Annotated in this window: 96 protein-coding genes and 3 pseudogenes (2 of these 99 cut by a window edge); 85 read left to right on the top strand and 14 right to left on the bottom strand. The window is 42.4% G+C overall.

Translation table 11 applies throughout. The features are described 5' to 3' along the window. The 8 genes from FS628_RS23605 to FS628_RS23575 form a co-directional block, all read left to right on the top strand. Nucleotides 1-1350, top strand: the 3' portion of a protein-coding gene (locus FS628_RS23605) for a beta-glucoside-specific PTS transporter subunit IIABC (RefSeq protein ID WP_145325415.1). Its footprint begins 609 nt before the window's first position; only the last 1350 of its 1959 coding nucleotides appear in the window; its start codon lies beyond the left edge, outside the window; it ends in the stop codon at nt 1348-1350. 59 nt (nt 1351-1409) lie between these two features. Further along, nucleotides 1410-2852, top strand: coding sequence for a glycoside hydrolase family 1 protein (locus tag FS628_RS23600; RefSeq protein ID WP_145325414.1), 1443 nt, complete (start codon nt 1410-1412; stop codon nt 2850-2852). Between the two features lie 17 nt (nt 2853-2869). Continuing rightward, on the top strand, nt 2870-3721 hold the full coding sequence (gene licT, locus FS628_RS23595; RefSeq protein WP_145325413.1) for a BglG family transcription antiterminator LicT: 852 nt from the start codon (nt 2870-2872) through the stop codon (nt 3719-3721). Between the two features lie 332 nt (nt 3722-4053). Then, nucleotides 4054-5085: an LLM class flavin-dependent oxidoreductase gene (locus FS628_RS23590; RefSeq protein WP_145325412.1), complete on the top strand. Its 1032-nt coding sequence runs from the start codon at nt 4054-4056 to the stop codon at nt 5083-5085. 30 nt (nt 5086-5115) lie between these two features. Beyond that, nucleotides 5116-6243, top strand: coding sequence for an NtaA/DmoA family FMN-dependent monooxygenase (locus FS628_RS23585; protein ID WP_145325411.1), 1128 nt, complete (start codon nt 5116-5118; stop codon nt 6241-6243). A gap of 39 nt (nt 6244-6282) precedes the next feature. Then, nucleotides 6283-7242, top strand: a complete 960-nt coding sequence (locus tag FS628_RS23580; protein WP_145325410.1) for an NAD(P)H-dependent flavin oxidoreductase — start codon at nt 6283-6285, stop codon at nt 7240-7242. 153 nt (nt 7243-7395) lie between these two features. After that, nucleotides 7396-7542: a hypothetical protein gene (locus tag FS628_RS31500; RefSeq protein WP_186327940.1), complete on the top strand. Its 147-nt coding sequence runs from the start codon at nt 7396-7398 to the stop codon at nt 7540-7542. 131 nt (nt 7543-7673) lie between these two features. Continuing rightward, nucleotides 7674-8390, top strand: a complete 717-nt coding sequence (locus tag FS628_RS23575) for a class I SAM-dependent methyltransferase (RefSeq protein WP_145325409.1) — start codon at nt 7674-7676, stop codon at nt 8388-8390. Between the two features lie 262 nt (nt 8391-8652). Here FS628_RS23575 and FS628_RS23570 read toward each other — a convergent pair whose 3' ends face one another. Then, nucleotides 8653-10401, bottom strand: coding sequence for a PucR family transcriptional regulator (locus FS628_RS23570; RefSeq protein ID WP_145325408.1), 1749 nt, complete (start codon nt 10399-10401; stop codon nt 8653-8655). 112 nt (nt 10402-10513) lie between these two features. Here FS628_RS23570 and FS628_RS23565 point away from each other — a divergent pair, with 112 nt between their 5' ends. The 10 genes from FS628_RS23565 (at nt 10514) to FS628_RS23520 (ending at nt 20137) form a co-directional block, all read left to right on the top strand. Continuing rightward, on the top strand, nt 10514-11773 hold the full coding sequence (locus FS628_RS23565; RefSeq protein WP_145325407.1) for an amidohydrolase family protein: 1260 nt from the start codon (nt 10514-10516) through the stop codon (nt 11771-11773). A gap of 23 nt (nt 11774-11796) precedes the next feature. Further along, the gene (locus FS628_RS23560; protein WP_145325406.1) at nt 11797-13017 is read left to right on the top strand and encodes an amidohydrolase family protein; all 1221 of its coding nucleotides are present in this window, start codon (nt 11797-11799) and stop codon (nt 13015-13017) included. 334 nt (nt 13018-13351) lie between these two features. Beyond that, on the top strand, nt 13352-14284 hold the full coding sequence (locus tag FS628_RS23555; protein ID WP_036615375.1) for an ABC transporter permease: 933 nt from the start codon (nt 13352-13354) through the stop codon (nt 14282-14284). Nucleotides 14285-14301: 17 nt separating this feature from the next. Continuing rightward, on the top strand, nt 14302-15183 hold the full coding sequence (locus FS628_RS23550; RefSeq protein WP_145325405.1) for a carbohydrate ABC transporter permease: 882 nt from the start codon (nt 14302-14304) through the stop codon (nt 15181-15183). 56 nt (nt 15184-15239) lie between these two features. Next, a complete protein-coding gene (locus FS628_RS23545) occupies nt 15240-16733 on the top strand; it encodes an ABC transporter substrate-binding protein (protein WP_186327938.1) in 1494 nt (497 codons plus the stop codon). Nucleotides 16734-16749: 16 nt separating this feature from the next. Continuing rightward, nucleotides 16750-17712 carry an amidohydrolase family protein gene (locus tag FS628_RS23540; RefSeq protein WP_145325403.1) on the top strand — a complete coding sequence of 321 codons (963 nt, stop codon included), beginning with the start codon at nt 16750-16752 and terminating at the stop codon, nt 17710-17712. Between the two features lie 279 nt (nt 17713-17991). Beyond that, complete coding sequence (locus FS628_RS23535; RefSeq protein WP_145325402.1) at nt 17992-18489, top strand: MarR family transcriptional regulator; 498 nt, start codon at nt 17992-17994, stop codon at nt 18487-18489. Nucleotides 18490-18494: 5 nt separating this feature from the next. Beyond that, nucleotides 18495-19070 carry a nitroreductase family protein gene (locus FS628_RS23530; protein WP_145325401.1) on the top strand — a complete coding sequence of 192 codons (576 nt, stop codon included), beginning with the start codon at nt 18495-18497 and terminating at the stop codon, nt 19068-19070. Nucleotides 19071-19087: 17 nt separating this feature from the next. After that, nucleotides 19088-19573, top strand: a complete 486-nt coding sequence (locus FS628_RS23525) for a nitroreductase family protein (RefSeq protein WP_145325400.1) — start codon at nt 19088-19090, stop codon at nt 19571-19573. Between the two features lie 159 nt (nt 19574-19732). Then, the gene (locus FS628_RS23520) at nt 19733-20137 is read left to right on the top strand and encodes a GNAT family N-acetyltransferase (protein ID WP_145325399.1); all 405 of its coding nucleotides are present in this window, start codon (nt 19733-19735) and stop codon (nt 20135-20137) included. Between the two features lie 149 nt (nt 20138-20286). Here the strand turns inward: FS628_RS23520 and FS628_RS23515 are convergent, their stop codons facing one another. Continuing rightward, nucleotides 20287-21231, bottom strand: a complete 945-nt coding sequence (locus tag FS628_RS23515; protein ID WP_145325398.1) for an NAD(P)-dependent oxidoreductase — start codon at nt 21229-21231, stop codon at nt 20287-20289. Between the two features lie 287 nt (nt 21232-21518). Here FS628_RS23515 and FS628_RS23505 point away from each other — a divergent pair, with 287 nt between their 5' ends. The 3 genes from FS628_RS23505 (at nt 21519) to FS628_RS23495 (ending at nt 23965) form a co-directional block, all read left to right on the top strand. Continuing rightward, entirely contained in the window at nt 21519-22079 is a 561-nt protein-coding gene (locus tag FS628_RS23505; RefSeq protein WP_091021004.1) for a helix-turn-helix domain-containing protein, read from the top strand. A gap of 216 nt (nt 22080-22295) precedes the next feature. Beyond that, complete coding sequence (locus FS628_RS23500) at nt 22296-23528, top strand: CynX/NimT family MFS transporter (RefSeq protein ID WP_145325397.1); 1233 nt, start codon at nt 22296-22298, stop codon at nt 23526-23528. A gap of 5 nt (nt 23529-23533) precedes the next feature. Beyond that, complete coding sequence (locus FS628_RS23495) at nt 23534-23965, top strand: universal stress protein (protein WP_145325396.1); 432 nt, start codon at nt 23534-23536, stop codon at nt 23963-23965. Nucleotides 23966-24341: 376 nt separating this feature from the next. Here FS628_RS23495 and FS628_RS23485 read toward each other — a convergent pair whose 3' ends face one another. Both FS628_RS23485 and FS628_RS23480 read right to left on the bottom strand, forming a co-directional pair. Beyond that, nucleotides 24342-25898 carry a glycine betaine uptake BCCT transporter gene (locus FS628_RS23485; protein WP_145325395.1) on the bottom strand — a complete coding sequence of 519 codons (1557 nt, stop codon included), beginning with the start codon at nt 25896-25898 and terminating at the stop codon, nt 24342-24344. A 422-nt stretch (nt 25899-26320) separates the two neighbouring features. After that, entirely contained in the window at nt 26321-26734 is a 414-nt protein-coding gene (locus FS628_RS23480) for an Lrp/AsnC family transcriptional regulator (protein WP_145325394.1), read from the bottom strand. A 141-nt stretch (nt 26735-26875) separates the two neighbouring features. Between FS628_RS23480 and FS628_RS23475 the strand changes: the two genes are divergently transcribed. The 3 genes from FS628_RS23475 (at nt 26876) to FS628_RS23465 (ending at nt 30015) form a co-directional block, all read left to right on the top strand. Next, nucleotides 26876-27640, top strand: a complete 765-nt coding sequence (locus FS628_RS23475) for an MBL fold metallo-hydrolase (protein WP_145325393.1) — start codon at nt 26876-26878, stop codon at nt 27638-27640. 9 nt (nt 27641-27649) lie between these two features. Beyond that, nucleotides 27650-28834, top strand: coding sequence for an MFS transporter (locus tag FS628_RS23470; protein WP_145325392.1), 1185 nt, complete (start codon nt 27650-27652; stop codon nt 28832-28834). A 245-nt stretch (nt 28835-29079) separates the two neighbouring features. Then, on the top strand, nt 29080-30015 hold the full coding sequence (locus FS628_RS23465; protein ID WP_145325391.1) for an NADP-dependent oxidoreductase: 936 nt from the start codon (nt 29080-29082) through the stop codon (nt 30013-30015). A gap of 134 nt (nt 30016-30149) precedes the next feature. Here the strand turns inward: FS628_RS23465 and FS628_RS23460 are convergent, their stop codons facing one another. Further along, the gene (locus FS628_RS23460; protein ID WP_024630063.1) at nt 30150-30407 is read right to left on the bottom strand and encodes a GlsB/YeaQ/YmgE family stress response membrane protein; all 258 of its coding nucleotides are present in this window, start codon (nt 30405-30407) and stop codon (nt 30150-30152) included. A 154-nt stretch (nt 30408-30561) separates the two neighbouring features. Between FS628_RS23460 and FS628_RS23455 the strand changes: the two genes are divergently transcribed. From FS628_RS23455 to FS628_RS23325, 28 genes are all read left to right on the top strand, one after another. Continuing rightward, complete coding sequence (locus tag FS628_RS23455; RefSeq protein ID WP_076323558.1) at nt 30562-31269, top strand: response regulator transcription factor; 708 nt, start codon at nt 30562-30564, stop codon at nt 31267-31269. Nucleotides 31270-31340: 71 nt separating this feature from the next. Then, nucleotides 31341-32693: a sensor histidine kinase gene (locus FS628_RS23450; RefSeq protein ID WP_260871159.1), complete on the top strand. Its 1353-nt coding sequence runs from the start codon at nt 31341-31343 to the stop codon at nt 32691-32693. Between the two features lie 116 nt (nt 32694-32809). Next, nucleotides 32810-33466, top strand: a complete 657-nt coding sequence (locus FS628_RS23445; RefSeq protein ID WP_145325389.1) for a hypothetical protein — start codon at nt 32810-32812, stop codon at nt 33464-33466. Nucleotides 33467-33891: 425 nt separating this feature from the next. Beyond that, a complete protein-coding gene (locus FS628_RS23440) occupies nt 33892-34866 on the top strand; it encodes a phosphotransferase enzyme family protein (protein WP_145325388.1) in 975 nt (324 codons plus the stop codon). Between the two features lie 88 nt (nt 34867-34954). Next, on the top strand, nt 34955-35200 hold the full coding sequence (locus tag FS628_RS23435; RefSeq protein ID WP_091021024.1) for a hypothetical protein: 246 nt from the start codon (nt 34955-34957) through the stop codon (nt 35198-35200). 1003 nt (nt 35201-36203) lie between these two features. Further along, nucleotides 36204-38135 carry a fructose-1,6-bisphosphatase gene (locus FS628_RS23430; protein WP_145325387.1) on the top strand — a complete coding sequence of 644 codons (1932 nt, stop codon included), beginning with the start codon at nt 36204-36206 and terminating at the stop codon, nt 38133-38135. 241 nt (nt 38136-38376) lie between these two features. Then, nucleotides 38377-39264, top strand: a complete 888-nt coding sequence (locus FS628_RS23425) for an RCC1 domain-containing protein (protein ID WP_145325386.1) — start codon at nt 38377-38379, stop codon at nt 39262-39264. 303 nt (nt 39265-39567) lie between these two features. After that, a complete protein-coding gene (gene licT, locus FS628_RS23420; protein ID WP_145325385.1) occupies nt 39568-40407 on the top strand; it encodes a BglG family transcription antiterminator LicT in 840 nt (279 codons plus the stop codon). A 148-nt stretch (nt 40408-40555) separates the two neighbouring features. Beyond that, nucleotides 40556-42421 carry a beta-glucoside-specific PTS transporter subunit IIABC gene (locus FS628_RS23415; RefSeq protein ID WP_145325384.1) on the top strand — a complete coding sequence of 622 codons (1866 nt, stop codon included), beginning with the start codon at nt 40556-40558 and terminating at the stop codon, nt 42419-42421. A 13-nt stretch (nt 42422-42434) separates the two neighbouring features. Next, complete coding sequence (locus FS628_RS23410) at nt 42435-43895, top strand: glycoside hydrolase family 1 protein (protein ID WP_145325383.1); 1461 nt, start codon at nt 42435-42437, stop codon at nt 43893-43895. A 426-nt stretch (nt 43896-44321) separates the two neighbouring features. Continuing rightward, a complete protein-coding gene (locus FS628_RS23405; protein WP_145325382.1) occupies nt 44322-45485 on the top strand; it encodes an FAD-dependent oxidoreductase in 1164 nt (387 codons plus the stop codon). Between the two features lie 238 nt (nt 45486-45723). Next, complete coding sequence (locus tag FS628_RS23400; RefSeq protein ID WP_145325381.1) at nt 45724-46287, top strand: TetR/AcrR family transcriptional regulator; 564 nt, start codon at nt 45724-45726, stop codon at nt 46285-46287. A gap of 122 nt (nt 46288-46409) precedes the next feature. Next, nucleotides 46410-47393, top strand: coding sequence for a LacI family DNA-binding transcriptional regulator (locus FS628_RS23395; protein ID WP_145325380.1), 984 nt, complete (start codon nt 46410-46412; stop codon nt 47391-47393). Nucleotides 47394-47572: 179 nt separating this feature from the next. Further along, on the top strand, nt 47573-48808 hold the full coding sequence (locus FS628_RS23390; RefSeq protein ID WP_145325379.1) for an MFS transporter: 1236 nt from the start codon (nt 47573-47575) through the stop codon (nt 48806-48808). Between the two features lie 74 nt (nt 48809-48882). After that, the gene (locus tag FS628_RS23385; protein WP_260871171.1) at nt 48883-50382 is read left to right on the top strand and encodes a glycoside hydrolase family 32 protein; all 1500 of its coding nucleotides are present in this window, start codon (nt 48883-48885) and stop codon (nt 50380-50382) included. A 295-nt stretch (nt 50383-50677) separates the two neighbouring features. Further along, nucleotides 50678-52288 (top strand): response regulator, encoded by a 1611-nt coding sequence (locus tag FS628_RS23380; RefSeq protein ID WP_145325377.1) that lies wholly within the window; start codon nt 50678-50680, stop codon nt 52286-52288. 23 nt (nt 52289-52311) lie between these two features. After that, complete coding sequence (locus FS628_RS23375; protein ID WP_145325533.1) at nt 52312-54051, top strand: cache domain-containing sensor histidine kinase; 1740 nt, start codon at nt 52312-52314, stop codon at nt 54049-54051. Between the two features lie 179 nt (nt 54052-54230). Beyond that, nucleotides 54231-55544, top strand: a complete 1314-nt coding sequence (locus FS628_RS23370; protein WP_145325376.1) for an ABC transporter substrate-binding protein — start codon at nt 54231-54233, stop codon at nt 55542-55544. Nucleotides 55545-55606: 62 nt separating this feature from the next. Then, the gene (locus tag FS628_RS23365) at nt 55607-56542 is read left to right on the top strand and encodes a carbohydrate ABC transporter permease (protein ID WP_440131306.1); all 936 of its coding nucleotides are present in this window, start codon (nt 55607-55609) and stop codon (nt 56540-56542) included. Between the two features lies 1 nt (nt 56543). Next, the gene (locus tag FS628_RS23360; RefSeq protein WP_186327937.1) at nt 56544-57380 is read left to right on the top strand and encodes a carbohydrate ABC transporter permease; all 837 of its coding nucleotides are present in this window, start codon (nt 56544-56546) and stop codon (nt 57378-57380) included. Nucleotides 57381-57642: 262 nt separating this feature from the next. After that, complete coding sequence (locus tag FS628_RS23355) at nt 57643-58545, top strand: ABC transporter permease (protein ID WP_186327936.1); 903 nt, start codon at nt 57643-57645, stop codon at nt 58543-58545. After that, nucleotides 58545-59498, top strand: coding sequence for a carbohydrate ABC transporter permease (locus FS628_RS23350; protein ID WP_222125278.1), 954 nt, complete (start codon nt 58545-58547; stop codon nt 59496-59498). Before FS628_RS23355 ends, FS628_RS23350 begins: the two co-directional genes overlap by 1 nt. 31 nt (nt 59499-59529) lie before the next feature. Next, the gene (locus FS628_RS23345; RefSeq protein WP_145325375.1) at nt 59530-61053 is read left to right on the top strand and encodes an extracellular solute-binding protein; all 1524 of its coding nucleotides are present in this window, start codon (nt 59530-59532) and stop codon (nt 61051-61053) included. Nucleotides 61054-61086: 33 nt separating this feature from the next. Beyond that, nucleotides 61087-61233, top strand: a complete 147-nt coding sequence (locus FS628_RS32065; RefSeq protein WP_222125277.1) for a hypothetical protein — start codon at nt 61087-61089, stop codon at nt 61231-61233. A 32-nt stretch (nt 61234-61265) separates the two neighbouring features. Beyond that, nucleotides 61266-64790 (top strand): COG1470 family protein, encoded by a 3525-nt coding sequence (locus tag FS628_RS23340; RefSeq protein WP_145325374.1) that lies wholly within the window; start codon nt 61266-61268, stop codon nt 64788-64790. A 34-nt stretch (nt 64791-64824) separates the two neighbouring features. After that, a complete protein-coding gene (locus FS628_RS23335) occupies nt 64825-67995 on the top strand; it encodes a heparinase II/III domain-containing protein (protein WP_145325373.1) in 3171 nt (1056 codons plus the stop codon). Then, the gene (locus FS628_RS23330; protein ID WP_145325372.1) at nt 67992-69581 is read left to right on the top strand and encodes a glycoside hydrolase family 43 protein; all 1590 of its coding nucleotides are present in this window, start codon (nt 67992-67994) and stop codon (nt 69579-69581) included. Before FS628_RS23335 ends, FS628_RS23330 begins: the two co-directional genes overlap by 4 nt. 146 nt (nt 69582-69727) lie before the next feature. Continuing rightward, nucleotides 69728-70798: a right-handed parallel beta-helix repeat-containing protein gene (locus tag FS628_RS23325; RefSeq protein WP_145325371.1), complete on the top strand. Its 1071-nt coding sequence runs from the start codon at nt 69728-69730 to the stop codon at nt 70796-70798. Between the two features lie 142 nt (nt 70799-70940). Here FS628_RS23325 and FS628_RS23320 read toward each other — a convergent pair whose 3' ends face one another. Then, nucleotides 70941-71936, bottom strand: coding sequence for a right-handed parallel beta-helix repeat-containing protein (locus FS628_RS23320; RefSeq protein ID WP_222125276.1), 996 nt, complete (start codon nt 71934-71936; stop codon nt 70941-70943). A gap of 236 nt (nt 71937-72172) precedes the next feature. On the opposite strand from FS628_RS23320, the gene FS628_RS23315 reads away from it, so the two are divergent. After that, on the top strand, nt 72173-73924 hold the full coding sequence (locus tag FS628_RS23315; protein WP_145325369.1) for a sensor histidine kinase: 1752 nt from the start codon (nt 72173-72175) through the stop codon (nt 73922-73924). Between the two features lie 63 nt (nt 73925-73987). Further along, the gene (locus FS628_RS23310) at nt 73988-75421 is read left to right on the top strand and encodes a response regulator transcription factor (protein WP_145325368.1); all 1434 of its coding nucleotides are present in this window, start codon (nt 73988-73990) and stop codon (nt 75419-75421) included. A 17-nt stretch (nt 75422-75438) separates the two neighbouring features. Here the strand turns inward: FS628_RS23310 and FS628_RS32775 are convergent, their stop codons facing one another. Continuing rightward, nucleotides 75439-75891 (bottom strand): helix-turn-helix domain-containing protein, encoded by a 453-nt coding sequence (locus FS628_RS32775; RefSeq protein ID WP_260871158.1) that lies wholly within the window; start codon nt 75889-75891, stop codon nt 75439-75441. Nucleotides 75892-76041: 150 nt separating this feature from the next. After that, a pseudogene (locus FS628_RS33140) lies at nt 76042-76311 on the bottom strand (cupin domain-containing protein); the annotation flags it as partial. Nucleotides 76312-76546: 235 nt separating this feature from the next. Between FS628_RS33140 and FS628_RS23300 the strand changes: the two are divergent. From FS628_RS23300 to FS628_RS23230, 15 genes are all read left to right on the top strand, one after another. Continuing rightward, nucleotides 76547-77686 (top strand): glycoside hydrolase family 88 protein, encoded by a 1140-nt coding sequence (locus tag FS628_RS23300; protein ID WP_145325366.1) that lies wholly within the window; start codon nt 76547-76549, stop codon nt 77684-77686. Nucleotides 77687-78078: 392 nt separating this feature from the next. Beyond that, a complete protein-coding gene (locus FS628_RS23295; protein ID WP_260871156.1) occupies nt 78079-78930 on the top strand; it encodes an ROK family protein in 852 nt (283 codons plus the stop codon). A gap of 100 nt (nt 78931-79030) precedes the next feature. Then, on the top strand, nt 79031-79618 hold the full coding sequence (locus FS628_RS23290; RefSeq protein WP_145325364.1) for a sugar O-acetyltransferase: 588 nt from the start codon (nt 79031-79033) through the stop codon (nt 79616-79618). A gap of 317 nt (nt 79619-79935) precedes the next feature. Further along, nucleotides 79936-83115, top strand: coding sequence for a bifunctional cytochrome P450/NADPH--P450 reductase (locus FS628_RS23285; RefSeq protein WP_313958628.1), 3180 nt, complete (start codon nt 79936-79938; stop codon nt 83113-83115). Between the two features lie 72 nt (nt 83116-83187). Beyond that, entirely contained in the window at nt 83188-83535 is a 348-nt protein-coding gene (locus tag FS628_RS23280) for a DMT family transporter (protein ID WP_145325363.1), read from the top strand. Then, the gene (locus FS628_RS23275) at nt 83532-83846 is read left to right on the top strand and encodes a DMT family transporter (RefSeq protein WP_145325362.1); all 315 of its coding nucleotides are present in this window, start codon (nt 83532-83534) and stop codon (nt 83844-83846) included. Before FS628_RS23280 ends, FS628_RS23275 begins: the two co-directional genes overlap by 4 nt. A gap of 459 nt (nt 83847-84305) precedes the next feature. After that, on the top strand, nt 84306-85163 hold the full coding sequence (locus FS628_RS23270) for a DegV family protein (protein ID WP_222125275.1): 858 nt from the start codon (nt 84306-84308) through the stop codon (nt 85161-85163). A gap of 27 nt (nt 85164-85190) precedes the next feature. Next, a complete protein-coding gene (locus tag FS628_RS23265) occupies nt 85191-85802 on the top strand; it encodes a GNAT family N-acetyltransferase (RefSeq protein WP_145325360.1) in 612 nt (203 codons plus the stop codon). A gap of 714 nt (nt 85803-86516) precedes the next feature. Further along, nucleotides 86517-88802, top strand: a complete 2286-nt coding sequence (locus tag FS628_RS23260) for a preprotein translocase subunit SecA (RefSeq protein WP_145325359.1) — start codon at nt 86517-86519, stop codon at nt 88800-88802. A gap of 791 nt (nt 88803-89593) precedes the next feature. Continuing rightward, nucleotides 89594-91420: an APC family permease gene (locus FS628_RS23255; RefSeq protein WP_145325358.1), complete on the top strand. Its 1827-nt coding sequence runs from the start codon at nt 89594-89596 to the stop codon at nt 91418-91420. A 339-nt stretch (nt 91421-91759) separates the two neighbouring features. Continuing rightward, on the top strand, nt 91760-92068 hold the full coding sequence (locus FS628_RS23250) for a PadR family transcriptional regulator (protein ID WP_272907538.1): 309 nt from the start codon (nt 91760-91762) through the stop codon (nt 92066-92068). Further along, nucleotides 92065-92412, top strand: coding sequence for a DUF1048 domain-containing protein (locus FS628_RS23245; protein ID WP_145325357.1), 348 nt, complete (start codon nt 92065-92067; stop codon nt 92410-92412). Before FS628_RS23250 ends, FS628_RS23245 begins: the two co-directional genes overlap by 4 nt. A gap of 12 nt (nt 92413-92424) precedes the next feature. Beyond that, nucleotides 92425-92775 carry a DUF1048 domain-containing protein gene (locus FS628_RS23240; protein WP_145325356.1) on the top strand — a complete coding sequence of 117 codons (351 nt, stop codon included), beginning with the start codon at nt 92425-92427 and terminating at the stop codon, nt 92773-92775. Nucleotides 92776-92790: 15 nt separating this feature from the next. Beyond that, the gene (locus FS628_RS23235; RefSeq protein ID WP_145325355.1) at nt 92791-93549 is read left to right on the top strand and encodes an ABC transporter ATP-binding protein; all 759 of its coding nucleotides are present in this window, start codon (nt 92791-92793) and stop codon (nt 93547-93549) included. Continuing rightward, nucleotides 93549-94319 (top strand): ABC transporter permease, encoded by a 771-nt coding sequence (locus FS628_RS23230; protein ID WP_145325354.1) that lies wholly within the window; start codon nt 93549-93551, stop codon nt 94317-94319. Before FS628_RS23235 ends, FS628_RS23230 begins: the two co-directional genes overlap by 1 nt. A 307-nt stretch (nt 94320-94626) precedes the next feature. Here the strand turns inward: FS628_RS23230 and FS628_RS31495 are convergent, their stop codons facing one another. Then, the gene (locus FS628_RS31495; protein ID WP_186327935.1) at nt 94627-94785 is read right to left on the bottom strand and encodes a hypothetical protein; all 159 of its coding nucleotides are present in this window, start codon (nt 94783-94785) and stop codon (nt 94627-94629) included. Nucleotides 94786-94878: 93 nt separating this feature from the next. Here FS628_RS31495 and FS628_RS23225 point away from each other — a divergent pair, with 93 nt between their 5' ends. From FS628_RS23225 to FS628_RS23185, 9 genes are all read left to right on the top strand, one after another. Then, nucleotides 94879-95160, top strand: a complete 282-nt coding sequence (locus tag FS628_RS23225) for a DUF1835 domain-containing protein (protein ID WP_145325353.1) — start codon at nt 94879-94881, stop codon at nt 95158-95160. Nucleotides 95161-95431: 271 nt separating this feature from the next. Next, entirely contained in the window at nt 95432-96352 is a 921-nt protein-coding gene (locus FS628_RS23220) for a phosphate/phosphite/phosphonate ABC transporter substrate-binding protein (protein WP_260871155.1), read from the top strand. A gap of 30 nt (nt 96353-96382) precedes the next feature. Continuing rightward, nucleotides 96383-97150 (top strand): phosphonate ABC transporter ATP-binding protein, encoded by a 768-nt coding sequence (gene phnC, locus FS628_RS23215; RefSeq protein ID WP_145325352.1) that lies wholly within the window; start codon nt 96383-96385, stop codon nt 97148-97150. A gap of 1 nt (nt 97151) precedes the next feature. Then, complete coding sequence (phnE, locus tag FS628_RS23210) at nt 97152-97943, top strand: phosphonate ABC transporter, permease protein PhnE (RefSeq protein ID WP_076216831.1); 792 nt, start codon at nt 97152-97154, stop codon at nt 97941-97943. Next, entirely contained in the window at nt 97940-98779 is an 840-nt protein-coding gene (gene phnE, locus FS628_RS23205; RefSeq protein WP_145325351.1) for a phosphonate ABC transporter, permease protein PhnE, read from the top strand. Before phnE (FS628_RS23210) ends, phnE (FS628_RS23205) begins: the two co-directional genes overlap by 4 nt. Nucleotides 98780-98826: 47 nt before the next feature. After that, nucleotides 98827-99831 (top strand): tyrosine-protein phosphatase, encoded by a 1005-nt coding sequence (locus FS628_RS23200; protein WP_145325350.1) that lies wholly within the window; start codon nt 98827-98829, stop codon nt 99829-99831. A 156-nt stretch (nt 99832-99987) separates the two neighbouring features. Then, nucleotides 99988-100641 (top strand): GntR family transcriptional regulator, encoded by a 654-nt coding sequence (locus tag FS628_RS23195; protein ID WP_047844352.1) that lies wholly within the window; start codon nt 99988-99990, stop codon nt 100639-100641. A 326-nt stretch (nt 100642-100967) separates the two neighbouring features. Further along, a complete protein-coding gene (locus FS628_RS23190) occupies nt 100968-102254 on the top strand; it encodes a diguanylate cyclase domain-containing protein (RefSeq protein ID WP_145325349.1) in 1287 nt (428 codons plus the stop codon). 389 nt (nt 102255-102643) lie between these two features. Beyond that, a complete protein-coding gene (locus FS628_RS23185) occupies nt 102644-102988 on the top strand; it encodes a hypothetical protein (protein ID WP_145325348.1) in 345 nt (114 codons plus the stop codon). A 179-nt stretch (nt 102989-103167) separates the two neighbouring features. Here the strand turns inward: FS628_RS23185 and FS628_RS23180 are convergent. Continuing rightward, nucleotides 103168-103353: pseudogene (locus FS628_RS23180) on the bottom strand (M24 family metallopeptidase); the annotation flags it as partial. 168 nt (nt 103354-103521) lie between these two features. On the opposite strand from FS628_RS23180, the gene FS628_RS23175 reads away from it, so the two are divergent. Further along, nucleotides 103522-104247, top strand: coding sequence for a hypothetical protein (locus tag FS628_RS23175; protein WP_145325347.1), 726 nt, complete (start codon nt 103522-103524; stop codon nt 104245-104247). A gap of 516 nt (nt 104248-104763) precedes the next feature. On the opposite strand, the gene FS628_RS23170 is transcribed toward FS628_RS23175, so the two are convergent. Beyond that, nucleotides 104764-105147 (bottom strand): RidA family protein, encoded by a 384-nt coding sequence (locus FS628_RS23170; protein ID WP_145325346.1) that lies wholly within the window; start codon nt 105145-105147, stop codon nt 104764-104766. 767 nt (nt 105148-105914) lie between these two features. On the opposite strand from FS628_RS23170, the gene FS628_RS23165 reads away from it, so the two are divergent. Together FS628_RS23165 and FS628_RS23160 are read left to right on the top strand one after the other, a co-directional pair. Continuing rightward, entirely contained in the window at nt 105915-107861 is a 1947-nt protein-coding gene (locus FS628_RS23165) for a DUF4832 domain-containing protein (RefSeq protein WP_145325345.1), read from the top strand. A gap of 365 nt (nt 107862-108226) precedes the next feature. Continuing rightward, complete coding sequence (locus tag FS628_RS23160) at nt 108227-109159, top strand: bifunctional helix-turn-helix transcriptional regulator/GNAT family N-acetyltransferase (protein ID WP_145325344.1); 933 nt, start codon at nt 108227-108229, stop codon at nt 109157-109159. A 329-nt stretch (nt 109160-109488) separates the two neighbouring features. On the opposite strand, the gene map is transcribed toward FS628_RS23160, so the two are convergent. The 3 genes and pseudogenes from map to FS628_RS32760 form a co-directional block, all read right to left on the bottom strand. Further along, nucleotides 109489-110235: a type I methionyl aminopeptidase gene (map, locus tag FS628_RS23155; RefSeq protein ID WP_145325343.1), complete on the bottom strand. Its 747-nt coding sequence runs from the start codon at nt 110233-110235 to the stop codon at nt 109489-109491. A gap of 7 nt (nt 110236-110242) precedes the next feature. Next, entirely contained in the window at nt 110243-110551 is a 309-nt protein-coding gene (locus FS628_RS32765; RefSeq protein ID WP_260871175.1) for a hypothetical protein, read from the bottom strand. 99 nt (nt 110552-110650) lie between these two features. Next, nucleotides 110651-110788 (bottom strand): annotated as a pseudogene (locus tag FS628_RS32760) (TetR/AcrR family transcriptional regulator); the annotation flags it as partial. 567 nt (nt 110789-111355) lie between these two features. Between FS628_RS32760 and FS628_RS23145 the strand changes: the two are divergent. The 4 genes in view from FS628_RS23145 to FS628_RS23130 are tightly spaced (at most 29 nt apart) and all read left to right on the top strand, a layout consistent with a single transcriptional unit that may run on beyond the window. Then, entirely contained in the window at nt 111356-111556 is a 201-nt protein-coding gene (locus FS628_RS23145; RefSeq protein WP_047843207.1) for a cation transporter, read from the top strand. 29 nt (nt 111557-111585) lie between these two features. Further along, nucleotides 111586-114024 (top strand): heavy metal translocating P-type ATPase, encoded by a 2439-nt coding sequence (locus FS628_RS23140; protein ID WP_260871154.1) that lies wholly within the window; start codon nt 111586-111588, stop codon nt 114022-114024. 29 nt (nt 114025-114053) lie between these two features. After that, nucleotides 114054-114932 (top strand): hypothetical protein, encoded by an 879-nt coding sequence (locus FS628_RS23135; protein WP_260871153.1) that lies wholly within the window; start codon nt 114054-114056, stop codon nt 114930-114932. A 16-nt stretch (nt 114933-114948) separates the two neighbouring features. Then, nucleotides 114949-115343: the 5' portion of a nitrite reductase gene (locus FS628_RS23130; protein ID WP_186327934.1), read on the top strand. It continues 235 nt past the right edge of the window; 395 of the gene's 630 nt are visible here — the first part of the coding sequence; it begins with the start codon at nt 114949-114951; the stop codon falls past the right edge of the window.

Genomic DNA, 115343 nt, shown 5'->3' with positions numbered 1-115343 from the left:
GACGTGTTTTTCATTGGTGTTCCAGTTCGATTAACCGACTATGCAGGCTCCGTACTGCCGATTATCATCGTCGTCTGGCTCATGTCCTATATTGAACGTTTCGCAGATCGGGTATCACCTTCCATGATCAAGTTCTTCACAAAACCAATGCTTGTGCTATTGATTACAGCACCACTTGCATTGGTGGCAATCGGGCCTTTCGGAACGTACCTGAATGATCTGGTTGCAATGGGTGCAGAAGCGATTAATGCTAGAGCCAGTTGGCTGATTCCGTTGTTAATGGGAACTTTGCAACCGTTCCTGATTGTGACAGGCACTGCATGGGCCATGACGCCGATTGCAACTAGCCAACTGACCAAAAGTGGTTATGAAATGATCAACGGTCCGGGGATGCTCGCGTCCAATATTGCTCAAGGTGGGGCTACGCTTGCTGTAGCCTTAAAAACAAAAAACAAAAAACTTAAACAGCTCGCTGCTTCATCCGGTTTCACCGCTGTGCTGGGCATCACAGAACCATCCTTGTACGGTGTAACGCTGAAACTGAAGAAGCCTTTGATTGCCGCAATGATCGGTGGTGGCGTAGCGGGGATATACGCTGGTCTGACGGGATTAGTACGTTATGCCTTCGTCTCTCCCGGGCTTGCTGCATTACCGGCTTTCATTGGCAGCAATCCGATGAACATCGTTCATGCTATTGTGACTTGTATAATCGCCTTTGTTGTTACCTTTGCTCTGACATGGATCATTGGTTTCGATGATCCAGTAGACGATGAGGAAGAACGCAATACCAACGTTAACGATGACAAGACGCTTTCTGAGCAGATTGTTAAAGACAACACCCCAAGCACGCAGTCTGTTGCAACAACCAATGCGAATGTAACAAGCCAAAATGAATTACGCCCACTTACGATCGCAAGCCCGATGCAAGGTGAATTGGTCCATCTGGACCGTGTACCCGACGATGTTTTCTCTTTGGGATTACTGGGTAAGGGAGCTGCAATTATTCCTGCAAAAGGAGAACTGTATGCACCTATTGCAGGTGAAGTTACGGCTTTCATGGACTCCAAACATGCGGTCAAATTAAATGGTAATGATGGAGAAGAAGTATTGATTCATATTGGAGTTGATACCGTTAACCTGAAGGGGAGGCATTTCGACTCTTCCATTAAAGTGGGGGATCGGGTACAACGAGGGGACTTGTTGATCAGTTTCGATATCGATGCCATCAAGGCAGAGGGTTACGAAGTCATAACCCCGATCATTATTGCCAATTCGGATCGTTTCCCAGACATTAAGCTGGAGAAGCAGAGTTCTGTGAAGGTTGGAACAACCATTATCCAACTTTCGTAACAACCGGAACACGGATCTGTCATTATTCTAAATAGCATTAATATGAAGGAGTGCTTGAGATGTTATATCAACACATCAAACCATTCCCCAATGATTTTCTGTGGGGAGGTTCTACCTCTGCTTATCAGGTGGAGGGAGCCTGGAATGAAGATGGCAAAGGTCTGTCCGTAATTGATATGTGTGACCATCCGGATGGAACCGCCGATTTCACAGTTGCCAGCGACCACTATCACCGATTCAGAGAAGACGTGAAGCTTTTTGCAGAGCTGGGCCTCAAAGCGTATCGTTTTTCGATTGCATGGACTCGAATCTTGCCTTCAGGCGTAGGCGCGATTAATGAGAAAGGACTCCAGTTTTATCACCAATTGATTGACGAACTGCTGCTCCATGACATTGAACCGATTGTGACCATGTATCATTTTGACTTACCCTACGAACTTGAGAAAACCGGAGGATGGAACAACAGAGAAACGATCAATGCCTTTGTCGACTATGGGCGTATCTTGTTTACGCATTACGGGCATAAAGTGAAGTATTGGTTGACCATTAATGAGCAAAATACGATGATTCTTCATCCGGGCGCCATTGGTACACCGAAGGGCGGACGTTTGCCTTCCAGTAAGGAACTGTATCAGCAAAATCATCACATGTTTGTGGCTCAAGGCAGAACGATGCAGTTATTTCATGACATGTTCCCGCAAGGCAAGATCGGTCCTGCATTAAACATGACTTCCATGTATCAGGCAACCTCCAGACCAGCAGATGCAATCGCTGCACATAACTGGGAGACGATTCGCGGATGGGGGTTTCTCGACTTATCGGTGTGGGGACGGTATAATCCATTATTCTGGAGTTATTTGCAGGAACGTGGCATCGAGCCGGTTATTGAACAGGGCGACTTGGAGGACATCAAGGCAGGCCGTCCCGATCTGGTGGCTATCAATTATTATTCGACGGCAACCATTGCCGCCAGTACTGGCGATGCATCGGATGTTACAGCTCGTGCGGGTGATCAACAAATTATGCTTGGTGAGCAAGGAGTCTACCGAGCAGCGGAGAATCCTTATACAGAAAAAACGAAATATGGCTGGGTTATAGACCCGGTTGGTCTAAGGTTAACATTGCGTAAGGTATCTGAACGTTATGGTCTCCCAATTATAATTACGGAAAATGGCATAGGGGCTCCGGATGTACTGGAAGCAGATCATACGATTAATGATACGTACCGGATTGATTTTATTGAGAAACACCTGGAGCAGATCAGACTGGCTCTGACGGATGGGGTGGATGTGATTGGTTATTGCCCTTGGTCCGTTATTGACGTGGTAAGCACTCATCAGGGTTATGGGAAACGCTACGGCCTAATCTATGTAAACCGTGGTGAACAGGATCTGAAAGACTTGAAGCGCTTGAAAAAGAAAAGCTTCTCGTGGTATCAGCAGGTCATAAGGCAGAACGGCAGATGTATCGGTAATTCGGATCAGGCGGTCACGAAAGAATAAAGGATCGTGATGAAGGCATGAAAGTAATCAAAATATTGAATAACAGCTTACTTCTGACCAAGGATGAACAAGGACAAGAAGTGATTGTCATGGGCAAAGGTTTGGCATTCAAAGGTAAAATCGGCGAGCGACTTGATGAAGAACACATCCAGAAACGATTCATTTTGCAAAATAATCCATCTGCTCAGGCTTACGTTCGAACCATCGAAAACATGCCCGAATCACATGTGAATGTCATAAACAAACTCATTTCCAATGCGAAAGAAAAGCTGTCTCTTGACGATCAAATCTTCTTTACGCTTATGGATCACCTGTCGTTTGCCATTGAACGATGGAAAAAGGGGATATCATTACAAAATCGCATGTTGTGGGAGATCAAGAGGTTTCATCCCCTCGAATTCGAACTTGGCCTTGAAGCAGTCCTTATGTTGAATCAAGAGCTTAATATTGAACTTCCGGAAGAGGAAGCAGGAAATATCGCTTTTCATTTCGTGAATGCCCAGACACACGAGCAGAATATGGAACGCACGATGCAATCCGTTAAGATGTTAAAAGATATCTTTAATCTCATTCAATACAGCTTTGATATGCAATTGAACAAAAACTCCATCCATTATGTGAGACTAGTTACGCATCTGCAATTTTTTATCCAACGTTTACAAGAAGGGCGCTTAGGCAATTCGTCAAAAGATTTTATATTCCAACACATGGTGAAGGAGCATCCTCTTGAATACAAATGCGCGGAGATGATTAAAACCTACGTGCAAAATATGTTGGAGATCACGATATCAAACGAAGAATTATTATATTTAATCATTCACATTGCTCGAATTGTGCAGGAAGAACAAGAGAATGATGGACGATTATAAAACAGGAGGGTACGATAGAAAAGTGTGAATAAATGTCGAGGGACAAAAACATATCCCGATTGAAGTCGCTATTTTAGCGGCTTTTTTGATTGAAACTAATCACGATGAATTGGGTCTTTCGTCCATGAACTCTTGCTCAAATCCTTCGTTGCAAACCCTCATTCAAATCACTCCTAATCTATAGGTACAAAAAGATGTACTATGTTCATATAAATTGCCCTCTTTGCAAACGAAACGATTACACTTAAGATTGGCTCAACAACCAAAACAAAACCATTCAAATTTATTTAGCAAGCTAACTAATAAACTTAAGATGGCAAGGAGTAATTAATGTGAGTACAGCAAATGAGCTAAGGCTTTCGATTTTGGAATTTGTTCATATCTATAACGGAACAACGGCTACGGAAAGTCTTCAGAATATGACGGAAATGGTTCAACTAGCAGAACAGTGGGGGTTCAACAGATATTGGTTTACAGAGCATCATAACACAACAACCTCGATGAGTACTTCACCAGACTTGCTTAGCTTACATGCAGCAGCTCACACTAGAACAATTCGAGTAGGTTCAGGAGGCGTTATGCTACCTAATCATAGTCCTTTGAAAGTAATGGAGAACTTTACGCTTCTCGAAGGATTGTATCCAGGGCGTGTTGACCTCGGGATTGGCCGAGCATCTGGTACGGATGGCAGAACTATGTGGGCATTATTAAGATCCCAGGCATTAATGGAGGTTAATGATTTTCCAGAGCAACTAGATACTCTGCTTTCCTTCTTTGCCCGTAACTTTAAAGAAAACCACCCGTTTAGTCACATCCATCCTCCCGGAGATCGTTCAATGGTTCCAGATATGTTTATGCTGGGATCTAGCGAGGGTGGGTTACAATTTGCTTTGGAAAAAGGATTAGGATTTGTATTTGCAGCTCATTTGGCACCCCAACGGGCTATTCCTATGTTAAAAGCCTACCGTTCTAATTTTAAACCTTCATCTTATTTAGCTGAGCCCCAAAGTATGTTAGCGACGATCGTTATTACAGCTGAGACGGCAGAAGAGGCTAAATATATCGCAGGACCAGCGGAATTAATGTGGGCACAGATGAGTACAGGGACAATAAATCTTACTTTCCCTACACCGGAAGAAGCTAAAAATCACAGATACACACCTCATGAAGAACTGGCTAGGGAACGTAACAAGGATCGCTTTGTGATTGGAAGTGTTGGACAGGTTGCGGAGCAGCTTAGACAAATTGCGAAAGCAAGTTTAGTGGATGAAATCATGATTGCTGACTTCTATCCAAATCAAGAGAGTCGGAAGAAAGGGCATAAATTATTGGCTAAGGAATTAGGTGTTCTACAAGGAAAGTAACTGAACTCGTGAAAGGGAGATCATTCAATTATGGAAGAAAGAAAGCTTAAACTAGGAGGAATTATTGATGGTGTGGGGTGGAATTACACGGGGTGGAGACACCCTCATATTCCAGCAGATGCCAGTGAAAATATTGAGTATTACGTACAGAAAGCCATACAACTTGAACAGGGAAAGTTCGATCTCATCTTTTTGGCAGACGTAAGTCATATCGGACCTGGCATGATCCCGCACTATCTAAGCATGTTTGAGGGTGTATCCATTTTATCTGCATTGAGTATGGTAACTCATTCCATTGGTTTAACCGCAACGATAGCGACTTCATATGCTGATCCCTTTACCGTTGCTAGGCAAATTGCTTCCCTCGATAAGATTAGCAAGGGCAGAGCAGGGTGGAATGCAATAACCTCCAATCCTGGAGGATTAGCCAATTACAGTCGGTCCCATCTGAAGAAAGCAGATCTTTATCCCATGAAAAAAGAGTTCTTGGAGATTGTTGAAGGACTTTGGGACTCGTATGAAGATGATGCCTTTATACGTGATAAGGAACGTGGGGTATTTTATGACCCGCGTAAAATGCATCCGCTAGATTATACCGGGAATTACTTTTCCGTGGAGGGACCCTTAAATATCAGTCGATCAAGGCAAGGAAGACCAGTGGTCTTTCAAGCGGGCACTTCACCGGAGTTCATGGATATTGCTGCACAGCATGCCGAAGTCATCATGGCACCTGGACATGATTTGGAATATCTCAAGGCATTCACTGATGAACTTAAACGTAAAGTTCAAAATCAAGGGCGTTCACCGTATGACCTGTTGATGATGCCTTCTCACAACCCAATCGTTGGTAGAACGGAAAAAGAAGCTATGGAAAAGCTAAGGGAAATTGAATCATGGATGCCTAAAGGTTATCGAATGCCGAAACCTAGGTTGATAGGATCGGCAGAGCAGGTTGCCGAACAAATCGAACATTGGTATCGAGAAGGCGTCATGGATATCTTGCTGATTAGACAAGATCATCCTGCAGGATTTAAGGACTTTATCCAATTGGTTGTTCCTATCTTGCAAGATAGAGGCATATTCCGTAAGGAATATGAGGACGACACACTTCGGGGAAATTTAGGTCTACCTTACCCAGAAAATAAATACACGAAGTAACAATATAGAAATTCGTTTAACAAGAGGAGAACAGATAAAATGATTAACAGAGTATGTGAAATATTAGATATTAAAAAGCCAATTATACAAGGACCAATGTCTTGGGTTACTAATGCCAAATTTGTTGCAGCAATAAGCAATGCGGGTGGATTAGGATTTCTAGGTCCAAATGCCGGTCAGGTTGATATAACTCGCTCACCCGAAATAAGTGCGGATAGAATGAGAACTGAAATACAAAAAACAAAATCTTTAACGAATAAGCCATTTGGAATTCCAGTGATCGTGAATCGTGATTTAGCTTACACATGGCCACTTATAGAAACAGTTATTGACGAGAAAGTTCCTGTTGTTCTGGTGAATGATACACTGGATGAAAGAATCTTTAAACCATTAAAAGAAAACAATATTAAAATTGTTTATAGACCCCTTACGCCTACTATTGAAAATGCAAAAGCTGCAGAAAAATTTGGAATAGATGTTTATGTAGCGACTGGATTTGATGAAGGTGGTACGGTTCCAGAACGAGTTATTGGAACATTTTCGATTGTTCCAATGATTGTAGATGCTATAAATATTCCTGTAATGGCAGCTGGTGGTATTGGAGACGTTAGAGGAGTTCGTGCCGCATTTGCTTTAGGCGCTGAAGGTGTGTTTGCTGGCAGTGTCTTTATTCCAACAAAAGAAAATCCAGCAGCAGAAAAAGTAAAACAAATGATTGTAGATGCTACAGCAGAAGATTTACTAATGTTCCGTACTTTACCAGCATACTATCGTTCTTTACCTACTAAATTGGCGAATAAACTAGTCGAAATGGATAAACAAGGTGCCAGTCGTGAAGAAACAGCAAAATTGATGCGTGGATCAATTGGAATGCGTATCGGAATGCTAGAAGGCAATACAGACGATGGCTATATTACTGTCGGCACAGGAATTACACCAATTAAAGAGATTAGAACTGTAAAAGCAGTCATTGATGACTTAATGCAAGATTTTAATTAATTGCCAAGTCGCTAACACAGCGGCATAAGGAAAAAACCTTTTACAATCATTGTCAGTACGTTATAATACAATCACTAGGTGGATTACCCATCAAAAAAGTTAAATATTTCAATTTATCAGTGAGTCTAAGTAAACGATATCGGAGGTATGGTTATGGTGAAGAAGAAAATTTCCACAGCCCTCAGCGCAGCTTTAATCGTTTCTATGCTGGCTACTGGCGTGATAGTCGCTATCCAAGGTAACACAACGTTAGAGGTAGCGAAGTCAGCAGGGGATAAAAAGGTTGAAGTTATTAAATGAAGAAGCTAGGTGCGACTCTAGTATTCAACAGAATCAAATAAAGAAAAACACCAAAATAGTTAATTATTAACCTCAGCTCGGTTAACCCAGCTGAGGTTTTTTTATTATAAGAACGTGGGGAGACATTATTTATGATTCCATTAGTATACGACCAGATTAACCATTGGGGAAAAGACGATGAATTTTTTCTTGCATTACTAAAGAGATTAAAAGTCGAATTTATAGCTGACCTAGGCTGTGGAACAGGAAGATGGACTATTCATCTTGTTCAGCAAGGTTATAATATTACAGCTATAGATCCCAATGAAGAAGCGATTGAAGTGGCGAGAATTAAAGATGATTCAGGCAATGTGAAATGGATTGTAGGTGATAGTTCGGATTTACAAACCAATAGCTATGATGCAGTAGTTATGACAGCCAATGTTGCACAGGTATTTCTTACAGATGATAGTTGGAAGCAAGTAATTGCTGACGTATTTCGTTCCCTAAAAATGGGCGGTCACTTTATTTTTGATACAAGAAACCCTTTGGTAAAAGTATGGAAAGAGTGGGAGAAGGACACGACTCCTGACTTAGCTAAAGATAAGCAAAGTGGAGATCCTCTAGAAATCTATACAGAATATGAAGGGTTTGAGGGAGATATTTATACATTCTATGAAACTGTAAAAAATACTAAAACAGACAAAGTCCTAGTTCATGAAAAAATGCAGCTAAGGTTCCGAAATCAAGAGGAATTTGATGAGTCGCTGAAACAAATAGGTTTTTCGATAATTGAAACATATGGCGATTGGGAGTTTAAATATGCAAATTCCGAAAATGGATCGTTTATTTATCATTGTGTAAAATAGAGTCATTGAAATAGAACAGAAATGCGGCTTTTTTTGTTTTAATCTTGTCCCACACCAAGGACAAGAAACTTGCTCCTAACTAGTATTATTTATCCTACGGCAAATCAGTATGTCTGATCAGCTTTTAAACGTTCTTAAAAAAGGAAGCTCGTTTTTTACTTACCAGATTGGTTTCGTAATGATGCCTACTACTTGTTTACGTAGCCTGTCCATTCATCAGAATGTGGGAGTGGAGCCTTACAAGACGATATCCCACTTAGTCTTATTGAAGCAGTAGAGGTTCGATGGCTATCGCTATGCGGATTCGTAAGCTTTCAGCTGGATCTTTGAGTTTCACACCCAGGAGTTTCTCACACTTTTCCAGTCGATACACCACCGTATTTCGATGAACGAAAAGTTGCTTGGATGTTTCGACAAGCTGGCATTGTGTATCGTAAAAAGCGTTCAAGGTGCGCAGCAACTCTTTTTTTTCATGTTCGTCTGCAATGTGCAGCAATCCGTTTAAGGTCGCGTCGTAAAATTGTTTCAGTTCGTTGTGGGGAAGCATGTGGAATAAATATCCGATGTCCTTGGCTTGGTAAGATTGGACGAATTGCTTGCGTTTTAGCCAGTAGCCGAATTGCAATGCATTGACCGCTTCTGTATAAGAATGACGAACGCCGAGTACATTTGTTGCAGGTTTGCCAATGCCGATAGACAGACTCAGTCCAGTCTCATGATGCAGCTCTTTAAGCATTCCTGACAGCTGCTCGGTGATTTTTGCCTCATCCCACCCCGACTCAGGGATAGATAGCAGAAGGCAGTAGGTATCATGTTTGGTAAACATGACGAAGGAATGATCTAACCCACCAAAAAGACGTTTGATGTGCTCGTATTGCTCTTCTTGCTCCGTGATATTATCTCCTTTCGGAGACGACGAACCCTCGTAATTAGGAAATCTTTGATGCATGTGATGCACCTCGTCATTACGCATGGTCAGCACGACGCATGCACGCCCCTTAATAAGCCCACATCTCTTGCCGCGGTTCAGCGCCTCCTGCTCAGAAGTGATATATCCCTCAATCAGATCGGAAAAGAACTCGTTTTTGTGTCTGCGGGAGCGCTCTTTGACAGCCTGTGATTTGGTCAGCTCCATTCCAATAACGTTGGAGGCCTGCTCAAGCGTCAGACCGAAAAGGCCCGTCCATTGATCCGGCGAATGAAAGGATAACAAATAGCCTTCGTGGCGGTAAGTTTTTACTGGATATACCAGCATGCAGCAACGCTCTCGGACTGATGTGTTGATGAAGCACAACGAAGTGGGACTAGAAATATCGGACAAGTCTTGAAGTGTATTTACAGCGGCTGCAGTGAGTTCAGCAACACTTGTATTCTGGTTGGAAGCAGAGATAGTTTGCCATTTGTAGTTTAACAGGATGACTGGGGAGGAGAACAGTTTGGACAGGGAATCGATAATGCTGGAAATTCCTTTGCCGCGCATGATCATCTCGGAGAATTTTTTGTGGATGCTGAGTGCATATTGCAGTTCGTCGCTCTTGTTGTTCAGAATCACACTGGTCGATCGCTGCAAAATTTCGCCGAGGGATAGACGGACATCGGAAATTTCGATGATGGGAAATTCGTTCTGGTCCGCTTCCCAAAGTATTTCATCAGGGATCGGCAGTTCAAAGCGCTTGGTTTTGATGGCCAACCCCGAGCAATGAAGCCGCTGCATATCCCTGATTAGATGAATAAACATCTCTGGCTGCTGCTTCATGAAAAAGCCGTTGGTCAGCAAGAGCTCGTTTGGCCTTAGAAACCGTATGATATCCGGACAGTCCATAATGTTGACCGTTTGAACCTCACGTACTAGACCCTTATGCCCCGTAATCACTCTGGCATCATCGTAAATTCCGTTTTTCAGCAAATCTGTCAGCAGCACATCGACCCATCCCTTTCTGGAACAAGTTATTTTATTGTTAAGTAATATAACACTACGATCATGTGGAGTAAATATCTTTGGTTTGATCATCCAAGATTGCTAATTATTTTTATCCTTTTCATCCAATGATTTCTCATAAGGAGTGAATTATGCTTAAAGTGTTTCTTGTGTGTAATAAAAGCGTACATGAACGGAGGATGTAATGATTGATCTACTTATCACGGATACGGTGTTTTCCGGGGATGAAAGGCGAATGGATGTCGGGATATCCTCAGGCAAGATTGCTTTTGTCACGCCATGCGGGGAAAGGAAAACCGAAGCGTCTCGTGTAGTGCAGGGCAAAGGGGGCTTATTGCTGCCCGGATTCGTCGAGCCGCATATTCATTTGGAAAAAGCATATTTGCTGGATTCCATGGATCGGGAGGCGGAGTCTCTCCAGGACGCGATTCAGATAACATCCAAACTGAAAAGTTCGTTCACGAGGGAGGACATGTATCGTCGCTCGCTGGTTGTCATTCGGGAAGCCGTCAGGAATGGTGTAACCCATATGCGTTGCCATGCAGAGGTCGATCCGGTTCTTGGACTCAGAGCTGTCGAATCTGCTCTTCGTCTCAAACAATCCTTAAAACATCAACTGGATTTACAGGTAGTTGCCTTTCCGCAAGAAGGGGTGTTAAAGAGTCCGGGGACTGCTGAGCTGATGGAAGAGGCCATTCGCATGGGAGCCGATGTGATTGGAGGAATCACTTATCAGGATGCAGACCTGGGGGAGCACTTGGATTTTGCATTTGGTCTGGCAGGGAAGTACGGAAAACCGCTGGATTTTCACGCGGATTTCTCGGTCGATTCCAACGACCGTGCCGTTGTGGAAATTGCAAGAAGGACCATTGCTGCAGGAATGCAGGGGCATGTAGCCGCCGGACATGTAACCTCGCTCGGTTCCCTCCCTGAACACGAAGCTTCGGCTATCGGGGAGCTTCTGTGTCTTGCCGGAATCAGCGTCATTACGCTGCCGATGACTGACCTCTTTTTGAATGGAAGGGAAGGCTCCGAAGGTTATCATAGAGGTCTGACTCCTGTGAAACTGCTGCAGGATTGTGGAGTGAATGTGGCGATTGGCGTCAATAATGTGCGCAACCCATTCACGCCGTTTGGCAAGGCAGACCCGATTGAGGCTGCCTGGCTATTGGCGATTACTTCGTACATGGGCAGCAAACGGGATGCGCTCATCTTGACCAACATGCTGACACATAACGCGGCACAGGCGTTAGGCATTGGAAATTATGGTGTTAAGGTCGGCGCTCCGGCTGATATGGTATTGTTCCGAGAGCGGTCGGAAAGAGAAGTGCTGCTTAATAAACCGGAGGCCCGTACGGTCTGGAAATCGGGATTACAGGTAGCTTGTACCGACTCAAAACTTTTGGAATTACCGTGGTTGTCGGATGGGATCGAAACAATCTAATTATGAAGTAAGGGGATGGAGTTATGGAGAAAGGGTTAACACTCGTAAAAAATGTCAAATGGTCGGAAAACCTGTTCGATCTAACGATTGATCAAGCAACAGGACTTATTGTCAGCATTGAGACTGCCGGAACTGATGCGGATCTCACATCTGTAAATATTGCCGATAGGGCGACAACCGTCATTGACGCGGATGGGCTGCACTATGTACCGCCAATGGCAGATATGCATACCCATCTGGACAAGCATTTTATTGGTGAGCCGTGGAAGTCTTTGCAGCCGTTTGTCACGCTGCCCGGACAGTTGGAATTTGAGAAAAGCATGTTGGGAGAACTACCGACCGGGGCGGGAGAACGTGCGAAACGAATGTTGGATTTAATGCTAGCCCAAGGTACAACGGCAATCCGCACACACGTTGACGTGGATCCGCAAATTGGCCTCTCTCATCTTGAGGAGGTCTTGGAAGTGCGTGAGATGTACCAAGGACGCATCGATATGGAAATTGTGGCGTTTCCCCAGCAAGGCCTGCTTCGATCTGACTCCGTTTCCGTCATGCGGCAAGCGCTTCGTGCTGGAGCTAACTATGTTGGTGGTGTGGATCCGGCCGGACTGGACCGCCGGGTGGATGCCAGTCTGGAAGCCATGTTTGAACTTGCAGCAGAATTCTCTGCGGGCATCGACTTGCATCTTCATGACCCGAGTCATCTCGGAATATACACGATCAACCGCTTCGCCGAACTGACAGAACAAGCCGGTATGTCCGGCCGTAACGCGGTAAGCCATGCTTACTGTTTGGGCCAGGTTGGGGAAACAGAGGTGCGCTCACTCGCGGAAAGGTTGTGTGCGACCGGCGTAGCCATCATGACGAGCGTGCCCATTGACAGGCCCATGCCCCCCATCAAACTGTTGATGGAAACGGGCGTGTCCGTGCATATCGGTTCCGATAACATTTTGGATTCGTGGAGCCCATTCGGAAATGGCGATATGCTCTCCCGTGGGTCACGTCTCGCTGAAGCATCCGGTTGGGTAGAAGACTTCTGGTTGCTAGAAACGTACAAGCTTATTTCCAATGCACCATTAACTCCAAAAGTGGGTGAACGAGGCACTTTCTCGTTGGTAAATGCCATAAATGCGATGCATGCGTTGGCGGCGGCACCTCCACGGGAAGCTGTATTTTCGGGTGGTGTGCTTGTTGGTGGTCGAATGTTTCCAAACAGCAGACAAATGGCAGCCACCTATTCGTAACAATCTTTAATTACACATAAAGCGGCGCATCCTTTTTCAGGTGCGTTGCTTTTTGGCATGAAAAGGCTGATCACATGGCTTATAAAACGTCGCTTAATGCAATAAATGTGATAATACATGACACTAAAATTTAGACAGGCTTTTCTTTTGGTGTAATAATCCAAATGAAATCATTTTTTTTTAGTGAATCACACCAATGACTGAGGCTTACTTACATCGTATTATTCATATAAGAACATTTTTGAGTCACATAAACTGACATTCATAGAATAGGAGGGATATTGGAGGAGTTAAACAAACCAAACATCATTGTTACGAACAGGGGGAGAGAGACATGCGTCGAGGTTTCCATGCAAACCGCATCCAAAACATCAGAAAGCATGGGCTGCTATTGGTCATGATTTTGCCAGGCATCGTCTATCTGTTCATCAACAATTACTTGCCAATGTTCGGCATTGTGATTGCGTTCAAAGATATCAATTTTGCAAAAGGAATCTGGGGAAGTGACTGGGTAGGCTTCGATAATTTCGCCTATCTGTTCCAAACACAGGATGCTTGGGTGATTACCCGAAACACGTTACTCTACAACGGCGCATTTATCGTGCTTGGAACAGTGCTCTCCATAGCTGTGGCCGTATTGTTGAACGAGGTAAAAAAGCGATTTGCCTCCCGACTGTACCAAAGCATCATTTTGCTGCCCTATCTGATCTCGATGGTCATTGTCGCTTACTTGGTTCTGGCATTGCTCAACGAGGAAAACGGCTTCGTCAACCATTACGTGCTTCCTTTACTGGGGATTGACCCCGTGTCGTGGTATGCGGATTCCGGTAAATGGCCCTTTATATTAAGTGTCGTATATCTGTGGAAAAACGTCGGTTATACATGCATTGTTTATCTGGCCTCAATCGTAGGCATCAGCCAAGAATATTATGAATCCGCTACGCTGGACGGAGCTTCCAAGTGGAGGCAAGTCTGGAGCATTACCCTTCCTCTGCTTAAACCCACGATGGTCATTATGGTGCTTCTTGCAGTGGGACGCATCTTCAATTCCGATTTCGGACTGTTCTATCAGGTCCCGCTGAATTCGGGTGCACTTCAAACGACTACCGATGTCATTGACACATACGTTTATCGTGGATTGATGACTTTCGGGGATTTCGGAATGTCATCCGCTGCCGGACTGTATCAGTCCATTGTCGGTTTTCTGTTAGTATTGACCACCAATGCGATCGTTCGTCGCAAAAACCGGGATTTGGCGCTGTTTTAGCTAAGGGGGAGGACAACATGTATTCAAATAGGATATATCAAATGGCTGTTCACCTCGTGCTCATCATGATGGGGATCGCTGCAGTGTTTCCGTTTATACTTCTGATCTCCGCTTCCCTAACCGAGGAACAAGCCATTATCAGGGATGGTTATCGTTTGTTTCCGGCTCAATTCAGCTTTGATGCTTATGTGTATTTGTTTAATCAGTATTCGTTGATTCTGCGGTCGTATGGAATTACGGCGTTCATCACGGTCGTGGGCACGATCGTTGGGTTGCTGATCACAACCTTGGTCGCTTATCCGCTATCCAGAAATGTGCTTCCATTTCGTTCGTTCCTGTCATTCTTCGTATTTTTCACCCTGCTTTTCAATGGGGGGCTGGTGCCGATGTACCTGGTTTATACGGACCTCTTCCATTTGAAAGATACCATTTGGTCGCTAATCATCCCGAATTTACTGACCAACGGGTTCTACATTTTGTTGATGCGCAGTTTCTTTTCCACGTCAATTCCCGGCGAAGTCGTGGAGTCAGCCTATGTGGATGGAGCCAACGAATGGGTTATTTATTGCAAAATCGTTCTCCCGCTTGCTCTCCCAAGCCTGGCAACCATTGGTCTGATGCTCATGATTTCGTATTGGAACGATTGGTTTAACGGTCTGATCTTCATCAATGACGGAAGCCTCTACAGCATTCAAAACCTGCTTAATCGAATGTTGTCTGATGTCCAGTACTTGCAGCAAAACAGTTTGTCTGGTCAGACAGCGGTTGTCTCATCCGTACCTCTCGGCAGTGTGAGAATGGCTATTGCCGTAATCGGCGTGTTGCCGCTGATCGCAGCGTATCCGTTTTTCCAGAAGTTCTTCGTCAAGGGATTGACCATTGGTGCCGTAAAAGGTTAGTTATGCTTCGTATCCAAGATGTCTCATCCAAAAGCAAACATGGGGAGTGAATGAAGATGTTCAGAAAAAGATTGCCTGCGGGTTTCATAAAGGTAATGTCCTTAATTTGTGCGGCCCCTCTATTGTTGACGGCATGCGGAAATCCAGACAGTAAGGAGGGAGCAGAACCTGGGAAAGCTTCAGCAACAGACATGTATGAAGTGGTCATGACGTATCCGGCTTTTGGGGATGTAACAGATGTTAAGGAAATTCAGGAAGCCATCAGTGATATTACAGCGGAAAAGGTAGGCGCCACCGTGAAGCTCTTGCCTGTTAATGGATCGAACTATGCCAATCAAATGAACTTGATGCTGGCGGGCAGCGAGAAACTGGATCTGGTGTATACCAGCGTTTGGTTCGGCCTTGAATCCCAAATCGGCAGGGGGCAGTTACTGCCCATGGACGAATCGTTGAATGAATTTGGTAAAAAGATACTGGAGGCTGTTCCGGAGGAAGCCGCAGAAGCCGGGAAGATGAATGGCGAAACATATGGCGTTCCCAGCATTAAAGCTTGGGCACTTTCACCCAGTTTTGTGATGGACAAAGAGCTTGCCGATAAGCATGATATTGACCTTAGCGCGATAAAAACCTGGAATGATATCTCTGCTGTATTGCAGCGTATCAAGGACAATGAGCCGGGTGTCACGCCGATTGTCAGCTATACCTCGCAGGAAACACCTGGACAAGCCATGCTGAATTTTGATCCATTGGGAACAGCACCTGGCGTGCTGGATTTTAGCGGGGAGGACTTCACCGTGCAGAATCTTTTTGCGACTTCGCGGTTCTCCACAATGGCTGACCTGATGCGTGATTGGTACCAAAAAGGTTATTTCAGCAAAGACGTCGCAACGTCGCAGGAAACGGGGGCTAATCTGATCAAGGCAGGCAAAGCCTTCTCGTATATCCGGAATATCAATGAGTGTTACTCGGAATCGCTTGCGGCTGGGACTGAACTTGTGTGCGTACCCCTTGAGGACTCGTACATGACGCGAAATAGCGTAGCTTCCAACATGATGTCTTTGGCAAGGAACAGTGAGCAGCCGGATAAGGCGATTCAAGTATTGGAACTTTTTTACTCGGACGAAGCAGTCATTAATCTGTTTACCAATGGAATTGAGGGCAAGCATTATGTTAAGCGGGATAATGGCCTGATCGGCAAGCCGGAAGGTGTTACTGCGACAGGATACGATTCAAACCAATATGCCGTGGGGAACAATTTCATGTCCTATATATGGGAAGGGAATGATCCTGATATGTGGAAGCAATTGAGGGGCGAAAACGAGAGTGCCGTAAAATCAAGGGCAATGGGCTTCAGCTTCGACATCAATCCGGTCAAAACACAAATTACCGCGGTGGCCAACGTCCAAAACCAGTATGATGCAGGCTTTCAGACAGGAACTTTTGACCCGTCAGAACTGGGTGCTTATCTCGACAAACTAAAGAATGCAGGCGTAGAGAAAATATTGACGGAAAAGCAAAACCAGTTAAACCAATGGCTTGAAACTAAATAGAAGGAGCTGATCACGCATGTTTAATCCTGTCATTGATGTTCACCACCATATCATCTCTAAAGAAATGCAACGAAAGCAGCGGGAGCTGGGAATGGAGATTCCAAGTTTTATGCCAAAGTGGACGCCCGAGATCGGGATGCAAAAAATGGATGTATGTGACATCTCGTTCTCATTTCTTTCAGCCCCGTCAGACCTGACGTTCATCGACCAATCTTCTGCCAACGCGTTGGCACGTAAAATGAATGAAGAGCTCGCATCGTATGCTCAACTTCATCCTGAGCGGTATGGTGCTTTTGCAACGCTTCCACTCCCGGATCCCGCAGCAGCCATGGAAGAAACCTTGTATGCACTTGATGTTCTCGGGATGGATGGTGTTGCAATGCTAACAAGTTATCAGGGGAAATATTTAAGTCATCCGGATTACACCGAATTGTTAACCGAATTGGATCGGCGCAGTGCTGTTGTGTTTCTGCATCCCATCCTCATACCGCAAAAAATCGCTGGGCTTAGTCCTGCACTACTTGAGGGCACCTTCGATACGACGCGGGCCGTCACTACGATGGCTGTTCATCGCATTTTCGACCAATATCCATCCATTACGTTCATTCTTCCCCATACAGGGGGCATGGTTCCGTATATCAAATGGAGAATTGCGCTTGCCGCCATCGGGCAAGATTCGATTCAGGTTGAAACAACACCGGAACAATTTCAAGCCGAAATAGCCAAACTGGACCACCTTTACTATGATTCCACGTTGAACCTCGGCACAATCCAAAAGTTGATTGCGCCTGATCGGATTCTGTTCGGAGCGGACATACCTTGGCCAGCGGACAGCGTCCTTCGTATACAGCGGGAGTCGGTATTCCATGAAGCACAACAGATCAGCGAAGAAAACGCGAAGGCGATCGCTTATGGCAATGCCTTTCGTCTATTTCCCCGCATTTCTAAGCTTTTTGATATAGAGAAAAAGTTAAGTTAAAGTGACAGGAAACGATAACTCAATAATATTAAGAAAGCAGCTGATCAAAGTGATCGGCTGTTTTTGTTTAACTAACGAGTAGGTTAAAAGATATTCCGTTCAAGGCAGGTCTCTGACCGGGATTGTAGAGCGATATTGTAATGTCAGAGAATATAGTTGATAATCATTATCATTCATGTTATATTGTTCACTAGTAAACAAAATATAAGAAATTATTTAAAAAAACTCTATTATTTAAATGATATTTTTGTTTACAAGTAAATAAGGAGCGATCACAGGATGATCTCAAAAGATCGAACCAAACAGTTACTTTATGACCAATTTATCCGTTTTTTACATGTGTATGAGAACCACAAGGATACAGAAATCGAGCATTTCCTAAGTATCGCCCAGCGAGAAAGTATCGAGAAAATCCCTCAGCATCTGACCGCGGTTCATATGATAGATTGCATAGGGAAGCATGAGCCTATTAACAACACGGGTATTGCCGAGGCGATGAATTTGTCCAAAGCAAGTATCACCAAAATTGGCAACAAACTGCTGGAGGAAGGATTCGTCAAACGTACGAAAATGAATGACAACAAGAAGGAAAGCTATTTCCGGTTGTCACCGCAAGGCAAAAAAATCTTTGAACTGCATGAACGTCTGCATATACATGAGACTGAGCGCTTCTATCATACTCTCGACAAATATTCGGAAACGGAGCTAAAAGTAATCCATCAATTTCTTCAAGACAGCAGTATAAATATGGAATCCAGATTGAACGAAGGAGAGTGAAGCATTTGAGTCTGGCGGAATTGATCAGGGAGCGCAGGAGTATTCGTAAATGTAACTCTACGCCGGTGGATCAGGAGTTAGTTGTTGAATTACTGCGTAAGGCTATTCAGCTTCAACCATTGGTTGAGGCTGGCTCGTGGCGTGTGGTATATGCCGGAACTCCAGAAGCACGCAAACGGTTGGTGGACTGCATGTTGGAACAGATGTCGCAGAGCAAGCTCGGCAAGCTGATTCCAGGGAAACTTCTGGATGTTTTTAAAAAAAGAATTACCGATATTCCTGCCCACGTCATTGTTATGTCGACTGTAGGACCGAATCGTCTGACCAATGACCGCAATTATGCGGCTGCCTGCGGGGTGATGCAGAGCTTCCAACTGCTGGGCTGGGAACGAGGGTTAGGAATGTTGTGGGATACAGAGTCCATGATTCAGCATGAAGGGTTCTTCAATGGAATTGGCTTACGTCAGGATGAAAGATTTGTTGGTATTCTTCATATAGGATATTACGACAAAGCGCCAAGAAGTCGGAAAAGGACGCCAGCCGAGCAGAAGTGGACCGTATTGCGAGGACAGTCTACATAGAAGAGGAGGATCTAAAAATGAAATTGTCAGATCTGGAAGGAGACATGGACGGTCCGAGTGAGTTTTTGGATCGACCCGTATCGCAGGATCTAATCCTTGAGTTGCTCAATCATGCCGTATGGGCGCCAAATGATGGACTCCGAGAGCCGTGGCGATTTATCTTTGCCGATAACCGGTATGGGGACATCATGCAGGGATTACAGGAGCCTGCCCCTGCGTATCTTCTGGTCTTGGTGAAGGAAGAGGCGGATCATCTTAAGCGGGAAGAGGACTTTGCAGCTGTCTGCTGCCTAATTCAGAATTTCCGCTTGCTGGCTCATGAGCAAAGTCTGGGTGTGCGCTGTACCTTACATGATTGGATGTACGACCCGAGCCGTACTGAAATGTTTGGTGTACTGAGTAACGAGCGCATTGCTGCGGTTCTGGAATTGGGATACGGTGCAAATCAGTGGAAAGGGAATACTGAGTTACCTGAGAATCAACTTCATTTTGAACTGCTGTAGGGGTGGAGACGATGGGATGAGACTCCAACAAGTGAATAAATCCAAATCCCACTTGATTTAATCCATTTTCTATACCTATTTTTAATAGTGGGATTTGCAAACAGATGTTGTGCCCAGTTAGCCCAGTTAGTTTGATGAAAGTGAGAGGAAGGTATAGGGGTGAGTATTTATTACGCTTCAAGCAAAGAGGATATCACTAAGGATGCACTCCAAGAGTTATTTCTTTCGGTAGAATGGGAGTCTGGGAAGTATCCAAATGAGCTTTTACAAGCAATCGGAGGGTCTCATTCCATTGTTACCGCTTGGGAAGGAGATAAGCTTGTCGGTTTAATAAATGCTTTGTCAGATGGTGTTTTAACGGTATATTTTCATTATATGCTTATTCATCCGAGTTATCAGAGTATGGGTATAGGTAAGGAAATGATGAAGATTATGCTTGATAGATATAAAGGGTGTAAAACTAAAGTATTAATTTCTTATCCTCATGCAGTGGATTTCTATAGTAAATTTGGCTTTAATACAGAGGATGGAGCTACACCCATGTTTATCTCAGAGTTGATATGATTGAACTTTAACGGGAAACTATAGTTTAATGAAACTCAGAAGGCAGCCGATCAAAGTAATCGGATGCCTTTGTTCAATTTAACTTTAATTAATTTTCAGTTCAGCTAAAAAGCGGTACATGTGTTTTAGTAGAACTATATTATATACTATCATAACTGATTGAGCTTGCTTTCAGGCTCTTCACCATTTTCTACACGTCTTATATTCTTTATAAAGAAATCATATCTTTTTTTATGAAATTTCCGACCATCAGGCATTCCTGCTGTATGGGGAGTAAGTATCACATTACCCATATTCCGGAGCTCACTGTCCATAGGAAGCGGTTCAGATTCAAACACATCCAGGCATGCGCCTGAAATATCTCCGTTTTTTAATGCATCAATCAAGTCACTTTCGTTGACAATCCCGCCGCGGGCTGTATTGATAAAAAGAGTGGACTTCTTCATTTTCTTGAATGCCGCTTTGTTGATCAGCTGCTTGGTTTGCTGATTCAGGGGTATATGTACACTGATTATGTCCGATGTGCTTACAAGAGTATCGAAATCCGTCATTTCTACAAAACCGTCCGATTGTACAAAGGCATTTCTCGCATAAGCCAGCACATTCATATCAAAAACCCTGCAAAACGCAGCTACTTTTTTTCCAATAGCGCCCAAACCGATAATCCCAATCGTCTTGCCCTTTAATTCACTCCCTGTATAGTCCAATTGATTTTCATCCATCTTGTTTTTCATGAAAGTATCAAGAAAAGGTATGTTTTTATAATAAGATAATATCAGTGCCATTACGTGCTCGGCCACTGCCTGTGCATTCACTCCTGCAGCATTGGCCACCCAAATGCCGAGCTGTGTACAGGTAGGGACATCTACATTATCAAATCCTGCACCCGTCTGTACCAATTTTAATTTTTTTGCGATGGAAAGCAGGTTGTAATCCACTTTAATATGTTCAGGAATGATTACCTGGCAATCTTCAATATGATGCAGCATTTCTTTTCCAGGCGGGACCACTACAACGTTCCAGTCTTGCGGAAAATACCTTGCAATATTTGATTTTGAGGTCTCGCTAAAATAGCCAACGATGAGAATCTTCATTATTAAACCACCTTTCATAACCTATACTTATACACTTCATCAGCAGTAGGACCTCTTGAAAGGGCATTGATCGGTGCATTTAGCCTATGAAGGATCGGACCAAATGCTCCAAAGTTTCAAAGACGCTACGTTATCGTGCGACGCTTTTATTTTATGGCTGTATTCTCATTTTATCAACTTTATTTTATATTGAACTTGTGAACAATAGAGTACATTAGGGAAGTATGGAAAAGAATCTAGATAAACAATATACTAGCTATATAGTTTTTTGTTGAGGTGAAAATCAAATGGATGAAATCGATGAGTCAAAACAAATTGTATTACAAATCGGCGGTGCATTGAAAAAGTACAGAAAAGAAAAAAACATGACCTTAGACGACTTATCAGAATTAACGGGCGTAAGCAAACTTACTCTGGGTAATATCGAACGTGGCGAGACAAATCCAACTTTGGCCATTATATGGAAAATTTCAAAAGGAATATCTTTACCGCTATTGGCTTTGTTCACATCAGAGAAACCTGTTAGTTTGTATCGAGCAGGCGAGGGATTGCGGTTTTCTAATGATGAAAAAAATTGGATCATTGAACCCGTCTTTAAAAGCAACGATATTGAAATGTGTCGGGCATACTTACAGCCAAATAGCTCGTATTATCCTGAAGGTCATCATGTGAATACAACTGAAATTGCGACAGTAATGACGGGTTCCATTGAGTTACAAGTCAATGGAGAGATTTACACATTGAATCAATATGATACGATCAGCTTTCGTGCAGATTATCCTCACGCTTATACCAATCATACGAATAACGAAACAGTGCTCCATATATCCTTAAAATATGGTTTCTAGTAGTCGAAAATCCACTTATTAAATACAACTCCGAATTCCATGACGGGAATTCAGAGTTGTATTTTTTTAATCAATTTTAGTATGTTATAAAATAATTATTGTTTATTAAAATATATTATACTATACTTTTGTTATTCGCGCGGATGTTATATCAAAGTTTTTTAGCCACCAGGAAGCAAATATAATACGTAAGAATTCAGGAAGGAGAAATGAAGAATGCCGAATAAACAAAATAAAAAATTCGTGCCATCCTCTGTAGGGCTGATCATTATCGGCATTATTGTTATTGCAGCTAATTTACGTACTCCCTTAACCTCAGTTGGTCCTTTAGTGGGTTTTATAAGGGATGACGTTCATATTTCAAATACATTAGCAGGCCTGATCACAACGGTTCCCTTGCTTGCCTTTGCTTTGTTATCGCCTCTAGTACCGAAATTAGGAAGAAAGTATGGGGTAGAGCGTATCATTTTGATTGCCCTAATCTTTCTGACTGTTGGTATTGTAATACGATCTTTATCTGGCGCAGTTAATCTGTTTATTGGAACAGCAGTTCTTGGATTCGCCATTGCCATATGTAATGTATTATTGCCAAGTATAATCAAAAGGGATTTCCCAAATAAAATTGGCTCCATGACAGGAGTTTACTCCATTTCGATGAATTTATGTGGAGCAATCGCATCGGGAATCAGTGTACCGCTAGCCATGAACGCAGGGCTAAAATGGCAGGGAGCATTGGGAATATGGGGGATTCTAAGCTTTGTATCGATCCTCTGTTGGTTACCCCAATTAAGAAATCAAACGAAACAAACAGCCACGACGAGTCAACAAGTGGCAAGCAACGATGTGAATGTTTGGCGATCCCCGCTTGCTTGGCAAGTAACCTTGTTCATGGGTATACAGTCTATGGTTTTCTATGTGTTGATCGCATGGTTGCCTGAAATTTTAAAGCAGCAAGGAATTGACTCCAACCAATCTGGATGGTACCTCTCGATCATGCAGTTAGCGATGCTTCCATTTACCTTTATTGTCCCTGTTATTGCTGGGCGCATGTCTAGCCAACGTTTGTTAGTGGTCATCACAAGCATTTTGCTTTTGACGGGGACGCTCGGACTTCTTTACGGAAGTTCTAATGTCATTCTGTTGTGGATCGTCATACTTGGAATTGGTGGAGGCTTCGCCTTTAGTTTGGCCATGATGTTTTTCGGGTTGCGCACTGAAAATGCGCATCAAGCAGCGGAACTATCTGGCATGGCCCAATCGATCGGATATCTTCTTGCCGCAATCGGTCCAGCCCTTATAGGATATCTGCACGATGCAACAAATAGTTGGAACCTGCCACTTTTCATTCTTCTTGGGGCTTCGGTGTTACTCTTTTTAGTTGGTATAGGAGCAGCAAGTAATCGTGTTGTAGGTAGTCGAAATGGTTACGAACTGCCACGGAAAGGATGATAACGATGTTTGACAAAATTATGGTGGCCATTGATAAAGCTGAAATAACGAACAAACTCCTTGATGCAACCGTTGAAATAGTCCAAAATAAACAAATTCAAGTTACCTTGGTTAATGTCAGCCAGGATTATGTGTCGAGCGGCATGACATATGTACCAGAGAATTTTTTGGAAGACATACTGAACGAAATGGAAAAAGCGAGTTTGGAACAGTTGCATCAAGCCAAATCTAAATTAAAGTCTGCGGGGATTAATCCGGAAACTGTTCATCTTAAGGGAGACCCTGGGCATGAAATATTGAATTATGCAAGGGATACCGAGCAGCAACTTATAATTATCGGAAGCCGTGGGCTAAGGGGTGTAAAAGAAATGATGCTTGGAAGTGTCAGTCACAAGGTTTCACAGCTATCAAGTTGCCCAGTCCTCATTGTACATTAACTCCTCCAGGAACTGTTTAGATGATGCATTATTATACGGCGGGGAACGTTTATAGTATAAATAAGTGTTAGAAATCATTCCGCCTAGGGATCAAACAGAACTCATGACAGATCTCAAAGACAATCCGCATGCGATGCCTCTTGAAGCATTGGGCCCGAATGAAGGAGCCTTTGTAACCCAGGTTAACGATATGATGACTCAGGTACCAACAGATCATTAATTCGATCCTTAGGCTGTGAAACTCAATACCATGAAATAATTAAAAGCCCGCAAGGACGCGGGCTTTTGTTTGTTTTAACGAATTATGTCGAGGAACAAGATATAAAAAGGCACCCGCCTTAAGGCAGGTACCATCTCTATAGAGATCAAGTGTACATTACCTGCCGGGAATTTCATTCAGCGAGTGTTCTTGTTCCTCCAGCAGTCGTTTCAGCTTTTGGCGCTGCCGTTTTTCCTTCTGACGGCGCTCTTTGTCCTCAGCCTTTAGAGCCTTGAGCAGGGAGAAACACATACCGATAAGGACAACAGCGAACGGCAATGCGGTTACAATGGATGCCGTCTGGAGGCCGTTTAACCCCCCGCTGATTAGCAGTACTACCGCGATGGCGGACTGCATGATTCCCCAGGTTAATTTCACTTTTGTACTTGGATCCAGCTTGCCATCTGAAGTGAGCATGCCCAGTACAAAGGTAGCCGAATCAGCCGACGTAATAAAGAAGATCATGATCAGGAGTGTAGCGATGAATGCTACGATCGTGCCCAAAGGCAGCTGCTCCAACATAAGGAATAAAGCGGTTGTCGTATCTTCCTTGACGGCCTCCGCCAGATGAGCGGCATTGAACAATTCCATGTGAAGTCCTGTTCCGCCGAAGACGGAGAACCAGATAAATCCGAAAAGACTTGGAATAACCATGACGTAAATTACAAATTCCTTTATGGTTCTTCCTCTGGATACCCTTGCGATAAAAGTGCCGACAAAGGGAGCCCACGAGATCCACCATGCCCAGTAAAATAACGTCCATGCTCCAATCCATGTTTCTCTTGAGAACGGCGTCAGTCTCAAACTCATGTTAATAATATTCTGCATGTAACTGCCCAAGGTTGTTGTGAATGTGTCAAATATAAAAGAAGTCGGTCCAGTCACCAATACAAACACCATTAATAGCACAGCTATAACGAGGTTGACGTTGCTCAGAATCTTAATACCTTTATCCAGACCTGAGGTTGCCGAGATTAAAAACAGTACGGTTACAACTGTGATAATGGCAACCTGAGACAGAATTGAGTTAGGAATACCGAATAAGTGATTCAGACCCCCGCCGATCTGAAGTGCACCCAATCCAAGCGAGGTCGCAACACCAAAGATGGTGGAAATGACCGCCAGAATATCAATGACCTTACCAAGCCAGCCTGCAGCAAGACGCTCACCTATCAGAGGAATAAAGGTGGAACTGATCAGCCCTTTGAATCCTTTCCGGAACTGGAAGTAAGCAAGCGCTAAGCCGATGACGGTATAGATAGCCCAAGGATGCAGCCCCCAGTGGAAAAAGGAATAACGCATTGAAAGTATGGCTGCTTGCGTTGTTTCGGGTACCGCCCCCTCCGGTGCAGATAAATAGTGGGACAGCGGTTCAGCAACTCCCCAGAAAACCAGCCCAATGCCCATACCAGCGCTAAACAGCATGGACAGCCAGGAAACCGTAGAATATTCTGGTTCATCATCGTCATCCCCCAGCCTAATACCGCCAAATCGGCTGAACGCCAGATAGAAAGCGAAGATCAGGAAGAACAGTGTCGCTAGCAAATAAAACCAGCCAAAATTCTGAATAGAGAAGTTGTAGGCAACGTTAGCCACATCCGCCAGCTGATCAGGAGCGACGGCTCCCCATATTGCAAACAGTGCAACGATGATAATTGTGATTGTAAATACCATGATGAGACCTCCGTTATGTAAGCTTCAGCCAACTGTTCCTTAGTATGTGCTAGTCCGACCTGTAATATTTCGGAAAGCCAGCTGTTGATAAATTAAAACAAACCGCCGTGTAATGAAACACCCGTCGGTTTGTTTTGATCTTGCCTGAATAATATATATTGCCTATAATCTCTTGTTAATCTGAGATAAGGAAGATAGGGTGATAGGGATGACATTGGAGATTGCTACGTTTATCGACTGTACTTTAATTAGATTCATATGAAGGCAGAGACCCGTCCGATGTGGATCGGGCCATAAACATGATATGCGAATTTAACTCTCGGGAAACGATAGCTTAATAAAACCAAAGGAGGCAGCGGATCAACATGATCGGCTGCCTTTTTTCGTTTCTTAGAAATACAAGTTTCTTTGTACGTTTTTGTTTACAAGGTTTTATCGATTACAATGGATAATTTGTAGTTAGCATAATTGTTCAACTCTAATAAAAATTGGTTTAACGCTTCGTTACTTGGAAACCTACATTCAAGCAGATAGCATCCATCACCGCTTATTTTGTAATTATTTAGGATGTGATCCTCTTTAGAATGAATAAATGAAAGAAATGGTTGATGGTGTGTATCTTTAATATAGATATTTAGAAATGCATACGTAAAACATCCTAATTTTGCGTGATTAACTTTAATGCTGTATCCCTCTATAACTCCAGTATCCTCAAGTTTTTCTACCCGGGCTGCTGCTGCAGGTCCAGTTAGATGAACTCTTTCCCCTAATTCTTTCATCGTAATTCGGCTATTTTGGCTCAGTTCTTCAATAATTCGTTTATCTGTTTGATCCAAATCAAAAGCATCTCCTTTAAAAAATAAAGTAAAAAGACCAATACACTTTATTTAATCTGTGTATTTGAAGTTTGCATTTAGTATAAACTTATCATTGTCAACAAACAAAATTAAAAAACAGAAGGAGAATTATATATAAATATGCACATTCAACTCGTTCGAAATGCAACAATCATTGTTCATTATGCAGGTAAAAAGTTCCTAGTCGATCCATTACTCGCGGACAAGGGTCTATATGATCCATTCTCGGCGGGGATCAGAGAGGATTTGAGAAATCCTATAATTAACTTGCCCATGTCCGTTTACGATATCATTAAAGATGTCGATGCTGTTATTCTGACTCATTTGCATCTGGATCACTACGATGATATAGCCAAAGCAGTGCTTCCAAAAGGCATCAAAGTTTTTGTACAAAACGAAGAAGATGCTAAACAAGTTGAAAGTGACGGTTTTCAACAAGTAGAAGTACTTACTGAAGATACCCTTTTTGAAGGTATTCAGTTAATTAAAACAAAAGGCGAGCACGGCAGAGGGAAAGATTTATTAAAAATGATGGGACAGGTATGTGGTGTTGTCTTCAAACATCCCAATGAGAAGACGTTGTACCTTGCCGGAGATACAGTATGGTATGAAGGTGTCAAAAATGAAATCATTTCCCACACGCCTGAGATTATCGTGTTGAACGCTGGAAATAATAGTTTCCATGATTGGGGCTCACTTATAATGGGCAAAGAAGATGTTTACGAGGTGCATAAGGCGGCTCCCAACGCCAAAATTATATCAGTCCATATGGAAGCCGTTAATCATTGGACATTATCTAGAAAAGAACTAAAAAGCTTTGGAGAAGAAAAGGGATTCACCTCTAGCTTATTAGTTCCCGAAGACGGCGAATCGTACACTTTTTAGGAGGATGTTATGAACCACACGAATCCTAAACTGTGGACGAAAAACTTTATTATTCTTTCGTCTGTCAATTTCATCATGACATTAATTTTCTTTTTATTAAACGCGACGATCACTCTTTATGCAATTAATGAATTTGATGCATCAACCGGCCAAGCTGGTATCGTCGCAGGTATTTTTATTATCGGTTCTTTATTAGGGCGTTTGTTTACAGGACGTCGTATACCTTCCAAAAAAATCTTGATGACCAGCTTGTTTTTATTAATTTTAACTACATTACTTTATTTCGTTCATCTTAATGTTAACTTTCTCATCTTAAATCGGCTTTTAAACGGGATCACAGTGGGTATTATATCTACAATTGTGAGTACGGTTGTTGTATTTAGCCTTCCTGCATCACGAAAAGGTGAAGGGATAAGTTATTTTGCAATTAGTACGGCCTTGGCCACAGGAATCGGTCCATTTATTGGTTTAGTTTTGAGTCGAAATTCAAACTTTGATATGATTTTTTCTTTAAGCTTATTGCTTGGAATTTTTAGTTTAGTAATCGCATTTTTTCTGAAGTTTCCCGCAACATTCAAGATTAAGAAGAACAATAAAAAGGGAATAAAAATCTCTGACTTTATTGAGCCAAAAGCAATGCCGATCGCAATTATTATTTTTTTCATGACTTTTTGTTTTTCCGGTATAGTTTCATATTTAAATATTTATGCTTTGGAGTTAGGGTTAGTAGACACAGCAAGTTTCTTCTTTATGGTATATACTTTTTTTGTCTTAATATCACGACCTTTTACTGGACGAATAATGGACAAAAGAGGAGCTAACATTATCATATATCCGGCTCTTATTATATATGGAGTAGGGATGCTTCTTTTAAGCTCAGTTAACAATAGCTTTACATTGTTATTGGTAGGAGCATTAGTTGCATTGGGATTTGGTAATATTTCTTCCGTAACTCAAGCCATAGCCATCAATTTAGCTGAACCTCACCGAGTTGGCTTAGCAACTGCGACGTTCTTTATATTTTATGATCTAGGGAACGGATTTGGCCCATCTATTATCGGTTTGATAGTTCCAGCTACAGGATATAGTGGTTTGTATGTAATACTCGGATTAATTGTTTTAGCTACATTTTTTCTATATTACATGTTGTATGGAAAGAAAGAAGGTAAAATTCAAAATCAAGTGGTGAACTAAGGAGGCAGTCGGTCAAGAGGACCGGCTGCTTTTGTTCAATTTTGGTAGGGAATTATTCATATTTCCAAGTAGCCGATTTTCAATTCCCTATTGGCAAACATTTAATAATTAAATGTTTTTGCATAATTTTATCCTGGTTGTTAAAAATGAGTAACGATAATATTCATGAACTCTCAGTGACTAGATATAAATAAATAATCGGGAATAGCACGTAAAAGCTATTAGCTTAAAGGAGTGTTACAAAAATGAAAGCAGTTGTGATTAATCAATATGGAAGTAAAGAAGAGTTAGTTGAGCAGGAAGTGAATAAACCAAGGGCAGAAGCCAATCAAGTGGTTGTAAAACTAGAGGCTACATCCATTAATCCAATCGATTGGAAATTAAGAGAGGGTTACTTAAAAGAAATGTTTGATTGGGAATTCCCTATTATCTTAGGTTGGGATGTAGCTGGAGTCATAACTGAAATTGGTTCAAACGTTACGAAGTGGAACGTTGGGGATCGAGTATTCAGTCGTCCTGAAACAACTCGTTTCGGTGCGTATGCTGAGTATACAGCAGTTGATGAGTACCTACTGGCAAAACTACCTGATTCAATCTCATATGAGGAGGCTGCGGCTGTACCTTTAGCTGGTTTAACAGCATGGCAGGCACTGTTTACTCATGGCGATCTAAAAGAAGGTGAAACTGTACTTATTCACGCTGGAGCTGGTGGTGTAGGTATCTATGCCATTCAATTAGCAAAGTATGCCGGCGCTCATGTTATTACAACAGCAAGTGAAAAAAATCATGAACTTCTTTATTCGTTAGGTGCTGATCAGGTCATTGATTACAAAAAGGAAAACTTTGAAGAGATTCTAAAAGATATAGATTTAGTGTTTGACACGATGGGTGGAGAAGTAGCTGAGAATAGCTATAAGGTGCTTAAGCCAAATACCGGAAGACTAATCACCATTGTTGGTGAACCCAATCATGATACTGCTAAGTCTCACAATGTATCAGCAAAGGGGATTTGGCTACAGCCAGATGGTGATCAATTGCAGAGAATGGCAGATCTAATGGAAGAGAAAAAGATAAAGTCGATTGTAGGGGCAACATTCCCGTTTAGTAGACAGGGTATTTATGATGCACATGCTTTGAGTGAAACCCACCACGCTGTAGGTAAAATTGTCATTACATTTTAAAAAAGGACCGTAAGTGTTCATCTTCCATCGATGAATGCTTTCGGTCCTTTTATGTTTATCCTGTGCCTTTATGCTCTGTCAGCATCTTAATAAAAATATCTAATAACGACGGTATCGGTTTCCGCCTCTCTTGGTTAACGTCTTCGGAAGGCTCCGCCGCGTGCCAGCGCGAAGAAGATAAGCAGGGCAATAATCGAGCCAACGATGGCTGGAATAATATGAAATCCGCCAATCACCGGCCCCCTTGGTCCCAGCAATTCCGTTCCTAACCAGGAACCGATAAAACCCGCAATAATGTTCCCAAGTACACCGCCCGGTACGTCCCGCCCAATCAAGTTGCCGCTTAACCAGCCAATAAGTCCACCAACAATGAGTACCCAGAGCAGATCCATGGATTGTTCTCCTTTCTTTGGGTTTATTACAAGTTATGTTGGGCTCAGTGGAATATACCTCACCTTCCAGTTGGTGGAGGAATCTAAAGTGTCTATGCTAAGATGGGGGTAAATGATGATTCAAGCTGGGGAACAAGGCTAGAAGGGGTGCACATTGAAGAAAATACTTGTCATTGACGATGAAGTCGCAATCAGAGATTTAATTGAGCTCGTACTGAGAAGAGAAAACTACGTCGTTCAAACGGCTGAAAACGGTAAAATAGCCCTGCAGCTGCTGGATGCTTTTGGACCGGACCTGGTGGTGCTTGACTTGATGCTGCCTGACTGCTCCGGATATGACCTGTGTAAGGAAATCACCGGGAAACGTGCCGTTCCTGTAATCATGCTCTCTGCCAAAAATGAGGTAATCGACAAGGTGTTGGGACTAGAGCTAGGGGCGGAAGATTACATGACCAAACCCTTTGACAATCGTGAATTGCTCGCTCGGATCAAGGTGATTCTGAGAAGAAACGAGAGCAAGGAGGAATCAAGTGAAGGAACAGAAGTGAAATCTACACGCATCATTCATGAAGAGCTGACATTTGATCTGGAAAGCCGAAGGGTGCTAAAAAACGGTGTACCCGTGTCTTTAACGGCCAAAGAGTTTAAAATTCTGGAAACGTTACTCAAAAGGCCAGACAAAATCTTTACCCGGGATGAGCTGCTGCAGATCGGATGGGGATATGACTTTATGGGAGACAGTCGCAGTGTGGACATGACAATCATGCGATTACGGAAGAAGCTGGAGGATAACGCGGACGAACCGAAGTATGTCAGGACGATCTATGGATTTGGCTATCAACTTGGAGGTGGCGAGGCCTGAAGTATGCAACCCGGTTACTGCTGAATTATTTATTTTTCTCCGTACTGTCCTTTGGCATCATCATTTTTGCGGTGAATAAAGCCATCGATTACTATAGCTTCATTACCATTGAAAAACAGATGATGGAGAAGGCGGATCTGTCCGAGTTGTCCTTCCGTGAGGTGTTGGCACAGCATAGATCATCGACAGGAGAGCCCCAGACCAAGGAAATTGTCAGACTTGCTCTAGAGAAGCTGAAAGCTTCAGGCAAGGAAGTACGTATCTATGACAGCTCCAAGCAGTTGCTGGGCTTGGCTGTGGATGGCATCATCATTAATGATGGCAAACCTCTTATTTTTGAAAAAAATATTGAGAAAGCTCTGAGCGGCAGTTATGCCTACACCGTAACGGAAGATCATCTGCTTTATTTTGCCACTCCGATTCAGGATCAATACTACCAAAACGCTTATGTGTATGAGTTCGTGGAGGACATTTCCTACTTTTATGCGATTATGGATCAAATCCGTTATATCCTGTTTGCGGGTGCAGGCGGATTTATTGTGCTGATTACGTTATCCAGCCTGTGGATTGCCCGCAACACAACCAAGCCGATTAAGCTGTTGCTTGGCGCTGCGCAAAGTTTCTCTAGACAGGAGTTTCGGAGAGTTCATCTAAACCGGAAGGATGAGCTGGGCATGCTGGCAGATGGGCTGGATTCCATGGGGCGGCAGCTTCATGATTACATTCAGTATCAGAAACAATTTGTCTCCAACGTATCTCACGAGTTAAAAACACCCTTGGCAGCCATCCGTGGTTTCTCTCAATACTTGGTTGAAGGGGAGAACGAGAACAAGGAGCTGCAAAAAATCTATGCTCATCTGCTGCAGGAATCGGATCGGCTGACGCGCTTGATTAATGAACTGTTGTTGCTATCCCGATTCGACAAGGCTGGTTCTAACGAACTGGAAGCCCGGAAGACGGAAATGAACGAACTGATTCAGCAAGTCGCAACGAGTATGGGTGCCAAGGCCAAAGATAAAGGAATCGAGATTAGGTTCAGGGAGGCGGAAGCGGAACCGGAGGATAAGCTTCTGACGAGAGTCCACGCCAACGTGAATCCAATGCTGATGTCCCATGCGATCGCCAACCTTGTGGACAATGCCATCAAATATTCAGGCAGTCCATCGCTAATCGAATTGAAGTTGGAACATACGCCAAGCGAGGTAGTTATACGGATACGTGATCAAGGTATCGGTATCGCGGGCGATGAGCTGGAGAGAGTGCAGGAACGCTTTTACCGGGCGAAAAATGCAAGCACAGCGAACGGTTCAGGTCTTGGACTTTCTATTTGCAAAGAGATTGTAGAGCGGTTTAATGGATATATCGACATGGAAAGTCAAATCGGGGAAGGAACGACCGTTACGATAGTGTTACCCCGTGCGTAAACACGCGCGTAAATAGTTAACGTTACAAGATTGATACAATTTTGTTATGAGACTAACAAATGCTTTTTTTATAATGACTTCATAAGAAGAAATCACACATTTATGGAGGGATCATGATGAAATCGATAAACAAAGCTACAGCTGTTATCCTGCTGAGTATTTTACTAACGATGGCACTCACAGGCTGTCAGTCCAATGGTGCCAAGTCGCCAGAAGCGGCGCAGAGCTCGGCTGAAAAAAACACGCCCGACGAACAGAGTACTGAAGCGATTAAGGAAGGTTCAATGGAGAAGGAAGGCAATGTGGTGCTGAAGGAGCTTGCTTTTGTCTATAATGAGCACACCATTGCGATTTCGGATACAGCGAATGAAGATCAGATGGAACAGATGCTGGGCAAACCGGATAACCTGAAATCTCATACGTACAGTGCCGACGATGGAACAAACATGGATACGTTAATCGGTTTTACAGAAAAGGTTTATACGTATCCTGGTCTGGAGATTAAAACAATCAGTATACCGGAGGGGAAACAAGACTCCATCTTTCATATCGAAATCACAGATCCTAAGTACGCGACAGTGCGAAACATTAAAGCAGGAGATAGCCTGGATACACTCAAAAACGCTTACCCTGAGGGGAAACTGCTTGGTGATGGAGCCCCTAATGAGGAGGATGACTTCCGTTACGAGCCATCTAATTATGTGGATGTGATGTCGTTTCATATCAAAGATGCCAAGGTGGAGAGCATTCAGATCTACAGCCTTTTGGACTAATATTAAGTCGAAGGACAAGAACATAGTCCTATTGAAGTCGCTAATTTAGCGGCTTTTTTATTTTATCGGTACAATGGGATGCCATGGCATACACAGGGTAGGATCTGATACCATTAAAGAAAACGTAACGATTGTCCTAAGTATACGATTGTATAATAAAGCGAAAGGGTCATCCCTTATAGGATGGCTCTAAAACTTGCTGTTACAGACAACACGGAGGACAGTATCGTAAACGAAGAAGGTCGATTGAACTAACGGGAAACAATAGTTCCATGAAACCAAAGGAGACCGCCGATCAACAGGATCGGTGGCTTTATTCGACTACCGGGCAGTAAAGTTTAGTTATAATCAACTTTTATCACCATAAAATAAAGTTCACTTGATAAAATTGTGAAGTATAAATCACATTAACTGGAGTGGATACTATGCTTTCTGAAGAAGATTATGCGAAGGTGGCGAAAGAAGCTTTACATCAATACCCGATCATTTGGGAAAAACTTGTGTATCTCGGAAAGAGTGATAATGTTACATTTCAAGTTCAGACCAACGATGATAATCAAAAGTTTCTTATCAAAATCCATATCTCCTCGATTTCAATTCAATCAAAAGGGAATATCGCATCAGAGCTTATTTGGCTTGAAGCTTTGGTTAAAGATACAAATCTCGTCGTACCTGCACCGGTCAGAAATCTTCAAGGTGATCTGGTAACAGAAATAGCAACTGATCTTAGCGAAAATACAATCATGGTGACTATTCATCATTGGATTAATGGAATCGTACTTCAAAGAGAACCAACAAGTAATGAAATTGAAAATTTGGCTCTCTTAATGGCGGCTCTACATAAACATTCTATGCAATGGAATGCACCTGAAGGCTTTAATAGACCAATATACAATTCTGATCATTTATATTCATCACTTAATCAATTAAAACGGTTAGTAAATTTAGAGCTTATCTCAAGCGAAGTGTTTGTTCATGTGGAAGAGTCAGCACATAAAATAGCAAATGTGATACAAAATCATAAACGTTTGACAAGTAATTGGGGAGTTATTCATTCTGACCTTCATGAGAGTAACTATGTTTTTTATGAGGATACTCCTCGACCTATAGATTTTTCGAATTGTGGCTATGGCTTTTATTTATTTGACATGGCTGAAACATTTTTGCATCTTTCATCTGATAATAGGAAAGTATTTATTTCATCGTATAGCAAAGTAAATCAACTGGAAGAGAATTATGTCGAGTTATTAGAAGCATTTTTTATTTGGTCAATAATTAGGACTTTCGCATTCCATTCTCTAAATTCAAATGAACAACAATCCTTAGCGGCAAATTTTCCATCAGTTATTGAAAACTATTTTAGGAAATATCTTAAAGGAGAAAATTTTTTGTTAAACTAAGGAGTAGGTTAGTGTAATTTCCCGTTTTAGATAACGTTATAATATAAACAGAGTTCAAGACATGAATACAATAAATGGAGGAGTAGGATTGAACAAGTATGTGTTACATATAGTTGCAAGTGTAATTTGCATATTGTTACCTGCTGTTGGTCTCTTATATGTTTTGTGGGATAGCCACCAACCCAAAATAGGACCTGTAGGAGACGGAAAACCGAATTATCCTTCAATATCTCAATGGATATCTATTGGCTCTTCTTTTATTCTTGGAGTAGTTAATTTACCTCTTTCCATAATTCGATATAGACAAAAGGCTAAAGAAGATATTAAAAGTTAATGCTTTATTACGCTAACGTAGAAACTATAATTGAATAAACAACGAGAATGAAGCTGCCTGTGTTAGACCGGCTGCTTCATTACGTTAACGGGCAGGATAGATGAATTTTGTGAATATACTCCAGGTATGCGAACGATAAAAACATAAGTTTAACTTTTAAGATTAAAGACATGCCACAGTCTTCAAAGTTCACTGAATTCGTTAGCAATTTCGATCACAGAAAAAAGGTTGAACCCGTAAGTATTGGTGACCTCAAATACGATCATTCAGGTTATGAATTCATGAGAGATATAACCGGGCTAAAAGAAGGACAAAACTCCCGACTTAGCTAAAGATAGACTAAGCGGAGATCCTTTAGAAATTTATACAGAATATGAAGGGTTTGAGGGAGATATTTACACTTTCTATGAAATAGTAAAAAATACTAAAACAGACGAAGTGCTAGCTCATGAAAAAAAGTAGCTGAGGTTGCGAAATCAAGACGAATTCGATGAGTCGCTGAAACAAATAGGTTTTTCAAAAATTAAAACATATGGTGATTGGGAGTTTAAACAAGCAAATTCTGAGAATAGATCGTTTATTTTCCATTGTGTAAAATAGCAGTTAGTAAAAAATGTCGAGAAACAAGAACATGGTCCCATTCAAAGTCGCTATTTTAGCGGCTTTTTTATTTTATCGGTACAAGTTCTTGTATTTGAACAGATTGAACACAATTCTTATTTCTAAAATAACTAAAAAACATTGTTTCGTTTAAAATCCATTCAATGAAATTTGTTCATATATGATGAACTGGAGTATGATGGGGGAGGGCAATGCTGATAATCACTATAAAATCAATGCCACATATAGAGCGATATCTTCGAGCCTCAACGATCTGTGCGGATGGCATTCCGAAAGCATTACGTTTATACAAAAAACATGTATAGAGTGTAATTTTATATAGGTCTAAAGCTTTTGGACCCGGCTATACAACACCATACTTCCTTGAAGGGGGACATTTGTTTTGGATGAGCAGTTTCTAGATTTATTGGCAGAGAAATATGATACGGAAGAAAAAATCATAACAGAGATCATCAACCTTGAAGCGATCTCCAATCTCCCGAAGGGAACCGAGCATTTTGTCAGTGATTTGCATGGGGAGTTCCAGGCTTTTCAGCATGTACTACGAAACGGTTCGGGTACCGTCAAAGAGAAAATCAAAGAATTATTCCGAGAGGTTTGGACGGATCAAGAAATCAATGATTTTGCGGCGTTGGTTTATTACCCGGAAGAAAAAATACAGCTGGTTATAGGGGAACTGAGCAATAAACAGGCTTTGAACCAGTGGTATAGACTAACAATTGAACACATGCTTAAGCTTATTTCTTATGCCTCTTCCAAGTATACACGCTCGAAATTGCGTAAAGCTCTGCCGGAGCAATATGTATATATTGTAGAAGAGCTTCTATACAAGACGGATTCGACCAACAATAAGGATCCTTATTACGAGGAAATATACCGGCAAATTATATCCTTGGGCCAGGCGGATAATCTCATTATCGGCCTTGCTTATACGACACAGCGCCTGGTGGTTGACCATCTTCATGTGGTTGGAGATATCTATGACCGGGGGCCGTACCCCGATAAAATTATGGATACGCTGATCAACTACCATTCTGTAGACATACAGTGGGGGAACCATGATGTCCTCTGGATCGGAGCCTACGCAGGTTCTCTGGTCTGCCTTGCGAATATTATTCGGATCTGCGCCAGATATGACAATCTGGACATCATTGAAGATGTATACGGAATCAATCTGCGCCCACTGCTAAACCTGGCGGAGAAATATTATGAAGACAATCCGTCCTTCAGACCTAAGTTACAGGCTGGCCATAATGTATCGGAGCAGGAAATTCTGCAGATCACCAAAATTCACCAAGCCATTGCCATGATTCAGTTTAAACTTGAAATCCCGATTATCAAGAGACGCCCATACTTTAATATGTCTGAGAGACTTTTGCTGGAGCAGATTGATTACGACAACAATGAAATCAACATCTGCGGTAAAACGTACCACCTGGAAAACACCTGTTTCGCAACCGTAAATCCGCAGAAACCTGAACAATTACTGGAGGAAGAACGCCAGGTTATGGAAAAGCTGTTGTTTTCCGTTCAGCATTCCGAAAAGATGGCCAGACATATGAATTTTCTCATGAAAAAGGGTAGCCTTTATTTAAAATACAACGGGAATTTGTTAATCCACGGCTGTATTCCTTTGGATGAAGAAGGAAATATGGAAGAAATGCAGATTGAAGACAAGACATATGCGGGCCGTCAATTGCTTGATGTTTTTGAAGATTATTTACGTTACGCCTTTGCGCATCCGGAAGAGACAGAAGATCTGGCGACGGATATGGTATGGTACATCTGGACAGGGGAATGCTCCTCGCTCTTTGGAAAGAGAGAAATGACCACTTTTGAACGTTATTTTATCCAAGATAAAGAAGCACATAAAGAGAGAAAGAATCCGTACTACCATTTACGTGAAAATGAAGAGATCTGTCGAATAATCTTGCAGGAATTTGAGTTGAACCCAGATCATGGACATGTCATTAACGGGCACACGCCAGTCAAAGAAATTAGTGGAGAGAGCCCAGTTAAAGCAAATGGAAAAATGATCGTGATTGACGGCGGTTTTTCCAAAGCCTATCAATCCACAACGGGCATTGCCGGATATACCTTGTTGTACAATTCCTTTGGCATGCAGCTCGTCGCCCATAAGAAATTTAATTCAAAAGAAGATGTGTTATGTAACGGAACGGACGTGTTATCTCTAAAAAGATTGGTGGACAAAGAACTGGCGCGGAAGCTGGTGAGGGAAACCAATGTCGGAGAAAAGCTGCTGCAGAAAATCTCAAATTTGAAGGATCTATTAGACTATCGCTACATGAAATGAAACGATTCCTAAAAATACACACCTGGATCAACCGTTTGAGTGCGATTTAACAACGTAGAGGAAATGCGAATATGCCTGATGGTTCCGCTATCTTGACAGCTAGGGTATAAGAATACCACGTCGAATAAGAACAATAAGTTAGTGTCCTATTGACTGTTTTCAGTGAAAGATATGAACGCTGAACTTTATGACTTACAGTTGAACTAACGGAGGATTTTCAGTTTGTGGAGAGGAGGAAGATATGGACTACAATTCACCGAAGGAAGCAGTGTTTGAGACGAAACGGTTCCGTAACTGTACCATAGCGGCGGGTCGTCGTCATACCGTTGCTCTTAAATCTGACGGAACAGTAACAGCTGTGGGTGATAATAAATACGGTCAATGTAAGGTAAGCGATTGGTGCCATATCGTCGCAGTTGTTGCTGGTAATGTTCATATGGCTACGAATACCGGTAATGCCCATACCGTTGGTCTTAAATCTGATGGTACGGTAACAGCAATAGGTTGGAATAAGCATGACCAATGCAATGTAAGCGAATGGCGCGATATTGTAACCGTTTCGGCAGGTTGGTGCCGTACTGTTGGGGTTAAATCAGATGGTACCGTGGTTGCGGTGGGGCGAAATAATGAAGGGGAATGCAACGTGAACAGTTGGCATGATATTGTATCGGTCACGACGGGTGACTGGCATACAGTTGGTCTAAAAATAGACGGAACGGTAACAGCAGTTGGTAACAATAAGTATAACCAATGTAGCGTAAACGACTGGGCCGACATATTGGATGTTTCGGCGGGTTATCTTCATACTGTTGGGCTTAGATCGGATGGCACGGTAGTGGCTGTGGGTAGAAATAATGAAGGCGAATGCGACGTAAGCGGCTGGCGCGATATTGTAGCAGTTGCAGCGGGGAGTTATCATACTGTTGGTCTTAAGTCCGACGGTACGATGGTTGCTGTGGGTTCGAATAAACATCACCAATGCGATGTAAGTGGCTGGCACGAAATTAGAGCTGTTTCGGCGGGGTGTGCCCACACGATTGGATTGAAATCGGATGGTACGATGGTTGCTGTGGGTGATAATCATTATGGTCAATGTGATGTAAGCGGATGGAGTAGCATCCAACAATAAAATGTCGAGGGATAAAGACATATTCCCCTTGAAGTCGCTATTTTAGCGGTACGCTTAATGTATAATTTTAATTGATCGTTTTGAGTTATAGAAAGTACTCCAAATGACTATATTGACAAATTTAACGCCTTCCACTAAGATAATCGTACAAGTAAATAATGAATATAATCAGGATTGTTACTGATCAGCAGGCAAGACCGATTAATATGCAAACATGTAGAGTTTAAATGCCATGTGTGCACTATTAATGGTCTTTTTTATTTGCTAAATTCTGTTAACGTTTCATTTTAAAAGGAGATTCGTATGAAAATCACGCGAATTATTAATAATAATGTCGTCTGCGCTGTAAATGAAAGACGCCAGGAGATGATGCTTCTAGGAAGTGGTATTGGTTTTCAGAAGAAAAAAGGAGACGATGTGGACACAGAGAAGATTGAGAAAGAATTTTTCCTGAAGTCCAAAAATGTAACTGGAAAATTATATGCCCTGCTCGCGCAGATTCCGATGGAGTACATCCGTGTGTCCGATAGTATTATTCAATATGCCAAGCAGTCCTTGGATAAAGAGCTGAATGAAAATATATATTTGACGCTAACAGACCATATTAACTTCGCCGTATCACGCTATAAACAGGGAATGAACTTCAACAATGCGTTATTGTCTGAAATTAAAGCATTCTACGCCAATGAGTATCGAGTGGCTTTGAAGGCTTTGGATATGATTAATCAAGAATTCAACATTACGTTGCCTGAAGATGAGGCCGGCTTTATTGCGCTTCATATCGTCAATGCAGAACTCGGATCTGAAATGGAAGATACCATGAAGATCACGCAATTGATTCAAAAGGTCTTAAATATTATTCGTTATCAGTTCAAAATTCACTTTAACGAAAGCTCCCTTCACTACTCCAGACTGATCACACATCTAAAGTTTTTTGCCTATCGTCTGTTTAACAATACGGTGATGAAAAGTAATGATAGCGATTTCCTCAATATTATTAAAGAAAAATATAAGCTAGAGTACCAATGTAGTCTAAGAATTGCGCAGTTGATCCGGGTAGACTATGGGAAAGAATTAACCGAAGACGAATTGGTATATTTAACTGTTCATATCAAAAGGGTGACTGATGAAGAAAGGGATTAACCCATCATCGCTCCATAATGACTATACTAGGATTGTTACTGGTGATGCAGGCAAGACCTAGAGTTCCATCGTGTATAGAGCATATCTATATTCGATAGAACTCTAGGTCTTTTTTTTGTAAAAGAATACATTGAAGGGGGAACAAAAAATGAAACATGAACAAACGGCTACCGACATTCTAAAACTTGTTGGTGGTGAAAAAAACATTGAAAGTGTTACACACTGTGCTACCAGGCTCCGCTTTAATTTGAAAGACGAGTCGATTGCAAACAACGAAGCACTGAAAAACGTACAAGGAGTTGTGGGCATTGCCAGTAGTGGAGGTCAGTATCAGGTCATTATCGGTAATGAGGTCAACAACGTCTATAAAGCCCTTGCTCAACTAGGGAACTTTACAAGCAAGAATGATGCTCCAACTGTGAAAAAAGGAAAAGTCTCTACGGTTCTGGACACGATTGCCGGAATCTTCACACCGATTCTACCCGCAATGATCGGTTGCGCCATGATTAAGGCAGTTCTTCTCATTTTGAAAACCTTTAATCTGGTTGACCTTGACGGTCAATTTAATACAATTATGACTTTTGTCGGAGATGCGGCTTATTACTTCTTGCCAATGCTACTCGCCTGGAGTGCTGCTGTTAAACTTAAAGCTAATGTGGGCTTTGCGTTAACCATTGCGGGTATCTTGTTACATCCTAGCTTTTCGGCGTTGATGTCTGCGGGTGAGCCTGTTACGTTCTTCGGTCTACCTGTTACACAAGCAACGTATTCTTCTTCCGTTATTCCAATTATTTTAGCCGTATGGATCCTGTCATATGTGGAACGATTTGCTGAAAAGTATTCTCCTTCCGTGATCAAATCCATTTTGAAACCGTTAGTTGTAATACTTGTTATGGCACCTCTAACATTAATTGTTCTAGGCCCACTGGGTGCAATTGCCGGTAACTACCTTGCTTCTGCTGTATCCTATGTCAATACACACGCAGGATGGTTAGTGTCTGGTATTATTGGCGGTGCGTTCCCTTTCCTGATTCTGACGGGAATGCACTATAGTTTGGGACCCGTTGTCCTCACTGCTTATGCACAGACAAAAACCGATGGCATTGTTGGCCCAGGTATGCTCGTACACAATATTGCTCAAGGTGCAGCTGCGCTCGCGGTCGCATTAAGAACCAAAAATAAGGCATTTAAACAAGTTGCATACTCTACAAGTGTAACTGCGCTATTAGGTATTAGCGAACCTGCATTGTTTGGTGTAAATCTACGGTTGAAAAAACCGCTGATCGCTGTTGTCATTGGTGGTATTGTAGGCGGAATATATGTTGGCTTGTTCGGTGTAGCTCGATCTGCTCTAGGCATTGCCGGCTTGGCTACGTTACCAGCATTTATTACAGATAATCCATGGAACCTAATGCATGCAGCAATTGGTCTCGTCATTAGCTTTATTGTCACCTTCTTAATGACCCTTATTTTAGGATTTGAAGATGTGCCTGAGGATGGAACGAATCAACAAGCAACAGCGAAGTCTTCTTCAACAAACCATGTGCCTGTTGTTGGCGTCTCTGAGCATGTGCTCATAGCACCAATGACTGGTCGAGTTCTAGAGTTATCGAGAATAAAGGACGAAGCCTTTGCAACTGGAGCTATGGGAAAAGGGATCGCCATTGAACCTACAGTTGGAAAGCTTGTTTCACCAGCCGATGGTGTAATATCCGCGGTATTCCCTACCTTCCACGCAATCGGTATTAGCTCGAATAATGGTGCTGAGCTCCTCGTTCATATTGGCATGAACACGGTCAAGCTGAAAGGTGAACATTTCAAGGTACATGTGCAAGAAGGCGATGAAGTAAAAGCTGGGGATTTACTTATTGAATTCGATACAGATGCAATAGCCGCAAAAGGTTATGACCTGACTACACCTATTATTGTTACGAATTCAGATGACTTTACAGATGTAATTGGTATAGACAAACCATCGATTACGATCGGTGAAAAACTAATGAAGATCATATAAGGAGGAATTGCCAATGAAGAACACAACCGTATTCCCAGACTCTTTTATGTGGGGCGGCGCAACAGCGGCGAATCAATACGAGGGTGCCTGGAACATTGATGGTAAAAAGGCAAGTACAGCAGATATGATGACGGGTGGAACACATACTACTCCAAGACGGATCACTAAACACATTGAGGAGGGGGTAAACTATCCTTCCCATGAGGCAGTAGACTTTTACCATCACTACAAAGAAGATATCCGTCTGTTTGCAGAGATGGGCTTTCGATGCTTCAGAATGTCCATTGCTTGGTCCAGAATATTCCCCAACGGGGACGATGTAACGCCAAATGAAGCAGGACTTCAATTTTACGACAAGGTGTTTAGTGAACTGAAAAAGTATAACATTGAACCCATCGTTACGATCTCACATTACGAAGCTCCGTTTGCGCTAACTGAGAAATTCAATGCTTGGGCTTCCAGAGAGATGATCGACTGCTACGTACGGTATTGTGAGACCATTTTCACCCGTTACAAGGATGTCGTGAAGTACTGGATTACATTTAATGAGATCAATAGTTTAATTGTTCCAGCAGGTGCATATATAGCAGGGGCATTATTAGTTGATGATAGTGGTGTATTTAACAATACGGTTGTGGATAGTACGCAATTAAGATTCCAGGCTTTACATCATCAATTTATAGCAAGTGCAAAAGCTGTCAAGCTTGCTCATGAGATTAATCCGGCGTTCCAAATCGGTTGCATGATTAATTATAGTCATGGTTACGGAAGTACATGTAAACCGGAAGATATGTTGAAGGCTCTGAGAATGGATCAGATTAACAATATGCTGAGCAGCGACGTGCAAGTTAGAGGGGAATACCCTGACTTTGCCATGAGATATTTTAATGAGAACAATATTCAGATTGAGATGGCAGAAGAAGACGAAGAGGTGCTAAAACAAGGCTGTGTTGATTTCTATAGCTTCAGCTACTACAAATCTCATGTAGTGGGTACCCGCCCAGAGGGTGATGAGACCCAAGGGAATGTCTTTGGTGGATTCAAAAATCCTTATTTGAAGGCAAATGATTGGGGATGGCAAATCGATCCAGTTGGACTTCGTTACGTACTCAATCATGTGTACGATCGGTATAGAATCCCTATAATGATCGTTGAAAATGGTCTGGGAGCGGTTGATGTCATCGAAGAGGATGGCTCTATCAATGATACCTATAGGATCAATTTCCTGCGAGATCATATCGAACAAATGAGAGAAGCTATCCTCGATGGCGTTAATCTTATCGGCTACACGGCTTGGGGTTGCATCGACATCGTTAGTGCCTCAACTGGCGAAATGGAGAAACGCTACGGATTCATTTATGTAGATAAGGATAACGAGGGCAGTGGTACCCTGAAAAGAAGTAAAAAGGACAGTTTCCACTGGTATAAAAAGGTGATTGAATCCAACGGGGAAAGATTGAATTTGGAAATATAATTTGCAATCAGCTGCCTTATTTAATTAACAGACAGATGGGTCATAACATTTAAAATTCTATCAAATAGACCAAGTACTTATCACTTTGTGAGACAAGTACTTGGTTTTTTGTGCATCATTAATAAAACTAAGAATTAATTTTGATGATACTAAAGTGGCTGACAATATCCAGTCTACAGTTCATTTAGCTGAGCGTTGTGTCCCATGAGTCCTAACTCCTGAAAGAAATATAGGTACATTTGATTTTAAATAGTATATGATATAAAATACTATCAAAAGATATAAATATATATTATTTAAGAGGTGGTGTACACTATATGTGAGTTTGAAGAGAATGAGTAACCAGACAAAACGATAGTTTATTCATTAAAAAAATTGACGTTTAGTTCATGTAAGTAAAAATAATGAATATCAGGAGGACAGATTATGAAAGAAAAAATCATTATTGTGGGCGCTGGAATTAGCGGACTTTCGTTAGCCATTTTTTTGAAAAAGGCGGGAATTGACTGCGCAGTTTACGAGAACTATCCTTACAAGCGAATTGAAGGATCTAGTTTCCGAATTAACAAAAGTGGCGTGCACGTGATGAAAGAATTAGGGATAGAAGAACAAATCAAAAACAGTAGTCACTCTGCTGATCGGATGAGACTCTTAACGACGGACAATACGGAAATAGCCTCAATAAATTTAATGCAGGATTCGGCTTTCAGTAGAAGATCCATTTACATGCAGCGTTCCGATCTTGTTGAAATTTTGATGAGACATGCTCAATCTAATGGCGTTGAAGTACATTATAATAAAAAACTCACCCATTTCTCAGAGGACGCTTCGAGTGTGACTGCTTATTTTGAAGACGGTCAACAGGAAATTGGAAGTTTGTTAGTTGGTGCAGATGGTTTACATTCAACAGTAAGAAACCAGATGTTTCCTAATCATCTATTACATTATGCTAAATCATGGGCATTATATGGAATTGCATCATTTAAGGATATTGATAATACACAGGTACAGAACCTAATGAATGGGGATGAATTATTTTATTTTTCGGAGAATGCCAATTTCTTAATTTCTAAAAGTCATCCAACGGATGAACTAAACCTATCTTGGCAAGCATCTGGATATCAAGAGAGGAAAATTCCAAAGGAGGAATTTGAACTTAGGAATCTTGATCAACTTAAATCAGATTTGGTAAAACGTTATGGTGAACATGGAGCATTGTCAGAGATTATCAAGAAATCGTTTAATATTATTCCTAAACAAATTTATTGTGTTGATCCTATTCCTAGTTGGTCTAAAGGCCGAGCTGTAGTTATTGGAGATTCTGCACATACCATAAACCCCAACACGGGGTATGGAAGCTCCGTGGCCTTAGAGGACGCAATGTACTTAGCTAAAATGTTACAAAAACACCATTATACCGATGCGTTATATTATTTAGAAGCTGATCGCAAAGATCGTATAAATGCAATACAGAATAGCTTGGAAATATTTGATGTAAGTAAAGGGTTCGATTTCAGCAATGGTTTTGATATTGGTTTGTTTAGCGGATCTACTATTGATCCAAATTACAGAATTCATTGGGAAAATTAATACATTGATTTGGATCTAGTGTTTAACGGATTTCAGCCATCTTTTAACGAGAAATTTCTCGATAAAGTGCCCCTTAGAATGGACTTTGGAATAAACCCATGGTTTATCCGATGAAATTCTAGGGGCGTTTTTCATTTAGCTGATTTTCATGAGTCTTAATTAGAAAGAGACGGATACCTACTCCATATATTATCGTGTGAGACATAATAAAATTTCATTCTAACTAAGAGGTGTAAAAATGCAAAGAAAAGAACTTTCTTCAATTAAACAAATGCGTTTAAATACAATTTTGGATGAAGCAACAAAATGTTTGATTGAGAATCCAAGTGCGTCGATGCATGAAATTGCCGAATCAGCGGGTATTGGTATTGCGACTTTGCATCGTTATGTTGAGAGTAGAGAGCTACTGATGATTCACTTAGGATTTCGTGCAATTGAAGTTGTTGCTGAGACGATGCAAGATATAAAATTGGATGAGCAAAATTACGAATCTTACATCCCCGAGTTAATTGGGGCGTTAATCCCGTTAGGGGATAAAATATACTTTCTAAAACATGATGCTAATGTCAATAGCAACAAAGAAATTGAGGAAGAGGACCAAATTTTAAGGGAACCATTATTGAACGCAATTGGTTTGCTGCAGCAAACGGGACATTTGCGTGAAGACGTAGACAAAGGTTGGATTGTTAATGTCTTGTATTCACTTTTATTCCTGACGTGGCAACAGGTTGTAGAGGGGAATATTGCTAAAAATTCGGCAGCTGACTTGTTATTAAATACATTTTATCATGGTTTTAAATAGATTTAGATTATGTATTGATTATCTGCTTTTACCATGAATCAGTACACATGTTTTTTCACGATTAACCGTGTTAAAATGATTAATAAGCGGAGATATGGTATGGAAAGAAGGCAGGAGAATCAATGAAACCTAAACTTAACGATGTTGCACAATTAGCTGGAGTTTCACCGACTACAGTTTCTCGCGTACTTAATAATCGTGGCTATATCAGTCAAGAAACAAAGGATCGAGTCCATGAAGCAATGCAGCATTTGAATTATTTCCCAAATGATGTAGCCAGATCATTATTTAGCAAACGAACAAATTTGATAGGATTAATCATTCCAACAACAAGCAACCCTTTCTTTGGAGAACTAACTTTTCATATAGAGAATATTTGCGCATCATTAGGCTACAAGCTGTTACTTTGTAATAGTTTGAATCAGCTCGATAAGGAAGAATCTTATGTGGACATGCTTATGCGTAATCAAGTAGATGGGATTATCGTTGGTACACACAACCGGGGAATCGTAAACTATGAACAGAAGAATATTGCTGTCATCGCCATCGATCGCTTTCTATCCGACTCAATCCCCGTTGTTGGATCGGATAATTACTTAGGTGGAAAGCTGGCGTCAGAACTACTTATTAAAAAGGGCTGTAAGCATATCTTGCACATCAATGGTCCTGTAGAACTGGAAACACCGGCTAGCTTAAGAAGAAAAGCATATGAAGATGTGATGGAGAAGTATGGTCGTGAGGCAATTACTTATGAAGTACATGATCCCTTCCATCAACAGAATCACGATGAACCGATTCAACGCTTGCTTGATGAACATCCTGAAGTGGATGGAATGTTTGCAAGTAATGATATGGTGGCTGCGTCTTTTATTGCTAAAGCAAGAAACCGCGGCAAACGTGTTCCTGAAGATATTCGTGTAATTGGTTATGACGGTACAGAAACAACCCGCAACCTACTCCCTGAACTGACGACAATTCAGCAACCCATACAGGAGATTGCGAAATCTGCGATAGAGTTGCTTATCCAAGAGATTGAAGGTGGTTTCAGTGATGTCCCGCGAGAAACGTATCTACCCGTAAAACTTATTGAAGCGAGTACAACTTAATACAATTATTTTCACTGGGATACACGACGGAGCTACTCTTAAATTAAAAGAAGAGCTCTTTTTTCTTTCAGCAACATGTCAACCGGTTGACATATGAAAGCGGTTGACATATAATCAATTTTGCAAGTACGGAAGTGCTTTCATTCACATTAAATGTTTAACTTAGAGGAGCGTTCGATATGAGATATTCAAAGAGCATGTACTGGAAATTAAGTGCCTATTTCTTCTTTTTCTTCTTTACATGGTCAGCAAGTTATTCATTATTCTCTATTTGGCTGGGGCAAGAAATCAGTCTGAATGGTGCTGAAACAGGTGTTATCTTTACTGTAAACGCTATCTTCGCTTTATGTATGCAACCGCTTTATGGCTATATCTCAGATAAAATCGGACTAAAGAAACATATTCTATTTTTGATTAGTGTTTTACTGCTATTTGTTGGACCCTTCTATATCTTTATCTATGGTCCGTTACTTCAATACAATGTATTTCTTGGAGCCATTGTAGGTGGATTATACTTGGGTATTTCTTTCTTGGCGGGGATCGGTGCCATCGAATCTTATGTCGAGAAAGTAAGCCGCAAATATGACTTTGAATATGGAAAATCTCGTATGTGGGGCTCTCTGGGTTGGGCCGCAGCAACATTCTTTGCAGGTCAATTTTTTAATATCAACCCCAATATTAACTTCTGGATTGCATCAGTTTCAGCCGTCGTTCTGTTTGTCATTATGATGACAATTAAAGTTGAAATGACTGATTCAGAGAAGGAGCGGGCAGAATCCGTTAGCTTTAAACAAGTCGGCAGTATGTTTGCAAATAAGCATTTATGGTTCTTTATTTTATACGTCTTTGGTGTCACGTGTATCTATAATGTGTATGACCAACAGTTCCCGATTTACTTCTCATCGACATTTTCAACGGTTGCGTTAGGCAATCAAGTTTACGGCTACTTAAATTCCTTCCAAGTTTTTCTGGAAGCAGGGATGATGTTTTTAGCTCCCTTCGTTGTGAATAAAATTGGTGCAAAAAAAGGTCTCATTTTCGCAGGGTACTTGATGGCTTTCAGAATCATGGGTTCTGGATTAATAATTGGACCCTACGGTATCTCAGCTATGAAGTTGATTCATGCATTGGAACTGCCAATTATGCTGATCTCCGTATTTAAGTACTTGGCTGCTAATTTCGATACGCGTTTGTCTTCAATTTTGTATCTGGTGGGCTATCAGTTTACGAGTCAGGTAGGAGCTTCAATCTTGTCACCAATCGCTGGAGTGTTTTATGACATTAGAGGCTTTGCAAATACGTACGTGATTATGGGTATCTTCGTATTTGCCTTCACAACAATTTCGATCTTCACCTTGAAGAGAGAACCGAAAAAGCTGAATCCCAAACCTAACACACACATTAAAACAGCATAGGAGGAAAAGAAATGAAGATATATAGCAATAATACGAAACAAGCTGAGGCAGCTTTAAAACAGTCAGCAGCAAAAATGAACAAACGGTATCGCTTAGGGTATCATATTATGGCACCAGCAAAAATGAACAAACGGTATCGCTTAGGGTATCATATTATGGCACCAGCAAATTGGATTAATGATCCAAACGGATTAATTCAATTTAACGGAGAATACCACGTATTCTATCAACATCATCCATATGATGAGAACTGGGGCCCAATGCATTGGGGACACGTGAAGAGTAGAGATCTCGTACATTGGGAGCATTGTCCAATTGCTTTAGCACCTGGAGATGCGTGTGACCTTGATGGCTGTTTCTCAGGAAGTGCAGTAGATAATAACGGTGAACTGACACTGATCTATACAGGTCATCAATATATTGACCAACCAAATAATATCTTCAGCCAAAACCAAAATGTGGCCGTAAGTACTGATGGTATTCATTTCACGAAATTAAAAGAGAATCCCGTAATCGCTGAGCCTCCGACAGATAGCTCTCAGCATTTCCGTGATCCAAAAGTGTGGAAGAATGAGGATACATGGTACATGATTCTGGGCAACAGCACGAAAGAAGATCTACCGCGGGTAATTCTATATTCATCTCCTGATCTCAAAACTTGGACCTATCAGGGTGTGCTTCTTCAGGGAGATAAGAATATGGGCTTCATGTGGGAGTGTCCTGATTTCTTTGAACTGAACGGTAAGCATATATTCATGTTCTCCCCTCAAGGTATTAACGCGCAAGGGGATAAGTACAATAACTTATTCCAGACGGGGTACTATGTTGGCGAATATAATTATGAACGTAATGAATATAAACATGGAGAGTTTCTTGAGTTGGACAATGGTCACGACTTTTATGCAGTTCAAACGTTTTTAGATGATCAAGGTCGGCGTATTGCAATTGGTTGGATGGATATGTGGGAATCGGATATGCCTACGAAAGGGGACGGATGGTGCGGAGCAATGACGATCCCGCGTGTAATTACGTTGGACGAAAATAATAAAGTGCTTATGAATCCTGTGGAAGAAATGAAGTTACTTCGTCAGAGTAAACATGTTTTGTACCAAAATGGTACTATTCGTGAAAGTTACTTCGAGAACGTTGAGGCAGATCTGCTTGAAGTGAAAGTTGTGTTCGATCTCACAAAGTCAACTGCAGACCTGGTAGGTTTGAAATTTCGTGGAACAGGACAGGAAGAAACGGTTATCACTTATTCTATCCCGGATCAGAAACTCAAACTTAATTGTTCCAAATCAGGTAAAAAGACGGATGGAGTGCGGCAAACAGCCTTCAAAACCGAGGGGCAGCTGACATTGCAAATATATCTGGATCGCTCATCCATTGAAATATTTGCGAATGAAGGACAAGCTACGATGACAAGTCGCATCTATACAAGTGAGAAACTGTTAGGCATAGAAGTCATAACGGAAGGCGGAGATGTCTATGTTAATGGGCTCACATGCTGGGAGTTAAAAGATATTTGGCAAGTTGATCAATGCAATGCAAAGGAAGCTAACTACCCTCGATGACAAGATCATAGACCCATAAAAGTCGCTAAGTTTAGCGGCTTTTTTCACGATGCAGTTGGAAAAATCATTATATGGAGATTAGTACCTGAGAGTATGTTGTGATTTTTAGAATAATGTGCAGGAATTTTAAGAACATTGGTAACTTCAACATACACTTCTTCAAAAAAAAGATAACATATGAAAGACACATGTAGCAAAGTCAGCCATAGGTCTTGCCCATCGTGTATTGATCAGTATACTCTTTATAGATAAACGGTTGCCTATACCCTCAGGGAAACTAGGAAGGGGTTTTTCTATGAATAAACTAAAACTACTGCTAGCAGACGATGAACCCGTCATATTACGGGGCCTAAAAAAATTAATATCATGGGAACAGCTCGGGTTCATGATTGTGGGTGAAGCCAATGACGGGAATGAACTTCGAGATCTGATACACAGGCATGAACCACAGCTTATAATCAGTGATATTAGCATGCCAGGGGGAAGCGGTATAGATGTAATAACCGAGCTGAATGAACAGGGGTTTCAGGGAAAAGTTATATTTATCAGTGCCTTTCAAGAATTTGGATATGCTCGTCAAGCTATACAGTTAGGCGCACTGGATTATCTGGTAAAACCTATAAATAAAAATCAACTCGAAAGGGTTGTCGAAAAAGCAGCTTCAATTATCCGGGAAGAAACCAATGGTGAGCAAAATAAAATGATGCTAAATTACTATGAAAAGAAAAATAGATCGAGAACAATAGAACAGCTTCTTGATGGTTTACTTGACGGCGATTTGAAGACCATTAACGAGCTGTCACAATTGGGAGCCATTGCCATAAGCCGCTTTATTACTGTCTGTGTATTGGAAATGGATGAACATGCTGAAAGTTCTAAGTGGGAAGAACGCGAACGTAATTTGGTGAACTTTGCATTATCCAACATTATTAGAGAGACATTGGATCAGGGACAGAACACAGCCAAGGGATTGCTGATTCAAAAAGAAGGATTATATACACTTCTAGTCCAGCATGAAGAGAGAGACTATGCATTTCATCTGGCGCACGACCTCCGTCACAAAATTCACAGCTATTTGAAGTTAAGTGTATCGTGTGGTGTTGGGCAGAGTATGACAGGTGTTGAAGAAGCAGAAGAATCCTATCGAACTGCATTGAAAGCGCTTAATCTAAAATATTTCTCAGGAACCAATCAGGTGATACGATCTGGGGAACAACTCTCTGGGACCACTTTGGTGCCTAGATCTATGGCGGACCTTCAATCACATTTAATAGAAGCATTGGTTAACCAAGAAAAGGACCAGATTCATCTGCTGACTCGAGAGTTGCTTGAACGAATTAGGATGCAAGCGGGAGAAAACAAAACTCAGACAATTACTGGGGTATACAAAGCTATATTATCTTTAAATCAGAACTTGGAAAAGTTCGGCGGAAAGATAGAGAACCTAAATATCCATCAAGGTGTACTACTCGAAAAACTGACGGATTGTCCTTCCTATGCAGATGTAGCTAACGAAGTTGATGTGGTTTTATATGAAATGCTCCAACATCTTGCGAGTAAGATGTCAGGAAAAGAAAGTACCCTGCTTACTAAAGTCAAATCTTATATTGAAGAGAACTATGCCAGTAATATCACACTGGAATCTATGGCTGCCCAAGTCTATATGAACTCGTATTATTTTAGCAGTTTTTTTAAAAAGCATACTGGTCAAAACTTTAAAAACTATGTCACAGAGGTTAGGATGAATCACGCGTTAAAGCTTCTTATTGAAACGGATCTCTTGGTTTATGAGATTGCTGACCGTGTAGGCTACAACAATGTGAGGCACTTCAGTGATATGTTTAAGAAAAAATATGGCAAGGTTCCGCAAGAGTATCGACAGTCCTTCCGTCGGCATAAACCATAACAAATAAGGAAGGTGTTTATTTGATGCGCTCATTCTCCAAAAGCGTATTTGTTAGATTCTCAGCTTCCTTTATTTTGGTCGGTCTGATTCCACTTTTTGCACTCAGCTATTTTTCTGTACAAATATTTTCGAGCTATGTGGAACGATATACAACTAGTAATCAGCAACAGATGATTATGTATATGAGTTACAATCTGAACTCAGCTTTTCAGCAATACAACGATATTTCCAAACTTATGTATAACGTACGTTATGAGGGGTTATCTGAACATATCAACCAGAATCAGACATTCAATGTAAATGAGTTGGAGCAAATCAATTCAATTCCTATTGATTCCTTTTTAAAGACACTGGTGTTTAGCGACAAATATATAACGGGTGCTTATTTTGTGCGCGCGTCAGACGGCCAAATCTATTCCCAGGAAAGAGAGAACAGGGGCCTCACGAATGAACTGCTTCCGATCAGGAAATGGAAAGAAAAAATGCGCAGTCAGCCTTCAAAGGCGATGATATTCCCGACGCATCATGATGATTATTTTATCGGTTCCAAGCGCGAAGTGTTTACTCTTGCACGTAATCTGATTGATACCTCCGGACGCCTTGGCCGGGAGCATAAAGTGGTAGGCACATTGTTTCTGGACATTGATACAACCATGTTCAAGCAGTTTTTAAATGAACTTTCCCTCGGAGCGCAAGATGAATTGATATTGGTCAATGACCAAGATCAGATGTATTTCAGCAATCAATCTAAGCGAACGATGGATGAATTTTTATCGAAGAGTAAAGATAAAGAAATGCTTGTGCTTCGTGAAGATATCCCTTTTGTGAACAGTCAGCTGGTAGCCATTATACATAGAGCTGGGCTGTTCGAACAGCTTTTCTCGGCCCGTGCTACCGTATATCTGGCAATACTCATTTGTTCAATTGTATCAATTGTCATGGCAACCTGGTTCTCTCGCCGACTGGCTGCTCCGATTCGTAAACTGATTCAGCAAATGGCGGTCGTAGAGTCTGGAAACCTGGATACCCGACTTCCCGTCAACAGTAACGATGAAATAGGAAGATTGACCCTGGGATTCAACCGGATGGTAGAGCGTTTGCGCGTGCATATCGATGAAGCTTATGTAGCCCAAATCAAACAAAAGCAAACCGAACTGAATGCGCTCAAAAGCCAGATTAGACCTCACTATCTTTACAACACTTTGGAAGTCATTCGCATGAATGCAGTGGATAAGGAAGCGGAGGAAGTCGCCGACATGATTCATGCCTTGTCCAATCAGTTGAAATATGTCATTGATTACGGTGAAGATCGTGTAGACTTGTCCCGGGAACTTGAACATTTACATGATTATTTTTACATTATTTCTGTTCGCTATGAAAACAGATATGTCCTTGAGTGCGATATTGCAGCTGACGTTCAGGTGGAATGGCCGATTTTAAAGTTAAGTTTACAGCCAATCGTCGAAAACGCAATTCAGCACGGACTCCGCCAGAAAAAAAAGGGGACGGTTAAAATATCCGTAGAAAGACGGGAGAAGGATCTGGAAATCACCATATATGATAATGGTGTGGGAATGGATAACGACACGCTAAAACACTTACACAGTAACTTGAATTCTTCTGCTCCCCCGACCAAATCTGTAGGATTGAGAAATGTACACGAGAGAATCAGGTCTATGTATGGGAAAGATTACGGCCTGTCTGTGAGAAGCCAGGAACATGTAGGGACATCAGTCCGGCTCTGCTTCCCTGTTCCTGAATAACAATTCCTTAAGAGCGGATGAACTCATCCGCTTTTTTTAATCTTAAATTCCCTGCACATAAGGCTTAAAAAAGTTCATACAAGCAACAACGCACTGATGCTATTCTTATAACGAAAACGCTTACCAACAAGGAGCCGCTCATTTCAACCTACACATACTCAAGGGGGTCTTAAAAAGCTATGTTGAAAAAATCAAAATTCAGACTAACCGCTTTATTGCTTGCCGCAACGATGACACTAGGAGCTTGTACAGACAGTAGTCCTGATTCGAATGAGAGCAACTCTACAGGCAGCCGAGACAAAGTTAGCTTCACCATCGGTTATGCTCCAGGTGATCCAGCTGTGAAAAAAGCGTTGGCAGATTCCATTCAAAAATTCACGGAGGCTAACCCGGATATTGAGATCAAGGACATGAGTGAGAATACAAGTAACTCCTATCTGGATTGGTTAAAGACAAAGGATGCAGTCGGTGAGTTTCCCGATCTTGTTGAGATGAGAGATACGGAAATTTTTGCGGATGCAGGTAAAATCGTTGAGTTGCCTTCTGAACTGGTGGATTTATTCGATTCACCACCAGAAGTGGACGGTAAGATATGGAACGCGCCTATAGCGCTGAATGTACCGCAAGGCATTATATATAGCAAAAAAGCTTATGCAGATGCTGGAATTACGAACCTTCCAACAACATATGACGAATTCATTGCCATTCAGGAGAAATTGAAAACCTCCGGTATAACACCACTAGTGGTTGGAGGCAAAGATATCTTTCATATGGGATTCTGGATAAATAAATTCCTTATTGATGACGTGTACGCAAAAGACCCTGACTGGAATTCCAAAAAAACAGCGAATGAAGTCCACTTCGCCGATGCCAACGTTGTACAGGCTATGACAGATTACAAGGAACTATTCAGAAACTACGTTGATAAGGGCTGGCTAAGCACACCAGACAACCAAACGGTTTCCTTCCTGATCTCTGGAAAAACAGCGCAGCTATACTCCGGTACCTGGATGTTCTCGCAAATAGAGGAGGCTGATCCCAGCTTTGAATACGGTTTCTATGCGGTTCCGGACCGTGAGGGAAATGTGAATATTATTGGGCTTCCATCACCGGCTGGCTGGTCGCTGTCTGCTGAAGCCGCCAAGAATCCGGAGAAGACAGAAGCGATTAAGAAATTCATTCGTTTCTTCTTCGAACCGAAACAATACGCTCAATATCTTGCAAGTGTCAACGGTATCCCCTCCACAAAAGAAAAAGTCACGTATGAGACGGGAGAAGCCATGCAGTCGGCTTTAGATCTGATGAATAATTCAAAGGTAACGAAATCTTTGGCTATTAACAATTGGTGGGGAGAGAACTTAATACCACCGCAATTCCGTAATTGGTTTTACAAAAAGATGCAAGAAATGGTCCTAAACGATGGAGATGTGAAAAACTATATGGAGCAGGTCGATACGGAATACGATAGCCAGGTCAAGGCGAATTCCATGTAAGTAAAACTCTGGAGGACCACTTCTGAGTGGTTCTCCATTGTATAAGAAAGGAGTGAATAGTAATGGGAGCATCTACTTCTTCTAAGAGAGAGCAAATGATACCCGCACCGGTACCAAAACTAAAAAGAAAGCACCATCCATTTGCAATCGTATTCATATTACCATCGCTAATTCTATACACGCTGTTTGTTATCGTACCTACTCTTGGAAGCTTTTATCTTAGTTTCACCTCATGGGATGGCATAAGTGAGGATATACGTTTTATTGGTTTTGCTAACTTTATTGAAATTTGGAATAGCCCGCGTGTGCATAATGCACTTAAAAATACACTAATCATGACGGTTAGTCTTGTAATTTTGGAGAACATTGCGGCCATTGCCATGGCCCTCATGGTTGACAAGGTACGTTGGTTTAAGAACTTGTTTCGTAGCATATTTTACTTTCCAACCTTGCTCAGTGGAATTGTTATGGGATTTGTATGGGCCATGATCCTGAATTACAACTTTGGTGTAGTGAATCAAATTATGAACGCCATCGGACTTGGAAGCTGGACAGTGGATTGGCTGGGAGATCCCAAGTTTGCGATGTTGTCTATTATTTTGTCTACCGTTTGGAAAGGTGCAGGATACTACATGATCATTTATTTGGCTGGGCTTCAAGGGATACCAGCCGAACTGTCCGAAGCAGCAAACATAGATGGGGCAAATGGCTGGCAACAATTCCGCTTTATCACTTTTCCATTGCTTGCAGGATCGCTCACAGTATGTATGGTCCTATCCATGATCAGCGCACTCAAAATATTCGATCAGATTGCGGTCATGACCGATGGGGGACCGGGATTCGCTACAGAAACCCTCACCTATATTATCTACAAGGTAGGTTTTGGTGAGCTGAGGCAGGGCTTCGGTACTGCGCTTGCTATTGTATTATTTATAATTATTTTAATTATCACGTTGATTCAAGTGAAAATTCTGCGCAAAAGGGAGGTGCAGTATTGATATGAGCATGCAGACACGTAAAAAACTAACGGAAGTTATGTTCTTCGTAATTATCCTGTTGGTTGCCATCCTTTTCTTTTTCCCAATTTTCTTTAACTTGATGTCTGCCTTTAAAAGCAATGGCGAAATTATGCGGAATGCTCTGTCTTTTCCAACTTCGCTTTATCTGGAAAATTTCAAGTATCTGTTGACAGAAACAGATTTCCCTAGAGCCATTGTCAACAGTCTGATCCTGACCGTCGTTTCCATCGTGATGCAAATTTTGATCATCCCCATGGCTGGGTATGCGATTGAAAGACGTAACGCCAAATGGACTAATTTTGTATTTATATATTTTCTTGCAGGAATGATGATTCCCTTTCAAGCTTACATGATTCCATTATTTAAAGAATTAAAGCTGCTTGGGCTTTATGGAAGCCTAGCCGGACCTATATTCGTTTATATCGCTGGAGCAATAGGATTCGGATGCTTGCTTTATACCAGTTTTGTAAAAGGGATCCCCAAAGAAATTGAAGAAGCTGCTGAGATTGATGGCTGCAGTCGGTACAGAATTTTTTGGAGAATTGTATTCCCGCTACTTGGACCCGTTACAGCCAGTATGATTATTCTAAACGGCTTGGGAATCTGGAACGATTTTCTTATGCCCATGCTCGTTCTTCCTTCAGGAGAACCCAAAACAATGGTTGTAGAGATTTATCGCTATATCGGCGAATTCTCCTCCAGATGGGACATGATATTTGCAGGTACTGCCCTGTCAGTCATACCAGTATTGATTGTCTTCATAGGTCTGCAAAGGTTCTTTGTGAAGGGGATCTCTGCCGGGGCGACCAAAGGATGATTCCTAGCTATGCAGGCCAACCAATGTACACTTAAAGTCGCTAATTTAGCGGCTTTTTTTCTAAGTAAAAAAGATTCTTCTGCTCATTTGTGTCTGAATTGAAACTGTGTTGTTAAACAAACAAATTGTTGATTTTTAACAAAAAGAAAGCAAAAGTGAATGATAAAATATAAACGTAAAGAAAGCGATTACAACTTTAATCAAGAGTAATTAATTCAGTCTCAACAGAGAAATATTTACTACAGGAAGGAGTGGAGAATACTTGCTTGCAACCAAATACAAACTGTTCTTTCTAGTTTTACCTTTTATGATTTTTGTGTTTGTATTCGCTTATATGCCTTTATGGGGTTGGTTATATGCCTTTGTAGACTATCGTCCGGGGCGTTCCATTTTCCAAATGGACTTTGTAGGTCTGAAATGGTTCAAAATGATGGTATATTCAAAACAGCAATTTTACGAGGTGCTCAGGGTGTTGAAGAATACCTTCGGCATGAGTTTTCTTAGTCTGATCGCTTCAATCCTGCCTATGGCATTTGCGATCTTGCTGTATGAAATCCGCAGCACCAAGATGAGGAAAATTGTTCAAACACTCACGACTATACCACACTTTATTAGTTGGGTACTCGTATATTCTATTGTGTTTGCACTACTATCTGTAGACAGCGGTGTCGTAAACAATATCCTCCTGAACACCGGATTCATATCAAAACCGATCAATTTTCTAGCCAGTTCGGATCATATCTGGATCAAGATGATTGCCTTGGAGATCTGGAAAGGACTTGGTTGGAGCTCCATACTCTATTTAGCGGCCATCAATGGCATTCCCCAAGACTTATATGAAGCGGCGAAAATTGATGGGGCTGGTCGCTTCCACAGTGTCTGGCACATTACCGTTCCAGGATTATTGCCAACTTTCTTCGTGTTGTTAATGCTTGCCGTAGCGAACATGATCAATACGGGCATGGATCAATTTTTTGTATTCGCCAACGCAATGACTAAAAGCTCCATCGAGGTTCTTGATCTGTATACGTATAACATTGGGTTGTTAAAAGGCAACTTCTCATTGGCCACCGTTATCAGTATCTTGAAAACCCTAGTAAGCTTAGTGCTTCTGTTCAGTGTAAACCGACTGTCCAAGACGCTGAGAGGAGAGTCGATATTCTAATGAGCATGGGGCAAACAGATGTGAAGCTTCGACGTAATTCGCTTCGTCCGCATAGAGCGGGCAGTCTTACCATTGGAGAGAAAGTCTTTAACGTAGCCAACTATACATTTTTTATCCTCTTTATGCTGTTATGCGTATATCCTTTCTATTATATTTTCATCAATACGATTAGCGATAACACGTTAAGTGCAAAAGGGCTTATCCTTTTCTGGCCACAAGGCATTCATATTGACAACTACTTGCAAGTGTTGAAAATCCCCAATATATATCAAGCGCTACTTATAAGTGCATCAAGAACGATACTAGGTACGTTCCTAACCGTGCTGGTTTCCGCCTTTCTCGGCTTTATGATGACTCAGCGCAAGATGTGGTTACGCAAGTACGTTTATCGATATTTTATCACCACCATGTATATCAGTGGCGGTATTATTCCCGTATATCTGCTGTATAACCAGTTGGGTTTACTCAATAATTTCCTGGTGTACATCCTTCCTGGTATGGTGTCAGCGTACAATATGATCCTGGTCAAAACCTATGTGGAGTCCAGCGTTCCAGATGAATTGCAGGAATCCGCTGAAATGGATGGAGCAGGAATAGGCATCGTATTTTTTCGAATCGTGCTGCCTTTAATGCTTCCTATATTGGCTACCTTAGCCATCTTTTCGGCTGTGGGACAATGGAATAACTTCATGGATACAGTACTTTACGTCACTAATGATGATCTGCACACACTGCAATATGTACTTTACCGGTATCTCAGTCAAGCAACTGCACTCGCCAATGCAGTGAATTCCGGAAGCATGTCGGCAGAAGATGTGGGAGCGAGTATTCAGACAGCGGAATCTATAAAACTGACAGTCACGATGATTGTGGTTATTCCCATTTTTATGGTATACCCCTTCTTCCAACGTTTTTTTGTAAAAGGTATTATGATCGGTGCTGTAAAAGGATAATCATTCTATTTCACTCAATTGGGAGGTTAATATGAACAAGAAAATGCTTCAAAAAGCAGGAATACTCGGTGTAGTTTCCTTACTGTTGATTGCAACTGTAGTTGGCTGCAGCACAAATCCATCATCCAGTAAGGATACGGATACAACAGATCTATCCATATATACAGAGTCTGGTACCTATGAAGGATCTGTTGGTGGTTACATGGGCAAATATATGAAAGATAAATTAAATATATCTTTGAATGTAATGCCAAACAGCGTCGGAGGCTCCTCCCGCTTTGAAACGAAACTCGCCACTGGAGATCTTGGGGATTTGGTAGTGTTTAGCTCGTCGGATGATTTCAAAAAGGCTATTGATGCGGGCGGACTATTGGACCTGAAAGATGAGATGCCAAATTTGCCTAATATCTCCCGATACAGTGAAGCAGTAAATCGAATGGAAAGTAACTTTGGAGGCATATATGGTATCCCAACAGGGGTGTCCAATGCCAATGAAGTAACGCAAATCGATCCCGTTTCGGTTCCATCTCTACGATTTGATTACTTAGAGGAGTTGGGAATGCCAGAGATCAATGATTATTGGGATTACTATGATGTGATTGAGAAAATGGTCAAGGCACATCCGGTAACCGAAAGTGGGGATACATTCCATGGATTATCTTTATTTAGTGAGTGGGATGGACGTTCCGTCAACATGGCTAAGCAAGTTGCGCCTTCATATGGATATACATCCACGGATGGAGTGAACAACTATGATTTCATCATGCCACATGGTACGGAGGATAAAATCGAAAAACTGTTAGACGACAATAGCTATTACCTCAAAACACTTCAGTGGTTCAACAAGTTCTATCAGAATGGCATGCTGGATGAGGACTCCGTCTCCCAAACGTGGGAGGACTATATCGCCAAAGCGAATAAAGGTCAATCGGCGATTTGGATGTACGGTTATTTGGGAAATTTAAATTTTAATCCTACCAATCCTGACTTGGTTAAGGAGGGCAAAGGGTACAAACGAATTCCCTTCACGAATCTTAGAGTATCTGAAGCCAAAACTTCCACAGTGGGTAGCCGATGGTTCTGGGCAATCTCCTCCAATACGAAGAATAAGGAAGAATCCATCAAGCTGCTCGATTTCCTATATTCGGATGAAGGAGCAGTGGCATATCACTTGGGACCTAAAGGACTATTCTGGGACCTGAATGAAAAGGGTGAACCGATCTTAACGGATATTGGCAAGCAACCTGCGGATGCAGCTGTCCCTGCAGAATACGGCGGAGGCAAGATAGGAGATACATTTAAATATATGTTTAATGGTCCCGCAATTGATGAGAATACAGTAAGTCCAATTCTGAAGGCACCCATGAACAAGACGACGTGGACATCCTATCTTAAAGATAATGCCAGCCTGCTGGACCAAAACTGGACTAAGCATTATGAGGGTGCGCTATCTGTAAAACAACATCTGATTCAAAATAATATGCTGGCTTCCTATTCTATTGTCAATGTTCCCAATTTCAAGTACGACGATCAATTAGCCGTTAAACGCGATTAAGTTGGTGAGGTAATTAAAGAACTGTCTTGGAAGATGATATACGCCAAAAGCGATGCAGAATTTGAATCATTAAAAATAGAGCTGCTCCAAAAAGCGAAGGATTTGGGCTATGAAGAGTGCGTAGATTTTGAAGTGAAGGCGGCCCAAGTCTGGTTCGAAGCACGTAAAACTGCGAAATAAAAGTGAAAAGATAGAACGGGAGAGGTATCCACATGACTAAAACGATAACAGCCATAAATTTGATGGCATGGGATCAAGTTGTTGAGAAAAATGATCAACCCTCAGAACAGGTAATTTCAGCAACAGCAAAAAATTCATGGGATCTTTGTCCAGGTAAATCCTTAACTCTTCAGTATCCTGGTGTGTATCTGGAAGATCATTGGTCTACCCATGGATTTGTGGACCGTAACGATTACAGTGTTGATTTACGTGATTGGCACAGGTTGGAATTGGTCACAGAGTTGCCTATACGTGAGACACTGGAGATGAGAGTGGAAATAGGCTTACTCAAAAATAATAGCCCAATGCCGGAAGAAATCGAATATGTGTCCGCTCGAGCGTTAGTAATCACTAATGAAAGCGGAAACAATGAGATCGTATTTCCTCTGAATCTATTTGATGATTACAAGGCATTAGCCGGCAAATGGAAGTTTGTTCGCTCCGTAAGATTAACTGCAGATTGGAAGGATCTTGAAACGCGAGAACCCATCTTAGTCCGCAAAATCCAATTCGTGCGCAGACCTTCGGTATATGTGAACACCACGTGCTATTCACAATCGGTTGTCGCAGGTGAAACAGCTCATTACAGTATTAACCTGCATAATTGTACGGGGGAAGTTCAACCGGTTATCCTGTCTCGGGAGAAGTACGGCTGGGAAACAATGAAAGTTAGAGTAGAGCCAGAGGATTGTGTGCTACAGCCATGGGACAATAGGGAAATCAGTGTGTACGTGGAGGTGCCGGAGCGAATAGCCCCCGGTGGATACGAGATTCAGAAACTAAAGTTTGTGCCCGGCGGACATGGTGAGCAGGCGGAAACGCTCACACTTACGACGTTGCGTGAATTGCCACATCCGTACATCAAACATACCGAGTCCGGATGGGACGAAGTACGACAAAACATTCGAGAGTATGATTGGGTTAGAGAGTTGAAGGATCAGTATGAAGATCGAGCGGAACGTTGGAAAGTACCTCAAGTCAACACTGGACCTTTTCTGTTTCACAGTCATCACGCTTTTGAGGCCGAGAATGCGGCCATTGTATGGAAGCTTACGGGTAGAGCAGATATAGCCAATAAAGCTGTTCAGTTTTTGCGGGCAACCGTCGATCCAGCACGCGGATATCCCGTTACGTATCAGGCATGCCATCAGGAACTGGTACATGAAGGGGAATTTTTCAAGCATACGGCGGTTGTATATGATCTGCTTGCCGATTCTGGACTGTTAACAGATGAAGATCATGCACATATAAAGCATTCGTTCCGCTTGTTCATGGATCTAATCGATTGGTCTTTAACTATAGGCGACTTGTCGAACTGGACGGTCTCCGAGATGATTGGAGCATTATACTGTAGTCAGGCACTACAGGATCTGGAACGCATGAATCGCTTTTTGTATGGCATAGGGGGCTTCGAAGATCATCTGTCGAAGGGTACACTGGACGATGGCTGGTGGTACGAATGTTCTGTTGGATACAACATGATGGTTGCGGGACTCTTCACCGAGGTTGTACAGAGCTGCAGACCGTGGGGGTTGAATTTGGCGGAAACCTGGCTTCCTTCCCAATACCATGACCAAATTATACCCGGTAGCAACAAACCTGATAAAGATGGATTGTGTCTTGATATTTGGGGGCCAAGAAGATTGAATTATCGTTCAATCCGACAACTGTGGGACAGTCTGCTTCCATTTGCTGATTACCGTGGCGTGGTGTTTGGTATTAATGATTCAACAGAAACGAAGCTGCTCGGTATATCAGTAAGAGGATATATGGATGGTCGTTATGATCTAGCCTACTATGTGTATCGGCAACCGGAGTATGCTGATATTGTCTTGAGCTGCAAGCTGGAGGATCGAGATTTGCTGTACGCCGTTCCTAATATTCAGACCAGCCAAGCTAAACCTTACCTTAAATCAGCATATGCAGATACGTCAGGAGTAGCCGTACTTCGATCCCAAACGAGGGACAGAGAACCAAGAGAACAGATTCAGGCTGTTGTAAAGTACGGTATTCATGGGGGTGCCCACGGTCACTATGATCGGGTCAGCCTGTTGTCTATCATGCGGTACGGCCGCAGCTTTTACAATCCGGAGAGCATTTGGTACAGCTACCACACCTTTATGTATAAGTTTTATGTTCAGTCCTCCATTACCCATAATATGGTGGTGGTGGATCGCAAGCAGCAGGACCCTGCTGAGGGTAAACGCCTCCTGTTCCACAGCGGCAGTGTCTTCCAGGCATGTGCTGTTGAGAATACAGCGAGATGGTCCTATCCTCCATACGGTGGCTGGAGAGTGGATGATGAGAACACGTTTGGTGAACGAACCTGGTCAGAAGGTCGTTATATGCCGATTCCTGAACCTGAACCAGAGTACACGAAGCGAACCGATTATACGGAGCCGATTCTCCAACGCAGGTTAACGGTGGTGACAGATGACTATATTGTACTTTTTGATTATGTTTCCGGTGACCAGGATCATGAATACGATTGCCTGTTCCATTGCAAGGGATTGATGCACATCGAAGGAGAAAGCCAACATTTAAGAAAGCAAACTGACCAGTTTGACTCCGATTCGCGAGGTGGTGCACAGCTTATAACAGACTGTGAGTGGTATGACATGAAAGGGCCAGTAAAGGCACATTTTGAGATGGGATTCGGTCAAGGCTATGACAATCGAGGCAATCGGACCGAGCATAATGTTGACGGCCCACTCATCATGGATCATTATTCGCTGTGGCCGCCTCAACCAGAGATCATTGTAGGAAATCTCCCCGAACTGAATAAGGTCGATAAGCGGCTTTTTTATGAAATTAGAGGAGACGGAAGAGTGCTTACAAGTGGCAAGTTCGGCGCATGGATTCTTGGGCGAGAAGATCTTGATCTGGGAATTGAAGGGGTGACCACGCTGGAACTGAGAGTGAAGACGGAAGAAGGTGTTGGCGACAATGGATTACCGAAGACGTCGGAGCCAAGCATTTTTTGGGGTGATCCTTATATTGAAACGGAGTCGGGACACAAGATATACCTTAGTGATCTCCCATTAATCACGGAAAACACTAATCCAGGTAATGGGATAGGAGTGGATTACTTCGGTGGACCTGTCAAGATTGCTGTAAAACAGTTCGATCGTGCGATTCCGGCGAATCCGCTTGATACGGAGCACGAGGGTATCATCCGCCTGGATCTGAGTGTAATTCAAGCTAAACGTCTGGTAACTTCGATTGGAAGTGATTATCCTCTTGGTGATGAGACTCTTAGACGTAAAATGTTAAGTACACGGAGTGTGGGTCGTAACGCGAGGTTCATAACGTTGATTGAGCCATATGAGGACCAGCCAATGATTGTATTAGCTGTAGCCCATTCAGCCGATGAGGCTCAGGTTGTTCTTGCTGATGGAAGAACCCAGATCATCCGTATCTCCAGTTTGGATGATGCAATAGCAGAACCAGTGGTAGAGATTATCGAAACAGATATGGAAGGACAACTACTTCGCAGGGAGATAGCCATAAATAAATAATCAAGATTCCAATGAAGAAAGAAGGCATGAGGGGATGACATCAGATTACAACTATCGTGATAGACTCCATCAACTTACCTGCCGGGCGGAGATCCTGCTTCAGAGTAGAAGAGAATTTTTTACTGAAGGTACCCAAATCGCACTGAAAGACTTACTACACCAAGCGAAACTGGCTTTGGATGACCGAGTCAAGTTACCCTTCTCACGGAACCGGGAATTTCTAATTCCACGACAGGAGGAAGCGATTCAGTTTGCGACAAAAAGATATACAATGGTTCCTCCATTTGCAGAAGAAGGAAAGGTATATAGTTGGTATGGTCTGGAGCCCGCACTGGAGTGGTTTGAAAAGCAGGATATGCTGTATGAAGGGGCCAATGCACTGCCATTAAAAGCTGCAAATATTATGGAAACCGCCCAAGAGCTATTAAGCAAGGCAGTGCTTGGGGAAGGAATCGGTGAATATGGAACCCAGGCGGGCAGTCAGTTGCTGCATTCAATGGATGAATTACGAAAGGAGACAGAACGTTTCGACCCTGAAGAGGGTGGAGAAGTTCTGGCTAGAAAGATCGTGATTGTCTTCAATCAGCTTAGGACTTTCCGTCATTCGCGACGGCTGCGCACAGATGTTGAACCGGGGTCTGCGCTTTACCTGAGTGCCAAGGCTATGGATGAATTAAAATCCTCAATCCGGTCCAATCCACGTATTCGTGAGCACTATAAGGAGATCGAAAGTTGGACTGAACTCTATAATCTGGCAGATCTGGAGAGAGTCGTTTCGGACATTATGGAGAACAACAGCAATTATGATGAGTTGAACCGTCATTTCTATCTGTGGAGTTATACGGATAAAATCATCAATTTTAGAGTGCCTGCAGGTGCGTTGAAGGCAGACATATCTTTCCTTTTGTCTGCAGAGGACAATGAACAGGAGGGACTTGGACATGTATGGATTGATGACATAGAAATCCTCACGGCAAGTGGTAATAGTCTCGGAATCAGGAACGGCGGTTTTGATCAAGGTAGTATGAGCCCAATCCACTGGAAAGCCGAAGTCCTAAAGGGACAGCCAGTGCTAAAGTGGGAAACCGAGTACCCATATAACGGTGGTGGAAAACGCTCTTCAGAAGCAGCTAATCCATCGTCACAAATGGCCCTGAGCGCTGAAAATCTTCCGAGACGATCACTTTACATGTGCAATCCTACTGCCAATGACGAGGGAGCCTGGAGATACGATCAGTTATTTGACGTGGAAGGTGGAATGCGCTGCACACTGACATTCGGTGCGAAGCTGGACGGCAAGTTGAAGAAAGGCCTCAAGGTTCTTATCTCGTATATGAATGAACAAGGTGAACCCGTCGGAGAGTTCGTATATGCCTTCAATCGTAAGTCCTCCTTGACTGGTGGAAGGTTTCCATTGCCCATGCAATGCGATGCGATCCGATACGTCATGACTGGAGATACATCCTATGCGGAGAAGACGAAGCGGGCCATGCTCTATACTCTACATGATTTCTGCCAGGGCGCAGAACATTGGCTCGTCACAAATCTACGACCAGAGGGAAGTGACAGTTATGGGGCCGTACAAGGAGGACGACTACTGAGCGTAATCGCTGTAACTTACTCCCTGATTCGCTCAGCAAATGTCTTCAATGCCAGTGAGAAAAAGCGATTCTATGATTTGGTCGAATACATGCTCCGGTATTTACTTGATTTGAGAGATCGAACAGAATGGACACCATACGAAGCGCAGCGTGGATGCAGTAACTGGCAGACGGACATGTGTGCAGGAACTGGATTGATGATGATGGTGCTGAGCGATTTTCCCAATCGCCAAACCTGGCTGAACAATGCGAACACCATTCTGAAAGCCCAATTGGAACTGAATGTGAATCCTGATGGCTCCTGGCCAGAGTCTATCCGATATCATCATGCCGCATTGGAGCGTTTTGCCGGATATGCTCTGGTACTTAAGAACATAACAGGTGAAGATTGGTTCCGGACGACGCCACTTCTCCGGATGTTCAATTATGCCGTCGAAGTGCAGACACCAGGCTATCGGTATTTTGCTGGACGAATCGGCACACCACCCTTTGGTGACCACGTCTTAGGCGGAGGTGAGGAATTTGGCTACTTTGCAACATACCTACCTGTAATTGCGGAGATTGACCGAAGTTTGGCGGACCGAATGTTTCATACCTGGACGGCAGCTGGGCGACCCTTCAAGAGGCTCTGGGGTGAGTCCGTTGTATTGGAGAATCTACTGTTTCAGGAAGACCACTATACGTCAAAAAAAAACCTGCTTTTGGAGTCAACAAGTGCCTTTTCGAACGCAGGTATCTATATTTTTCGCAAAGGCTTCGGTACTCCAAAGCATAGTTATTTTGCCATAATGTCCAGTCCGGAGCCAGTGGCCCATGGGCATCTGGATCAAGGTTCGTTTGTGCTCTACAAAAACTCGGTTCCATTGGTGATGGACTCGGGAATTGAAGGGTACTTTGACACCAGCACCAACTGGCATATCAGCTCCTATTCACATGCCTGCGTCCAATTCGCTACGAGACAAAGGTCGTTGTCACGACATGATGACAGTATGATTAACCTTTCGGCAGGTACGTACAGTCTGGAGCGCGGCTGGGTGGATGTGCCGAAAACCAGCCGCGTACTGGACGTTCAATTGGGGAGCGAAAAAGAATCCATAACCATTGAAATTACTAACCCCGAGGGTGAAGGTATCCACATCCGGCATGTAACATATATCCGTGAGCCGGAACTGTACATTATCCGTGATGAGATCGTGAACTTCGAAGGCAAGGTGCTATTCAACCTTCCAGTTGCAGCGACGCAATCCTGGATAGATGGGAGTCGAGTGTATTCAGAAGGGGCATATGAAGTTGATTTGGAGACCGTTTTTCTGAGCCCTGTGGAATCGATCACTCTGGATCAAGGGCGATGTACCCGATTCTATGATCGGGAAAAAGCTGGCAGGATGGATTATATTCGTGCAATTGCAGATGCCCAGAAAGGATTTGTGACGGTTCTCTACCCCAAGGAGAAGGGGCGCAAGAAGCTGAGTGTAGTCCAAGAGACAGATGGTAGCATAAGTTTAGTGACAGATGATTACCACGTTTGTCTGGATGCGTCCTTCAATTTCAGGAATGGTGGGCAAAGGGACACTTTAAATAGTTATTATGGAGGAAATCAATGACCAGACAAATTGTAAACCCGATCTTAAAGGGTTGTCATCCAGACCCATCGTTCATTCGAGTAGAAGACAATTATTACATCGCGACATCCACTTTTGAATGGTTTCCCGGAGTAGAAATTCATCACTCTCGAGATTTGGTTAATTGGCAGCTGTTAACTCGTGTTTTGACGGAATCTTCACAGGTTGACCTGAGGGGCAACGGAAGCTCAGCTTCCATCTGGGCTCCAGCACTTTCACATGATAACGGTATCTACTATTTGATTTTTACAGATGTAAAAGCACGTCATAGTGTGTATAAGGATCTTCATAATTATTTAATTACTGCAACGAATATTCAAGGGCCGTGGAGTACTCCAGTACGACTAAATGGTAGCGGCTTCGATCCTTTTCTATTTCATGATAGCGATGGCCGTAAATGGATGTTGAACATGCGATGGGACTTTCGCAAAAATCACAATAACTTCTCTGGTATTGTTATGCAGGAATATGATCAGGAAATCGGGAAACTTACGGGTCCTGTTCATGAACTATATAAAGGGACTCCGACAGGCATCACTGAGGGCCCGCAGCTTTACAAGAAAGACGGACTATACTATCTTCTGATTGCAGAGGGCGGCACTGGCGTTAATCATATGGTTACCATGGCGCGCAGTAGCAAGCTTACTGGCCCTTATGAGACTGACCCCAATTATCCGATCATGACAACAGCTCATGACCTAACTTTTCCTTTTCAGCAAGCTGGGCACGGCTCCTTGGTTGAGACGCAAACTGGGGAGTGGTATATGGCTCATCTATGCACACGTCCGATTCCCGGCACAGCAAATTTGAACCCGCTAGGAAGAGAAACAGCGATTCAGCGATGTGAGTGGACACCTGATGGATGGCTCCGATTATCTCACGAAGGTAAATTACCTGCTTTGACTGTGCCAGCCCCTGAATTGCCTAGTCATCCGTTTGCTGCTTTACCAGAACACGATGATTTTAGTAGTGACACAATTGGATTACAGTATCAAAGCTTGCGGGTTCCTTTTGACGAGTCATGGATAAGTCTAAGTGAAAGACCCGGTTATTTGAGACTGCGAGGTCGGGAATCGTTGTCATCGTTATTCGAACAGAGCATGATAGGATGCCCGATTCAACACTTTGCATGTTCAATATCTACATGTATGGAGTTTGAACCTGAGAACTTTATGCAAATGGCAGGATTGGTCCTGTACTATGACGAACGGGATTACTACTATCTTCGAGTTACTTCAGATGAAATCCGAGGAAAAAGCCTGGGAGTTGTATGTTGTGCAGGCGGAAAATATGAAGAAATTTCTTCAATGCAAATTTCCGTAAAAGATTGGGATGTTTATTATTTAAGAGCGGATATTTCGGGAAGAGATATCGTTTTCTATGCCTCTCCTAATGGGTTGAAGTGGACACCACTCTGCACTCCGCTTGATTTTGGGACGCTCTCGGATGAACATGGCGGCAAACTTGGATTCACGGGTGCATATGCTTGTCTTTGTGCACAGGATCTGGATCAGCAGTCCCAACCCGCTTATTTTGATTTTTTTGAATATAAAGAACTTACGGAGTAATTAAAATCTGATTTAATCTGCTTAATTATTTGAGTTATTTCGATATTCTGCGCATTATATTTGAATACGCTTTCAGACTACCGGATCTGATTTTACCTATGTCTTTTTGATCCAAGCTACCAAAATTATAAAATGGAGGTTTTTGTATGCAAAAAGATAAATTTTTCACAGTAGAGTCGTCAAAAAGTAGTGTCATTCAGAAGGGAAAGGGAGCTAGTATTCTCCCCCTATTTTTATCGTTTGTAATGTTATGGATGGCATTTCCCGTGAAAGCTCAGGCTAATGTTTCTCTTCCGGAATCAGTAACGCAGATAAATATCAGCAACATATCGATTGCTCCAGGCGCTTCTACTAGTACTATCCAGGAAGCTATAGACCATGTAAATTCAAGTGGCGGCGGAAAAGTGATATTCCAGTCTGGCACCTATATCCTTACAGGTTCAGTTACTTTAAAAAGTAATGTTTCTCTTGTAGGGGCAGGAAGAGACAACACGATATTAAAACTAAGTGCTGGAATTAATCTTGGAGGATATGGAGTGCTGAACAGACCAGACGGCGGTTTGAGCAATGTTACAATCAAAAACCTTACAATAGACGCCAATACCTTCACAGATCCAGACAGTAATCCAACAGCTCTCAGGAATTATGGTATCTTGGTTCAGGGTGAAAACGGAACAAACAACCGTATTATGCTCAATAACATAAAAGTAACGAATAGCGAAATGGGAGTTCACTTCAAAGGCACTACGAATTTGACAATACAAGACAGTATTATTAATAACAATGGGGGACTGAATAAATATTGGCATAATCTGTATTTAAGAAGAGTGTCTAACGTATTGGTTAAAAATACGGAGTTGAGTGAGTCTAGTTCTGGGAACGGTATTAACATTTCGTATTCTGATAATATTACAATTGATTCTTGCCAGGTGTACGATAATGCGTTTCGAGGTATTCGCGCTTCAGATAGCAGTCATATTAATGTGATTAACAACGATGTTTATGGAAATGTAACGGGGGATGGAATTGTATATATAGGTGAAATCACGGGTGTTACATCTTTCCAAATTAAAGGTAATACAGTAAGGAATAATGGAGGATATGGAATATTTGTGAGTAGTGATTCTTCAAACGGTGAAGTGAAATCCAATATAGATGGCGGTGGAAACACAAAAGGGTTTAGTTTAATTAGCGGAAGCAATATAATTATTCAGTAGCTCAACGTTCCTGTCGGAAATTATTAAACTTCCGGAAGGCAACGTTCAATTACATCGATAGCACTTAAACGTTGCTTTCCGGAGTTTTATACGCGCTGTACTATGGACCCAAGAAGTAAGATCTTTGACATCTCAGTACGCTTTATTTTTGTATATTGATCTCTTTTCCATAATTCTGAATATATCCTTTAGCGTTCCCTCCGCCATCAATGTTGGAAATAACATCACCATTTGAGCTGAAACCATTCGTAAATATCCCATATCCATAGTTATCCGATACATTATTCCCACTGATTGTGAAGTTTGAAACGCCAGTAAATTCACTATTATAGATAATCCCGTCTCCTGTCTTGTTGCCATATACAACATTATTAATCGTATCCATATGAATGCTGTCAGCTACCCGGACACCACGAAAATAATTATCGTAAATTTCTGAGTCATTTATCGTTACATATTCAGAGTATGAGATATTAACCCCATTTCCTGTATGTGAGTTATATATTTCACAATTTGTAATTAACACTTTACTTACTCTTCTTAAATAGACATTGTGCCAAAAATTATAATACCCCCCATTATCATGAATTTCACTATTTTGAACAGTAATGTTTGTCGAACCTTTGATATGAAGACCCATATTCGTGTTTTTTATTTCGATGTTATCAAACAGAACCTTGTTATTGATATAACTTTCTCCTTCGAGCAAAATACCGTAGTTCGTAACAGCAGATACATCAGATTCTACATTAGGATCATTTGGCTTCAAACCATCCACGGTTAGATTTTTTACAATAACGTTAACAGCCGGATTAGCATTATTGGCCGTCAATACTCCATTCGCGCCAAGATTGGCGCTTATTTGCAGTACAGTCTTACCCTTACCAGCTCCAACAAGAGCTACGTTACTTTTTAATAATATCGGTGTTGAAATCTTGTATGTACCATTGGCTAAAGTAACTGTGCCACCACCTGCGGTAGAAACACTATTTATGGCAGATTGGATTTCAGATTCAGAGGCATTTGCTCCTACTGAAACATCTTTTGCGTGAAGCAAAGTTGGCTTCTCCGTTATCATATTTGATCCTTCAGCTTCAGCGTGTACGACGGAGTAAGTCCCAGAGTATCCTACAGCCATAATAAGCAACCATACCAATAATTTGTAATACGTCTTCCTTGGAGTAAATCTTTTCATAAAATATTTCTCACTCTTTCTATAATGTTATTGATGATATCAGATTTAATTATCGACTGGATATCAGCAAAGATTACTACTTTTCTTATATTTGTAACTTTATACCCACATAACAAAGGACTTAAGGATTAGATATTTTTTTGATTTTGAATATTCATGTAAGTCGAAAGGGGATCCGTGTGAAAGCAATATGGACGAAAATGAAGCTGCGTTGGAAATTTGTATGCCTATGCTCACTTGTAATGCTTGTACAATTCACGTTTTCCAATACGTATTTGTTTAGCAATTCAGCAGATCTGGTAGAAGAGCAAGGGGAGATGCTGGTTGGTAAGTATGTCTCTCAAAATAAGGGGAATATTGAAAATTCGATGAAGAGCGTCATGTCTGCAGCAAATTTGTTGTTGACGAGTGAGGATTTTCAGCAATACATGCGTAAGTATGCGGTGCGTTTCTTTCAATATGACAGTGCCAATATTGATTTCCAGTTCGATTGTATGCGTACCTTTCGCAATATTATTACGCAGACTGGTTATATTCGCGAGATTCAAGTGCACCTGGAAGATAATACGTTCTCTATCTCTCGAAGCTCCTATTCGAGTAAACCAAATTTAGATCCTATTTTATTTGATAAAGTGACCGCTGCCCCTCGTTCAACCGTCGGCTGGAACTCGGCCGATGCAAACGGTGTGATAGATCTATATTACCGGCTGCCGCTTAGTGCAAGCGGCAAGACGTCGGGAATCCGCGGGTGGGTCGATGTTATTATCGACCCGGACGTTATGTTCCAGTCAATTGCTGATCTGGTGCCCACAGCAGACAGCGTACAGATGTTTGTAGTAGATCCTGCTGGCGAAGCCTTGTATACAAATCAGCTGATGACAAGTCGTTCTGTTGTTGGTAGCGGATTTGTCGCAAGTGTGCCTGAGGTGGATAATATAGTGATCCAAAAATCGAATGGGGATCCAATAATGACTCAATCCGCCAGGCTTATGGATACAGACTGGTTGCTGTTGTCGATTATTCCTAAGGAAAATTTTCAAATCGATTTGGCAGAGTATTTGCGTATCAGCTTTTTTATCCTACTCATCCCTATCTTGATCCTTGCACTTATGATATTATTCCTGACAGATTACTTACTACGGCCCCTCAAACAGCTTGTTAGCGTAATGAGTGGTTACAGTGAGAACAAAGCGACACCTCAGATTATGATTGAAAGATTGGATGAATTCGGCCTATTGGCAAACCGTTTCAATAAGATGATGGGCAAAATTGAAGAACAGATTACAACAATACGTGAGACTGAACAGCAGAAACGTGAAGCCGAGATGGATGCGTTTCAATCGCAGATTCGACAACATTTTTTATACAACACATTAGCTCTTATCTCTTGGACGGCTCGCAGGGAAAAAGCACAGGAAACGGAACGCATATCCAAATTATTTGCCCGTTATTACCGTCTCGCTCTTGGTAAGGGTGAGACCTACACGTTATTGGAAAAAGAGATTGAAATGATTGGACATTACCTGGAAATCCAGCGTTCTCGTTTCGTTGACCAGATGGAATACGAGATGCGAGTTGAAGCCCCTATCGGTGGTTATCGGATAATCCGCAATATGTTGCAACCAATTGTCGAAAATGCAGTGGAGCACGGTGTTCTACCCCAAGAGAAAGGGAAAGTACTTTTGCTGATCCGGGAGGAGCAAGACTACTTAGTGATCCGAATAATTGATGACGGTATTGGCGCAGAGGAGGAGGTTGTTCGGCATATTAACAGCGGAATGAGCTTCGATAGTGATAACGGTTTTTCTTTACGTTCCATTAAAAGAACCCTCCACACCTACTATGGTGACGAAGCGGTATTCGATTTCCAAAGTGTGATTCAATCAGGATCGGTGACGACAATTAAGTTACCAAAAGATAGGATTACGTAGCCATTTTCTGCTTTATTCAGATTGGGATATGGGTCTTATTCATCCAAGGAGGAATCCATCGCAATGAAGATGATTATAGTCGACGATGAACGAATTGGCCGTGAAGGCATGATTGACTTCATAGACTGGAGCGGGGATTACGGCATTGAGATTGTCGGAACTGCGGCGAACGGCCAGGAAGGATACGAATTGTACCAAGCCGTGAATCCAGATATTGTACTGACAGATATCAAGATGCCCGTTATGAGCGGTATTGAGCTGGTTGAAAAAATACGGGGGATCAATAAAAAGGTCAGAATTATTCTATTGTCAGCATACAGTGATTTTTCCTACGCTCAACAAGCGTTCAAATCAAGAGTAGATGACTACTTACTAAAACCGATTGATGAACCCGAGCTTCGTCTGCTGCTGGAACAGATTACAGCGGAAAGCAATGAAAATCACCAACGGGAGAACGCCAAACAGCAGTTTCTCGATGTGCTTGGAGGGAACAAGGAACGCTGTGAGCAACTAAGGGATTACACCTTCCAAGTTTTCTCGCTCGGCAAACAACAGCAGCATATTTGCAGTTTTCACGACCTGTGGCTACTGGAATATCATGAAGGTGTCCATGTAGGCATCGCCCGGTATCCCCGCAGTGAGAAAGATCCATTCGGTGGTCGTCCGGACTTTGCTGACTTTGAATCCTGTTATGCTGGTAGTCGTGTCGATCAACCTGAGGAAATATGTCGAAGCTATAACGAGGCGGTACTGTCCAGCCATATCGGTACCTACTGGGAGCTTAAAGAGCTTGATTATGGACATATTGTCAGACGACGTGGGCAATGGATGACACACAATACTGAACTCAAACAGGAAGCGGTTAAGTTGGCAGATGCGATCCGATCAGCAATCATTTGTTCCGAAAGAACCAAGCTTGAGTTAACAGCCCAACGCATCATGCACTATTTGAGACAGTATTCGGGAGTTGATCCGGCTTATATAGAAGAATTCTTAATGTGGATTGTGACGCGAGTAGCACAAGACTTCGCAGATTTCCAAGAGATGAAAACGTCGCTGTGGGAGCTAAGGATTTCCCTACAGAATCAGAACCGTTTCCATAAGATAAAGCCAGCCCTTAGCCATTGGATTCTGGAATGGACCGAAAGAGCAGAAGAGAAGCGCCAACTACCTGAAACGACTATTGTGCAGTTGGTGATGAATATCGTTGCGCAAGAATATCATCAAGATATTAACCTGCGTTCGCTGGCAGAGAGGGTTTACTTAAGTCCGAATTATCTGGGCAATCTGTTTCGCCATTCCACAAGCTTATACTTTAACGATTACCTTGCCAGTTATCGAATGGAAAAAGCAAGAGAGCTGTTGCTAACCAGCTCGGATAAGATCACCCAGATTGGAGAAGCGGTAGGTATTCCGAATACTTCCTATTTTAGCTCGCTATTTAAAAAAACGTTCGGTGTTACACCAAAGGAATATCGTAGAACTCATTGTGAGTAGCATTAACAAACACAAGCTCAGCCATCAGGGCTGAGCTTGTGTTTTCGGTACTGGAGCGGCGTTGTTCGGTATATCTGTTTGAATTGGGCGATAAAATAGGCAGCCGTGTTGAAGCCAAGCGCAGAAGCAATCACGTCGATCGGCTGACTTGTAGTTTCTAGAAGATGACAGGCTTGCTTAATTCTTCGAGCTAGCAGGTATTCAGTAATTGTACTACCGGTTTCTTTTTTGAACATTCGTGAAGCATAAGACTTCGAGATATGTAGTTCTTCGGCAAGTCGGGATAGCTCGAAGCTTTGCGAGAAATTCCGCTCAATCCATTGCATGATTTGCTCGGCATATTGAGGCTGGCGGTAACCGGAAGATATCAGGCTGTCTTGGGGTTCATATGTTTGAAGCAAGGAGAGCATCTGCAATAAAAAGATAATATGGTTTTCCTGCTGTGAAACGCCTGATTGCCCACCGTTCATGAAGTGGAGTCGGAGGGAAGCGGAGATGCTTGTCTCATCCAAACATATATACCTGCAGGGTTGAACCGAGGCTCCGTAGCAAAGATGGTTGAAGAAACGAGCATGATTGGGAAACTTGTCGAGAAAAGACATACATACAGCTTGATTTAAATGAATGATTGAGCGAACGTAAGGTTTATCAGTCGAGGGACTTGCAAACACCTTATGCAGTTGAAACGGTTGAAAGAAAAAGAGCGCACCTGGGCGTATGGTGAACGCTTGGGGTCCAACAGTCACGGTGCCTTCTCCCTCGTGAACGATCAGTATTTCACAACATTGGTGCCAGTGGTAGAACCCCTTAAAGTGCTGCTCTGTACGGGTATGGCAGGAGGCAATCAATGGTATGCCATCTAATGGAATATGTTCAAGCAATTTTTGCATTAGTCATGCCTCCATTATACAAAGAATATTAGTTAGTTGTATTAAAAGATTAGAATCTCCAATTAAAATGTACAACAAATTGATATTATTGTACTACCAACAGACACTATTTGCACGTGATTTTTATAGAATGAAGGGAGTAAATATATTGGAACGAAGACATACCTCTCCGTTCATGCAAACGCATACACAAAGTTAAACCTGGAACATTTGAAAAAAAGAAGGGAGAACAACAATGGACTACAAATTGAGCAAAGACAATCAAACGTGGGTGAATGAGATTTGGGCAAAATTGCAAACGAAGATGTCCGCAGAGGTTGATCGTATTGGTGTGAAGATCCCATACATTCCTGAAGGAGGGCAGTATAAGGAAGATAAAGGTGAGACCGATATCTACTGGTGGACCAACGGTTTCTGGCCGGGCATGTTATGGCAGATGTACCATGCTACTGGCGAAGAAAAGTATAAAACGGCTGCCGAGGGCGTCGAACTCCGGCTTGACACAGCCTTTGATGGGTATGAAGGACTGCATCATGATGTGGGCTTCATGTGGTTGCATTCTGCCGTGGCAAACTATCGTCTGACTGGCAACACCCGTTCCAAGACGCGCGGATTGCATGCAGCAAATTTGCTTGCTGGACGATATAATCCACGTGGTAAGTTCATTCGTGCTTGGAACGATAACTGTACGGGCTGGATCATAATTGACTGTATGATGAATATACCTCTGCTCTATTGGGCGAGCGAAGTCAGCGAAGACCCGCGGTTCTCCTATATTGCAAAGGATCACGCAGATACGACCTTCAACAAAGCATTGCGTCCAGATGGGTCCTGTCATCATATCGTAGTACTGGATCCTAAGAACGGTGATTTCGTCGAAGCTCCAGAAGGACAAGGGTATGCTAGCGATTCCTCATGGTCACGTGGCCAGTCTTGGGCAATCTATGGATTTGCTCTAAGTTACCATTATAGTGGTGACTCTCGTTATCTTGATGCGGCTAAACAGGTTGCTCATTACTTCCTGGCAAATGTGAGTAGTTCAGATTATGTACCGAAAGTCGATTTTCGAGCACCGGAAGAACCAGTCTGTTGGGATACGACCGCTGGAATGTGTGCTGCCTGCGGGTTACTTGAGATTGCCAAACATGTCGGCGTAAACGAGCGTGCTCTGTATGTAAACGGGGCTCTTAATATTCTCAAAGCAACCGACCAGCGTTTTTGCAACTGGGACCCCGAGATTGATTCGATTGTTGATAATGGTACTGGCTCATATCATGGGCGAGGAGGGGATTATGCTGTGCCGATCATCTATGGAGATTATTTTCTCATTGAAGCAGTACTACGGCTGAAGAACAGCGATTTTCTAATTTGGTAATAGAGATCAGGTCAAGAAACTTCTCAATCCAAGCCAAGTTGAGAAGTTTTTCTTTTAAGGAAATAAATTAAAAACATAATAAATTAATTAGAAGCATAAACCATTGCCACATTGATCGATTAAACACAAAGCTGTGGACAAAATAACGTTTGTGCATTATGTTAATACTTAACGTAAGTGTTATCAAATATGATTGGAGGTGGTGAAAAATGGTAGATCATATTATTAACAATACAATGCGTGTCAAAAAGATGAACCAGGAACTGGTACGAGAAACACTGAAAGATATGAGACAGGGAACCAAGTCCATGGTCGCAGAGGCAACCGGTTTGAGCATAGCCACATGTCGGAATATACTCCATGAACTCCTTAGCACGGGTGAACTCATTCAGTTGGAATTAGAAGAATCGAACGGAGGCCGACCTGCGCAAATTTACAGGTATAATGTGGACTTTGCTAATATTGCCTGCATTATTATCAGAGCTGGAGTAACGCTTCATTCTCTAACGTACAGCGTCGTTAATTTGTCTGGGGAGTCATTGGAAGAAGGCTCTCAGCAAGTAGAACAGATGAATGAAGAAAAGATATATGATTTGGTTGATAGACTTATATTGAAATATCCCCGTATACAGGCCATAGGAATTGGTGTTCCAGGTGCAGTACATCAAGGGGTGATTAATACCTGTGACATCCCTAATCTGATCAATGTCAATTTAGTAGCTCCCATTCAGGAGAAGCATGAAGTTGAGGTTATTCTGGATAACGACATGAACCTAACGGTTTATGGACTTTATCAGAGACAGGGATACAATGAGAGAAGCTCTCTAGTCGTTACAACATTTATTGAAGGCTCTCTACCTGGGGCAGGGATCATGATTGATGGGCACATTCACAGGGGAAATTCTCGTTTTGCTGGAGAAATTGCCTTTCTACCCTTGGAAATGTCACATGAGGAACAGTTTAGAAAGCTCCATAATCGAGACACATTCCATCCGCTTGCAGCCCGGGGCGTCTCGAGCCTAATCGCTGTGATGAACCCTGAAACGGTTGCTTTGACAGGTGATTTATTGAAGCCGGGAGATGTGGAGCTGATCCGGAATGAATGTCTGAAATATATTCCCGAGTTACATATGCCCCGTTTGATAGTACTTGAGAATCCAGAAGAGGATTACATGTGTGGATTAATTAAAATGACATTGGAAAGCCTCTCTTATTCACTGCAGCTAGTAGAGAAGAGGAGGTGAAGTGTAATTTGACATCCTACACAAATAATCCAAATATCGCTCGAAAAGCAGCCAAACCACTATAAGTTAAATTTTAAGATAAGGAAGGATAAAAACGACTATGAAAACAGAAAAACAAAAGATGCTTGATGGAGAATTGTATATGGCTTGGGATCCTGAACTTACACGTGATCGCGCATACGCCAGACGTATGACGCGCATGTATAATCAGACCACTGAAACGGATGATGAAATGAGAGTAGAAATACTCAAGAAATTACTCGGTTCCACAGGGGAAAACCTAGGTATGGAACCCAATATTCGTTTTGACTACGGTTATAATATTCATGTGGGAGACCACTTTTATACCAACTTTGATTGCACAATATTAGATGTATGTGAAGTAGTAATAGGGAACAATTGCCTATTTGGGCCGGGGGTTCATGTATACACAGCTACTCATCCATTGGATCCAACAGAAAGAAATAAAGGACCGGAATTTGGTAAGCCAGTAAAGATTGGAAATAATGTATGGGTTGGCGGCCGAGCTATTATCAATCCAGGTGTGACGATTGGTAATAATGTCGTAGTTGCTTCCGGAGCAGTTGTGACTAAGGACGTTCCAGACAACGTGGTGGTTGGCGGCAACCCAGCGAGAGTAATTAAACAAATTGATGAGATTAAGGAACAAAAGCATAACCTTGTGTAAAGTCGCTATTTTAGCGGCTTTTTTTTATAGAAATTTGTAATCCACATATTTATAAGGAGTAACAGGGCTTCAATCTTCTAATGTAAGGTTCTAATGTAAGGTGATTTAACTAATGGTCTCACTTAAAATTTGTGGATTTAATATTTAAAGTTGTAAATAAAAAAAGTATGGTTTATAATGTTATTTAATGATAGATAATACTATCATTTAATTGTTATTCATTCCACTTTTTTTGTAATTTGAAAGAAAGGACTGTGATTAAGATAAAGGAAAACATTTCTATTCCCCAGCCCCCAACTTATGGTCCATTAGGAAACATGCCTCTAATTGATGCCAGCAACCCTTCAATCTCCATTGGCGCATTGGCAAAGAAATACGGTCCCATCTTTCGTTTTACCGCACCTGGATTCTCAACACTAATTGTCTCCGGTCCTGAGCTGGTCACCGAAGTATGTGATGTCACCCGATTTGATAAATATGTATTTAGTGAGTTAGAGAATGCTCGAGCCTTTGGCGGTGACGGGTTGTTTACAAGTTGGACTCATGAGCCAAACTGGAGAAAAGCACATAATATATTACTTCCAACATTTGGAAAAAGATCCATGAAGGGATATCACTCAATGATGATTGATATCGCGCAACAGCTCATCCTAAAATGGGTGCGACTTAACCCTCTAGAGCCTGTTGATGTTGCGGATGACATGACTAGGTTGACTCTGGATACGATAGGCCTATGTGGATTCAATTATCGCTTTAACAGTTTTTACAGAAAAGATCATGATCCCTTTGTCCAAAGCATGGTTAGAGCATTAGATGAAGCGATGCATAGAAGTTCCCGCCTGAAAATTCAGAATATGTTGATGTTTAACACAAAAAAACGATTTGAAGACGATGTTCAGGCGATGTTTACGTTGGTAGATCAGATCATTACTGATCGAAAGGCTAATTTCCAGCCTGGTATGACGGATTTACTTGCACGTATGCTGGAGGGTAGGGATCCCGAAAGTGGAGAACAACTTGATACGGAGAACATTCGCCATCAGATCATAACGTTCTTGATTGCGGGTCATGAGACTACAAGTGGTCTACTGTCCTTTACTATGTATCTTCTGCTTAAACACCCAGAGGTTCTGAAGAAAGCCCAGTTAGAGGTCGATGAGGTTATCAAAAATTCAACACCTTCATATGAGGAAGTGAACCAACTTAAGTATATTCGCATGATACTTAATGAATCCTTACGCCTGTGGCCAACCGCACCCGGATTTGAAGTTTACGCAAAAGAAGATACTGTGATCGGAGAAGGGTTTCATATCCCTAAAGGGCAAAATCTGAGTATTCTTCTCACTTTGCTTCATCGTGATCCTACAGCCTGGGGGGAGGATGCAGAGTTATTCCGACCAGAGCGGTTCGAGGACCCGGCTCAAGTACCGAACCATGCTTATAGACCTTTTGGGAATGGGGAACGCGCTTGCATTGGAATGCAATTTGCTCTATATGAAGCAACGATGGTCGTAGGAATGATCATTAAACATTTTGAACTGATTGATTTCAGCAACTATCAACTACAAGTGAAACAAACGTTGACTATCAAGCCAGACCATTTCCAGATGAAGATTAAGCCTCGCCTTCAGAAAACACATACGAATATGGATACAAATCCACATGATCCTACTTCATATTCAACACCCCATTTTCTGGGGTCTGGATCTCTTGAAACCAAATCATTATCAGCTACCGAGCAGATCGACGACCGATCATTACTTGTTCTGTATGGCTCTAATCTGGGAACAGCAGAAGGCATCGCACGGCACATTTTTCAGACTGCTCATGGATATGGAATTCATGCCTTAGTCGCACCACTCAATGATTGGAAAGGTACATTACCCAAAGGTGCGTTGGTTATTATTGTAACTGCCTCCTATAATGGCAAAGCACCACATAATGCTTCAGAGTTCGTCGAATGGTTGAAAACGACTGGTGATCACATAGAGCAAGGTCTACGATATGCCGTGTTTGGTTGTGGTGATCGAAGTTGGTCTGGAACGTATCAAAGTGTACCTCGGTTTATCGATGACCAATTGGAGGCCATCGGAGGTAACAGATTGATGCCCCGAGGAGAAGCGGACGCGAGTTCAGATATAGAGCAACAAACTACGACCTGGCTAAGTCAACTATGGCCTCTGGTTTTAGACACATTAGGATTACAGATTGATGAGATTAAATCTGGAACATCGCACAAACTGCACATGCATTTTGTCGATGAAGAGCCACAAATTCCGAATATCAGAACGTATGGGGCAGCCTATGGAACTGTGCTATCCAATCGTGAGCTACAAGCCATGAATAGCGGGCGAAGCACCAGACATATCGAGATTAGCCTGCCTAAAAATGTTCATTATAGGGAGGGAGATCACGTAGGAGTTTTACCAAAAAACCGAAATGCGGCCATTCAACGAGTATTAAATCGGTTCAGTTTAACAGGTACGGAGACCATTCGATTAAGTACGGAGGCCCATCATCTGACTCATTTACCACTAGATCGGTCGATCAATGTCTACGAATTAATTCAAACTTGTATTGAAATACAGGAACCGGCGACTCGTGCTCAATTGAAAGACCTAGCTGTTCATACAGTGTGTCCGCCACATCGGCGGGAGCTTGAAGCAATGCTAGATGATGAACATTACTCCGACCATATTCTTGCGCATCGCGTTTCCATGCTGGATTTGCTGGAACAATATGAAGCCTGTGAACTGCCCTTCACTCGATTTTTGGAGCTTCTGCCACCACTCAAGCCAAGGTATTATTCCATATCCAGCTCTCCATATGTTCAATCAGAGCAGATCAGCATCACCGTTGGTGTTGTTAGAGATCGTGCCTGGAATGGGAAAGGGGAGTATGCCGGTGTAGCTTCGTGTTATTTGGCTGAATGTATACCTGGCGAGCGTGTACTGCTTTTTGTCGAAACTCCGGATTCAGGATTCCAACTTCCTACAGACCCAAATTTACCAATCATTATGATTGGACCCGGTACAGGAGTTGCACCATTCAGAGGTTTTTTACAAGCCAGGTCCGCACAGAAGGAACAGGGTAAACCTCTTGGAGAAGCCCATCTGTTTTTTGGTTGCCGAAATGAGTCCGACTATCTATACCGGGAAGAACTGCTGCAGTTTGAAGAGGAAGGAATAGTGAAGCTTCATACAGCTTTCTCCCGTAGAGAGGGGCAATCACGAATCTATGTACAAGATCTAATCCAAATGTCTAAAGAACAGCTCATGCAGCTTATGAATAAAAAAGGGAAAATTTATGTGTGCGGTGATGGTAGTCGAATGGCTCCAGCTGTAGAAAGTATATTGAAAGAAGCTTATCAAAAAACAGAGAATGTTGGTGTGGAGGAAGCTGAACAATGGCTTAGACAGTTACAAGAAGAGGGCAGATATGTTAAGGATGTATGGGCCGGTTCTCCCAAATCTAGTAGCAGGCATGTTTTAGCATAAGACAGCGTAACGATCTCGTAAAGTGATACTAGTAACCTATATTTTCAATTGATGACAGTGAGGAGAATTTTTATGGCATGGTTGTTTCTTATTCTTGGAGGGATTTTAGAGGTAGGTTGGGCTTTAGGTTTATCATTTTCGGATGGATTTACTAAAATAGAAATCGTAATACCCACTGTCATTTTAATGGTTGGTAGCTTCTATTTCTTCGCAAAATCTATAAAAGTCCTACCTGTATCTACAGCTTATGCTGTTTTTACAGGACTGGGGTCCTTTGGCACTGCACTTGCTGGAATGATCTTTTTAGGAGACAAGGTGAGTGTACTCAAAATTATATTAGTCCTGGCACTAATTTCTTGCATCATCGGTCTCAAACTAGTTTCTAATGAACCAAAGAAAGAAGTAGGTGTTAGGTCATGAGTTGGATTTTGTTAATTTTAGCAGGTTTATTTGAAATTGGCGGCGTAATTTTCTTGAAATATTCAGAAGGCTTCACCAAATTAAAGCATACATTGCTGTTCGCTCTGTTTTTGGGACTAAGTTTCATCTTTCTATCCTTGTCTTTGAGAGATATTCCAATTAGCATTGGCTACGGAATTTGGACCGGAATCGGCGCTTCAGGAAGTGTTTTGTTAGGGATGTACGTATTTAATGAACCTAAAAATGCAAGAAAACTAGCTATGGTTTTTGGAATTATTGTGAGTATTGTTGGGCTGAAACTAGTATCATAGATGTCTTATAGATAAATAACCGTTTCCCTCGCAATAAGTTATTGTGAAAAGATACCTTTTGCTTAACTCGGTATCTTTATTTATGCCTTTACGAGAATCCTCTGAAAGCTTACTTATATACTACTGCTTTAATATAAGTTGCTATTAACCATGCACATGCGATAACAGCTTCCATTCGCTCAATGATGTTACCTTGGCTTTTTAGGATCCATATTGTATATCTTAAGGAACACATTCTCATAAGTTTCGTCGACAAAATGATTAAAGTTGCAAATAAAATAATATGGTTTTATAATAATACAAGGTAATATCAAATGATATTAAAATATATCATTTGATATTACCTTGTACTTTCAGAGTGGTTGATAAAAAAGAAAAGAAGCTCACCAATCCGAATTTCAGTTCGCAGAGATCGATGATTGTTTAATTTGAATATAGAAGGCTGAAAGGGTGAATATGATGAGAACAGACCATACTATTAAATTGTTAGTCGACAGCACTGCCGACCTTTCGAACCAATGGCTACAGCAATACAATATAACTGTTGTGCCCCTTTATGTGATAATGGGGTCTCAAACTTACAAAGATAATATTGAGATAACTCCAGCAGAACTGTATCGTCGTTCCGAGGAAGAAGGGATCATCCCTAAAACAGCAGCTCCATCTCCTTCAGACTTTTATCAAATCTTTGAAGCAGAGATTCTCGCAGGTAAACAAATTCTATATATTAGCATGTCATCCAAAGTATCTTCTTCCAATCAAAATGCACATATTGCAGCTAAAGAGTTCCCTGATGGACGGATTCATATCATTGACTCCATGCATTTATCAGCAAGTTATGCCATGTTAGCGCTTCGTGCTGCACGTGCAATTGAAATGGGTCAAACGATTGAAGAGGTGTTGGCAGATATAGAGCACGTGAGGGATAAGGTCAAGATTGAAGTATTGGTAGATAGACTCGATTATCTGCATAAAGGAGGTCGCGTTAACAGTATGCAGCACCTTATTGGTAATGTGCTAAGGGTGCGCCCAATATTAAATATCATCAATGGAGAGGTACGGTCCGTTCAAAAGTATCGCGGCAAAATGGATAAGGCTTTGGAAAGCATCATACAAAAAATTTCAACTCGAAAAAATCAGATATGTCCCAATCTCTTGATCATTGCTCAAACAGTTGCGGATAAAATGACAGATAGAGTTCGAACTAGCATACTTGAGCATGCTTACTTTAAAGAAGTGATAGTTATTGAGGGTGGGTGTGTAATAGGTTCACATACTGGTCCGAACACCATTGCGATAAGCTACTTGAATTTGTGAGGGATCTGGAAAGGAGTATTGATCAATATGAAAACAAACATCTCAATCTCGCAGGCCGATCCAAATTCTCTTGTTGGAGCCAAACTAAATTTAATGGCAGTTGGAGATATGGCACATTCAATTGTAGGGTCAAGTAAGCAAAGCATTGCTGATGCGACATTTAGAATGCTATGGAAGTCTAAGAACAATCGATTTAGTCATGAATTTGCCTATGAAGCAAAAATGGGTGACCAATCGCTTGGAATGATAACGTGTTTACCCATTACCGTTCTGGAAAAATTGGCTTCCTCTACGGCAAAACAACTGTTTTCATACCGAAAACTAGGACTGATCACTTACAATCTGCTGCATCCAAAAGCCTTATTCACAACACTCACACTGAAGGAAGGATTCGAAGGAGAGTACCATATTGCAACTCTTGCAGCTATGCCTGAAAGCAGAGGCATGGGGATAGGCTCCCAACTCATTCAACATGCAGAAGAGCAGGCGATCAAACAGGGGTATAACCTAAGTTCCCTTACAGTCAAAAAAGAGAATCATCTCGCTGCCAAACTATACGCCAAACTGGGCTATGAAATTACCTCTGAAATAGTAAAACCTACTGTATCTTTGTATCGAATGGTCAAAAAGCTAAAATGAATGTCCTAATAATTGGTGGTTCAATCAACATAAGCAGTAATTGAAGAACAGCGCAATATTAAAAAATTTGTCAAAAGTCGAACTCAGGTGAGATTGCTGAGAATTATGAATGAATCGAGCAAAGTGCGAGCTACAGCGGTGTAAAAAACCCTCAGCTTGCGCTTTTTTATGCTTTTTGAACGTTTAACGCTATATTGAAACAAATTTAGAATTTATTTTTGCTTACAAAAAGCATGTGGCAGGCGTCGCCGAAATTGTAATGAAATTCAGATATACTTTACAAAAATATGCCGGAGAACATGGAGATGTATGCCAATATTTTGTTTATTATCATTCTGAGTATTTCGAAAACTAAAAAAAGGCCTTGAAGTATCAGGTGGAACTTCCAACGACACAGGAGAAAGGAATTGAACTAACGGGAAATTATAGTTTAGTAAAGACGTACTACAGCCGGCAATTCGATCGGCTGTTTTTTTATGACAAATATTTTGAGAAGTAGTGTCCCTTTGAAATGTTCGGATGAATATTGCCAATTCATTTAATCCAAGATCTTGGAAACTTTCCCCAGGTAAGTGCGTATGTAAAGTCAGAACCAAGAATAGAAAATGATGGGCAATAAGTCGGGGGGATGAAATCTGATTCAGTGGCAGAAAAGTCATAGATAAAGAAGACGAAAGATTACCATGAAGGCATGACCGAGGAGGGAACAAACCATTGAGTATAGTCGTCAAAATGATGCGGAGGTTCAAAGACCGTGATACCCAGCTACAGTTAAAAGGATATCGAGACAAGGTGGAACTCATCAGAAAACGAGATTTGGAGGCTTGGGACGATCAGCGGCTCCAAGAGGAATCTCTCCGCTTGAAAAAGGAAGCAACGCGGGGAACACCTTTGGATGAGTTACTGGTCGATGCCTATGCGTTGGTCTGCGAGGTAGCGAAGAGAACGCTCGGATTACAGCCTTACAATGTGCAGATCATGGCTGCCATCGCTTTGCATGAGAGATTTTTGATCGAGCAGCATACGGGCGAAGGAAAAACACTCTCTGCTGTTATGCCTGCATACCTAAATGCGCTGACTGGCCAAGGCGTTCATGTGCTGACGTTTAACGATTATTTGGCAAGTCGAGATGCCGAGTGGATGGGTCCGATCTATCGTTTTCTCGGGTTAAGTGTAAACTCAGTTCAAGCTGGTATGAGCCTTTTCAAGAAACAGGAAGCGTACGCCAACGATATAACCTATGTGACGGCTAAAGAAGCGGGATTTGATTATTTGCGCGACACGATCGCCCTAAACGAAGCTGATACGGTGCATCGTCCATTCCACTACGTCATCGTCGACGAAGCGGATTCATTGCTTCTCGACGAAGCGCGGGTGCCGCTAGTCATCAGCGGCGAGTCGAGCTCTTCCAAGAGCGACGACCTTCGTTTCGCAGAAGTGGCTCGGCAGCTCAACGAAGTAGAGCATTACGAATTCGACGAGTTTCAGCGGAACGTTTATTTAAATGAGGCTGGCGCTGCGAAGGTGGAGTCCCTGCTCGGATGCGGCAATTTGTACGATAGCCATAATAGTCATTTCTTAACGTCCATAAATTGTGCGCTGCATGTGGAAACGTTATTAAAAAAAGATGTCAATTATATCGTGAGAGATGGTCAAATCGAATTAATTGATGAATATACCGGTCGTGTAGCAGAGAACAGGTATTTGCCGGATGGACTGCAAGCTGCGCTTGTGGCCAAAGAAGGACTAGAGTGGAAGGCAGGAGGGAAAATTCTCGGGACGATTACCATTCAACACTTCATTAGTTTGTATCCGGGAATTTGCGGAATGACGGCTACGGCGCAGGCTTCAGCAATGGAATTTGAGAATATTTATGCGCTGCAGGTCGTGAAAATTCCGCCGAATCAGCCAAACATACGGATCGATCACCCGCACCGAATTTACACTCATAAAGAAGCCAAGCTAAAGGCGCTTGTACAAGAAATTTCGTCTATCCATGCGATGGGACGTCCGATTCTCATTGGTACGTCTAGCGTTGAGGAGTCTGACAAACTGGCGGAGGCGCTGGTGAACGCCAATGTACAATGCCATGTTCTGAATGCGAAAAACGACGCAATAGAAGCAAAAATCATAGCTAAAGCAGGAGAAATCGGCGCCGTAACGGTGTCTACAAATATGGCAGGTCGCGGCGTCGACATTCGGCTCGGCGGCGGCAACCCGGAGAAGGCAGAAGTTGTCGCCAAGCTGGGAGGATTATACGTGATAGGTACATATGTGAACGAAAGCGTGCGGATTGACGATCAACTGCGCGGACGTTCCGGCCGCCAAGGCGACCCGGGAGCTTCCGTATTTTTCGTCAGCTTAGAGGACGAGTTGATGCTTCAGTTCGGAATCCACAAAGTGGTTCGCGCTCCTCGGCAGGAGGAGGCTCTCGAGGAGTCGATGCTCCGCAGTAAAATCGAGCATGTTCAGCGCGTTATTATGGGCCAAAACTTCGATATCCACCAGGAACTGAACAGTTATTCCGATATGGTGGAGGATCAGAGGCGAATTCTATACGCTGAGCGACTCAAAATTTTGAAAGGCGAGCTGCCAATGAGCCCTGCGGAGCAGCGGGTACGGCTTTTTTATATGGACGAGTTCTGGGCTGAACATCTGGCATACGTTTCTTACCTTCGCGAAAGCATCCATTTGGAGAGCATTTCCAGCCGTAATCCAATCGACGAATTCCATGCGAAAATCACCCAGGCCTACGAGCAAATTCCGGCTAAAATCAATAAGGAGTCTACGAATATGCTTCTAAAGCTTGGAGGTTCAAATGATCCTGCGGAGTGGGAAAAGCTCGGTCTCAAAAGCCCTACTTCCACCCGGACCTATATTATCAATGACCAGTACAGCCAGAATAAGCGGAGTTCATGGACCGGAACGACCGTTTTGGCTTTTTGGGGCAGCAAGATTTTGAGGTTGGCACTGTGGCCAGTATACAGGCTATCAAAATAGTGATACAGAGTAGATTTTTAATTAAAAACAGATCTAGGCCAGAGAAGGAATAGCTGGGTAAACGATCATAAACGCTATCCAAATGAATGAAAGGAGTAGTTGCCGTTGGCAGCTACTCCACTTTTCGTTGAGCTAGCAATTAAAAGGAAAATAGTGTGCATTTTACTGCTGCTACTCATGGGACTTGCGATCATTCACAATGACTTTGCAAGAACTCTATCCAGGGGATATTTTGAATGTGGATTTCATTGAGATTACGGACGGTAGCTCGGGTGAGCGGAAATTGTTCTCTAACCAAAAAACAAATATTAGATAAATATAGGACAAAAACATGGTCCGATTACTGATCAGGCATCTTGTTCAAATAACGAGCAGAACAATATTTAAAGATTTAGCTTGCGGGACCATTCACCTTAAACATCAAGCAAACAGCCGATAGAAGTGATTGACTGTTTTGGATCCGAGATAATTAAATTCCGATGCGAAGTATTGCGGGGGAGACAGAAATTTGCATGAGGATTCCTCAAGACGAGCAGAATACATAACTCAGAGCTTCGGTTTTTTTGAAAAATGATGATTTTGAAAGCCAAGTAGAGATTTTTATTCAAATATTACTGTTATTTGGCTTTATTAAACTAAATTCGGTTTAAAATAGCCCATTGTAGGGATATATGAATTTTACAAGTTAAGTGCAAACTAATATCCTAATGTAGCTACCTTTGTGTTTTAAGGTATGAATGCAAATGTGGGTAATTCAATTCATCAATTTGTAGAATAAACGGGGTGCAAAGATGTTCTCATCATTAAAACGAATTTTGATCGGCAGGCCATTAAAATCCCATGAAGCCGGAGAGCAGAAGCTTAACAAGACCAAAGCGTTAGCTATTCTTTCTTCAGATGCCTTATCTTCTGTAGCATATGGTCCGGAGCAGATTTTGCTGGTATTAATGACTGTTGGTGTAGCAGCTTTCTGGTACTCGATACCGATTGCGATTGGGGTACTGGTTCTGCTAATTGCATTGATTCTTTCTTATCGACAAATTATTTATGCATACCCCCAGGGTGGGGGGGCCTATGTTGTTTCCAAGGAAAATTTGGGTAAGTATGCTGGCCTCGTAGCTGGAGGTTCACTACTCGTGGATTATATTCTTACAGTAGCTGTTAGTGTGTCAGCAGGTACAGATGCGATTACTTCCGCCTTTCCAAGTCTCCACTCTTATAATGTGCTTATTGCAATTGTATTTGTCGTGTTAATCACCTTATTAAATCTTAGAGGTGTCACTGAGTCTGCTTCGGTGCTTGCTTACCCAGTCTACTTGTTTGTCCTTGCGCTTTTTATTCTGATTGGAGTGGGCTTATACCGTATTATTACAGGTCAAGTTTCTCCTGAACTCCATACTTCGATAGGTACTCCTGTCGCCGGTATAAGCTTGTTCTTGTTGTTACGGGCTTTTTCCTCAGGGAGTTCTGCCTTGACAGGGGTAGAGGCCATTTCAAACGCTATTCCTAATTTCAAGAGCCCGGCACCGAACAATGCAGCCAAGACGCTTATGGCCATGGGTACGCTGTTGGCCTTGTTGTTCTCGGGAATTGTCGTGTTGGCCTATTACTACGGAGTCAGTCCGAAGATGGATGTTACGGTTGTATCCCAGATTGCCGAGGAAACCTTCGGACGCAACTTTATGTATTTCTTTATTCAGGGAACGACAGCTTTGATTCTCATCTTGGCTGCCAACACCGGTTATTCTGCTTTTCCTCTGCTGGCTGTCAACTTGGCGAAGGACAAGTATATCCCACGAATGTTTACGGTTAGAGGAGATCGGCTGGGTTATTCGAATGGAATCATCAGCTTGGGCGTTCTTTCGATTATACTCATCATCGTTTTTGAAGGAAAGACGGAGCAACTAATTCCACTTTACGCGGTGGGGGTATTTATCCCATTTACATTATCCCAGACCGGTATGTTGCTGAAGTGGATTCGACAAAAGCCTCAAGGTTGGGTTTTAAAATTTATAATAAACACAGTAGGTGCTTTAATCAGCTTTATTGTAGCGATGATGTTTTTCCTGACCAAATTCAATCAAGTGTGGTCAGTGCTAATTTTTCTGCCACTGATTATTCTGATCTTTTACCGTATTCGTAAGCATTATGATGCTGTCGCAGACCAGCTTCGTTTGACGTCTTGCGAGCCCGCAATCCCAATTGAGGGTAACGTAGTCATACTCCCGGTTGCTGGTATTACCCATGTGGTGGAGAATTCATTGAATTATGCCAAGTCCCTGTCTCCTCATCAAATTATAGCTGTATATGTTCCATTTGAACGGGAAGATGAGGCGAACTTTGAGAAGAAATGGAAAGCATGGCAACCAGATATCCGGCTAGTGACCCTTTATTCTCCTTATCGGAGTATTCTGCACCCTCTCACCAAATTCATTGATACGGTACAACGCAAGGCCAATGAATCTAATTATCAGGTGACGGTTATTATACCTCAATTTATTCCGAAAAAAGGATGGCAAAACATTCTACACAATCAGTCCAGCCTGTTAATCCGTGCTAACCTGCTCTACCGGAGAAATGTGATTATTACGACAGTCCCATACCATTTGAAAAAATAGGATGGCAGCATTTTGAAACAGAAAAGTATCAGATGTTGTTCTTATAAGTCATTGTAGAAGAAAGCGAACAAAATTGATCTGGGCATACCGCGGGACAAGAAACATTGCCCCAATGAAGTCGCTAAAATAGCGGCTTTTTTTATTTTATCGGTACACGTTCTTGCCACTTTTTTCTTCATTAGGCTAGCGGGAAGGATAGTTGAAAATGTACAATGCATGTCAGTCATAACGCTATTGACTTATCATCTACTACGTGTTACTTTATAGCAGTAGTAAGTAATAATGCATACCAGTCATACAGAATAGTAAAGGGTGATTGTGCTGGAAAATTTAACGGAAATGCTCAAAGGCGTGCTTGAGGGCTGTGTTCTTGAAATTATAAGCCGCCAAGAAACATACGGCTACGAAATCACGCGGCGACTGAATGCCCTTGGTTTCACAGATGTTGTCGAGGGAACGGTTTACACGATCCTGATCCGGCTTGAAAAAAACAAGTTGGTGGAAACCACCAAGAAGCCTTCCGAAATGGGACCGCCGCGAAAGTTTTTCGCCATCAATGAAGCAGGGCATGAGGAACTGCGGAAGTTCTGGGCAAAATGGGAATTCGTATCATCAAAAATGAACGAGTTAAAGGAGAAAAAACAATGAATTTTTGGGATAAAATCACCGGAAACGACATGACAAAAGAATTCAAAGCTTTTGAAGAGCGAGTCAAAAAACTGCCGGCGGATTATCAAGCCGCATGGAAAGAAATTAATGACCATCTTTGGCCACACTCCGATTTTACCGGACGCAACCTCATGCCAATTTTGGACGGTGTGCTTGGCCTGTTGGAAGAAACCGCAGCGGATGGGCAGCGGATCCAAGAGGTTTTAGGTGACGATATTAAAGGCTTCTGTTCTGCACTAGCTGGCGAAGAAGGAGCAAAATCTTATCGGGACAAATGGCGCAAGCAACTCAACAATAATGTTGTTAAAAAATTAGGTAAATAGGAGGAGAGTATATTGAAAATCCGAGATATTATCGAAGGAAAAAAAGAGTGGAGAGCGCATGTGGCGCGTGTCAAAGGACTCCCTCAAGATTATCAGATTGTTTATAAAGAGATTCAAAAATATCTCTTTAAAGTCGGCCCTGTTGAGCTGACTAACGGGACGGGGTTGCTCTCGGGAATTGTCGATCTTTTTGAAGAGGGCGCGGTCTTGGGGAAAAGCGTGCTCGAAGTTACGGGCAGTGATGTAGCGGCTTTTTGCGATGATCTAATTAAAGATTCCAAAACTTATGCGGACATTTATCAAGAATCTGTTGACCAAGAAGTTAGAAAGGCCATGAAAAAGGGTACGGATAAAACAAAGTAAAGGGAGGCCTTCGGGATGGAAAACACAATTGAAGTGAAGGGTCTGCGAAAGTCATTCAAGGACACAGAAGTCCTTAAGGGTGTCGATTTTGAAGTGAGGCAAGGTGAAATTTTCGCCCTGCTTGGCTCTAACGGCGCAGGCAAAACGACGATTATTAGAATCCTCACCACATTGCTTAAACCAGATGGAGGCACCGCCACCGTAAACGGATTTGACGTTGTGTCAAAACCCAAAAATGTGCGGCAAGTGATCAGTCTGACCGGGCAATTTGCCGCTGTAGACGAGATATTGACCGGACGGGAAAATCTGATCATGATTGCCAAGCTGCGGCATCTGGATCATCCGCATCAAGTTGTGGACGATTTGCTAAGACGTTTCGGCTTAACCGACGCCGCCAATCGTAAGCCATCTACGTATTCGGGTGGTATGCGCCGTAGGCTTGACATCGCCTTGAGCCTTGTGGGTAAACCGCAGATCATTTTCCTCGACGAGCCAACCACTGGGCTTGACCCGGAGGCACGTATCGAAGTATGGAAGATTGTAAAGGAACTGTCAGACAGCGGCACGACGGTATTTTTGACCACACAGTATTTAGAGGAAGCCGAGCAGCTTGCCGACCAAATATCTATTCTGCACGAGGGCAGGATTATCGCGGGCGGCACGCTTACGGAACTAAAAAAACTATTTCCATCCCCAAAGGTAGAGTATGTTGAAAAACAGCCAACTTTAGAGGAAATATTCCTCGCAATCATCGGTAAAAAGGAGGCCCTTTAATGGAGACAACAATAAAACATTTCTTCAGCGATATGAGCGTTATGCTTGGTCGTTCCATGCGCCATATTTTCCGCAGTATGGATACCATCCTCACGGTCTGTATCACTCCGATTGCAATGATGCTGCTGTTCGTCTATGTGCTTGGTGGCGCAATCGAAACCGGTACGGAAAACTATGTGAACTACCTGTTGCCTGGCATACTGCTCATGGCTATTGCGAGCGGGGTGGCTTACGTTGCTTATCGTCTGTTTATGGATAAGCAACGGGGCATCATCGAGCGGTTCCACTCCATGCCGATTGCGCGTTCCACTGTGCTGTGGGGGCATGTGCTAACCTCGGTAGTATCCAACGTTATTTCTATTGTGGTCATCATTCTCGTAGCGCTCATTATGGGATTTCGCTCCTCGGCGGGGGTGCTATCTTGGTTTGCCGTAGCAGGTATACTCGTGCTGTTTACGCTGGCTCTGACTTGGATCGCAGCCATTGCGGGACTGTCCGCAAAAACGATAGAAGGTGCAAGCGCTTTTTCCTATCCTCTAATCTTCCTGCCGTTCATCAGCTCGGCGTTTGTCCCGACCGAGTCGATGCCGAAAGTTGTTCGGATCTTTGCTGAAAATCAGCCGGTGACCTCGATTGTTGAAGTTATTCGCGCCCTGTTGTCAGAACAGCCAGTGGGGAATGACATATGGACCGCTCTATCGTGGTGCGTCGGGATTATATTCGTGGCTTATATCTTTGCGGTGCGTGCATACAAAGGCAATGCAGCTTAATGGTTGTATGCATTATAATCATAGATAGGGCCCAACAGAATAACGATAAAAGACACCATCCACATTATAAACGCGATAAACGACAGCTTTACCAGTTCTGCTCGTTTGGATCAAGGACGTCTCAGTGAAGGAATGTTCTATTACACCTTTTAAATAGAAGTAAGTGGCTTGAAAGATAATAAAGAGCAAATTGCCTCGGGTAGTTTGTTCTTTTTTTATTGAAGCTGGTGTCAAATCGTGGATGCCGTTTTGTGTTTCTTCTATATAACTTCGTGTTCCGAGCCAAGGACAAGAACTTGTACCGAGATCAGGAGTTTTCTTTCTTTGATTTAGTAGCAAGATAGAAGACAATTCCAAAAAGAACCCCAAAACTAATGCCCAATGGAATACTATCAAGCGCCATGAAAAAAATAACGCCAAAGACCGATCCTAAAGTTACACCCGTTGTGAGAGATTTCTTATTCATAGTTAGTACCTCCAAATTACTTTTTATATACTACGAATTCGAATTAAATCTGTTTCATTAAATAGTCATGGAGAGCCAACGAGGTGTAATGAAATGGAATTGAAAGATATTTTAGCGATTAAAAAGGCAACAGATAGTCTTGACTGTACGGAAACGCACAAGTTGATAACGTTACGGGAGAATGACACTATTGGTCCAATCACCGGTCTGGACTCGTTGGAAGGTCGTATGGCACGCAGCAATTGGTTCCGTAACAATATTGCGGAAGCATTCGACGCTTACACCGAGTTCGAAGAAGAATACAATGAGCTCTTAGATAAGATAGAGCAAATTCCGGAACAGGCCGAAATCATGGTTTGGGCCAGCGGCTACTAAATTAGTAACACGACAATTGTCGAAGAACTAGAACATGTTCCCATTGAAAGTCGCTATATTAGCGGCTTTTTTGTTTATCGATACAAGTTTCGTGTCCCGAGCCAAGGAGAAGAACTTGTACAGATTACCGAAATTGACAAAAATGTAGTCCGATAAATGTTTTACAAATTCGGTGATTTACCAAATCATTCTTCTTACATTCAACTTGTATCCTACTTGTGTACCAGAGAATCCGGTATGGAAGCAACCAAATTTCAGGAGGGTATACATTGTGAAAAATAGTAAACGTAAAGGTTATCAAAGCTTGATCCTCTCGCTTGTATTTATGCTTGTCATCCTGTCTGGATGCGGGGCATCAGCAAGTTCAAGCTCCAGTGAAGGCGGAATGCCAGAAGTAATCCGAATCGGTATTATGCCAAGCGAAGAGGGCGAGATGAACCGTTCTCAGGAACAGCTTGCAACAGACATTACTGAAGCAACCGGCATTCCTGCGGAAATTTTTGTAGCTGAAGATTATAACATGGTTATCGAAGCCCTGCGTGCAGGCAAAATTGAAGTTGGACTGATCGGGCCGTTTGGTTACATCATCGCTACGGAAAGAGCCAATGCCAAACTGCTTGTCCGTTCCGAAAGTGATCAACAATCGAATACAGTCATCCTTGTTCGTAAGGACTCTCCATATCAAAGTGTACAGGACCTAAAAGGAAAAGATTTTTTGTTTGCCGATCCGGCATCAACATCAGGCAATCTGTACCCACGTGCCACATTAATGAAAGAGCTAGGTCTTTCCAATAAGGAACTGGATTCCTTTTTCGGCAGTGTAGCGTTCTCCGGTGGACATGACAAATCACTGCTTGCACTGGCAAACGGTAATGCAGATGGGATTGGGACGTCAAGTCTCATGGTGCCGATGATGGCAGAATCAGGACTTATTAAAGAGGAAGATTTCCGCGTGATTGCCGAATCCGATCCGATCGTCGGTGGGGCTCCACTGCTTTATCGTCAAGACTTGCCAGAGGAATTGGTTACACAGCTGCGTGATCTTATGCTCGATTACGATACGAAAAACCCCAAATTCCTGGAAAGTGTCGGCGCAGCCCGTTTTGTAGAAGGCAGTGACAGTGACTTTGATCCAATCCGGGAAGTCGCCAAAGCACTAGATATGTCCCCTGAAGAACTGCTGAAGAAGTAGGATTCAAACTCGAGAGGAGGAGGAATTAAAATGACACTTTTACAGGTGGAAGGGTTGTCCAAGGTATATTCCGACGGAACAAAAGCTCTTGATAACTTGAACTTAACGATTAATGCTGGAGAGTTCGTTGTCGTCATTGGACCGAGCGGAGCCGGGAAGAGCACCTTGCTACGCAGCCTGAACCGAATGATCGAGCCGACAAACGGAAAGATTCAATTTAAAGGCAGTGAAACTATGGGCATCAAGGGTAAAAAGCTCCGTGAACTCCGCCGCCATATGGGCATGATCTTTCAGGGTTATAACCTGGTCACCCGCGTGTCCGTTCTTAATAACGTGCTGCATGGACGATTAGGCTACATGAATCCGCTGAAAGGGGCACTGGGTCTTTACTCAAAAGCAGATACAGAAGCCGCCAAGTTTATGCTTCACCGTGTTGGTTTACATGAACAGATGTATAAGAGGGCAGATGAACTCAGTGGAGGTCAGCAGCAGAGAGTGGGTATTGCACGTGCACTTTCTCAAAAGCCGGACTTGATATTGGCAGATGAACCCATAGCCAGTCTCGACCCTGCTTCCTCAGAGACGATTATGCATTACTTGTATACGATCTGCAAAGAGGAAGGCATTGCCTGCCTGTGCAATCTGCATCAGGTAGATATCGCGAAGAAATACGCAACCCGTATCATCGGTATCCATAAAGGGTCCAAGGTATTTGACGGGACACCTGATGAACTGACGGAAGATATGATCCGGCTCATATACAACCAGACCAATCCCAAAGTGAAGGAGACAGCCTGACATGAATGCGGCTCAGTTACAATCTGCCCGAAAAATGAAACGTACACAGACGATATTGTTTTTTATCGTGCTGTTGGCTCTCATCATCTGGTCCTCCATCGGCGCAGAGTTTTCATTTGGAGCTTTGTTCGCAGGGGTAGGAGAGAGCTTCCGATTTATCTTTTTTGATTTTCTTCCACCTGATTTATCTTCACTTTCCCAGCTCATTGAACCTGCCATGCAGACCCTTTATATGAGTGTGGTGGCGATGGTCATCGGGTCTGTTGTAGCAGGGATGTTATCCTTTTTAGCCGCGGCCACGACAAGCCCTCACCCTTACCTTCAGGTATTTGTTCGTGCGGCTACATCGCTGTTTCGTAACATTCCGGTAATTATCTGGACGATTCTGCTTGTTGCAGCGTTTGGACTGGGGGCTGTAGTCGGTACGATGTCGCTGATCCTGATCTCCATTGGTATGTTGACTCGTTCCTTTGCCGAGGTACTTGAAGAAATTGACATGGGACAGGTAGAAGCGGTTCGAGCTGCTGGCGGGAGTTATTTACAAGTGTTGTCCCAAGCCGTGTTTCCACAATTCTTACCCGGGTTTATCGGTTGGAGCTTGTACAACTTCGAAATCAACGTACGCGCTTCTACAATTGTAGGTATGGTTGGAGGCGGTGGTCTCGGATTTATTTTGCAATCCAAATTGAAGTTGTTTCAGTATCAGGAAGCCAGCATGGCCGTGCTGCTTGTGCTTGTTATCGTTCTTGTTGTGGAAATGATCACCAATCGCGTAAGGGAGCGAATCATATGAGTATGCGAATGAACGAAGCGAAGCCATCTTTTACGCTGTATACTTCCATACCAGAGCCACCCAAGCCGAAAAGAAACAAGCTGTTCGTGATCGGTCTGCCGCTTATTGCTGTGCTTTTTGTATTCAGTCTCGTTCAGCTGCAGTTCGACTATTCTAAGATGGCCCAAGGCTTTACGAAACTCGGCGGTTACATGGGAACCATGTTTCCACCTGATTTCTCGGCCTGGCGCCATGTCCTGCTCGCTGCTGTAGAATCATTGCAAGTTGCCATTCTTGGATCAGTGCTGGGGATTGTCGTGGCGTTCTTTCTCTCCTTTTTGGCTGCTAGCAATTTGACACCTCATCCGTTCGTTGCCTGGATCATTCGAAGCGCGGCTTCCTTGCTTCGTGCGATTCCTACGATCGTGTGGGCCCTGATTTTTATCGTATCCGTTGGTCTTGGACCGCTTCCCGGCGTGCTTGCGATTGCCGTCTCTGCGGCAGGCATGCTTGTCAAAGTATTTGCCCAGTCACTGGAGGAAATCGACAAGGGGGTACTCGAAGCGATGCAGTCTACGGGTGCCAGCTGGCTGCAGATTGTCATGCAAGGTATTTTGCCTACCGTGAAGACAGCCTTTATTGCCTGGTGCGTGCTGCAGCTGGAAGGCGGTATTGCCGAATCCACTATACTCGGTGCGGTTGGCGCGGGAGGTATTGGATATGAGATGACTCATGCCATGAAATCCTATAACTTTGCGGCTGCTTTGTTTGTCGGATTGGTCGTTTTCGTCATGGTATTCAGCGTGGAATTTGTGGCAAACCGATACAAAATGAAACTAAAAACACGTCAAAACTAATTCATTCATATTCATAACGATGAATATCACTTTGAGGAGGAATATCAATGTCAACATCTAATTCACTTTTGAAACAAGGCCCTCAGGTACAGGCTAGGTATAGCGATAATAACGGGATTACGTTAGCCTGGAATATGGAAGAGAACATGGAGGCGGAGGCAGTTTACCATTCTGTTCTACCGGAATTGAGTGAATCCAACAGCACACTGCTTGATATACAAATTGACCCGGCAGGAGCAGTATTTACGAGAACGGTGTCTCCAGGCCGAAACTATTATCATGTGAAGTTCACGAATGGGTCGATATCAACCATTAACGATCGCATGATTTACACCGATGGAGTAATTAATTTCCGTGATATGGGCGGTTATCTCACAGAAGATGGTCGTACGACTCGATGGGGAATGCTGCTGCGGTCTGCTGATCTGCATGAGCTTAGTGAGCAGGACCTGCATACGGCCACTGCGCTCGGTATTGACTGGATTTGTGATCTGCGCAGTGATTTTGAAGTAGCTAGCCGTCCAAGCCCAGCCATTGGCCATGCGATCAACACGAATATTCCCTTTATGGCGGAAGCAAGTCCTGAGGAAATGCAGAAGATCGGACATGATCTGCATGCAGGCTACAAAGCGATGATCTTAAATACGGACAAATGTGCACTTATCCTAAATGAACTATTAAAAGAAGAGCGGGATACCTCCTTGTTCCACTGTGCAGCCGGCAAAGACCGGACCGGAGTCGTATGTGCAGTGATCCTTCTCACCTTGGGTGTGCCGCGAGATGTAGTTATTGAAGACTATGAACTGACGAATCTCGCGGTGGACGGACTCATGCAGCGCTTCCTCTCCGGAAGCAACAAGGATTATCAAAAATACATGGATCAAATGCCTGAATTTAAGGGAGTGATTCCGGAAATGATGAAAGCGGCCTTTATCCAAGCGGCACTTGAAGCAATCGACGAGAACTACGGTTCTTTTGATCAGTATCTTAAAGAGGGACTAGGCATTAGTACCGAGCAAAGGACAGCTCTTCAAAACAAATATCTGGTTTAAAAAAATGGAGTCCAGAAACTGGGATACAGTGTCGGGCTCCTTCTTGTCTCAGTCTGGTTGCGTAACTTCTCCTAAGACTGGTAATATAGGATGAAATGTGTAGATCGCATTAAAATTCAAATGAAGTCCTCATCAATGAGAGAAAGGGATTATGATATGAACAAAATATCGCTTGTCGATACAGCATACATGATGCTTCGTGAGCGAATGGTTTGCGGTGAATTAATGCCCGAAACTCTGCTTTCAGAGAACGAATTGGCGGAGGAGTATCAAATGAGCCGTACACCAATCCGTCATGCCATTGCTCGCCTTGAATCAGAAGGTTATGTGACTTCTCTCAAAAATCGTGGCGTATTGGTCAAGGATGTAGGCGGTAAGGAATTTCTTGATCTGATTGAACAGATTCAATCCATGCTTTTTTACTCTTTCGAAATGATGAAAAACCCGAACCGAGAGATCTACTTAAATCTTGAATCACTTGCAGCTCATGTTGAGGTACAGCGGACCGCCGAGAAACGGAATGACTATGCCTTATACACCGAACATCATTTTCTTTTCATGCGCGAGATCGTTGAATCCTTGAACAATGGCGTAATGCTGAACACATTTGACTCCTTTCGAGATAAACTTTACATGTACTCCATCGTCCGCTTCAAGCGAACTCCGCATATCAAGCACTACAGTGCAATCGGAATTAATCGGGACACGCTGCACGCATTATCCAGTAATGATTATAAGGCAGCTCAAGAGGTTGTGTTATCTCTCATTCCTATAACCAGAGAACGCATGCTTGTTACAGGGCAATTTTAATTTTGAAGTTAGTGGGTGGATTGCTAACGTCAATTCTGCTGAACTAAAAAGCGGCTGCCTTAACGGGCAGCTTATTTTGTAAGGGCGGACGGTATGGACGCCAATCTTTTTAAAAGCGTCACACGATTACCCATTATTGTACATATAACAGCCAAAGTCTTTCCTTAATGGATCGGCTTTTTTTCATTGGAGGAATTGAAGTGATCAGCAGCAGAAGACGTGCAATTGGATAATTTTAGTAATACTAAATGAAAACAAAATTTGCTAAAATATTGTATAGTTATTCTACAAATTTAGCCATTTTAGCGGAGGATTGATCGGGAAGTATGAAAGAGTTTTTGAGCGAGCAGTCCATTGAGGCATTTAGATCAATCATAAATCACAATCCAGATGCCACTTTTATCGTTTCGAACGAAGGAACGATCGTAGAAGTAAATGAAGGGGTTACAGAGTGTTTAGGATTTCAAAAGAAAGAAATCATGGGTTCCTCCTACAAAGATCTCTTTTGTCAACATCAGCTTGATTTGATCAGCCAATATTTTTCGGAAGTCTTAAAGGGTGCATCCTGTCAATATGTTGCCGAAGCCCATCATAAAAATGGAGAAATTGTTTATTTGCAAATTAAGCAAGTTCCTTTGTTTTTTGAAGGTAAGGTAAATGGTATCTTTGGAGTTGCTAAAAACATTACTGAGTACAGGCAGCTGCTTAAGGCTTTGAAAGAAAGCGAAGAGCGCTATCGACTCTTAGCCGATAACTCCCTCGATCTGATCCAGTTGATCAACCTGGATGGCATTGTGGAGTATGCCTCTCCTTCTCATAAAATGGTGCTTGGCTTCGATCCAAAAGAATATATAGGTAAATGGGTATTCTACCAACCAAATGGAGATGTGGACGATAAGTTTCGTACAGTATTTATGAGTATGTTGCTTTTGAGAAAGCCTTTTACCTATGAAATAAAGCGGCAGCATGAACAGGGCTATCCTGTATGGCTGGAGATGAAAGGAACACCATTGTTCGACGAGGATGGTGATTTTAAAAACATGATGCTCGTGGGAAGAGAAATTACAGAGCGGAAAAAGTACCAAGTTCAACTGGAACAATTAAGTTATCATGATGCACTTACCGGTGCCCCTAACCGGAGATATCTTAATAAAATGCTCAGCGATGCTTTAAGTGCAGCAACGACAAGCGTTGGCCAGCTAGCCGTCATGTTTGCGGATCTAGACAATTTTAAACAGATCAATGATACATTAGGTCATGATGCGGGGGATGAATTGCTACGGCAATTTGTAAAGCGAGCAGGAGCTTGTCTTCAAGAACACGATGTCCTGGCCAGAATGGGTGGTGACGAATTCGTCTTTGTACTTCCTCATGTCAAATCCTCCTCAGAACTCAGCCTTTTGGCGGAAAACATCTTAGAAACATTGCAGCTCCCTTGGATACTCGGCGGGAAGGAGCTCTATACAACTTCAAGCATCGGTATTGCCTTTTATGAAGAAGACGATTCAGTAAAAGAACTGCTTCAGAAAGCAGATGCAGCACTTTATCTTGCCAAAGCGGAAGGCAAAAATACATATCGCTTCTACTCATTCCGTGACTTATCAATGCGCTGAAACTGAAAAAAATGATATACCTGCTACAACAGCGCTGATTCAATCAAAAGTGAAGGCGCTGTTTGTTGTATTCTACAAATTCTAAGCATAGATTAATTCCAGAAGATATTCGTAGTGAGTTATTTAGAGAAATTAGAGAAGTGATTCAAAGACACGGCGGAAAGCTTGTAAAACCACAAGCAGTTGTTTTATTTCTGGCAAATAAGAAAACGCTCTGATGGACGGATTTAACCAACGGGAACGTTAGTTCAACAATACCAAAGAAAGTAGCTGACGTGATCGGATACTTCACTTGAAGCTAATGGGCAGATTAGTGTAACCAATAGGACCTGGTGAGCGTCTTAAATTAGGGGGAATTTGTAATATCGTAATCTGAAAATATAGGAAAGGTGGAGTATAACATAAAAAAAGATATTTTCTCGAAAGCTATATTAATTGGAATTTTAGGATGCTTAATCGTAATAGCTTTTAAACTGAACAATAAAGAATATATTCAACTTGCCACACCTAACTTGGATGTTATTAACCAAGGTGGGAGAGTTGTCCAAATTGCCCCAAATAGAATTGGAGTTATTGATACAGGACATGGGAGTGGTTGGGAACAACTTGTAGTTTTTGAATATAATCCGGAGACGAGAGAATTTGAAGTAGTCAGTTCCTTGACTTATGAGGACTATTTTAATCACCCAAAAAAATACGGAATTCCTGTAAGAACTGATAATAATGGTAATTAATCAAGCGGAATACAAGAGCTAAAAATGAATGTCAAGAGGGCAGCCGACCAACTTGATCGGCTGCTTTTGTTCATCTAACGGGCAGGTTAGCGTAGCGAATAATACTTGTTAGACGGCGATTGAGTAGCATAATTAATCCATTGTGAAGTCGACCATTTCGTTGATCGACTTCTTTTTTTCTATTGCGCCGTCAGAATTTGTGGACCTTCAGCTGTGATGGCGATCGTATGCTCGTATTGAGCGGCGAGCTTGTTGTCCATCGTCCGTGAGGTCCAGTCGTCAGAATTAAGTGTTATGAAGTAGGTGCCTTCGGTGATCATGGGCTCAATCGTGAACACCATACCCTCCTCCCTTGTGGCTCCTTGATCGGTGCGAGACGATGTAAAGACAGAAGATTATGAACATCCAGATAAAATTAACGCAACGTCAGTGGTAAAATTTTGTCAAAAATTACATTAAAAGAAGGGGTTTCTATCTTATAAATAGAAGTATTATCTTCGTAGGTACAAATTTACTATTGGAGGGATTATCAAATGAAAAAAAGGCTACTGGGTCTATTTGTAATGGCCACAATACTGTTCTTCGCGTATTTGCCCACGAGTTACGCAGCCGATATTGTAATGGGTGGTTGGGATACGGATGGCGACGGAGCTATTGAAACCGTCTACAATAGCGGCTCCAATATCACAATTAAAGAATCCGACGGCAGCTCCCGTACATACCCCCTTGCAAGCAACTGGTTTATAATGGGGGCAGCGGATACGGATGGATCTCCAGGGATTGATCTTATCTTTAATGTAAGCGGTACCGTAAAAATTGTACACGATGCGTCACAGACAACGAGCAGCTACCCTATGGACAGCAATTGGTGGCTCTTAAAAGGAGGCATTGCAGATACAGACGGCGTTGCCGGAGCAGAGTTAGTGTTTAACGTTAACGGAAATCTTAGGTTCCTGCATGATAAAACAGGAACCATGAAAGATTATGACATAGGCGGCAATTGGATTCTCATATCAGGGGGCATTTCCGATTTGGACGGTGTACCCGGTGCCGAAATCGCATTGAATATGGGAGTCGTTGGCGGTATTAAAATTTTCCACGAAACCACAGGCACTTGGGACACTTACGACATGCCTGCCAATTGGACGCTTGCGGGTATTTATAACCAGGATAACGTTGCAGGAAATGAAATTATCTATTCGACATACTCAGGTACCTTTGTTATCAATGACCGATTGAAAACAAATTACGGCATATAAAGTCCGGTTCTTTTTCTCGTTAATTCATTAAGCTAACAGTAAGGTTAATATAATGAGTTCAGATGTAATACAAAAGGAAGAGACTCTAAGTAATCTCCTGAAATGATAAATCCTATCGTCAGAAATGCGCCCGCACATTATAGGTACGGGCGCATTTCTCTTTTTAAAACAAAATAACAATTAGGGGAATGATCTCTGTAAAACTAGAAGAAGGAGCAGAGTTACTTGAAGCCATTTCAAATCCGAAATTACTATCTTTGAAGATTGCAGCATATTTGGAACCGAGCCTGCAAGTATCGCTGGTGAAGTTGCATTTGCATTGAACAACCATCAGATAGTGATTAATGAGATGATTGTCTTTTAAGCATTCAAAAACTATCACATAGAAATCTTCACTTCTTGTTCCATTACGTTAATGATAGCTCAATATAAAACTGCAGCCGATAAATTGCTCCGCTGCAGTTTCTTTACGCTGACCGTAATATATTTTCAAGCCATAAAAGAATAGTGGTCTAGTTAGTCTGTGTGTGCAACGGCACTGATTTCAATCAGCTGCTCAGGTGACGCCAAGTATGTCACACCGATGCAGCTGCCCGCAGGCCGGTGTTGTCCCATGTATTCCTTGAAGAGGTGGATGCATGACTCGATATGCTCTTGTGCGTTTGTCAGATAAATCTCCACATATGCGAGGTTCGACTTTGTAACACCAAATTCTGCCAGTACGCGATCGAGATTCGCAAGCGTCTGCAGGGTTTGTGCCTCGATATCGCCCTCGCCAACGAATGCGCCCTCCGTATCGTGGGAAAATTGTCCCGAAATATAAATGGTGCCGTTGACGCTATAGCCTTGACTGATGCCATGATCCCAAAGATCGTGATTGTAGGTTTTGATTTTAGTCATTGTTTTTGTCTCCTTTTCTTTAAATTAAGGTTAGTATAAATTAAATACTTTTTTAAATATAGTACGCACTTTATTGATAGTTACTATCAGGAAGGATAGTGTATATATATATCAGTATGCTTAATATGAAGGCGAAAAAAGGGCATCAAACCTAAAAAAATTATTAAGAACAAGACGAACTCGATGTTCACAAATGCAATTTAATCCGTTGGTTATTTGACCATGAAGTGGCTGAAGCTGCAGTTTTTTATGAACACATTTCACAAAGAAGCAAGCTAAGTTAACGATAACACGACCTGCATAATGCGTATGAAGACCGAAACGCTGATGGACGTATTAAGAAGCTTCGGCATCGCTCCAACAGTACTACTCAACGGAGCCGTCACGTTAATCAATCATATTCGACCGATATGGATCCGCCATTTTCACACCTTAAAAAGTAGAAATTGATGTCTTTTGATTTTTTCGAGGTCGGAGTTAGTTTGAATTTCTTAAAGAGGATTTGAATTACAATTAGAATTATTTTAATTTGACGAATGAAGGATGAAAGAATAGAATCTTGGAGTAAATTATTGACAAAAGGTAGGCGAGGTGAAATCAAGTTCGAAAAAACAGTGTTTCATTCATAGTGTTAATTGTCGAGCAAACAACAATTCAGGAAAGATGGCTACATACTGTATAAATCGCTTGGGAAACTAATGTTTATTACAAACTTGATTTAACACTAACAAAAAGTAAGTTTATATCAGATTTTGGAGGAACCATTGATGAAAAGTAAATTACTAAAAACAATGACCATGTTATTAACTCTTGGGCTATTAATAGGAGATCCATTAGCGGTACTGTTTCCTAAAACGTCGTCAGCAGCTGCTAGTACGATCACCGTTAATCTAACTGAAACGCAAGAGGCTTTCAAGAACCCTTTTAAGGGATTTAGACCTACTCGGTTTATGAATGACACCAAATTTCCGAATCATGAATACGGAACTGTGTTTAAGCACTATATCAAATACACGGACTTGGAAAATGTGTCATCGGACTCTGTTCAGAAAATCATGGATTGGAGCAATGCAGCCTGGGCAGGGATTGAAAGCCAGAATAAAAAAGTTATTCCTCGCGTTCTCATCGTATATCCGAACGAAGGAGAATTTTGGCCTCAAGGAGTTCCTAGTGGCGACGTGGCTACACGCTGGACAACAAATATATTGAAAGATCGTCTTGCTGCATTTATTCAAAAGCTTGGTCAAGCATGGGATAGCGATCCCCGTGTTGCTTATGTGGAGCTGGGATTGTGGGGTAATTGGGGAGAACATCATATTTATCCAGATCAACTTGCCGATGGGACCGACCGGATTCCGCTCAGCTTCCAGACAGCTTTAGGCGACGCTGCTGAGCAAGCTTTTCAAAACAAGAAAGTTCAAGTGCGTTATCCCGATACGTTCCAGAATTATGATTTCGGACTTCTGTGGGACTCATTTGCTTTAATTGATGATCTGGAAGGTGGGGAAGGCATTATTGCTAGAGATAACTGGAGAACGCAAGTCAACGGTGGCGAGGTTGCTTATGATTGGGGACAGAAACATAACCAGCCTGGCGATTCTCCGAATGATACGTTAAGCGATATAAGGCATCGGAATTATGTTATCGATTGGATCAAAAAGACGCATACAACCAGTTTGGGGTGGATTGATCTGTACGATGCCAAAAATCCGGCTGTCTCTCAGGGAGCCACACTGATGCAGAAGGAACTGGGATATCGATTCGTCATCAATCAGGCGACATTTTCGGAAAGCGTGCAGCCGGGTGAGAAAATGAAAGTATCTTTTCAAGTTGTAAACAAAGGTTCTACTCCGTTCTATTATAGCTGGCCCGTTGAAGCCAGCTTGCTGAGAAGCGATCGCACAGTTGCTTGGAAGGGCATTTTCAACAATGTGGATATTCGGAATTGGATGCCAGGTGACGATTGGGATAGCTCTACGCGTCAATATGATCAAACGCCTTCGGTTCAGCGAGTTTCCGGTGAATTTGATATCCCTTCCAACATGCCGGAGGGTTCTTACACCTTGGCGCTTTCCATTCTTGACCCGTATGGCAATAGTCCGAGCGCTAGATTTGCCAATTCAAATTATTACACAGGCGGCAGGACACCGCTCGGAAAAGTGGGCATTGGCATGGAGCCTGCTAACCAGAACATCGGTCCTTTCGATAGCTTGAGGTCTGAAAATACACTTTCGTATAGTTTGACCCAAACTCCATATGACGGCGGTTATAGTAGCGGGACGAGTGGTTTACTCCTGAATGAATTTGACGATTCAATGAGCTGGCCGGGAAGCAATGATATTGGCAAATGGGCGGGAGCAAACGGGTTTGTAAACGATGCTGGTGTCATTGAATCAGGGGCTTTGAAGCTTCAGTATAACAATAACGGATGGTTTGGCTCTGATATTAAGCAGAACGTCGGGAGTTATTCAAAGATGATAATTAAAATCAAAGGTGCAAATGGCGGTGAACAACATCATATACAGCTCTCGACCGGCGGAGTGACCCAAACACTAGCAGCTTTCAGTGGGGATACGGTAACAACCAGCTTCAAAGAAGTTGAAATTGATTTGGCAGCGAAGGATGTAGATCGCAGCAGCCCCGGACAACTGACGATGACATTCTGGCATGGTGGCAAAAGTACAATCTGGATAGATGAGATTCGTTTCGAATAATTAGCAAATCAATTATTCCTCGTTTAGATGTGGCAGGTTCTAAAATCATTCCGTGCTTCGTTTTCGTAGCCCATACTTGTACCTGAGATCATTTTGAATATCCAAACGTTTCGCGACTTCTCATATGTACTTCGTTGACCAGCCGGGCCGCCTCCAATTTTAATTCTAAGGAGTACCGTCGGAAATCCTGTATTTTTTTTACCATGAAAAAATGTTGCAATTCATGATTCAAGATGGTCTTTTGTAGGTTAAGCTAGAAGATTTTAATAACTCCAAAAAATAGTTGATTTCTTCAACTAAATTACTTATAATTTTTAATAAGTTGATTTTGTCAACTAATTTAATTTGTAGGAGTTTTTTTTATCATGCCACAACCTAATCTTTCTTTAGTCAGCGGAATCAGAAAATTCAATCGTTTTTATCTTAACTACCAATCTTTCTTTAATCAACATGTGTATGATGACTCTTTATCTTTACCAGAGATTAGAATGTTATATGAAATTAATAAAATAAATGCTTGTACGGCAAGAGTATTACAAGAAGAATTAAAATTAGATAAGGGATATGTCAGTAGAGTATTAAAAAGTTTTGAAAATAAAAATATTATCTATAAGGAAAAATGCGAAAATGATAGTCGTGTTTTCTTTCTCCATTTGACTTCAGAAGGAAAAGATGTTTATCAGAGTTTAGAAAATAAAGCTAATCAACAAATAGTGAAGCTTTTCGAAGATATTAGTTTGAGAGATCAACAAAAACTTTTGGATTCAATGGTGACAATTGAAAATATATTAACCAAACAACATAATGAATATGAATCGGTTGTTACTATACGAGATCAATATACAGACGATGATAAGGAAATAATGATTGAGAAACAAAGAGAATTCTATACAGAAAACTGTGGATTTGATGAAAATTTTATAGGGTATCTCCGAAGTACTTTTGAAGCAAAGATCGAAAAGATATGGATTGCAGAAGTAGATGGGGAATTTGCTGGATGCATAGGTTTAGTCAAAAAAGATGATAAAACAGCTCTATTAAGATGGTTCATTATTGATTCGTCTGTTCGTGGAAAAGGTGTAGGAACGAAATTAATACAAACATTAATTAAATATTGCCAAAAAACGCAATATGAAAAATTATCTTTAGAAACGGTAAGTCAACTGAAAACAGCTCGAAGATTATATAGTAAATTCGGATTTGAGCTAACTGAAGCAAATGAGCAATTCATGTGGGGGCAAGACCTTGTGGATGAACATTGGGAACTAAAGTTACAAAATGATTTAAGTGCAAAATAACCCCTATGGATTCAGAGGGCAGGGGACATTAGTGACATGTCGAGGGACAAGAACATTTTCCCATTGAAGTCGCTAATTTAGCGGCTTTTTTATTTTATCGGTACAAGTTCGTGTCCCGAACCAAGGACATGAACTTGTACCGATTGCCGGAATGGACAAGAACATAGTCCGATTACCGATTAGGCATATAACTAAATGGTTCTTTTCCTCTTTAATTCATTAAGTTAACGAGCAGGTTAGCGTAGCGAATTATACTTGTTAGACGGCGATTGAGTAGCATAATTAATCCATTGTGAAGTCGACCAATTCATTGGTCGACTTCTTTTTTTCTATTGCGCGGTCAGAATTTGTGGACCTTCAGCTGTGATGGCGATTGTGTGCTCGTATTGAGCGGCAAGCTTGTTGTCCATCGTCCGTGCGGTCCAGCCGTCAGAATCAAGTGTCATGAAGTAGGTGCCTTCGGTGATCATGGGCTCAATCGTGAACACCATACCCTCCTTGATACGGAGGCCTTTTCCGGGCTTGCCTACATGCATATACGTTGGCTCCTCGTGCAGGTCACGGCCGATGCCATGGGCTAGAAGGTCGCGCACGACACCGAAGCCGTGCGATTCCGCATGCCGTTGAATCACGCTTGTTACATCCCCGAGTCGATTGCCGGGCTGCGCCTGCTTGATGCCCAGGTCAAGACATTCCTTCGTGACGCGCATCAACTTCTCGGCCGTCGGTGAGATTTGCCCAACCGCATAGCTCCAGGCCGAATCGCCGAGCCAGCCGTCTAGCTCCGCGACCGTGTCGATCGTCACAATATCGCCTTCCTCAAGTGGCTTATTGCTAGGGAAGCCATGTGCGATTACGTCGTTGACGGAGGCACAGGTCGCATATGGATAGCCCTTGTATCCCTTTTGATATGGCTTGGCGCCGTGCTTCAAAATAATGTCCTCGAATATGCGCTCAATCTCATTGGTTGTGATGCCCGGTTTGATGAGTGGGGCAATTGTACGATGGCATTCAGCCACCACTTGACATGCCTTACTGATGGATTCGATTTCATGCTTGCTTTTTAAAATGATCATGTTCGTATCAGGACCCCTTCGTAATAGCTTGCATAGCGAGTCGGGCGATTCGATCAACGTCCAGGTCGGAATTGCCCGCATAGTAGTAGACCCCACAGCAACCGACCAGCACGGCAAGCATATGGTCGACGCTGTCGTCTTCGCACTGGGCGATCGTTTGGAGTGGTACGTACAGTCGTTCCATAAATCTTCTCTTGGCGTGATGTCGATCCCTCTCAGGCAAGCCTGCATAATGCTCCGCTGCCATTTTGTAGACGAGATATGCGCGAGCGTCTGATTGCCAGAGCTGGAGCAGCGCTGTACAATACGTCAACAACTGTCTGTCATCCGAGGGGCTGTCGGTGATGTTCGCCCATTGTGTGATAACTTGCTCGCATCGCTCGAAGCCGCTCCCCAACACATCTTCTATTAATAAATGCCGGTTAGGATAATAATGGTATACTGTGCCGTAACCAAGCCCTGCCTCGCGGGCGACATCGCGAATATCAAAGCTGCCTCCCGTGCGAAAGTAGGAGCGCGCGGCGACGTCCAGGATCTGTTCTCTGCGCTGCATACGTATGAGCTCATTTTGTTCTTTAGTACGGGGGCACATGGACGTGAGGACCTCCTTTTATAGACCTACATATTTGTCGATATAAAGATAGTAACGCATGGAGTAGAGAAATGCAAAAGAACTATTGTGTTCGATGAAATGAAGATTTGAAAAGAAGAATTAAGCCACAATAATAAAGTTGTAGACCGGACGCAGGCGTTAAGCTAACTGGAAACATTAGATCAATAAAATGAAGAAGGCAGCCGACCAACGTGATCGGCTGCTTTTGTTCATTTAACGGACAGATTAGTGCGAAGTAATAGGATAAATGTCGGGGGACAAGAACATGGTCCGATTACCAATCAGCGTATAACTAATCGGTTCTTCTCTCCATAAATTCATTGAGCTAACGAGAAAGATAGTAAATATAGGGTATGGGGGTATAGAAAGATGTTGACTAATATAGGGTAGGGGGGTATAGTATTGAACAAGAGCTCGATGAGACCTGAAAAACTGGCCTCGAGAGTTTAGCCCATCGTTTAGGTCAAACTAAACCAAAAAATCACCCACAAGAAGGGACGAAATAAGATGAAAAACATTGTATTGAACGTACAAGGTATGAGCTGCCAACATTGTGTAAACTCCATCGAAGGTGCTCTGAAAGAAATCGGAGTGAGTGGCAAGGTGAATCTCAGTGATGATTCGGTTGAAGCGACGTATGATGAAAATCAAGTCTCCTTGGAGCAAATAAAAGAAGTTATTGAAGAACAAGGCTACGAAGTAGCGTAAGTAATGGACGATGAGGGGAGTGAGTTATTGTGGCAACAACAGCGGCTCAGACAAAACAGTCGAGTATACAAATTACAGGTATGACCTGTGCAGCTTGTGCAAACAAAATCGAAAAAGGCCTCGGCAAAATGGACGGGGTCACATCAGCGAATGTTAACTTCGCTTTAGAAAAAGCAAGTGTAACGTATGATCCCACGAAAGTTGAAATGAAAGAACTTGAGGAAAAAATCAAAAAACTTGGATATGGTTCCGTTTCAGAGGTTGCGCAATTCAATCTTGAAGGCATGACCTGTGCAGCATGTGCGAACAAAATTGAAAAAGGCCTAAACAAGCTGCCCGGCGTGACTAACGCTTCAGTAAACTTCGCTATGGAAACTGCCCGAGTTGAATTTTCCCCTGGGGAAGTTTCCATCGAAGACATGAAAAACAAGGTGAAAAAACTCGGTTATACGGCGATCGTCAAGCAAGACGGTACCAGTAATGGTGCAAGTGACCATCGTGCTAAAGAACTGAGTAATCAAAAACGGAAATTACTGATTTCGGCGATTCTTTCCTTGCCGCTGTTGTGGACTATGGTAGGTCATTTCTCGTTCACTTCATGGATCTATGTACCGGATTTATTTATGAATCCGTGGTTCCAACTAATCCTGGCTACCCCAGTACAATTTTATATTGGTAGACAGTTCTATGTGGGTGCGTATAAGGCTCTCCGGAACGGGAGTGCCAACATGGATGTGTTGGTATCACTTGGTACCTCTGCAGCCTACTTCTATAGCTTATATTTGACCATTCAATGGTCAAGTATAGCTAACGGTATGCATCACGGTCCATCCCTGTATTATGAAACGAGTGCGGTCCTAATTACCCTGGTTCTTATGGGTAAACTGTTTGAATCACTTGCGAAAGGTCGAACATCAGAGGCTATTAAATCACTGATGAGTCTGCAGGCAAAGACAGCATTAGTGGTTCGGGATGGCAAAGAGCTTACCATTCCAGTGGATGAAGTCATTGTAGGAGATGTTGTCCTTATTCGTCCAGGAGATAAAGTCCCTGTAGACGGAGAGGTGCTGGAAGGGATCTCATCTGTAGATGAATCCATGCTTACGGGTGAAAGCCTTCCAGTAGAGAAAAAAGCCGGAGATGCTGTGATTGGAGCTACAATTAATAAAAACGGTATTCTTCGGATCAAAGCAACCAAAGTAGGTAAAGAAACTGCTCTTGCACAAATTATTAAGGTTGTTGAAGAAGCTCAAGGATCAAAGGCACCAATTCAACGGGTAGCCGATGTGATCTCGGGTATATTCGTCCCGATCGTTGTAGGTATTGCAATAGTTGCTTTCTTGGTTTGGTACTTCTGGGTTACACCAGGCGATTTTGCAGGTTCGTTGGAAAAAGCAATTGCGATTCTTGTTATCGCTTGTCCTTGTGCACTTGGACTTGCAACACCAACTTCCATTATGGCGGGGTCTGGTCGTTCGGCTGAGCTAGGAGTGTTGTTCAAAGGCGGGGAACATCTGGAGCAGACGCATAAAATTGATGCGATCATTCTGGATAAAACCGGTACTGTTACAAAAGGTAAACCTGAATTGACTGACGTCGTCGCTCTTGGCAATGAAAATGAATTCCTGAAACTTGTTGGTGCTGCCGAGAAAAATTCTGAGCATCCACTTGCGGAAGCCATCGTTGTTGGCATCCAAGAACGAAATATCGAACTACCAGGAACTCAATCCTTTGAAGCAATTCCGGGCTTCGGAATCCAAGCAACGGTTGAAGGTAAACAACTGCTCGTGGGTACACGTCGACTGATGGAAAAGGTTAACATCGATGCAAAAGCAGCTTATCATTCGATGTCACGTTTGGAAGAAGCGGGCAAAACTGCGATGTTGGTTGCCATTGATGGCCAGTATGCAGGTATGGTCGCTGTAGCAGACACGATTAAAGAAACTTCGAAAGCTGCAGTGAGCCGTCTGAAAGAAATGGGCATTCAGGTCATTATGATTACAGGAGACAATGAACGTACGGCGAAAGCCATCGCTGCTCAAGTAGGTATTGACCATGTACGTGCAGAGGTCTTGCCTGAAGGAAAAGCGGAAGAAGTGAAAAAACTACAATCTCAAGGCAAAAAAGTGGCCATGGTTGGCGATGGTATCAACGATGCACCGGCTTTGGCAACTGCAGATATTGGTATGGCGATTGGTACGGGGACAGATGTGGCGATGGAAGCGGCTGATGTAACACTCATGCGCGGCGATCTATCCAGTATTCCTGATGCAATCTATATGAGTCGTAAGACCATGAACAACATTAAGCAAAACTTGTTCTGGGCGCTTGGTTACAACACCTTAGGCATTCCTATTGCAGCTATCGGTCTGTTAGCACCATGGGTTGCAGGCGCAGCGATGGCCTTGAGTTCGGTATCCGTCGTTCTCAACGCCCTTCGATTACAACGCGTAAAAGTACGTCACTAATCAAGGTTACTAGAATAGGAGCGAACATAATGATGATGAGGAGTAAAAAAATCATGCTAATGTTAACCGGTGTTTTAGCTTTCGGTGTGTTGTCTGCTTGCGGAACCCCTAAAGAAAGTGCACATACAGATGGACATGGTGGTATGAATCATACTGAGATGAATTCTGAAACTGAAGGTGCGAGTCATGATCATACAGGGCCTCATGCTGATTCAACAGCAAGTACCCTTAAAGCCTCGTTCTCCTTTGCATCAGATGTGAAGGCCAATGAAAATTCGCATCTGACAATCCAAATCACGGACGCCGATGGAAATCCGGTTAATGAATTTGAAATGGGTCACGAAAAACTAATGCACCTTATCGTGGTGAGTAAAGATCTTTCTTACTTTAATCACATTCATCCAGATTATAAAGGCGATGGAAAGTTTGCGATTGAAACTTCATTTCCAGCTGGTGGAGAATACAAAATCCTTGCCGACTTTGTTCCAAAAGGTGGAGCGAGTACTACACCCAGTGAATGGGTGAACGTTGGGGGTCCAGAAAAAGCCCAAGAGCCAGTTCAAGCGGATTCCAACCTTGTAAAAGAAGTGGATGGTAAAAAAATCGAACTTTCATTGAGTACCAAAAAGGCCAACGAAGACGTAAATCTGACTTTTAATATCATGGATGCGAAAACAAACGAAGGGATCAATAACCTGGAACAATACCTCGGTGCTGTAGGTCATGTTGTTATCCTTTCTGAGGATGCAGAGCAATATCTGCATGTTCATCCAACAGAGGAAAAGGCAACAGGTCCAAAAGCGGAATTTATGACCTCCTTCCCGCATAGCGGAATCTATAAAATCTGGGGCCAATTCCAACATGATGGGGAAGTCTTTACAGTACCTTTCGTCGTAGATGTAAAGTGAGTAGAGAGGTATGAGCATGGGAGATAAAATTAAAATAGCGATTAGTCCAGCAATCCAACTTGGTGGAAGCTTATTCACTCCGGAGCAACTAGTTAAAATTGGCGAGATTATTGGTCCAGATTCAAAAGTGGAAATGACACCCTTTAAGCAACTCTACGCAGAAGTATCGATTGAACAACGAGATCAGATCAAAAATAAACTTGAAGATCACGGTCTTGAAATAAACCCTGCAGGATTTGTAACCAAAAGTCTGATCGCTTGTAATTTTTGTAGAGGTGCAGAAGAAGCAGGCATGGAAACAGCCAAAAATTTAAATCAAGCCATTTCCGGTATCGATACGCCTGCACCACTCAAGATTGGATATGCAGGATGCGCCTTAGGGACTAGTGAACCGTTGATTAAGGATATTGG

The sequence above is a fragment of the Paenibacillus xylanexedens genome, assembly GCF_007676705.1.
Taxonomy (GTDB): domain Bacteria; phylum Bacillota; class Bacilli; order Paenibacillales; family Paenibacillaceae; genus Paenibacillus; species Paenibacillus xylanexedens_C.
Note: the sequence above shows the minus strand (reverse complement) of the source record. Positions and strands in the feature narration are given on the sequence as shown.

Coding starts and splice junctions, on each gene's coding strand:
- FS628_RS23200 (WP_145325350.1), top strand. CDS start 98,827: ATGTCAACATCTAATTCACTTTTGAAACAAGGCCCTCAGGTACAGGCT.
- FS628_RS23400 (WP_145325381.1), top strand. CDS start 45,724: ATGCAAAGAAAAGAACTTTCTTCAATTAAACAAATGCGTTTAAATACA.
- FS628_RS23500 (WP_145325397.1), top strand. CDS start 22,296: ATGCCGAATAAACAAAATAAAAAATTCGTGCCATCCTCTGTAGGGCTG.
- FS628_RS23225 (WP_145325353.1), top strand. CDS start 94,879: ATGGAATTGAAAGATATTTTAGCGATTAAAAAGGCAACAGATAGTCTT.
- FS628_RS23285 (WP_313958628.1), top strand. CDS start 79,936: ATGCCTCTAATTGATGCCAGCAACCCTTCAATCTCCATTGGCGCATTG.
- FS628_RS23445 (WP_145325389.1), top strand. CDS start 32,810: ATGAAATCGATAAACAAAGCTACAGCTGTTATCCTGCTGAGTATTTTA.
- FS628_RS23230 (WP_145325354.1), top strand. CDS start 93,549: ATGGAGACAACAATAAAACATTTCTTCAGCGATATGAGCGTTATGCTT.
- phnC (WP_145325352.1), top strand. CDS start 96,383: ATGACACTTTTACAGGTGGAAGGGTTGTCCAAGGTATATTCCGACGGA.
- FS628_RS23320 (WP_222125276.1), bottom strand. CDS start 71,936: ATGGCTGTAGGATACTCTGGGACTTACTCCGTCGTACACGCTGAAGCT.
- phnE (WP_145325351.1), top strand. CDS start 97,940: ATGAGTATGCGAATGAACGAAGCGAAGCCATCTTTTACGCTGTATACT.
- FS628_RS23600 (WP_145325414.1), top strand. CDS start 1,410: ATGTTATATCAACACATCAAACCATTCCCCAATGATTTTCTGTGGGGA.
- FS628_RS23555 (WP_036615375.1), top strand. CDS start 13,352: ATGCGTCGAGGTTTCCATGCAAACCGCATCCAAAACATCAGAAAGCAT.
- FS628_RS23170 (WP_145325346.1), bottom strand. CDS start 105,147: ATGACTAAAATCAAAACCTACAATCACGATCTTTGGGATCATGGCATC.
- FS628_RS23245 (WP_145325357.1), top strand. CDS start 92,065: ATGAATTTTTGGGATAAAATCACCGGAAACGACATGACAAAAGAATTC.
- FS628_RS23275 (WP_145325362.1), top strand. CDS start 83,532: ATGAGTTGGATTTTGTTAATTTTAGCAGGTTTATTTGAAATTGGCGGC.
- FS628_RS23395 (WP_145325380.1), top strand. CDS start 46,410: ATGAAACCTAAACTTAACGATGTTGCACAATTAGCTGGAGTTTCACCG.
- FS628_RS23300 (WP_145325366.1), top strand. CDS start 76,547: ATGGACTACAAATTGAGCAAAGACAATCAAACGTGGGTGAATGAGATT.
- FS628_RS23540 (WP_145325403.1), top strand. CDS start 16,750: ATGTTTAATCCTGTCATTGATGTTCACCACCATATCATCTCTAAAGAA.
- FS628_RS23560 (WP_145325406.1), top strand. CDS start 11,797: ATGGAGAAAGGGTTAACACTCGTAAAAAATGTCAAATGGTCGGAAAAC.
- FS628_RS23575 (WP_145325409.1), top strand. CDS start 7,674: ATGATTCCATTAGTATACGACCAGATTAACCATTGGGGAAAAGACGAT.
- FS628_RS23570 (WP_145325408.1), bottom strand. CDS start 10,401: ATGATCAAACCAAAGATATTTACTCCACATGATCGTAGTGTTATATTA.
- FS628_RS23485 (WP_145325395.1), bottom strand. CDS start 25,898: ATGGTATTTACAATCACAATTATCATCGTTGCACTGTTTGCAATATGG.
- FS628_RS23270 (WP_222125275.1), top strand. CDS start 84,306: ATGAGAACAGACCATACTATTAAATTGTTAGTCGACAGCACTGCCGAC.
- FS628_RS23255 (WP_145325358.1), top strand. CDS start 89,594: ATGTTCTCATCATTAAAACGAATTTTGATCGGCAGGCCATTAAAATCC.
- map (WP_145325343.1), bottom strand. CDS start 110,235: ATGATCATTTTAAAAAGCAAGCATGAAATCGAATCCATCAGTAAGGCA.
- FS628_RS23515 (WP_145325398.1), bottom strand. CDS start 21,231: ATGAAGATTCTCATCGTTGGCTATTTTAGCGAGACCTCAAAATCAAAT.
- FS628_RS23525 (WP_145325400.1), top strand. CDS start 19,088: ATGAAATTGTCAGATCTGGAAGGAGACATGGACGGTCCGAGTGAGTTT.
- FS628_RS23410 (WP_145325383.1), top strand. CDS start 42,435: ATGAAGAACACAACCGTATTCCCAGACTCTTTTATGTGGGGCGGCGCA.
- FS628_RS23495 (WP_145325396.1), top strand. CDS start 23,534: ATGTTTGACAAAATTATGGTGGCCATTGATAAAGCTGAAATAACGAAC.
- FS628_RS23365 (WP_440131306.1), top strand. CDS start 55,607: ATGGGAGCATCTACTTCTTCTAAGAGAGAGCAAATGATACCCGCACCG.
- licT (WP_145325385.1), top strand. CDS start 39,568: ATGAAAATCACGCGAATTATTAATAATAATGTCGTCTGCGCTGTAAAT.
- FS628_RS32065 (WP_222125277.1), top strand. CDS start 61,087: ATGATATACGCCAAAAGCGATGCAGAATTTGAATCATTAAAAATAGAG.
- FS628_RS23350 (WP_222125278.1), top strand. CDS start 58,545: ATGAGCATGGGGCAAACAGATGTGAAGCTTCGACGTAATTCGCTTCGT.
- FS628_RS23390 (WP_145325379.1), top strand. CDS start 47,573: ATGAGATATTCAAAGAGCATGTACTGGAAATTAAGTGCCTATTTCTTC.
- FS628_RS23135 (WP_260871153.1), top strand. CDS start 114,054: ATGATGATGAGGAGTAAAAAAATCATGCTAATGTTAACCGGTGTTTTA.
- FS628_RS23160 (WP_145325344.1), top strand. CDS start 108,227: ATGCCACAACCTAATCTTTCTTTAGTCAGCGGAATCAGAAAATTCAAT.
- FS628_RS23265 (WP_145325360.1), top strand. CDS start 85,191: ATGAAAACAAACATCTCAATCTCGCAGGCCGATCCAAATTCTCTTGTT.
- FS628_RS23425 (WP_145325386.1), top strand. CDS start 38,377: ATGGACTACAATTCACCGAAGGAAGCAGTGTTTGAGACGAAACGGTTC.
- FS628_RS23580 (WP_145325410.1), top strand. CDS start 6,283: ATGATTAACAGAGTATGTGAAATATTAGATATTAAAAAGCCAATTATA.
- FS628_RS23585 (WP_145325411.1), top strand. CDS start 5,116: ATGGAAGAAAGAAAGCTTAAACTAGGAGGAATTATTGATGGTGTGGGG.
- licT (WP_145325413.1), top strand. CDS start 2,870: ATGAAAGTAATCAAAATATTGAATAACAGCTTACTTCTGACCAAGGAT.
- FS628_RS23535 (WP_145325402.1), top strand. CDS start 17,992: ATGATCTCAAAAGATCGAACCAAACAGTTACTTTATGACCAATTTATC.
- FS628_RS23465 (WP_145325391.1), top strand. CDS start 29,080: ATGAAAGCAGTTGTGATTAATCAATATGGAAGTAAAGAAGAGTTAGTT.
- FS628_RS31495 (WP_186327935.1), bottom strand. CDS start 94,785: ATGAATAAGAAATCTCTCACAACGGGTGTAACTTTAGGATCGGTCTTT.
- FS628_RS23165 (WP_145325345.1), top strand. CDS start 105,915: ATGAAAAGTAAATTACTAAAAACAATGACCATGTTATTAACTCTTGGG.
- FS628_RS23370 (WP_145325376.1), top strand. CDS start 54,231: ATGTTGAAAAAATCAAAATTCAGACTAACCGCTTTATTGCTTGCCGCA.
- FS628_RS23310 (WP_145325368.1), top strand. CDS start 73,988: ATGAAGATGATTATAGTCGACGATGAACGAATTGGCCGTGAAGGCATG.
- FS628_RS23290 (WP_145325364.1), top strand. CDS start 79,031: ATGAAAACAGAAAAACAAAAGATGCTTGATGGAGAATTGTATATGGCT.
- FS628_RS23505 (WP_091021004.1), top strand. CDS start 21,519: ATGGATGAAATCGATGAGTCAAAACAAATTGTATTACAAATCGGCGGT.
- FS628_RS23330 (WP_145325372.1), top strand. CDS start 67,992: ATGACCAGACAAATTGTAAACCCGATCTTAAAGGGTTGTCATCCAGAC.
- FS628_RS23415 (WP_145325384.1), top strand. CDS start 40,556: ATGAAACATGAACAAACGGCTACCGACATTCTAAAACTTGTTGGTGGT.
- FS628_RS23335 (WP_145325373.1), top strand. CDS start 64,825: ATGACATCAGATTACAACTATCGTGATAGACTCCATCAACTTACCTGC.
- FS628_RS23195 (WP_047844352.1), top strand. CDS start 99,988: ATGAACAAAATATCGCTTGTCGATACAGCATACATGATGCTTCGTGAG.
- phnE (WP_076216831.1), top strand. CDS start 97,152: ATGAATGCGGCTCAGTTACAATCTGCCCGAAAAATGAAACGTACACAG.
- FS628_RS23250 (WP_272907538.1), top strand. CDS start 91,760: ATGCTCAAAGGCGTGCTTGAGGGCTGTGTTCTTGAAATTATAAGCCGC.
- FS628_RS23470 (WP_145325392.1), top strand. CDS start 27,650: ATGAACCACACGAATCCTAAACTGTGGACGAAAAACTTTATTATTCTT.
- FS628_RS23280 (WP_145325363.1), top strand. CDS start 83,188: ATGGCATGGTTGTTTCTTATTCTTGGAGGGATTTTAGAGGTAGGTTGG.
- FS628_RS23175 (WP_145325347.1), top strand. CDS start 103,522: ATGAAAAAAAGGCTACTGGGTCTATTTGTAATGGCCACAATACTGTTC.
- FS628_RS32775 (WP_260871158.1), bottom strand. CDS start 75,891: ATGAACGGTGGGCAATCAGGCGTTTCACAGCAGGAAAACCATATTATC.
- FS628_RS23565 (WP_145325407.1), top strand. CDS start 10,514: ATGATTGATCTACTTATCACGGATACGGTGTTTTCCGGGGATGAAAGG.
- FS628_RS23360 (WP_186327937.1), top strand. CDS start 56,544: ATGAGCATGCAGACACGTAAAAAACTAACGGAAGTTATGTTCTTCGTA.
- FS628_RS23345 (WP_145325375.1), top strand. CDS start 59,530: ATGAACAAGAAAATGCTTCAAAAAGCAGGAATACTCGGTGTAGTTTCC.
- FS628_RS23385 (WP_260871171.1), top strand. CDS start 48,883: ATGAACAAACGGTATCGCTTAGGGTATCATATTATGGCACCAGCAAAA.
- FS628_RS23475 (WP_145325393.1), top strand. CDS start 26,876: ATGCACATTCAACTCGTTCGAAATGCAACAATCATTGTTCATTATGCA.
- FS628_RS23550 (WP_145325405.1), top strand. CDS start 14,302: ATGTATTCAAATAGGATATATCAAATGGCTGTTCACCTCGTGCTCATC.
- FS628_RS23235 (WP_145325355.1), top strand. CDS start 92,791: ATGGAAAACACAATTGAAGTGAAGGGTCTGCGAAAGTCATTCAAGGAC.
- FS628_RS23405 (WP_145325382.1), top strand. CDS start 44,322: ATGAAAGAAAAAATCATTATTGTGGGCGCTGGAATTAGCGGACTTTCG.
- FS628_RS23380 (WP_145325377.1), top strand. CDS start 50,678: ATGAATAAACTAAAACTACTGCTAGCAGACGATGAACCCGTCATATTA.
- FS628_RS23440 (WP_145325388.1), top strand. CDS start 33,892: ATGCTTTCTGAAGAAGATTATGCGAAGGTGGCGAAAGAAGCTTTACAT.
- FS628_RS23375 (WP_145325533.1), top strand. CDS start 52,312: ATGCGCTCATTCTCCAAAAGCGTATTTGTTAGATTCTCAGCTTCCTTT.
- FS628_RS23545 (WP_186327938.1), top strand. CDS start 15,240: ATGTTCAGAAAAAGATTGCCTGCGGGTTTCATAAAGGTAATGTCCTTA.
- FS628_RS23340 (WP_145325374.1), top strand. CDS start 61,266: ATGACTAAAACGATAACAGCCATAAATTTGATGGCATGGGATCAAGTT.
- FS628_RS23145 (WP_047843207.1), top strand. CDS start 111,356: ATGAAAAACATTGTATTGAACGTACAAGGTATGAGCTGCCAACATTGT.
- FS628_RS23325 (WP_145325371.1), top strand. CDS start 69,728: ATGCAAAAAGATAAATTTTTCACAGTAGAGTCGTCAAAAAGTAGTGTC.
- FS628_RS31500 (WP_186327940.1), top strand. CDS start 7,396: ATGGTGAAGAAGAAAATTTCCACAGCCCTCAGCGCAGCTTTAATCGTT.
- FS628_RS23190 (WP_145325349.1), top strand. CDS start 100,968: ATGAAAGAGTTTTTGAGCGAGCAGTCCATTGAGGCATTTAGATCAATC.
- FS628_RS23460 (WP_024630063.1), bottom strand. CDS start 30,407: ATGGATCTGCTCTGGGTACTCATTGTTGGTGGACTTATTGGCTGGTTA.